Annotated in this window: 109 protein-coding genes and 1 pseudogene (2 of these 110 cut by a window edge); 54 read left to right on the top strand and 56 right to left on the bottom strand. The window is 61.3% G+C overall.

Annotation, left to right across the window (positions count from 1 at the left end; all coding sequences use genetic code 11):
- The 5 genes from pcaF to pcaR form a co-directional block, all read right to left on the bottom strand.
- A protein-coding gene (gene pcaF / locus J3P81_RS06445; protein ID WP_434564085.1) for a 3-oxoadipyl-CoA thiolase crosses the window boundary here: on the bottom strand, positions 1-1,106 show its 5' portion. It extends 100 nt beyond the left edge of the window; only the first 1,106 of its 1,206 coding nucleotides appear in the window; it begins with the start codon at positions 1,104-1,106; the stop codon falls past the left edge of the window.
- Entirely contained in the window at positions 1,103-1,882 is a 780-nt protein-coding gene (locus J3P81_RS06440; RefSeq protein ID WP_420764441.1) for a CoA-transferase subunit beta, read from the bottom strand. Before J3P81_RS06440 ends, pcaF begins: the two co-directional genes overlap by 4 nt.
- Entirely contained in the window at positions 1,879-2,739 is an 861-nt protein-coding gene (locus J3P81_RS06435; RefSeq protein WP_420764440.1) for a CoA transferase subunit A, read from the bottom strand. Before J3P81_RS06435 ends, J3P81_RS06440 begins: the two co-directional genes overlap by 4 nt.
- A 290-nt stretch (positions 2,740-3,029) precedes the next feature.
- Positions 3,030-4,376 carry an MFS transporter gene (locus J3P81_RS06430; protein ID WP_434562714.1) on the bottom strand — a complete coding sequence of 449 codons (1,347 nt, stop codon included), beginning with the start codon at positions 4,374-4,376 and terminating at the stop codon, positions 3,030-3,032.
- Positions 4,377-4,485: 109 nt separating this feature from the next.
- Positions 4,486-5,328 carry a pca regulon transcriptional regulator PcaR gene (pcaR, locus tag J3P81_RS06425; RefSeq protein WP_420764438.1) on the bottom strand — a complete coding sequence of 281 codons (843 nt, stop codon included), beginning with the start codon at positions 5,326-5,328 and terminating at the stop codon, positions 4,486-4,488.
- A gap of 16 nt (positions 5,329-5,344) precedes the next feature.
- Here pcaR and J3P81_RS06420 point away from each other — a divergent pair, with 16 nt between their 5' ends.
- The 3 genes from J3P81_RS06420 to J3P81_RS06410 all read left to right on the top strand — a co-directional run bounded on the left by J3P81_RS06420 (position 5,345) and on the right by J3P81_RS06410 (position 7,920).
- Entirely contained in the window at positions 5,345-5,758 is a 414-nt protein-coding gene (locus tag J3P81_RS06420; protein WP_434562712.1) for a hypothetical protein, read from the top strand.
- Between the two features lie 132 nt (positions 5,759-5,890).
- A complete protein-coding gene (locus J3P81_RS06415) occupies positions 5,891-6,091 on the top strand; it encodes a hypothetical protein (RefSeq protein ID WP_420764436.1) in 201 nt (66 codons plus the stop codon).
- A 353-nt stretch (positions 6,092-6,444) separates the two neighbouring features.
- A complete protein-coding gene (locus J3P81_RS06410; RefSeq protein WP_434562710.1) occupies positions 6,445-7,920 on the top strand; it encodes an inorganic phosphate transporter in 1,476 nt (491 codons plus the stop codon).
- A 185-nt stretch (positions 7,921-8,105) separates the two neighbouring features.
- On the opposite strand, the gene ccoM is transcribed toward J3P81_RS06410, so the two are convergent.
- The 3 genes from ccoM to J3P81_RS06395 all read right to left on the bottom strand — a co-directional run bounded on the left by ccoM (position 8,106) and on the right by J3P81_RS06395 (position 8,962).
- Positions 8,106-8,222: a cytochrome c oxidase subunit CcoM gene (gene ccoM / locus J3P81_RS06405; RefSeq protein ID WP_030139315.1), complete on the bottom strand. Its 117-nt coding sequence runs from the start codon at positions 8,220-8,222 to the stop codon at positions 8,106-8,108.
- A gap of 145 nt (positions 8,223-8,367) precedes the next feature.
- Positions 8,368-8,529, bottom strand: a complete 162-nt coding sequence (locus J3P81_RS06400) for a hypothetical protein (RefSeq protein ID WP_305496283.1) — start codon at positions 8,527-8,529, stop codon at positions 8,368-8,370.
- 91 nt (positions 8,530-8,620) lie between these two features.
- The gene (locus J3P81_RS06395; RefSeq protein ID WP_420764433.1) at positions 8,621-8,962 is read right to left on the bottom strand and encodes an aspartate-semialdehyde dehydrogenase; all 342 of its coding nucleotides are present in this window, start codon (positions 8,960-8,962) and stop codon (positions 8,621-8,623) included.
- Positions 8,963-9,212: 250 nt separating this feature from the next.
- On the opposite strand from J3P81_RS06395, the gene rapA reads away from it, so the two are divergent.
- Positions 9,213-12,059 carry an RNA polymerase-associated protein RapA gene (gene rapA, locus J3P81_RS06390; protein ID WP_420764432.1) on the top strand — a complete coding sequence of 949 codons (2,847 nt, stop codon included), beginning with the start codon at positions 9,213-9,215 and terminating at the stop codon, positions 12,057-12,059.
- Between the two features lie 58 nt (positions 12,060-12,117).
- Here rapA and J3P81_RS06385 read toward each other — a convergent pair whose 3' ends face one another.
- The 3 genes from J3P81_RS06385 to J3P81_RS06375 form a co-directional block, all read right to left on the bottom strand.
- Positions 12,118-12,996: an ATPase gene (locus J3P81_RS06385; RefSeq protein WP_420764431.1), complete on the bottom strand. Its 879-nt coding sequence runs from the start codon at positions 12,994-12,996 to the stop codon at positions 12,118-12,120.
- A 107-nt stretch (positions 12,997-13,103) separates the two neighbouring features.
- The gene (locus J3P81_RS06380; RefSeq protein ID WP_434562708.1) at positions 13,104-14,096 is read right to left on the bottom strand and encodes an NAD-dependent epimerase/dehydratase family protein; all 993 of its coding nucleotides are present in this window, start codon (positions 14,094-14,096) and stop codon (positions 13,104-13,106) included.
- Between the two features lie 41 nt (positions 14,097-14,137).
- Complete coding sequence (locus J3P81_RS06375; RefSeq protein ID WP_434562706.1) at positions 14,138-15,031, bottom strand: LysR family transcriptional regulator ArgP; 894 nt, start codon at positions 15,029-15,031, stop codon at positions 14,138-14,140.
- A gap of 97 nt (positions 15,032-15,128) precedes the next feature.
- Here J3P81_RS06375 and J3P81_RS06370 point away from each other — a divergent pair, with 97 nt between their 5' ends.
- The 4 genes from J3P81_RS06370 to J3P81_RS06355 all read left to right on the top strand — a co-directional run bounded on the left by J3P81_RS06370 (position 15,129) and on the right by J3P81_RS06355 (position 20,434).
- On the top strand, positions 15,129-15,731 hold the full coding sequence (locus J3P81_RS06370; protein ID WP_434562704.1) for a LysE/ArgO family amino acid transporter: 603 nt from the start codon (positions 15,129-15,131) through the stop codon (positions 15,729-15,731).
- Positions 15,732-15,905: 174 nt separating this feature from the next.
- Entirely contained in the window at positions 15,906-16,502 is a 597-nt protein-coding gene (locus J3P81_RS06365; protein ID WP_420764427.1) for a superoxide dismutase, read from the top strand.
- A 353-nt stretch (positions 16,503-16,855) separates the two neighbouring features.
- Complete coding sequence (locus J3P81_RS06360) at positions 16,856-18,907, top strand: putative bifunctional diguanylate cyclase/phosphodiesterase (RefSeq protein WP_420764426.1); 2,052 nt, start codon at positions 16,856-16,858, stop codon at positions 18,905-18,907.
- 183 nt (positions 18,908-19,090) lie between these two features.
- Complete coding sequence (locus J3P81_RS06355; RefSeq protein WP_420764425.1) at positions 19,091-20,434, top strand: imelysin family protein; 1,344 nt, start codon at positions 19,091-19,093, stop codon at positions 20,432-20,434.
- 315 nt (positions 20,435-20,749) lie between these two features.
- Here J3P81_RS06355 and J3P81_RS06350 read toward each other — a convergent pair whose 3' ends face one another.
- The 3 genes from J3P81_RS06350 to J3P81_RS06340 all read right to left on the bottom strand — a co-directional run bounded on the left by J3P81_RS06350 (position 20,750) and on the right by J3P81_RS06340 (position 22,911).
- Complete coding sequence (locus J3P81_RS06350; RefSeq protein WP_434562702.1) at positions 20,750-21,985, bottom strand: RNA polymerase sigma factor; 1,236 nt, start codon at positions 21,983-21,985, stop codon at positions 20,750-20,752.
- 91 nt (positions 21,986-22,076) lie between these two features.
- Entirely contained in the window at positions 22,077-22,421 is a 345-nt protein-coding gene (locus J3P81_RS06345) for a YciI family protein (RefSeq protein WP_434562700.1), read from the bottom strand.
- A 55-nt stretch (positions 22,422-22,476) separates the two neighbouring features.
- Positions 22,477-22,911: a YybH family protein gene (locus tag J3P81_RS06340; RefSeq protein ID WP_420764422.1), complete on the bottom strand. Its 435-nt coding sequence runs from the start codon at positions 22,909-22,911 to the stop codon at positions 22,477-22,479.
- A 141-nt stretch (positions 22,912-23,052) separates the two neighbouring features.
- Here J3P81_RS06340 and J3P81_RS06335 point away from each other — a divergent pair, with 141 nt between their 5' ends.
- Positions 23,053-23,538, top strand: coding sequence for a GNAT family N-acetyltransferase (locus J3P81_RS06335; protein ID WP_434562698.1), 486 nt, complete (start codon positions 23,053-23,055; stop codon positions 23,536-23,538).
- 135 nt (positions 23,539-23,673) lie between these two features.
- On the opposite strand, the gene J3P81_RS06330 is transcribed toward J3P81_RS06335, so the two are convergent.
- Both J3P81_RS06330 and J3P81_RS06325 read right to left on the bottom strand, forming a co-directional pair.
- Complete coding sequence (locus J3P81_RS06330; RefSeq protein ID WP_434562696.1) at positions 23,674-24,162, bottom strand: GyrI-like domain-containing protein; 489 nt, start codon at positions 24,160-24,162, stop codon at positions 23,674-23,676.
- A 77-nt stretch (positions 24,163-24,239) separates the two neighbouring features.
- A complete protein-coding gene (locus J3P81_RS06325; RefSeq protein ID WP_434562694.1) occupies positions 24,240-24,902 on the bottom strand; it encodes a LysE family translocator in 663 nt (220 codons plus the stop codon).
- A 207-nt stretch (positions 24,903-25,109) separates the two neighbouring features.
- Between J3P81_RS06325 and alaC the strand changes: the two genes are divergently transcribed.
- Complete coding sequence (alaC, locus tag J3P81_RS06320; protein WP_305496304.1) at positions 25,110-26,324, top strand: alanine transaminase; 1,215 nt, start codon at positions 25,110-25,112, stop codon at positions 26,322-26,324.
- A 162-nt stretch (positions 26,325-26,486) separates the two neighbouring features.
- Here alaC and J3P81_RS06315 read toward each other — a convergent pair whose 3' ends face one another.
- Together J3P81_RS06315 and J3P81_RS06310 are read right to left on the bottom strand one after the other, a co-directional pair.
- On the bottom strand, positions 26,487-27,839 hold the full coding sequence (locus J3P81_RS06315; RefSeq protein WP_305496305.1) for a GntP family permease: 1,353 nt from the start codon (positions 27,837-27,839) through the stop codon (positions 26,487-26,489).
- Positions 27,840-27,931: 92 nt separating this feature from the next.
- Positions 27,932-28,465: a gluconokinase gene (locus J3P81_RS06310; protein ID WP_434562692.1), complete on the bottom strand. Its 534-nt coding sequence runs from the start codon at positions 28,463-28,465 to the stop codon at positions 27,932-27,934.
- Positions 28,466-28,680: 215 nt separating this feature from the next.
- Here J3P81_RS06310 and J3P81_RS06305 point away from each other — a divergent pair, with 215 nt between their 5' ends.
- The 3 genes from J3P81_RS06305 to J3P81_RS06295 all read left to right on the top strand — a co-directional run bounded on the left by J3P81_RS06305 (position 28,681) and on the right by J3P81_RS06295 (position 30,934).
- Positions 28,681-29,712 (top strand): LacI family DNA-binding transcriptional regulator, encoded by a 1,032-nt coding sequence (locus J3P81_RS06305; protein WP_434562690.1) that lies wholly within the window; start codon positions 28,681-28,683, stop codon positions 29,710-29,712.
- 158 nt (positions 29,713-29,870) lie between these two features.
- A complete protein-coding gene (locus J3P81_RS06300) occupies positions 29,871-30,425 on the top strand; it encodes a hypothetical protein (RefSeq protein WP_434562688.1) in 555 nt (184 codons plus the stop codon).
- An 86-nt stretch (positions 30,426-30,511) separates the two neighbouring features.
- A complete protein-coding gene (locus J3P81_RS06295; RefSeq protein WP_434562686.1) occupies positions 30,512-30,934 on the top strand; it encodes a GNAT family N-acetyltransferase in 423 nt (140 codons plus the stop codon).
- Between the two features lie 66 nt (positions 30,935-31,000).
- Here J3P81_RS06295 and def read toward each other — a convergent pair whose 3' ends face one another.
- From def to J3P81_RS06280, 3 genes are all read right to left on the bottom strand, one after another.
- On the bottom strand, positions 31,001-31,540 hold the full coding sequence (def, locus tag J3P81_RS06290) for a peptide deformylase (protein ID WP_434562684.1): 540 nt from the start codon (positions 31,538-31,540) through the stop codon (positions 31,001-31,003).
- A complete protein-coding gene (locus tag J3P81_RS06285; protein WP_420764413.1) occupies positions 31,537-32,487 on the bottom strand; it encodes a YihY/virulence factor BrkB family protein in 951 nt (316 codons plus the stop codon). The genes def and J3P81_RS06285 overlap by 4 nt, the downstream gene beginning before the upstream one ends.
- 173 nt (positions 32,488-32,660) lie before the next feature.
- Entirely contained in the window at positions 32,661-32,852 is a 192-nt protein-coding gene (locus tag J3P81_RS06280; RefSeq protein WP_420764412.1) for a CsbD family protein, read from the bottom strand.
- A gap of 195 nt (positions 32,853-33,047) precedes the next feature.
- Between J3P81_RS06280 and J3P81_RS06275 the strand changes: the two genes are divergently transcribed.
- Positions 33,048-33,425: a hypothetical protein gene (locus tag J3P81_RS06275; protein WP_030139341.1), complete on the top strand. Its 378-nt coding sequence runs from the start codon at positions 33,048-33,050 to the stop codon at positions 33,423-33,425.
- A gap of 58 nt (positions 33,426-33,483) precedes the next feature.
- Here the strand turns inward: J3P81_RS06275 and fadD1 are convergent, their stop codons facing one another.
- Both fadD1 and fadD2 read right to left on the bottom strand, forming a co-directional pair.
- Positions 33,484-35,175: a long-chain-fatty-acid--CoA ligase FadD1 gene (gene fadD1, locus J3P81_RS06270; protein ID WP_420764411.1), complete on the bottom strand. Its 1,692-nt coding sequence runs from the start codon at positions 35,173-35,175 to the stop codon at positions 33,484-33,486.
- A gap of 363 nt (positions 35,176-35,538) precedes the next feature.
- Positions 35,539-37,227, bottom strand: coding sequence for a long-chain-fatty-acid--CoA ligase FadD2 (gene fadD2, locus J3P81_RS06265; RefSeq protein WP_420764410.1), 1,689 nt, complete (start codon positions 37,225-37,227; stop codon positions 35,539-35,541).
- 209 nt (positions 37,228-37,436) lie between these two features.
- Between fadD2 and J3P81_RS06260 the strand changes: the two genes are divergently transcribed.
- Together J3P81_RS06260 and J3P81_RS06255 are read left to right on the top strand one after the other, a co-directional pair.
- Positions 37,437-38,381 (top strand): lysophospholipase, encoded by a 945-nt coding sequence (locus J3P81_RS06260; RefSeq protein WP_434562682.1) that lies wholly within the window; start codon positions 37,437-37,439, stop codon positions 38,379-38,381.
- Positions 38,382-38,421: 40 nt separating this feature from the next.
- A complete protein-coding gene (locus J3P81_RS06255) occupies positions 38,422-38,892 on the top strand; it encodes a MaoC family dehydratase (protein ID WP_420764408.1) in 471 nt (156 codons plus the stop codon).
- Between the two features lie 166 nt (positions 38,893-39,058).
- Here J3P81_RS06255 and J3P81_RS06250 read toward each other — a convergent pair whose 3' ends face one another.
- The 4 genes from J3P81_RS06250 to J3P81_RS06235 all read right to left on the bottom strand — a co-directional run bounded on the left by J3P81_RS06250 (position 39,059) and on the right by J3P81_RS06235 (position 42,797).
- Positions 39,059-39,922, bottom strand: coding sequence for an efflux RND transporter periplasmic adaptor subunit (locus J3P81_RS06250; protein WP_420764407.1), 864 nt, complete (start codon positions 39,920-39,922; stop codon positions 39,059-39,061).
- Between the two features lie 10 nt (positions 39,923-39,932).
- The gene (locus tag J3P81_RS06245) at positions 39,933-40,139 is read right to left on the bottom strand and encodes a DUF1656 domain-containing protein (protein ID WP_420764406.1); all 207 of its coding nucleotides are present in this window, start codon (positions 40,137-40,139) and stop codon (positions 39,933-39,935) included.
- Positions 40,126-42,126, bottom strand: coding sequence for an FUSC family protein (locus J3P81_RS06240; RefSeq protein WP_434562680.1), 2,001 nt, complete (start codon positions 42,124-42,126; stop codon positions 40,126-40,128). The genes J3P81_RS06245 and J3P81_RS06240 overlap by 14 nt, the downstream gene beginning before the upstream one ends.
- Positions 42,127-42,332: 206 nt before the next feature.
- Positions 42,333-42,797 (bottom strand): PA2169 family four-helix-bundle protein, encoded by a 465-nt coding sequence (locus tag J3P81_RS06235; protein ID WP_186709209.1) that lies wholly within the window; start codon positions 42,795-42,797, stop codon positions 42,333-42,335.
- A gap of 207 nt (positions 42,798-43,004) precedes the next feature.
- Here J3P81_RS06235 and J3P81_RS06230 point away from each other — a divergent pair, with 207 nt between their 5' ends.
- Together J3P81_RS06230 and J3P81_RS06225 are read left to right on the top strand one after the other, a co-directional pair.
- On the top strand, positions 43,005-43,241 hold the full coding sequence (locus tag J3P81_RS06230) for a DUF3820 family protein (protein ID WP_060738861.1): 237 nt from the start codon (positions 43,005-43,007) through the stop codon (positions 43,239-43,241).
- A 29-nt stretch (positions 43,242-43,270) separates the two neighbouring features.
- On the top strand, positions 43,271-44,458 hold the full coding sequence (locus tag J3P81_RS06225) for an aminotransferase class V-fold PLP-dependent enzyme (RefSeq protein ID WP_434562678.1): 1,188 nt from the start codon (positions 43,271-43,273) through the stop codon (positions 44,456-44,458).
- 126 nt (positions 44,459-44,584) lie between these two features.
- On the opposite strand, the gene J3P81_RS06220 is transcribed toward J3P81_RS06225, so the two are convergent.
- From J3P81_RS06220 to zwf, 3 genes are read right to left on the bottom strand one after another with little or no spacing between them, the layout of a single operon-like run.
- Positions 44,585-45,250, bottom strand: coding sequence for a bifunctional 4-hydroxy-2-oxoglutarate aldolase/2-dehydro-3-deoxy-phosphogluconate aldolase (locus J3P81_RS06220; protein WP_434562676.1), 666 nt, complete (start codon positions 45,248-45,250; stop codon positions 44,585-44,587).
- Positions 45,251-45,267: 17 nt separating this feature from the next.
- Complete coding sequence (gene pgl, locus J3P81_RS06215; RefSeq protein WP_434562674.1) at positions 45,268-45,981, bottom strand: 6-phosphogluconolactonase; 714 nt, start codon at positions 45,979-45,981, stop codon at positions 45,268-45,270.
- Positions 45,968-47,440, bottom strand: coding sequence for a glucose-6-phosphate dehydrogenase (gene zwf / locus J3P81_RS06210; protein ID WP_434562672.1), 1,473 nt, complete (start codon positions 47,438-47,440; stop codon positions 45,968-45,970). The genes pgl and zwf overlap by 14 nt, the downstream gene beginning before the upstream one ends.
- A gap of 196 nt (positions 47,441-47,636) precedes the next feature.
- On the opposite strand from zwf, the gene J3P81_RS06205 reads away from it, so the two are divergent.
- Positions 47,637-48,497, top strand: coding sequence for a MurR/RpiR family transcriptional regulator (locus tag J3P81_RS06205; protein ID WP_181289374.1), 861 nt, complete (start codon positions 47,637-47,639; stop codon positions 48,495-48,497).
- Positions 48,498-48,637: 140 nt separating this feature from the next.
- Here J3P81_RS06205 and J3P81_RS06200 read toward each other — a convergent pair whose 3' ends face one another.
- The 11 genes from J3P81_RS06200 to edd all read right to left on the bottom strand — a co-directional run bounded on the left by J3P81_RS06200 (position 48,638) and on the right by edd (position 62,382).
- Positions 48,638-49,486, bottom strand: a complete 849-nt coding sequence (locus J3P81_RS06200) for a D-hexose-6-phosphate mutarotase (protein WP_434562670.1) — start codon at positions 49,484-49,486, stop codon at positions 48,638-48,640.
- Between the two features lie 285 nt (positions 49,487-49,771).
- Positions 49,772-51,118 carry a carbohydrate porin gene (locus tag J3P81_RS06195; RefSeq protein WP_420764400.1) on the bottom strand — a complete coding sequence of 449 codons (1,347 nt, stop codon included), beginning with the start codon at positions 51,116-51,118 and terminating at the stop codon, positions 49,772-49,774.
- Positions 51,119-51,248: 130 nt separating this feature from the next.
- Positions 51,249-52,409, bottom strand: a complete 1,161-nt coding sequence (locus J3P81_RS06190; RefSeq protein ID WP_434562668.1) for an ABC transporter ATP-binding protein — start codon at positions 52,407-52,409, stop codon at positions 51,249-51,251.
- Between the two features lie 2 nt (positions 52,410-52,411).
- Positions 52,412-53,251: a carbohydrate ABC transporter permease gene (locus J3P81_RS06185; RefSeq protein ID WP_420764398.1), complete on the bottom strand. Its 840-nt coding sequence runs from the start codon at positions 53,249-53,251 to the stop codon at positions 52,412-52,414.
- Positions 53,244-54,152 (bottom strand): carbohydrate ABC transporter permease, encoded by a 909-nt coding sequence (locus J3P81_RS06180; protein WP_030139360.1) that lies wholly within the window; start codon positions 54,150-54,152, stop codon positions 53,244-53,246. The genes J3P81_RS06185 and J3P81_RS06180 overlap by 8 nt, the downstream gene beginning before the upstream one ends.
- A 140-nt stretch (positions 54,153-54,292) precedes the next feature.
- Complete coding sequence (locus tag J3P81_RS06175; RefSeq protein WP_420764397.1) at positions 54,293-55,594, bottom strand: ABC transporter substrate-binding protein; 1,302 nt, start codon at positions 55,592-55,594, stop codon at positions 54,293-54,295.
- A gap of 116 nt (positions 55,595-55,710) precedes the next feature.
- A complete protein-coding gene (locus J3P81_RS06170; protein ID WP_434562666.1) occupies positions 55,711-56,970 on the bottom strand; it encodes an AGE family epimerase/isomerase in 1,260 nt (419 codons plus the stop codon).
- 255 nt (positions 56,971-57,225) lie between these two features.
- Positions 57,226-58,695, bottom strand: a complete 1,470-nt coding sequence (locus J3P81_RS06165) for an ATP-binding protein (RefSeq protein ID WP_420764395.1) — start codon at positions 58,693-58,695, stop codon at positions 57,226-57,228.
- Positions 58,685-59,416: a response regulator gene (locus tag J3P81_RS06160; protein ID WP_420764394.1), complete on the bottom strand. Its 732-nt coding sequence runs from the start codon at positions 59,414-59,416 to the stop codon at positions 58,685-58,687. The genes J3P81_RS06165 and J3P81_RS06160 overlap by 11 nt, the downstream gene beginning before the upstream one ends.
- Before the next feature lie 183 nt (positions 59,417-59,599).
- Positions 59,600-60,559 (bottom strand): glucokinase, encoded by a 960-nt coding sequence (locus J3P81_RS06155; RefSeq protein WP_420764393.1) that lies wholly within the window; start codon positions 60,557-60,559, stop codon positions 59,600-59,602.
- On the bottom strand, positions 60,556-62,382 hold the full coding sequence (gene edd, locus J3P81_RS06150; RefSeq protein ID WP_420764392.1) for a phosphogluconate dehydratase: 1,827 nt from the start codon (positions 62,380-62,382) through the stop codon (positions 60,556-60,558). The genes J3P81_RS06155 and edd overlap by 4 nt, the downstream gene beginning before the upstream one ends.
- Positions 62,383-62,612: 230 nt before the next feature.
- On the opposite strand from edd, the gene gap reads away from it, so the two are divergent.
- The 9 genes from gap (at position 62,613) to J3P81_RS06105 (ending at position 71,634) form a co-directional block, all read left to right on the top strand.
- Complete coding sequence (gene gap, locus J3P81_RS06145) at positions 62,613-63,614, top strand: type I glyceraldehyde-3-phosphate dehydrogenase (RefSeq protein WP_039593774.1); 1,002 nt, start codon at positions 62,613-62,615, stop codon at positions 63,612-63,614.
- 201 nt (positions 63,615-63,815) lie between these two features.
- Positions 63,816-64,328: an RNA polymerase sigma factor gene (locus J3P81_RS06140; protein ID WP_434562664.1), complete on the top strand. Its 513-nt coding sequence runs from the start codon at positions 63,816-63,818 to the stop codon at positions 64,326-64,328.
- 106 nt (positions 64,329-64,434) lie between these two features.
- Positions 64,435-65,397: a FecR family protein gene (locus J3P81_RS06135; protein ID WP_434562662.1), complete on the top strand. Its 963-nt coding sequence runs from the start codon at positions 64,435-64,437 to the stop codon at positions 65,395-65,397.
- A 120-nt stretch (positions 65,398-65,517) separates the two neighbouring features.
- A complete protein-coding gene (locus J3P81_RS06130; protein WP_434562660.1) occupies positions 65,518-68,109 on the top strand; it encodes a TonB-dependent receptor in 2,592 nt (863 codons plus the stop codon).
- A 160-nt stretch (positions 68,110-68,269) separates the two neighbouring features.
- Entirely contained in the window at positions 68,270-68,860 is a 591-nt protein-coding gene (locus tag J3P81_RS06125; RefSeq protein ID WP_434562658.1) for a biliverdin-producing heme oxygenase, read from the top strand.
- Positions 68,861-68,995: 135 nt separating this feature from the next.
- Positions 68,996-69,418, top strand: coding sequence for a YbaN family protein (locus J3P81_RS06120; RefSeq protein ID WP_434562656.1), 423 nt, complete (start codon positions 68,996-68,998; stop codon positions 69,416-69,418).
- A 56-nt stretch (positions 69,419-69,474) separates the two neighbouring features.
- The gene (locus J3P81_RS06115) at positions 69,475-70,821 is read left to right on the top strand and encodes a CoA transferase (protein ID WP_434562654.1); all 1,347 of its coding nucleotides are present in this window, start codon (positions 69,475-69,477) and stop codon (positions 70,819-70,821) included.
- Between the two features lie 108 nt (positions 70,822-70,929).
- The gene (locus tag J3P81_RS06110) at positions 70,930-71,289 is read left to right on the top strand and encodes a DUF5064 family protein (RefSeq protein WP_434562652.1); all 360 of its coding nucleotides are present in this window, start codon (positions 70,930-70,932) and stop codon (positions 71,287-71,289) included.
- A gap of 168 nt (positions 71,290-71,457) precedes the next feature.
- Positions 71,458-71,634, top strand: coding sequence for a hypothetical protein (locus J3P81_RS06105; protein WP_420764340.1), 177 nt, complete (start codon positions 71,458-71,460; stop codon positions 71,632-71,634).
- 7 nt (positions 71,635-71,641) lie between these two features.
- Here the strand turns inward: J3P81_RS06105 and J3P81_RS06100 are convergent, their stop codons facing one another.
- Positions 71,642-72,535, bottom strand: a complete 894-nt coding sequence (locus tag J3P81_RS06100) for a helix-turn-helix domain-containing protein (protein WP_420764339.1) — start codon at positions 72,533-72,535, stop codon at positions 71,642-71,644.
- Positions 72,536-72,707: 172 nt separating this feature from the next.
- Between J3P81_RS06100 and pobA the strand changes: the two genes are divergently transcribed.
- Entirely contained in the window at positions 72,708-73,898 is a 1,191-nt protein-coding gene (pobA, locus tag J3P81_RS06095; RefSeq protein WP_434562650.1) for a 4-hydroxybenzoate 3-monooxygenase, read from the top strand.
- Positions 73,899-73,992: 94 nt separating this feature from the next.
- A complete protein-coding gene (locus J3P81_RS06090) occupies positions 73,993-75,483 on the top strand; it encodes an MDR family MFS transporter (protein ID WP_420764337.1) in 1,491 nt (496 codons plus the stop codon).
- A 174-nt stretch (positions 75,484-75,657) separates the two neighbouring features.
- On the opposite strand, the gene J3P81_RS06085 is transcribed toward J3P81_RS06090, so the two are convergent.
- Positions 75,658-77,007 (bottom strand): spinster family MFS transporter, encoded by a 1,350-nt coding sequence (locus J3P81_RS06085; protein WP_434562648.1) that lies wholly within the window; start codon positions 77,005-77,007, stop codon positions 75,658-75,660.
- 361 nt (positions 77,008-77,368) lie between these two features.
- Here J3P81_RS06085 and J3P81_RS06080 point away from each other — a divergent pair, with 361 nt between their 5' ends.
- Positions 77,369-79,543, top strand: a complete 2,175-nt coding sequence (locus tag J3P81_RS06080) for a hypothetical protein (protein WP_434562646.1) — start codon at positions 77,369-77,371, stop codon at positions 79,541-79,543.
- A 284-nt stretch (positions 79,544-79,827) separates the two neighbouring features.
- On the opposite strand, the gene J3P81_RS06075 is transcribed toward J3P81_RS06080, so the two are convergent.
- Positions 79,828-80,133, bottom strand: a complete 306-nt coding sequence (locus J3P81_RS06075) for a DUF2288 domain-containing protein (protein ID WP_264428324.1) — start codon at positions 80,131-80,133, stop codon at positions 79,828-79,830.
- Positions 80,134-80,175: 42 nt separating this feature from the next.
- Between J3P81_RS06075 and J3P81_RS06070 the strand changes: the two genes are divergently transcribed.
- The 6 genes from J3P81_RS06070 (at position 80,176) to J3P81_RS06045 (ending at position 85,473) form a co-directional block, all read left to right on the top strand.
- Positions 80,176-80,412, top strand: a complete 237-nt coding sequence (locus J3P81_RS06070) for a hypothetical protein (protein WP_434562644.1) — start codon at positions 80,176-80,178, stop codon at positions 80,410-80,412.
- A gap of 60 nt (positions 80,413-80,472) precedes the next feature.
- Positions 80,473-81,600, top strand: coding sequence for a branched-chain amino acid ABC transporter substrate-binding protein (locus tag J3P81_RS06065; RefSeq protein ID WP_420764333.1), 1,128 nt, complete (start codon positions 80,473-80,475; stop codon positions 81,598-81,600).
- Between the two features lie 230 nt (positions 81,601-81,830).
- The gene (livH, locus tag J3P81_RS06060; protein WP_434562642.1) at positions 81,831-82,754 is read left to right on the top strand and encodes a high-affinity branched-chain amino acid ABC transporter permease LivH; all 924 of its coding nucleotides are present in this window, start codon (positions 81,831-81,833) and stop codon (positions 82,752-82,754) included.
- Positions 82,751-84,007 carry a high-affinity branched-chain amino acid ABC transporter permease LivM gene (locus tag J3P81_RS06055; protein WP_420764331.1) on the top strand — a complete coding sequence of 419 codons (1,257 nt, stop codon included), beginning with the start codon at positions 82,751-82,753 and terminating at the stop codon, positions 84,005-84,007. Before livH ends, J3P81_RS06055 begins: the two co-directional genes overlap by 4 nt.
- Positions 84,004-84,771 (top strand): high-affinity branched-chain amino acid ABC transporter ATP-binding protein LivG, encoded by a 768-nt coding sequence (gene livG / locus J3P81_RS06050; protein ID WP_420764330.1) that lies wholly within the window; start codon positions 84,004-84,006, stop codon positions 84,769-84,771. The genes J3P81_RS06055 and livG overlap by 4 nt, the downstream gene beginning before the upstream one ends.
- Entirely contained in the window at positions 84,772-85,473 is a 702-nt protein-coding gene (locus J3P81_RS06045) for an ABC transporter ATP-binding protein (RefSeq protein ID WP_072409624.1), read from the top strand.
- A gap of 187 nt (positions 85,474-85,660) precedes the next feature.
- Here the strand turns inward: J3P81_RS06045 and J3P81_RS06040 are convergent, their stop codons facing one another.
- Positions 85,661-86,569: a LysR family transcriptional regulator gene (locus tag J3P81_RS06040; protein WP_434562640.1), complete on the bottom strand. Its 909-nt coding sequence runs from the start codon at positions 86,567-86,569 to the stop codon at positions 85,661-85,663.
- A gap of 104 nt (positions 86,570-86,673) precedes the next feature.
- Between J3P81_RS06040 and J3P81_RS06035 the strand changes: the two genes are divergently transcribed.
- From J3P81_RS06035 to J3P81_RS06025, 3 genes are all read left to right on the top strand, one after another.
- The gene (locus tag J3P81_RS06035; protein ID WP_434562638.1) at positions 86,674-87,273 is read left to right on the top strand and encodes a short chain dehydrogenase; all 600 of its coding nucleotides are present in this window, start codon (positions 86,674-86,676) and stop codon (positions 87,271-87,273) included.
- 59 nt (positions 87,274-87,332) lie between these two features.
- Positions 87,333-88,007 (top strand): COG3650 family protein, encoded by a 675-nt coding sequence (locus tag J3P81_RS06030; RefSeq protein ID WP_434564084.1) that lies wholly within the window; start codon positions 87,333-87,335, stop codon positions 88,005-88,007.
- A 109-nt stretch (positions 88,008-88,116) separates the two neighbouring features.
- Positions 88,117-89,730, top strand: coding sequence for an NAD(P)/FAD-dependent oxidoreductase (locus J3P81_RS06025; protein ID WP_434562636.1), 1,614 nt, complete (start codon positions 88,117-88,119; stop codon positions 89,728-89,730).
- A 126-nt stretch (positions 89,731-89,856) separates the two neighbouring features.
- Here J3P81_RS06025 and J3P81_RS06020 read toward each other — a convergent pair.
- Positions 89,857-90,949 (bottom strand): annotated as a pseudogene (locus tag J3P81_RS06020) (PLP-dependent cysteine synthase family protein).
- A 263-nt stretch (positions 90,950-91,212) separates the two neighbouring features.
- Between J3P81_RS06020 and nhaA the strand changes: the two are divergent.
- Entirely contained in the window at positions 91,213-92,400 is a 1,188-nt protein-coding gene (gene nhaA / locus J3P81_RS06015) for a Na+/H+ antiporter NhaA (RefSeq protein WP_434562634.1), read from the top strand.
- A 201-nt stretch (positions 92,401-92,601) separates the two neighbouring features.
- On the opposite strand, the gene J3P81_RS06010 is transcribed toward nhaA, so the two are convergent.
- Complete coding sequence (locus J3P81_RS06010) at positions 92,602-93,066, bottom strand: glycine zipper 2TM domain-containing protein (RefSeq protein ID WP_024776354.1); 465 nt, start codon at positions 93,064-93,066, stop codon at positions 92,602-92,604.
- A gap of 172 nt (positions 93,067-93,238) precedes the next feature.
- Between J3P81_RS06010 and J3P81_RS06005 the strand changes: the two genes are divergently transcribed.
- Positions 93,239-93,520, top strand: coding sequence for a hypothetical protein (locus J3P81_RS06005; protein ID WP_420764324.1), 282 nt, complete (start codon positions 93,239-93,241; stop codon positions 93,518-93,520).
- Here J3P81_RS06005 and pdxH read toward each other — a convergent pair.
- The 4 genes from pdxH to dinG all read right to left on the bottom strand — a co-directional run bounded on the left by pdxH (position 93,468) and on the right by dinG (position 98,810).
- Complete coding sequence (pdxH, locus tag J3P81_RS06000; protein WP_420764323.1) at positions 93,468-94,115, bottom strand: pyridoxamine 5'-phosphate oxidase; 648 nt, start codon at positions 94,113-94,115, stop codon at positions 93,468-93,470. The genes J3P81_RS06005 and pdxH overlap by 53 nt on opposite strands.
- 24 nt (positions 94,116-94,139) lie before the next feature.
- Entirely contained in the window at positions 94,140-95,258 is a 1,119-nt protein-coding gene (locus J3P81_RS05995; protein WP_434562632.1) for an OmpA family protein, read from the bottom strand.
- A 118-nt stretch (positions 95,259-95,376) separates the two neighbouring features.
- Positions 95,377-96,522 (bottom strand): serine hydrolase domain-containing protein, encoded by a 1,146-nt coding sequence (locus J3P81_RS05990; protein WP_434562630.1) that lies wholly within the window; start codon positions 96,520-96,522, stop codon positions 95,377-95,379.
- 143 nt (positions 96,523-96,665) lie between these two features.
- Positions 96,666-98,810, bottom strand: coding sequence for an ATP-dependent DNA helicase DinG (gene dinG, locus J3P81_RS05985; RefSeq protein WP_420764320.1), 2,145 nt, complete (start codon positions 98,808-98,810; stop codon positions 96,666-96,668).
- 98 nt (positions 98,811-98,908) lie between these two features.
- Between dinG and J3P81_RS05980 the strand changes: the two genes are divergently transcribed.
- Positions 98,909-99,373, top strand: coding sequence for a CopD family protein (locus J3P81_RS05980; protein ID WP_420764319.1), 465 nt, complete (start codon positions 98,909-98,911; stop codon positions 99,371-99,373).
- 51 nt (positions 99,374-99,424) lie between these two features.
- On the opposite strand, the gene J3P81_RS05975 is transcribed toward J3P81_RS05980, so the two are convergent.
- The 4 genes from J3P81_RS05975 to J3P81_RS05960 form a co-directional block, all read right to left on the bottom strand.
- On the bottom strand, positions 99,425-100,183 hold the full coding sequence (locus J3P81_RS05975; protein ID WP_420764318.1) for a collagen-like protein: 759 nt from the start codon (positions 100,181-100,183) through the stop codon (positions 99,425-99,427).
- Positions 100,176-100,448 (bottom strand): DUF1145 domain-containing protein, encoded by a 273-nt coding sequence (locus J3P81_RS05970; protein ID WP_420764317.1) that lies wholly within the window; start codon positions 100,446-100,448, stop codon positions 100,176-100,178. Before J3P81_RS05970 ends, J3P81_RS05975 begins: the two co-directional genes overlap by 8 nt.
- Before the next feature lie 122 nt (positions 100,449-100,570).
- Positions 100,571-101,296: an OmpA family protein gene (locus tag J3P81_RS05965; RefSeq protein WP_420764316.1), complete on the bottom strand. Its 726-nt coding sequence runs from the start codon at positions 101,294-101,296 to the stop codon at positions 100,571-100,573.
- A 90-nt stretch (positions 101,297-101,386) separates the two neighbouring features.
- Positions 101,387-102,082, bottom strand: a complete 696-nt coding sequence (locus J3P81_RS05960) for an OmpA family protein (protein ID WP_420764315.1) — start codon at positions 102,080-102,082, stop codon at positions 101,387-101,389.
- Between the two features lie 193 nt (positions 102,083-102,275).
- On the opposite strand from J3P81_RS05960, the gene J3P81_RS05955 reads away from it, so the two are divergent.
- The 4 genes from J3P81_RS05955 (at position 102,276) to J3P81_RS05940 (ending at position 104,023) form a co-directional block, all read left to right on the top strand.
- Positions 102,276-102,773: a DUF6231 family protein gene (locus J3P81_RS05955; RefSeq protein WP_420764314.1), complete on the top strand. Its 498-nt coding sequence runs from the start codon at positions 102,276-102,278 to the stop codon at positions 102,771-102,773.
- Positions 102,774-102,787: 14 nt separating this feature from the next.
- Positions 102,788-103,264, top strand: a complete 477-nt coding sequence (locus J3P81_RS05950) for a YchJ family protein (protein ID WP_420764454.1) — start codon at positions 102,788-102,790, stop codon at positions 103,262-103,264.
- A 67-nt stretch (positions 103,265-103,331) separates the two neighbouring features.
- Complete coding sequence (locus J3P81_RS05945; protein ID WP_420764313.1) at positions 103,332-103,817, top strand: LEA type 2 family protein; 486 nt, start codon at positions 103,332-103,334, stop codon at positions 103,815-103,817.
- Positions 103,818-103,822: 5 nt separating this feature from the next.
- Positions 103,823-104,023 (top strand): SEC-C metal-binding domain-containing protein, encoded by a 201-nt coding sequence (locus J3P81_RS05940; protein WP_034146774.1) that lies wholly within the window; start codon positions 103,823-103,825, stop codon positions 104,021-104,023.
- 128 nt (positions 104,024-104,151) lie between these two features.
- Here the strand turns inward: J3P81_RS05940 and J3P81_RS05935 are convergent, their stop codons facing one another.
- On the bottom strand, positions 104,152-104,709 hold the full coding sequence (locus J3P81_RS05935) for a cysteine hydrolase family protein (RefSeq protein WP_434562628.1): 558 nt from the start codon (positions 104,707-104,709) through the stop codon (positions 104,152-104,154).
- Between the two features lie 271 nt (positions 104,710-104,980).
- Between J3P81_RS05935 and J3P81_RS05930 the strand changes: the two genes are divergently transcribed.
- The 7 genes from J3P81_RS05930 to J3P81_RS05900 form a co-directional block, all read left to right on the top strand.
- A complete protein-coding gene (locus tag J3P81_RS05930) occupies positions 104,981-107,431 on the top strand; it encodes a penicillin acylase family protein (protein ID WP_434562626.1) in 2,451 nt (816 codons plus the stop codon).
- A gap of 220 nt (positions 107,432-107,651) precedes the next feature.
- Positions 107,652-108,683 carry a ligase-associated DNA damage response exonuclease gene (locus tag J3P81_RS05925; protein WP_434562624.1) on the top strand — a complete coding sequence of 344 codons (1,032 nt, stop codon included), beginning with the start codon at positions 107,652-107,654 and terminating at the stop codon, positions 108,681-108,683.
- Entirely contained in the window at positions 108,680-110,368 is a 1,689-nt protein-coding gene (locus J3P81_RS05920; RefSeq protein WP_434562622.1) for an ATP-dependent DNA ligase, read from the top strand. The genes J3P81_RS05925 and J3P81_RS05920 overlap by 4 nt, the downstream gene beginning before the upstream one ends.
- A 259-nt stretch (positions 110,369-110,627) precedes the next feature.
- The gene (locus J3P81_RS05915) at positions 110,628-111,410 is read left to right on the top strand and encodes a transporter substrate-binding domain-containing protein (protein WP_434562620.1); all 783 of its coding nucleotides are present in this window, start codon (positions 110,628-110,630) and stop codon (positions 111,408-111,410) included.
- 58 nt (positions 111,411-111,468) lie between these two features.
- Positions 111,469-112,197, top strand: a complete 729-nt coding sequence (locus J3P81_RS05910; protein ID WP_420764307.1) for an ABC transporter permease — start codon at positions 111,469-111,471, stop codon at positions 112,195-112,197.
- Positions 112,194-112,904 (top strand): ABC transporter permease, encoded by a 711-nt coding sequence (locus J3P81_RS05905; RefSeq protein WP_434562618.1) that lies wholly within the window; start codon positions 112,194-112,196, stop codon positions 112,902-112,904. The genes J3P81_RS05910 and J3P81_RS05905 overlap by 4 nt, the downstream gene beginning before the upstream one ends.
- 27 nt (positions 112,905-112,931) lie before the next feature.
- Positions 112,932-113,531, top strand: the 5' portion of a protein-coding gene (locus J3P81_RS05900; RefSeq protein ID WP_434562616.1) for a succinylglutamate desuccinylase/aspartoacylase family protein. Its footprint extends 519 nt past the window's final position; the window shows 600 of its 1,119 coding nt (coding positions 1-600); the start codon lies at positions 112,932-112,934; the stop codon falls past the right edge of the window.

The following is a 113,531-nucleotide window of genomic DNA, read 5'->3' as shown; positions in this document are numbered from 1 at the left end:
GTCAGCACCAACCGTGCCCCGCTCATGCCCAGCGGGTGGCCCAGGGCGATGGCGCCACCGTTCGGGTTGACTTGCGGCGCATCGTCCGCCAGCCCCAAGTCCCGCAGTACCGCCAAGCCTTGGCTGGCAAAGGCTTCGTTAAGCTCGATCACGTCAAAATCGGCGACGGCCATTCCCAGGCGCTCGGTGAGCTTGCGCACCGCTGGCACCGGGCCGATGCCCATTACCCGGGGCGCCACCCCGGCACTGGCCATGCCAAGCACTTTGCCCCGAGGCGTCAGGCCATGTTTTTTAACCGCCTCTGCAGACGCCAGGATCATCGCGGCCGCGCCGTCATTCACACCCGAGGCGTTGCCGGCGGTGACGGTTTTGTCCGCGCCGTTGACCGGCTTGAGCTTGCTCAGGGTCTCCAGCGTGGTGTCAGCCCGCGGATGCTCGTCCTGCTCGACCACGGTTTCACCTTTTTTGTGGGCGATGCGCACCGGCACGATTTCCTCGGCAAAAAAACCGGCCGCCTGGGCCGCTGCCGCCCGCTGCTGGCTGCGCACGGCGAAGGCGTCCTGGTCGGCGCGGGAGACAACATGGTCGTCGGCCACGTTATCCGCCGTCTGCGGCATCGCGTCCACGCCGTACTGGGCTTTCATCAAAGGGTTGATGAAGCGCCAGCCGATGGTGGTGTCTTCCAGTTTCATGTTGCGGGAAAACGCCGCGTCGGCCTTGCCCATCACGAACGGCGCACGGGACATCGACTCCACGCCGCCAGCAATCGCCAGTTCCATCTCGCCGCTGGCGATGGCGCGGAACGCGGTCCCGATAGCATCCATGCCCGAAGCGCAGAGGCGGTTGAGGGTCACGCCAGGAACACTTTCAGGGAGGCCCGCCAACAGCAGCGCCATGCGCGCGACGTTGCGGTTGTCCTCGCCGGCCTGGTTGGCGCAGCCGAGGAATACCTCGTCCAATGCATTCCAGTCCACGGATGGGTTGCGCTCCATCAATGCCTTGATCGGCACGGCGGCCAGATCATCGGCACGCACGGCGGCCAGGCTGCCGCCGAACCGGCCGATGGGGGTTCGAATCGCATCACAGATAAAAACGTCGCGCATCAGGCTTCTCCCGGTGTCTGCCCGTGGGCCGCCGCGGTGCGGGCCTCAAGGTCACGCAGTGCGCGCAGCTCCACCTCGGTCGGCTCGGCGGTGGTCTGCACCTGGTCGGCGAAGCGGATCGCCCACCCGGTGGCCGCGATCACTTGCTCACGAGTCACGCCAGGGTGCAGCGAGGTGACCACGAATTCATGACTGCCGGCTTCCGGCTCCATGATGCACAGGTCAGTGATAATCCCCACCGGCCCGGCACCCGGCAAGCCAAGGCGCTTGCGTGAATCGCCACCTTCGCCGTGACCGACCGAGGTGATGAAATCCAGCTTGTCGACAAACGAACGGGCCGACTGCTTGAGGATGATCAGCACACTCTTGGCGGAACCGGCAATTTCCGGCGCGCCACCCGCGCCGGGCAGGCGGACTTTCGGCTGATGGTAGTCGCCCACCACCGTGGTATTGATGTTGCCGAAACGGTCGACCTGGGCCGCACCGAGAAAACCGACGTCGATACGCCCCCCTTGCAGCCAGTAGCGGAAAATCTCACCGGTCGGTACGACAGTGTCCGCGGTTTCCGCCAGCTCACCGTCGCCGATGGACAGCGGCAATACGCTGGGCTTGGCACCGATCGGACCGGACTCGTAGATCAGCACTACATCGGGTGACGAAGTCAGCCGTGCCAGATTGGCCGCTTTCGACGGCAAACCGATGCCCACGAAGCACACGGCATTGTTCTTCAACCGCCGCGCCGCCGCGACCGTCATCATCTCATTGGTGGAATAGGTCATGGTTTCACCTGCGAAGCGGCTGCGAGCCGGGCCTGGAACTCACTGAAATCCTGGGTGCCGCGAATGTATTCGTCGATCCAAGCGCTAAACGTATCGCGATCCCGGGCGATGGGGTCCCACGCTTGGTAGAAACGATTATCTCGCTCGGTATAACCGTGGGCGTAGGACGGATGGGCGCCGCCGGGCACATGGCACACGGCGCTCAACGCCCAGGTCGGCAGCACGCAGGCGTTCATCGGCGCATTCAGGTCATCGACGATTTCTTCCACGGTGACGATGCAGCGCTTGGCGGCCAGGGCGGCTTCTTTCTGCACGCCGAGGATGCCCCACAGCAGCACGTTTCCTTTGCGGTCGGCTTTCTGAGCGTGGATCACCGTGACGTCCGGGCGCACCGAAGGCACGGCGGCCAACACCTCACCGGTAAACGGACAGGTCACGCTCTTGATCAGCGGGTTGACCTTCGGCAGGTCGGAACCCGCATAGGCCCGCAGCACCGCGAACGGTAGGCCGGAGGCACCGGCAACGTAGGCATTGGCCAGGTCTGCGTGGCTGTGCTCCTCGATTTCCAGCGGATGCGGCCATTGCTTTTCCACTGCGTCACGCAACCGGTGCAACGAGCCCACGCCTGGGTTGCCGCCCCAGGAGAAAATCAGCTTGCGGGCACAACCGGCTCCGATCAACTGGTCATAGATCAAGTCAGGCGTCATGCGCACCAGCGTCAGGTCTTTCTTGCCCTGACGGATGATTTCATGACCCGCCGCTGTCGGGATCAAGTGGGTGAAGCCTTCGAGCGCGACGGTATCGCCGTCGTTGACGAACTGCTTCACCGCATCGTGCAGCGAAAGGATTTCAGCCATGGGGCAGGCTCCCGTTTTCCAGTAGACCGACATGAATAAGGCGCGAGATTAGGCGCCGGAATGACTGAAGATTAAGCTTCGGGATGAGGGCAAAACAATCCGATAATCGACAGAGCGTTCGTTTATCGAACAGATTGTTGCTTGGCTATCTATTTATCAGGACACAGTGAATTCCCTGTGGGAGCGAGCTCGCGATAGCGCCGTATCAACTTGCATCAATGTTGACTGACCCACCGCCATCGCGAGCAAGCGCGCTCCCACAGGTCTTTTACAGGCTCAAACTCTATGGCTCAGGTTGCGTCCGCATGGCTGACCATGCCCTTGATCACCACCGCCACGGTCGCCAGGGCCGCCGGGATCACCAACGCGGTCAGGACCTGTTCGAAGTTCCAGCCCAGCCCCAGCAGGGTCGCGCCCATCCAGGCCCCGAGAATCGCCCCGAAGCGACCTATGCCCAGCATCCAGGAAACACCGGTGGCCCGGCCCTGGGTCGGGTAGAAGCGCGCCGCCAGGGACGGCATCGCCGATTGGGCGCCGTTGACGCACATGCCCGCCACCAGCACCAAGGTGGCAAGCAGGGTGATGTTGCCCAGACTCTGCCCTACCGCATAGGCAAACAGCCCTGCCAACAGATAGAAAATGCCGATGACCTTGTGCGGATTGAACCGATCCATCGCCCAGCCCACGCCAACGGCGCTCAATACCCCACCGAACTGGAACAGCGCGCCGATGAACGCCGCCTGCTCCATGCTCGCGCCGCTGTCACGCATCAGGGTCGGCAACCAACTGGTCAGGAGATAAACGATCACCAGGCCCATGAAATACGTGAGCCACAGCAACAAAGTGCCGGCGCTGTAAGTGCCCGAGAAAATCACCGCCAGCACGTTGCGCGCCTTCACGGTTGTCTGCTCCGGCACGCTGAAGCTGGACGCCTGGGCGATAGTCGTTGGGTCAATCGGCGCCAGGGTCTTGCGCACTTTGTCGGTGCCACGGTTACGCACAACCAGGTAACGCGCGGACTCCGGCAACCAGAACACCAGCACGACCGCGAGTATCAGCGGCAGAACGCCGCCAATCAGCAGGAGGCTGTGCCAGCCAAATGCCGGGATCAACTTGGCCGAGATGAACCCGCCGCCGGCCATGCCGAGGTTGAAGCCACAGAACATGCTGGTCACCAGCAGGGATTTCTTGCGCTCCGGGGTGTATTCCGACAGCAGAGTGGTGGCGTTCGGCATGCCGGCGCCCAATCCCAGGCCGGTCAGGAAACGCAGCACCAGCAATTGATCGACATTGGTACAGAACGCCGAGGCCAGGCTGAACGCGCCAAACAACACGACCGCGCCGACCAATACGAGTTTTCGTCCAAAGCGATCGGCCAACGGGCCGGAGCCCAGGGCGCCGAAGACCATGCCGATCAGCGCGGCACTCATGACCGGGCCAAGGCTGGCCCGGTCGATGCCCCAATCCTGGGACAACGCCGGCGCGATGAAACCCATGGCCGCGGTATCGAGGCCATCGAGGAAGACAATCAGGAAACAGAGAATGACCACGCGCCACTGATAGCGTGAGATCGGTTGAGCGTTGATGAAGGACTGCACATCGAGGCAGGTGCCTACGGAAGTCTGGGGCTGATTCATTTTATTTTTATTCCACGCAAGAGACGCCAGATGACGCTGCGCGACATTAATGAGGCCGGGCAAATACCGTCAATTCGTCGCAGCCGAGTGTGTGCGTTTATCGAACAGCTTAAGAAAACAACTGTGCGCTCAAGTCGCGGCTGGCCCCCAGCAGACCTGGCAGGAAACGTTGCTCCAACTCATTGCGGCTGACCCGCCCGGCATGGGTGCTGACATTCAGGGCCGCGACTACTTGGCCCGACGCGTCATAGACCGGCACGGCAATCGAGCGCAGCCCCTGCTCCAGCTCCTGGTCGACGATGCACCACCCTTGCTGCCGGACCTGATGCAAGCATTCAAGCAGCGCCTCGGGCGTATGCAGGGTCCTGCTGGTCTTGGCCTGAAGGTCGGCATGGTCGAGGTAATCTCGCAGCGAAGCGTCGTCCAGGGCCGCCAGCAGGATCCTGCCCATGGACGTGCAATACGCCGGCAGGCGGCCGCCGACGGACAGGTCCACGGAAATCAGCCGCTGGGTGGTCGCCGACCGGGCGATGTAGAGGATGTCGTCGCCTTCGAGCGTGGCCATGTTGCAGGCCTCGTGCAGCTGTTCGCTCATGCGGTCCAGATAAGGCTGGGCGGACACGGCCAGCGGCGTCGATGACAAATAGGCGTGGCCCAGCGTCAGTACTTTGGGCAGCAATGAATAGGTACGCCCATCGGTGGTCGCATAGCCGAGCTTGATCAAGGTATACAGGCAACGGCGGACGGCGGCGCGGGGGATTTCCGTGCGATGGCTGATCTGCGCGATGGTCAGGTGCCGCTTGCGCTCCTGGAAAGCCTGGACCACGGCAAGGCCCCGGGCCAGCGAGGTCATGAAATCCGGGTCACCCGTCATGGCCTGGATCCGCTTGGCCGGCGAGGCGACGATCGGTGGCGCGACTGACGTAAAGGCATTGCGCAATTGGTCGTTCATGTCAGGTCCTCGGAAATTGACGACTATTACAAGCGGCTGCCCGGCCGACAGACAAGCACCTGGCGATCAAGACCGTTCGATTATCGAACTGGCGACCGATAATCGCAATCCATGCATCAGCTCTTCATCTGGCCATGCTCCTGATATCGCCCACTCGGGTATGGAAATAACAAAGATGGGCCGTGAGGGGTTGCAACAAACGAGGCTCAATATTGAACTTGTGGTACGTCTTGAAACTCTGTTGACACAACTTGCACATACAAACATTGGTTCACACAAGGCAACCGAACGTTTTAACTTTAGCGATAGTGTTATTCAGATGGACCGCTATAATGCGCTCAGTGACGGCGCGGCCAATCGGCCAGTCCCCGTCCGCGGGCACGACAGTTCTAACTGTCATGCCGGCAACCGGTGCGTGAAGCATCGATGACCGCTTCCTCTGTATCGGCAATAACCCGAAGCCCTGATGCTACGTCAGCTGTCAGCTCTGGTGCCGTGGCCGTCTGCATGACTGCATGCAGTGCGTATCACCAGATTAATTTTCAATTCATTAGGTAATACTGTGACGAAAGAAGAACTGCGCGCGGAACTTGAGCGCCAGGAACAACGTTACAAGGAAGTCTACGGCGGGGAAATCACCACCTACGCCGCGCAACCCGAACCGGAACGCAAACCTTGGCGCAAACGCGCCACCGTCCAGGACCAGGCTTTCAGCCAGGAACTTCAAAAGATGGAAAAAGAGCTCAAGTCCGAAGAAGGATGACGTCGCGCACTTGATGTTGTTACGGGCCGTGTCCGGTCGCCACCCAGGCCGGACACGGCAGCGGACGCCCGCCAAAAGCGGGCCGCTTCAACTCACCAGCCATCGGTCGGGTAACCGTAACGACTGCTCGTCCTTCAGTTTTTTTCTTCCGACGATCCCGGCGCGAGGCGAACACGCCAACAGAGCTTTCATCCTTGTAAACAAAGGCTTGCAGCCTCCTGGCGCCCCTCGAAAAAGACAGCCTGCACCCCGGTCGCTTAGCAGAAGATTGTTACCGATGAGCAGGCAATGCATCGATTTGCGAGGTTTTCTGGCATAATCGCGCCCCCTTATGACCGGGTCAGAAAACCTTCATGATCGATTTATTCAGCGGACTGGATGCTTGGGTGCTCGTGAGCCTCTTGCTCGCCCTGGCTTTTGTCCTCGCCTTCGAGTTCATCAACGGCTTTCATGACACCGCTAACGCGGTTGCCACTGTTATCTACACCAAAGCCATGCCGCCTCACCTGGCGGTGTTCTTTTCCGGTGTGTTCAATTTCCTCGGCGTGTTGCTGGGCGGTGTGGGGGTGGCGTATGCCATCGTGCACTTGCTGCCCGTGGAACTGTTGATCAACGTGAACACCGGCCATGGGTTGGCCATGGTGTTCTCACTGCTCGCGGCGGCCATCACCTGGAACCTGGGCACGTGGTACTTCGGTATCCCGGCTTCCAGCTCCCACACCCTGATCGGCTCGATCCTTGGCGTCGGCCTGGCCAACGCATTGATCAATGACATTGCGCTGCGCGATGGCGTGAATTGGCAGAAGGCAATCGACATCGGTGCTTCCCTGGTGTTCTCGCCCATGGCCGGCTTCCTGGTCGCCGCCCTGGTGTTGATCGGCCTGAAATGGTGGCGTCCGTTGTCGAAGATGCACAAGACGCCGGAGCAACGCCGCAAGATCGACGACAAGAAACACCCGCCATTCTGGAACCGCCTGGTGCTGGTGATTTCCGCCATGGCCGTCAGCTTCGTCCACGGTTCCAACGACGGCCAGAAAGGCATCGGCCTGATCATGCTGGTGCTGATCGGGATCGTCCCCGCGCAGTTCGTACTCGACCTGAACAGCACGACCTACCAGATCGAGCGTACCCGCGACGCGACCCTGCACTTGAGCCAGTTCTACAAGCGCAACAGTGAATCCCTCGGCGAGTTCCTGGCCTTGGGCAAGAGTGTCGAAGGCGATCTGCCGGAGAAATTCCGTTGCAACCCGCAACAGACCGAACCGACCATCAACGCGCTGCTCGATACGCTCAAAGGCGTGGCGGACTACCACTCGCTGCCTTCGGAAAGCCGTATCGAAGTGCGTCGCTACCTGCTCTGCCTGGACGACACGGCGAAAAAGGTCGGCAAGCTGCCGGGCCTGGCGGCTCGTGAGAAAGACGACCTGAACAAGCTGCGCAAAGACCTGACCGCGACCACCGAATACGCGCCGTTCTGGGTGATCCTGGCGGTTGCCCTGGCGCTGGGCCTGGGCACCATGGTCGGCTGGAAGCGCGTGGTACTGACCATCGGCGAGAAGATCGGCAAGCAAGGCATGACCTACGCCCAAGGCATGTCGGCCCAGATCACCACCGCTTGCATGATTGGCGCGGCGAACGTCTTCAGCCTGCCGGTTTCCACCACCCATGTACTGTCTTCCGGCGTGGCGGGCACCATGGTCGCCAACAAGAGCGGCCTGCAAGGCGGCACGGTGAAGACCATCCTGCTGGCCTGGGTGCTGACCTTGCCGGCAACGGTAGCCCTGTCGGCGGCGCTGTTCTGGCTGGCGTCCAAGGCCATCAGCGGCTGAGTCTCTGGCAGTTATGAAAAAAGGTGCGTTCCTTGCGGTTCGCACCTTTTTTCATGCCCAGCCACCTGTGGGAGCGAGCAAGCTCGCCCCCACAATGGTTTTATGTGAAACCGGAACATTTGCCAAAAAAAAGGGCGACCGAAGTCGCCCAAAATGCCTTGCGTGCTCGTTGTCGCTGAAAAGGCCTACGGCTTCTTGCGCTTGTGCGCATCTTTCCAGATGAATAATCCAAAACCTGCGAAAAACACGAACATGAGGCCGACCGTCAACACACCGGCAAACACCACATTATCGATAAACATGACTGGCCTCCTGGTCTTGCCCCTGTTTCGTTGGAGCCAAGTTAACCAATCGGGCCTGGATGAAAATTGACCGGAATCAATACCGCTCGCGACGGAGCGAAATGAAGAGGGAATAATTGATTTGGATCAATGAATCGAGGGGAGCTCAGCGCTTTTTCGGTTTGTTTTTCGGTTTTTTCTTTGGCTTGCCCAGCGGCATGGCCTGCTCGAAAGCCTGGCGAACTTCATTGAGGCGTTTTTCGTTGAGGTCGTGAACGCGCTTGGCGCGCTCAGCGCCCAGGTCAATCAGCTTGTCTTCTTGGCTCATGGTGTTTCGGCATCATACGGTGAGTTCGGATGCGCCCATGATGCGGGCTGCTTCCTGCGTTGACCAGCCCGGCCGTCTCGGCGGGCTTGGATCAGATCTGGATATCGACCCACAGGCCTTGGCGCGACTCCCCTTCCACCAGCGGTACGACCGGTACGGTGTTGTCGGCGTTCAGCTCGGTGCCCGGCACCGCCAAATGTTCGTCGGGGTCTTCATCGGCTTCACGGCGACGCCTTTCCCGCTCCTGCTGGCGGCGCTGTTCCTCGCGCAGCAACAACGCGGTTTCTTCAGGATCGCGCTTTTGCAGGTCGATGGTGCTTTCGCTGGAGCTTTCCTGAACAGGGACCACGGGCGGAATATCCGGTCGCGGCCGGATAGGATCCTGCTGCGCGGTAACGGGTACGGCGCTCAAGGGAAGCATGGGTGGCAACATAAAGGTCTCCTGTCTTCAGGTTGTCGGCTGTGGCGGGGACAGCTTGAACCGCTGGTCCGAAACTTGTGACCTGGTTGGCATTGCGCCCTGCCAGCCCACAAGCTTGTTTGATCGCGCAACCCGTTTAAGTTCCCTTGGCCAGGTTGACGGGGAACGCCCACGCGAGGCCTGGCAGATGTGCGTAAATCCTTTGGTCTGGCGGCTCATTCCGTTAAGATAGCCGGCTTTTTCACGGCGGGAGTCAGGCAGCATGGCGCAGCAGTATCAACCGGGGCAACGCTGGATCAGTGACAGCGAAGCCGAGCTGGGTTTAGGCACCGTTCTGGCACAGGACGGCCGCTTGTTGACCGTGCTCTATCCGGCCACTGGCGACACTCGCCAGTACGCGCTACGGAATGCGCCCTTGACCCGCGTACGGTTTTCGCCGGGCGACGTGATCACTCACTTCGAAGGCTGGAAAATGACCGTGCGCGAAGTCGACGACGTCGATGGACTGTTGGTCTACCACGGCCTTGACGGCCAGAACGAAGTCGTCACGCTGCCCGAAACCCAGCTGTCGAACTTCATCCAGTTCCGCTTGGCCAGCGACCGCCTGTTCGCCGGCCAGATCGACCCACTGGCCTGGTTTTCCCTGCGCTACCACACGCTGGAACATACCAGCCGCCAATTGCAGTCCCCGCTTTGGGGCCTGGGTGGCGTCCGCGCCCAACCGATCGCCCACCAACTGCACATCGCCCGGGAAGTGGCTGACCGCATTGCGCCACGGGTACTGCTGGCAGACGAAGTGGGCCTGGGCAAGACCATCGAAGCCGGCCTGATCATCCACCGCCAACTGCTTTCCGGGCGCGCCAGCCGCATCCTGATCCTGGTCCCGGAAAACCTCCAGCACCAGTGGCTGGTGGAAATGCGCCGGCGCTTCAACCTGCAGGTGGCGCTGTTCGACGAAGAACGCTTCATTGAAAGCGATGCCAGCAACCCCTTCGAAGACACCCAACTGGCGCTGGTGGCGCTGGAATGGCTGGTAGACGACGAGAAGGCCCAGGACGCGCTGTTTGCCGCCGGATGGGACCTGATGGTTGTCGACGAAGCCCATCACCTGGTGTGGCACGAAGACCATGTCAGCCCTCAATACGCGCTGGTGGAGCAACTTGCCGAAACCATTCCCGGCGTACTGCTGCTGACCGCGACACCTGAGCAACTGGGACAGGACAGCCACTTCGCCCGTCTGCGCCTGCTGGACCCGAACCGTTTCCATGATCTGCAGGCCTTCCGTGCCGAAAGCGAGAACTATCGCCCGGTCGCCGAAGCCGTCCAGGAGTTGTTGGACAAAGGGCGCCTGTCACCCGAAGCCCACCAGACCATTCACGGTTTCCTGGGTAACGAGGGCGAAGCGCTGCTGACGGCTGTCAACGATGGCGACATCGAAGCCAGCGCCCGCCTGGTTCGTGAATTGCTCGACCGGCATGGCACTGGCCGCGTGCTGTTCCGCAATACCCGCGCCGCAGTGCAAGGCTTCCCGGAGCGCAAGCTGCACGCTTATCCTTTGCCATGCCCGGACGAATACCTGGAACTGCCGCTGGGCGATCATGCCGAGCTGTACCCGGAAGTCAGCTTCCAGGCCCAGCCGGACGCCAGCGAAGAAGAGCGCTGGTGGAAATTCGACCCGCGCGTCGAATGGCTGATCGACCAGTTGAAAATGCTCAAGCGCACCAAGGTCCTGGTGATCTGCGCCCACGCGGAAACCGCCATGGACCTGGAAGACGCCCTGCGCGTGCGCTCCGGCATCCCTGCCACGGTGTTCCACGAAGGCATGAACATTCTGGAGCGCGACCGCGCGGCCGCTTACTTCGCCGATGAAGAGTTTGGCGCCCAGGTGCTGATCTGCTCGGAAATCGGCAGCGAAGGTCGTAACTTCCAGTTTGCCCATCACCTGGTGCTGTTCGACCTGCCATCGCACCCGGACCTGCTGGAACAACGGATCGGCCGCCTGGACCGGATCGGCCAGAAACACACCATCGAGCTGCACGTGCCCTACCTGGAAACCAGCCCGCAGGCCCGGCTGTTCCAGTGGTATCACGAAGCCCTGAATGCGTTTCTCAACACCTGCCCGACCGGCAACGCCTTGCAGCATCAGTTCGGCCCGCGCCTGCTGCCATTGCTCGAAGAAGCCGACGATGGCGACTGGCAAGCGCTGATCGACGAGGCCCGCGTGGAGCGCGAGCGCCTGGAAGCCGAGCTGCATACCGGCCGCGATCGCCTGCTGGAGCTCAATTCCGGCGGCGCGGGTGAAGGTGATGCGCTGGTGGAAGCCATTCTCGAACAGGATGACCAGTTTGCCCTGCCGATCTACATGGAGACCTTGTTCGACGCCTTCGGTATCGACAGCGAGGACCATTCAGACAACGCGCTGATCCTCAAGCCGAGCGAGAAAATGCTCGACGCCAGTTTCCCCTTGGGCGACGACGAAGGCGTGACCATCACCTACGACCGCAACCAGGCGCTGTCTCGCGAAGACATGCAATTCATCACCTGGGAGCACCCGATGGTGCAAGGCGGCATGGACCTGGTGCTGTCGGGCTCCATGGGCAACACGGCCGTGGCGCTGATCAAGAACAAGGCACTCAAACCCGGCACCGTGCTGCTGGAACTGCTCTATGTCAGCGAAGTGGTCGCCCCGCGTTCGCTGCAGCTGGGCCGCTACCTGCCACCAGCGGCCCTGCGCTGCCTGCTGGACGCCAACGGCAATGACCTGGCGGCCCGGGTCTCTTTCGAAACCCTGAACGACCAGCTCGAAAGCGTGCCACGCGCCAGCGCCAACAAGTTCATCCAGGCCCAGCGCGACCAACTCGCGCCGAGGATCAATGCCGGCGAACAGAAAATCATCCCACGCCATGCCGAGCGCGTGGCCGAGGCCCAACGTCGCCTGGCGGCTGATACCGAAGAAGAGCTGGCACGCTTGACCGCGTTGCAAGCGGTCAACCCAACCGTGCGGGACAGCGAGCTGGAGGCTTTGCGCCAGCAGCGTGAGCAAGGGTTGGCGATGTTGGAGAAGGCTGCGTTGCGGTTGGAGGCAATTCGGGTGCTGGTGGCGGGGTAATTTCGGCTGGGCTTTCGTTTCCGTGTGGGGGCGAGCACGCTCGCTCCCACAGGGTTCGTTACTGAGATCGGTTGCTCAGTTGCTGTTGCAGGTACTGGATCTGCGATTGCAAGGTATTGATGTTGCGGGTGACCTGGCCGCGGAAGGCATCGAATTCGGCGGTGTTGCCGGAACGGTTTTCCTGTTGGCTCTTGAGCACGACCATGTCCTGCTCCAAACGCTCGATGGCCGAGTTGGAAGTGGCTCGTTTCAAAGCCGTGATGTCCGCACCGATGCTCTTGAGCTGCGCATCCAGGGCACCACCCTCGCCTTGGTTCTTCAAGGCCGACACTTCCGCCGCCAACGCCTTGACCTGAGCCTGGAGTTCCTTGTTGGCCGCTTGCAGCTGGGTGTTGGTGTTTTCCTGCTGCGAAGCCTGGGTGATCATCTTGGCCAGTTGCGTGTCCAGGTCGGCGGACGGGCCGAAGGCGCCTTGCAGCGCTTTATATTGTTCCTGCAGCTTGCCGTCGAATTGGCGGCCCTGCTCTTGCATCTTGTTTTCCAACTGTCTGATCTGCAGTTTCAAGGCTTCACTGTCGCTCATGACATTGGACTGTCCGGCGACCACCTTGCCGGAAATGTCCTGCAAGCGCCCGGCCGCATCCTCGCTGATGCGGGCGAAGCTTTCCTGGGTGGCCACCAATTGCTGTTCCATCAGGGAAATCTGCTGGAAACTCCACCACGCCAGGAAGGCCAGCGCGCACAGCAAGGCTCCGACCAAGGCCCACAGCGGCCCGGTGCTCGGTGCCTTGACCTTCGCCGCCGCAACGGACGCCGGACGCGCCTGCACGTGGGGCGGGCGATTGCTCAGGAAGTCATCGTCATCGGGGATGTCCGCCCGCATCCGCAGGCTCGGTACATCGTCGAAGTCGTCGTTGGCATCGTTACGCGTGGGCATGGGTTCAACCTTTGGGAAATCGGTGGTGACTCGATGCGGCGAGTATAACCCCCTCGCCCGCCGCACCCATTGACCCCGAACCGGGCACTCGGTTCATGACGGGGCGATCAGCGGCCATGCTGGACGCGCCACCAGGCGCAGAATTCATCGAGGGCGGCCCAGAGGCTGACCTTCGGATCATAATCCAGACAGTGCCGTGCCCGGTCGATATCCAGGGTGAAATTCCTGCTCATCACCTGCATGCCCAGGCGTGACAGCGTCGGTTCAGGCCGTCCGGGCCAGATTGCGCAAAGACCTTCGTTCATGGCCGCAACGCTGTAGGCCAGTCCATAGGAGCGGTAACGCCTGACCTGCGGGACTTCCATCTGCCGCATCACATAATTGACCACATCCCACAGTGGGACAGGCGCGCCATTGCTGATGTTATAAGCCTTGCCCAAGGCCGAATCGGTGGCCAGCAGGCTGCTGAGCAGCGCTTCGTTGAGGTTCTGTACGCTGGTGAAATCCACTTTGTTCAAGCCGTTGCCAACAATCGCCAGAAGTCCCTTGCGCTGCATTTTAAGCAGCCGCGGGAAAATGCTCATGTCGCCGGCACCGGTGACGAATCGCGGGCGCAGGGCCAGCACTTCCAAACCGAACTCCTGAGCACCGAAGACTTTCTGTTCGGCCAGGTACTTGGTGGCAGCGTAGGGATGCTTGAAACGTTTGGGCACCTGTTTTTCGGTCAATCCCAAGTGGTCACGACCATCGAAGTAGATCGAGGGCGAAGAAAGGTGAACCAGTCGCCGGACCTTCTGCTTCAGACAAGCCTCGACGATGTTCTCGGTGAGCTGGACATTGCCTTGGTGAAAGTCCTGGTAGCGTCCCCATAACCCCACCGAGCCGGCGCAATGCACCACGGCGTCGACATCGCGACACAGGTCCCGGGCCAACATCGGGTCGCCCAGATCGCCCTCGATGAACTCGGCGCCGCGCGTCACCAGGTGCTGGACGTTTTCAGGCCGGCGGCCATTGACCCGAACATCCAGGCCTTGCTCCAGGGCGAAACGCGCAAAGCGTCCGCCAATGAAGCCGCTTGCGCCGGTGACCAGAATTTTCATGAAATGCTCCTAAATCAGTTTCGTGCCACAAGCCAGCTGCATCAGTTCACCCCATGCAGCGTGCTGCCTGCCGCTGCGACCAGCTGCTCGGTCAACAAACCGAGCAGCTGCCCGCCATTGCGCCAATGATGCCAGTACAGCGGCACGTCAATCGGCTTATCTGCGAGTAATTCCACCAGTTCGCCTCTTCCCAGTGCGTCGCGAACTTGCAGCTCGGGCACTAGCCCCCAGCCAAGCCCCGCCTCGATAAGGCGAAGGAAACCTTCGGATGATGGGCATAAATGGTGTTCGAATCCGCCTTCGACGCCGAGGGAAGCCAGATACCGGTGTTGCAGGAAATCATCCGGCCCGAACACCAGGGCAGGTGTGCGAGCCAGTAGATCGGCGCGCACCCCGCCGGGGAAATGCCGGGCAATGAAGGCGGGGCTGGCGAGCGCCCGGTAGCGCATGGCCCCCAGCAACACGCTGCGGGCGCCGGCCACCGGGCGTTCACTGGCGCAAAGACAAGCGGCGACCTCTCCGGCGCGCATGCGCTTGAGGCCTACGGTCTGGTCCTCCACCACTAAATCGAGCAACACATGCTGCTCGGCACAGAATGTCCCCACCGCGCTGGCCCACCATGTGGCCAGGCTGTCGGCGTTCAGCGCAATGCGCAGGCGCTCCGGCAGGCCCTCTTCGTCCAGCGCCGGCACCAGGCTTTGCAGGTCGCGCTCCAGCAAACGCACCTGTTGTACATGGTTGAGCAGGCGACGGCCGATTTCCGTGGGCGTCGGAGGCGTGGCGCGCACCAGCACGGGCTGGCCGACCCGCGCTTCGAGTAGCTTTATCCGCTGGGAGATGGCCGATTGCGACAATCCCAGCACCTGCGCGGCTCGCTCGAAGCCAGCTTGCTCGACAACGCTCGCCAGGGCGGAAAGCAGTTTGTAATCGAACATCAGTTTTCCTTATGGCCGATCAGCATGATTTGTTTTTCTTATACCCCCGCACCCCGGAGAATGGCCAGCAATTGCGAACTCCTGGAGTGACAACGTTATGTGGCAAAGCTATGTAAACGGGCTGCTGGTGGCCCTTGGATTGATCATGGCGATCGGCGCGCAGAACGCGTTCGTGCTGGCCCAGAGCCTGCGCCGCGAGCATCACCTGCCGGTGGCTGCGCTGTGCATCGCCTGTGATGCGCTGTTGGTCGCCGCCGGGGTGTTCGGCCTGGCGACACTGCTGGCCCAGAGCCCATTGTTGCTTTCTATCGCTCGCTGGGGCGGCGCTGCGTTCTTGCTTTGGTACGGCAGCCAGGCGCTGCGTCGGGCCTGTTCGAGGCAAAGTCTGGAGCGGGATGAAAAGCAGGTCGCGCGGTCTCTGCGAACCGTGCTGCTGAGCGCGCTGGCGGTCACGCTGCTCAACCCTCACGTCTACCTCGACACCGTGTTGCTGATCGGCTCTCTCGGTGCCCAGCAGAGCGTGCCTGGCGCCTATGTCGTGGGCGCGGCCAGTGCTTCGCTGCTGTGGTTTTCCACATTGGCCCTGGGTGCCGCGTGGCTCGCTCCCTGGCTGGCCCGCCCTGCGACCTGGCGCGTCCTGGACCTGCTGGTGGCCGTGATGATGTTCACGGTAGCAGCGCAACTGATCGTGTCGGGCTGATATTCCAAACCGCTCTGGAACCTCTATTCCACACAGTTGTTGCGTGGTTATGCCGCACCCCCGGTGCTATGATCCGACTCCTGCGCCGCAAAGAGTACAAACTCCCCGGCGCTAGTCTGGCCGCCCGTGATCGGCCTTGCGCTCACCGCAACTGACCTGATTAGGAGAATCACCATGGCTTTCGAATTGCCGCCGCTGCCGTACCCACACGACGCACTGGCGCCACACATCTCCAAAGAAACGCTGGAATACCACCACGACAAGCACCACAACACCTATGTCGTGAACCTGAACAACCTGGTGCCTGGCACCGAGTTCGAAGGCAAGACCCTGGAAGAAATCGTCAAGACTTCCTCGGGCGGTATCTTCAACAACGCCGCTCAGGTCTGGAACCACACCTTCTACTGGAACTGCCTGACGCCTAACGGCGGCGGCCAACCTACCGGCGCGCTGGCTGAAGCCATCAATGCTGCCTTCGGTTCGTTCGACAAGTTCAAGGAAGAATTCAGCAAGACGTCCATCGGCACCTTCGGTTCCGGTTGGGGCTGGCTGGTGAAAAAGGCTGACGGTTCCCTGGCCCTGGCCAGCACCATCGGCGCCGGCAACCCGCTGACCAGCGGCGACACCCCGCTGCTGACCTGCGACGTCTGGGAGCACGCCTACTACATCGACTACCGTAACGTGCGTCCAAAATACGTCGAGGCGTTCTGGAACCTGGTGAACTGGGAGTTCGTGGCTCAGCAGTTCGAAGGCAAGACCTTTACTGCCTAAGCTGTGATGTCTTGAAAAACGGCGCTTTTCCGACGGGAAAGCGCCGTTTTTTTTAGACTTGGATTGCTCTGCGCGAGCGAGCTTGCCCCTCGGCAAGCTTCGCGGTGATCAAGCAATATCGCCCCAGGTAAATGACCTCGCGTCCGAAAAACCAATAAAAATCCCGCCAAGCCTCAAGTTGCAGGCCCTTCCAACCGAAACAATGGTCGTAGAGTCATCACTCTGCAAACACCGTATAACGGCCAGGTTTCAGGCGAAATCCCTTGTGTTTGATTGTCCCTTTGACTGACATCACAGGATTGCCAATACTCATGGCATCTTGACGCTACCCGCACGGAACAAGGAATCCCTCTTTGAAGCTGGAACTCAAAAACAGCTTGTCTGTGAAGTTGCTCCGGGTCGTGCTCCTCTCGGCGTTGATCGTTGGCATGGTTTTGAGCTGCGCCCAGATCGTATTCGACGCCTACAAAACCAACCGGGCCGTCGCCGACGACGCCCAGCGCATCCTCGATATGTTCCGCGACCCGTCCACCCAGGCGGTCTATAGCCTGGACCGCGAGATGGGCATGCAGGTGATCGAAGGCCTGTTCCAAGATGAAGCCGTGCGCATGGCGTCCATCGGGCATCCGCGCGAAACCATGCTGGCCGAAAAAACCCGGCCTCTGCAGAAGTCTGAAAGCCGCTGGCTGACCGACCTGATACTGGGCCAGGAGCGAACCTTCACCACCCAACTGGTGGGCCGCGGCCCCTACAGTGAATATTATGGCGACCTGAGCATCACGCTCGACACCGCCACCTATGGCCAGGGCTTTATCGTCAGTTCGGTCATCATCTTCATTTCCGGAATGCTGCGGGCCCTGGCCATGGGCCTGGTGCTGTATCTGGTCTACCACTGGCTGTTGACCAAGCCGCTGTCGCGAATCATCCAGCACCTGACCGAAATAAACCCGGACCGCCCCAGTGCCCACAAGATCCCGCAGCTAAGGGGTCACGAGCACAACGAACTGGGCCTGTGGATCAACACCGCCAATCAATTGCTGGCCTCCATCGAGCGCAACACCCACCTGCGCCACGAGGCTGAAAACAGCCTGCTGCGCATGGCCCAGTACGATTTCCTGACCGGCCTGCCCAATCGCCAGCAACTGCAACAGCAACTGGACAAGATCCTCGTGGATGCCGGACGTCTGCAACGTCGCGTCGCGGTGCTGTGCGTGGGGCTGGATGATTTCAAGAGCATCAACGAACAGTTCAGCTACCAGACCGGTGACCAGCTGCTGCTTGCCCTGGCCGATCGGCTGCGCGCCCACAGCGGACGCCTCGGCGCATTGGCGCGACTGGGCGGCGACCAGTTTGCGCTTGTCCAGGCCGATATCGAGCAACCCTATGAAGCCGCCGAACTGGCCCAGAGCATTCTTGACGACCTGGAAGCGCCGTTCGCGCTGGACGACCAGGAGATCCGCCTGAGGGCGACCATTGGCATCACCTTGTTTCCTGAAGACGGCGACAGCACCGAAAAACTGCTGCAAAAAGCCGAACAGACCATGACCCTGGCCAAGACCCGCTCGCGCAATCGTTATCAGTTCTACATTGCCAGCGTCGACAGCGAGATGCGCCGCCGTCGCGAATTGGAAAAGGACCTGCGCGAAGCCCTGTCGCGCGAGCAGTTCACCCTGGTGTACCAGCCGCAGATCAGCTATCGCGACCTGCGCGTGGTAGGCACCGAAGCGCTGATTCGCTGGAACCATCCCGAACACGGTTTCGTGCCGCCAGACCTGTTCATTCCTCTGGCCGAGCAGAACGGCACGATCATCGCGATCGGCGAATGGGTCCTGGACCAGGCTTGCAAGCAGCTGCGGGACTGGCATGACCAGGGCTTCGTCGACCTGCGCATGGCGGTCAACCTGTCCACCGTGCAGCTGCACCACGCCGAGCTGCCCAGGGTGGTGAACAACTTCCTGCAGATGTACCGTCTGCCGCCGCGCAGCCTGGAGCTGGAAGTCACCGAGACCGGCCTGATGGAGGACATCACCACCGCTGCCCAGCATTTGCTGAGCCTGCGCCGTTCCGGCGCGCTGATCGCCATTGACGATTTCGGCACTGGCTACTCATCGCTGAGTTATCTCAAGAGCCTGCCGCTGGACAAGATCAAGATCGACAAGAGCTTCGTCCAGGACCTGCTCGATGACGAAGACGATGCAACAATCGTTCGCGCCATCATCCAACTGGGCAAGAGCCTGGGCATGCAGGTCATTGCCGAAGGTGTCGAGACTATCGAGCAGGAGGCGTACATCATTTCCGAGGGCTGCCATGAAGGCCAGGGCTACTACTACAGCAAACCCCTGCCCGCGCGGGAGTTGGGCCTTTACCTGAAGCAGGCGGAGCGCATCAAGGCTTCCATCGTCTGATCCTCGACGGCCCCGTCATCGGAAATTTCTTACGGACGTCGTCGAAAGACAGCGATCCGCTCGAGTGAATAAGAAATATTTACAGGCACAACCCTTTACACATAATGCAAATCTTTCGCATTATGTCGCAGTTTTGCGCGCCCTCGCGCCTGTCCCATTCATCACCGAAGCAGGATGTTCGCCATGATTCGTATGCCTCTGGCTACCGCCAGTCTGTTGGCCATTGCTATTTCCCTCGCCGGTTGCGGCGAAGGCAAAGACAAGGCCGCCGCGCCGCAAGCGCCAACGCCGGCCGCCAGCACCGCTGCACCGGCTGCCCCCGCTGCCGCTGGCAAGATCGATGAAGCCGCCGCCAAGGCTGTTGTCGCGCACTACGCCGACATCGTCTACGCCGTCTACAGCGATGCCGAATCCACCGCGAAAAACCTGCAGACCGCCGTCGATGCCTTCCTGGCCAAGCCGAACGCCGACACCCTGAAAGCCGCCAAGGCTGCCTGGGTCGCCGCACGCGTGCCATACCTGCAGAGCGAAGTGTTCCGCTTCGGCAACACCATCATCGACGACTGGGAAGGTCAGTTGAACGCATGGCCCCTGGACGAGGGCTTGATCGACTACGTCGACAAATCCTACGAGCATGCCTTGGGTAACCCGGGCGCCACCGCCAATATCATTGGCAACACCGAGGTCCAGGTCGGCGAAGACAAGGTCGACGTCAAGGACATCACCCCGGAAAAACTCGCCAGCCTGAACGAGCTGGGCGGTTCCGAGGCCAACGTCGCCACCGGCTACCACGCCATCGAATTCCTGCTGTGGGGCCAGGACCTCAACGGCACCGGCCCTGGCGCTGGCAATCGCCCGGCCTCGGATTACCTGGAAGGCGCCGGCGCCACGGGCGGCCACAACGATCGTCGTCGCGCCTACCTGAAGTCCGTCACCCAGCTGCTGGTCAACGACCTGCAGGAAATGGTCGGCAACTGGAAGCCGAACGTAGCCGACAACTATCGCGCCACCCTGGAAGCCGAGCCTGCCGAAACCGGCCTGCGCAAGATGCTGTTCGGCATGGGCAGCCTGTCCCTGGGTGAACTGGCGGGCGAGCGCATGAAAGTCTCCCTGGAAGCCAACTCCCCGGAAGACGAACAGGATTGCTTCAGCGACAACACCCACAACTCGCATTTCTACGATGCCAAGGGCGTGCGTAACGTTTACTTGGGTGAATACACACGCGTAGACGGCACCAAGATGACCGGTGCCAGCCTGTCGTCCCTGGTGGCGAAGGCCGACCCGGCCGCCGACACCGCGCTCAAGGCCGACCTGGCCGATACCGAAGCGAAGATCCAGGTCATGGTGGATCACGCCAACAAGGGTGAGCACTACGACCAACTGATCGCCGCTGGCAACACCGCGGGCAACCAGGTCGTGCGCGACGCCATTGCCGCCCTGGTCAAGCAGACCGGTTCGATCGAACAGGCCGCAGGCAAGCTGGGCATCAGCGACCTGAACCCGGACAGCGCTGATCACGAGTTCTGATCAACGCCGGTTCGGTCACCGATAAACCCGTGGGAGCGAGCTTGCTCGCGATGGGGTCTACCAGCCAACCATGATGTTGGCTGGGCCACCCCCATCGCGAGCAAGCTCGCTCCCACGTTGGTTTCTGGATATATGAATTCCATGCGTGCGATAACCTCCCTTGTGGGAGCGAGCCTGCTCGCGAAAGCGGTGGGTCAAGCGCAGTGATGCAGGATTTGCCGACGCAGCAGCTCCTTCATATAACCGACACATCGCAGGGGGCCGCTTCGCGCCCCAGCGGGAGCAAGCTCCCTCGCCACGGGCCTGCTCGTGCCATCAGTGCAAGCCGGCAAGCCTGGCTTCGATAAACCGCCGCTCCGGCAACTGCTGCGTCAACGCCAGCGCACGACGGTACGCCGCCCTCGCCTCCTCCACCCGTCCCAACTGCCGACAAAACTCCGCCCGCGCCGAATGGGCCAGGTGATAGTCGGTCAATTCACCCCTACCCAGTATTTCATCGATCAGGCTCAGCCCAGCCTGCGGCCCGTCGCGCTTGGCCAAGGCGGCCGCGCGGTTGAGTTCGATGACCGGCGATGGCACGGCACGCAGCAGCACATCGTAGAGGCCGACGATCTGCGGCCAGTCGGTTTGCTGCGCTGTCGGCGCTTCGGCGTGCACCGCAGCGATCGCCGCTTGCAGGCAATACGGTCCGAACCGCCGGGTATTGAGCGCCGCCTCGACCATGGCGCAGCCTTCGGCAATCATTGCCTGGTCCCACAGCGACCGGTCCTGTTCATCCAGCAAGACCAGCTCACCGGTCATGGAAGTCCGCGCCGGCCGCCGCGATTCGTGCAACAGCATCAATGCCAGCAACCCCATGACTTCGGCTTCGGGCAACAGCTCCATCAACAGGCGTGCCAGGCGTATGGCTTCGCGGGTCAGGTCTTCCCGGGTCAACTCGGCGCCCATCGACGCCGAGTACCCTTCGTTGAACACCAGGTAGATCACGCGCAGGACGCTGTCGAGGCGTTCAGGCAATTCGGTGCGGGACGGCACCTGGTAAGGAATTCGTGCATCACGGATCTTCGCCTTGGCCCGCACGATGCGCTGGGCGATGGTCGCCGGCGCCGCGAGAAATGCGTGGGCGATCTCCTCGGTCGTCAGGTCGCACACTTCTCGCAGGGTCAACGGCACTTGGGCGTCAGCCGCCAGCGCGGGGTGGCAGCAGGTGAAAATCAGCCGCAGGCGATCGTCTTCCACGTCCTCGTCACTCCAATCGGCCTGCTCCAGCTCCTCGAGCTGCGCAATCAGCATCGGTTGGGATGCCGCGAAGCGCGCCCGCCGGCGCAGGCCGTCAATCGCCTTGAACCGCCCCGCCGATACAAGCCAGGCTCGCGGATTGTCCGGCACTCCGTCGCGCTGCCAGCGCTCCACCGCGATGAAAAAGGCCTCGTGCATAGCCTCTTCAGCGAGGTCGAAGTCTCCCAGCAGGCGAATCAGGGTCGCCAGGATCCGACGCGAGTCCTGCCGGTAGACCTGCTCGACCCGCGCCTTGACCACTTCGGCCGACATCAGCCGGACAGCCCCCTGGTCACTGGGCTGATGGATCGCATGGAAGAAACAAGCTCAAGGTTCATGGAAGCAATCCTGTTGATCAACGTTTTCAAGGATTCAATTGACGTACCGGTCGAACCTCGACACAGCCGACCCGGGCCGCCGGTATGTGGCCGGCGACCTGGATGGCTTCGTTCAGGTCCTTGGCGTCGATCAGGTAGAAGCCCGCCAATTGCTCCTTGGTTTCAGCGAACGGGCCGTCGGTGATGGACAGTTTGCCGCCGCGCATGCGCACCGTGGTGGCTGTCTGCACCGACTCCAGGGCTTCGGCCGCGACCATCCGGCCACTGCCCTGGACCGATTCGGCGTAGGCCATGCATTCGGCGTCCTCGGGACTGTCCGGCGAGTTGTGCAGGACCTCTTCGTTGCTGTACACCAGGCATAAATACTTCATGGAAAGCTCCGTGATCGGCTGATCGACAAGGATGGCAGAAGCGAACCGCAGCCGCTCAGGGCTGCAAATCGAAAATCGCCGTCCCGGCCATGGGATCGAACGGCGCGGACCAATGCTCGTGGACGATTTTCCACTGTCCGGCCGAACGTTTGTAGCAGGCCGTCACGCGCATCCAGCAGGCCTGCTCCTCGCCCTTGTCGTTGGTGCCACCGCAATAAGCCAGCCAGTGGGCAAACGCAATGTCATCGGCTGCGTTGATCTGCACCTGGTGAAAATCGAACTTGTGCGGGCCGGGGCACATTTCCATGCAAGCCTCCCAGTGCGCCCGGTAGGCGACCTTGCCCTTGAATTGCAAGGCCTGGATGGCGTCGAACGAAACGATGCCATCGTCATAAAGCGCCATGACCTTTTCTACATCCTTGGCCATGACCGCTTGGCGATAAGTATCGATCAGGGTCTGGATCTCGGTATCGGCAGCTTGGGTATTCATGGTGATTCTCCGCAGGTTTTTGTTAGAGACACCCTTTGTCGTTTGGAGAAACGGCAAATCGACAGCTAAACAAAAATAATCCAAAGAAAAAATTTCGCTAGAATCCAAGGTCCATTCTGTCGACAAACAACGGACGTTTTCGTGACTGCTCAGCTCGTACCCTATGAAGACCTGACCCCACTGCAACGGCAACAGGTCGAATCCATCGAGATTTACCCCGACCAAATCAAGTTCTCTGGCGACATCCACGGCGCGCTGCACACACTGCTGTCCAAGCCCGGCCCAGGGGTCAAGGGCTTCGCCTTGTTGGACGACGAGGTGCCCGTGGCATTCCTGCTGCTCAAGCGCCCGCCCGTGCTGCCGGCCTGGGCCAACGAACACAGCGCGACCCTGCACGCGTTGCAAGTTGACCACCGCGCCCAGGGCAAAGGCTATGGCAAGGCGTGCCTGCAAGCGCTACCCGCCGCGGCCCGCGCGGCCTGGCCGGAAATCAGGGGATTGGAGCTCTCCGTCGATGCTGACAACCACTCGGCCATCGGCCTCTACACCCGACTGGGCTGGGTCGACAGTGGCGAAGCCTACAAAGGCCGCATCGGTTATGAGCGGCGGATGGGGTTGGTGTTTTGACAAACAGGGCCAACGATCAATAGCTGCAAAGTCTGGCGGCGAGCTTGCTCGCGATGAGGGCATATCGGTCGACGTCGACGTTGGCTGATCCGCTGCTATCGCGAGCAAGCTCGTTTCCACGGGGACCCGAGGTGATCAACTCGGCTTGAGCGGTATCCAGATTTCCAGGTGGCCTTCGCCGGTCCGGGGATTGAAATCTTCACTGTAGCGCTCAAACTCCGGTTCATCCGCCGCCTGATGGCCGGATTGGGGCAGCCATTCTTTCCAGATGTACTGGAACGTATCCGGCAGATCCTTGAGCGGCCCTTTGTGCTCGAAGACCGCGTACGACCCGGGCTGGATCTCGATCCAGCGGTATTGTTCGGGTAGGTCGTCGAGCCGGCTGATTTCCACGCCAGCGATGTACTCGAAGCCGCCCTGGCCGTCCGGGTTGCAGCACACCCCGTACGTCACCTCGTCTTTCTGTCCGGGCACCTTGCCGAGCCAAGGCAGGAATTTTTCCCAGAGCTGCGGGATGTCCTGGGCGGTTTCCTGGGTAAAACGCGCGCCGAAACCGGCGATGAGCTGAAAGCGTCCCTGCTCGAAGCGCGGCTCGGTTGCGTTAGCGCGTTTTTGCGTTTCCATTGCTCAACACTCCGAAAACTTGAAGTCGGGTTTGGCAGTATAGAAGCCAAACCGTAATTGCCAGGCCGTTTCGCTTGTTAAAGTCCCGGCAAGCTGGGGGCGTTTACCGTTCCTACAAACTCGTTATAACCAGAAACGATCACGTAGACCGCGAAATAACAGAAGATCGCCGCTGATGCCCAATAGGAGTACCGCAGCAACTTGTCGCCTAGCATTTTCCCGCCCTGGGTCGCTGCCAGGCACAGGCCAGCGCTCCAGAGCAGCCCGGCGCTGAGGAATCCGCCCAGGAACAAGGCCGAGCTGAGCACGGTGCCGCCACCCGAGCGGGCGATGAGCGTTCCGCCCACTGCGGCGAACCAGAGAATGGCGCTGGGCGATGACATGGCGAGGAAAATCCCGCGAAAAAATTCCTGGCGCGGCGAGTTGGCCCGATTCTCGCCCGCCTCAGCCAGCACCGCGTTGTGATAGATCGCCGAATGAACCATTTTCGCCGCGAAATACAAGAGCAGCACCGAGCCGCCAATCCACAGCGCCCAACGCACCGGTTCGTATTGCAGCAAAACGGTCATCCCGGCCAGCGCCAGGACTGCATAGACCAGGTCGCCCACGCACGTGCCCAGGCCCAAGGCGAAGCCTTGGAAATAGCCGCGTTGCATCGCCAGCGTGATCATCGCGATGTTGGCCACGCCAATGTCCAGGCACAGCGAAAGACTCAGCAGGAAGCCGTTGGAAAATTCCATGATTCGTTCCATCAGGATTGGATAAGCGTGTTCAGCCGCCTGCGGGGCCTTTCGGGGGCGCCGCAGCCAGGGCGACAGTGTCGTCGAAAATAGTTCGGCGCGGCTACTGGACAATTCGACATCCGCCCGATTATCTTGCGCCGCAGGCCACCGCAGTGGCCAACGTCGCTCGGACGGTTCCGGGCGCTCACGTATCTCGAGGCAACAATGGCCGAACAAGGTTCGCCGCGCCGCTTTGCGCGCATCGATCGACTCCCCCCGTACGTATTCAATATCACTGCCGAGCTGAAGATGGCTGCGCGTCGGCGCGGCGAAGACATCATCGACTTGAGCATGGGTAACCCCGATGGCGCCACGCCCCCACATATCGTGGAGAAGCTGGTCACCGTCGCCCAGCGTGAAGACACTCATGGCTACTCCACGTCCAAAGGCATCCCGCGCCTGCGCCGCGCCATTTCGCGTTGGTACAAGGACCGCTACGAGGTGGACATCGACCCGGAAAGCGAAGCCATCGTCACCATCGGTTCCAAGGAAGGCCTCGCGCACCTGATGCTGGCGACCCTGGACCAGGGCGACACGGTGCTGGTGCCCAACCCCAGCTATCCGATCCACATCTACGGCGCGGTGATCGCCGGCGCCCAGGTGCGTTCGGTGCCGCTGGTGCCCGGCGTGGATTTCTTCGATGAGCTGGAGCGGGCCATTCGCGGTTCGATCCCCAAGCCGAAGATGATGATCCTCGGCTTCCCGTCCAACCCGACCGCGCAATGCGTGGAGCTCGATTTTTTCGAACGGGTCATCGCCCTCGCCAAGCAATACGACGTGCTGGTGATCCACGACCTGGCGTACGCCGACATCGTGTATGACGGCTGGAAAGCGCCGTCGATCATGCAAGTGCCAGGGGCCAAAGACATCGCGGTGGAGTTCTTCACCCTGTCCAAGAGCTACAACATGGCCGGCTGGCGCATCGGTTTCATGGTCGGCAACCCGGAACTGGTCAGCGCCCTGGCGCGGATCAAGAGCTACCACGACTACGGCACCTTCACCCCGCTGCAAGTGGCCGCCATCGCCGCCCTCGAAGGCGACCAGCAATGCGTGCGCGACATTGCCGAGCAGTACCGCCAGCGCCGCAATGTGCTGGTCAAGGGCCTGCACGAGCTGGGGTGGATGGTGGAAAACCCGAAGGCGTCGATGTACGTCTGGGCCAAGATCCCCGAAGCCTATGCGCACCTGGGCTCACTGGAGTTTGCCAAGAAGCTGCTGGCCGAAGCCAAGGTCTGCGTCTCGCCGGGGGTGGGGTTCGGGGAATATGGGGATGATCACGTGCGCTTTGCGCTGATCGAGAACCAGGACCGGATTCGCCAGGCGGTGCGGGGGATCCGTGGGATGTTCCGGGCGGATGGGTTGGCTGGCAAACAAGCCTGACGGCCAACCACAACCTCTATGTGGCGAGGGAGCTTGCTCCCGCTCGACTGCGAAGCAGTCGCAAACCGGTCGCCTCACTCCATGAGAGGAATTGACTGGATTGGGGCCGCTTCGCGGCCCAGCGGGAGCAAGCTCCCTCGCCACAGTTAGGCCAAGGTGTTCTTAGATCACCAGCGACAGCAGCAGGATGAAGATCAAGCCCACCACGGACAGAATGGTTTCCATCGCGGTCCAGGTCTTGAAAGTCTCGGCCACGGTCATGTTGAAGTACTGCTTGACCAGCCAGAAACCCGCATCGTTGACGTGGGACAGGATCAACGAACCGGCGCCGGTCGCCAGCACCAGCAGCTCACGGTTCACGCCCGGCATCATCCCCACGACAGGCACCACGATCCCCGCACCGGTAATGGTCGCCACGGTCGCTGAGCCTGTGGCGATACGGATCACCGCCGCCACCAGCCACGCCAGCAGGATCGGCGAAATCTGTGCACTCACCGCCATGTGACCGATCACATCGCCCACACCGCTGGTCACCAGCATCTGCTTGAAGCCACCGCCAGCACCGATGATCAGGATGATCGCGGCGGTCGGGGCCAGGCTCGCGTCGAGCCATTTCAACATCTGGCTGGAACCGATCCCCTGTTTGTAGCCGAAGGTGTAAAGCGATAGCAGCAACGCCAACAACAGCGCCGAGATCGGATGGCCGATCATGTCCATCCAGACGCGGAAGAGGTTGCCATCCGGCAGCGCCACATCAGCGAACGTCTTGAGCAGCATCAGGAACACCGGCGAGAGCACGGTGATCAGGGTGATGCTGAAGCTTGGCAGCTCGGCGGCGTTCGTCTCACGGGCCAGTTGGTCCACCAGTTCCTGATTTGGATGCCCGGGGATGTGCTTGGCGATGAAGGTACCGAAGATCGGGCCGGCAATGATAGCGGTCGGCAGCGCGACGATCAGGCCATAAAGAATGGTCTTGCCGATGTCGGCGCCGAAGATGCCGATCGCCAGCAGTGGCCCCGGGTGCGGCGGCACCAGGCCGTGGACCGCGGAGAGGCCGGCCAGCAGCGGGATACCAATCTTGATAATCGACACGCCGGTGCGGCGCGCCACGATGAACACCAACGGAATCAGCAACACGAAGCCGATTTCGAAGAACAGCGGGATGCCCACCAGGAACGCGGCGAACATCATCGCCCACTGCACCTTTTCCTTGCCGAAGGCACGGATCAGCGTCTGGGCGATCTGATCGGCCCCGCCCGATTCAGCCATCATTTTGCCGAGCATCGTGCCCAGCGCCAGGATGATGCCGACAAAACCGAGCACGCCACCGAAGCCGTCCTGGAACGCCTTGATGATGGTGCCGGTCGGCATGCCCGACGTCAGGCCGAGGAACGCGGCGGCGATAGTCAGCGCAATGAACGGGTGGAATTTGAACTTGGTGATGAGGACGATGAGTCCGATCACCGTGACCACTGCATCAAGCAGTAGAAACGTCTCGTGGGACATGCCGAACATGGGAGGTGTCTCCTGATTTGTTGTTGTTATTGAAGCAGTTATTTATGGGCCGTCGGGACAGCGCTATCTTTCTGACGCATATTTTTCGAAACTCAGCCGGCGAGTTTCAAACCGTGGGCCAGCCACCAGACGTATGCCTGGCGGGCCAATTCATCGATGCTGTGGCTGGACGCATCCAGAGCCAGGGTCAGGGCTTCGCCAACAGGGGATTCGAGGGTGGCAAACTGGCTGTCGATCAGGGTCGACGGCATGAAATGGCCCGGACGGTGGGAGACACGATCGGCAGCCACTTCGGGGGTCAATTCAAGGAATACGAAGCCCAGGCCCGGCAGGGCGCTGCGTAGGCGCTCGCGGTAGCTGTGCTTGAGGGCCGAGCAGGTCAGCACCGGGCGCTCGCCCGTGCCGTCGACACGACGCAACTCGTCGCACAGGCTGTCGAGCCAGCCGGCACGGTCGTCGTCAGTCAAGGGAATACCGGCGCTCATCTTCTGGATGTTGGCCGCGGGGTGGAACGTGTCGCCTTCGATGGCGGTGGCGCCGCTCAGTTGGCACAGGGCCTGGCTGACGCAAGTTTTGCCGCAACCGGCAACGCCCATGATGACCAGGGCGGTGATTGGATTATTCATGTAACACCTCAGCGCGCAGACAGCGCTACCTTTGCCAGTTATGACACCGCAGCAAAAGCAGAAGTTGCCGACGCCTTCTTGTCATTTTTGTGGTTGCAGCATGTTCGTCCACGACACCCACGGGACAGGGATCAGGCAAACCCTGTCAACGCATTGCAGCCGCGCCGAGACAGCGCTACCTTAGTGCCTTGATTTTTGTTTGGCAAGCCGCCCTGATGACCGCCCCTAAAAACGATAAGAATACTCGCACCACCGGTCGCCCCACGCTCAATGAAGTCGCCCGCCTGGCCGGGGTCAGCCCGATCACCGCCTCCCGTGCCCTGCGCGGCGTCAGCACCGTGGCCGTCGAACTGGTGGACAAGGTCCGCCAGGCCGCCCTGGAACTCAATTACGTCGTCAATCCCGCGGCCCGGGCCTTGGCTTCGGCCCAGAGCCATTCAGTGGTGGTACTGGTGCCGTCACTGTCCAACCTGTTATTCATCGACACCCTGGAAGCCATCCATCGCGTCTTGCGGCCCAAGGGATTCGAAGTGGTGATCGGCAACTACCATTATTCCCGGGACGAAGAAGAAGACCTGCTGCGTAATTACATGGCCTATCAGCCGCGCGGTCTGTTGCTGACCGGATTCGACCGGACCGAAAGCGCCCGGCGCATGATCGAGGCCAGCAATATCCCCTGCGTGTACATGATGGAACTGGATCCGGGCGCCGGCCTCAACTGCGTGGGATTCTCCCAGCTCCAGGCCGGCGAGACCGCCGCCGAGCATTTGATCTCCCGAGGCCGCAAGCGCCTGGCCTACATCGGCGCGCAACTGGACCAACGCACGTTGCTGCGCGGCGAAGGCTTTCGTCGCGCCCTCCAGAAGGCCGGGCTCTATGACGCTGACCTGGAAGTGCTGACCCCTCGCCCGTCGTCGGTGGGCCTGGGCGGCGAATTGTTCCTGCAATTGCTGGCCAGCCATCCAGACGTCGACGCGATTTTCTTCGGCAACGACGACCTGGCCCACGGCGCCCTGCTCGAAGCGTTGCGCTGCGGCATCAGGATTCCCGAACAGGTTTCGATACTGGGCTTCAACGACCTGCCCGCTTCGGCCCACATGGTCCCGCGCTTGAGCAGCATCAGCACCCCGCGAGAAGAAATCGGCCGGCGCGCCGCCGAACAGATGCTCACGTTGATGGCCGGCAACCGCATCGTCCAGCCGGTCGTCGACCTGGGTTTCGAACTCAAGATTCGCGAAAGCACCTGAGCGCCCCGCCACCCTGCGGTCGATCCATGCCGACGAACGGCAAGGATTGGCCGCACCGCGCTATGCGTTTCGCCCGTAGCCCTTGAAAAACGGGGCCTTGCGCGACGGCATGGTAATTGCTCCCACCATCGCTCAGCCATTACCTACGGGTACACATCATGTTGGTCAGCGTAAAACAACAAGCGATAAACCTGCCCCTCAAACGCCCCGGCGAAGACCCGACCGCCGAAGCCGCCAGCGGCTTGCAAAGCGCCGCCCTGCAATCGCTGCGTGACAACGTCCAGGCCCAGGCCAACCAGGGCAGCACCCAGGTCCAGGAATCCATCACCCGGCAAGCCACGCAGCAGGTTAACGCCGCCACCGCCATCAGCGACAACGTCGACGAGGCCTTCGCCAAGACCCGCGTGCAACTGCAGACCGTCGCTTCGTCAGCCGCCGACGAGGCGAAGAAAGCACGCAGCTCTGCCATGACGGAGTTCAAGGAATACATGAGCAAGACGCCTGAAGAACGCTTGCGTGACAGCATTCTTGAGGAAATGGGCATCACTGAAGAAGAGTACGCGCAGATGCCGCCCGAGAAACAACGGGCGGTCGGCGAGGAAATTGCCCAGCGCATGCAGGACAAGGCCGCGATGGCGCAGGTGGAAAAAGCCCAGGAAAGCCGGACGGATGAGAAGAATCCGGCCACGGACATGTTCCTCGCCTCGCTGTAGACCTTGCAGACAGGCGCCGGAGATGTCCCGGCGCATTGTTTGTTCCCTTATAATCGCCCATCTCCCCTGCCCTCTCCGCCCTCGCCATGCCCGACTTCCACTACACACGTCTCGACGAGCCTCTGTGGCCGTTGATGAACAAGTTCTACCGCGCCCACCGATCCTCGATGAAAGCCGTGCGCGACGCCCAGCTGTGGGTGGCACGGCGCGAAGACATCGTCGCGGCGCTGTGCCTTCGACCGGTTTCGGGTGGGCATTGGTTGACGGGATTGTTCGTCGACCCGGCGCACCGCGTACAAGGCGTCGCCGCGCGACTGATCGCAGAAGCGGTGAAGGGGCTGGACGAGCCGGTGTGGCTGTTCTGTCACCCGGACTTGCGCGGGTTTTATGAACGACGGGGCTTCAGCTTCGACCCCGAACTGCCCTATGCGATGGCTGAAAGGCTGAGCCGGTATGCGCGCAGCAAGCCGATGATTGCGATGGGGTTGGAGCCCAACATACTCTCCTGACGCCGAACACAGTTCATTGTGGGAGCGAGCAGGCTCGCTCCCACAATTTTTTTGTGTCGGTTTCAGCTAGTCGTCAGCCATAGGGTCCAGATCCGGAAACATCACCTCGGTAAACCCGAACTTGCTGAAATCAGTGATGCGCGACGGATACAAGCGGCCGATCAAGTGATCGCACTCATGCTGGACCACCCGGGCATGAAAGCCCGAGGCGGTGCGCATGATCGGCTCGCCCTTGGGGTCGAAACCTTCGTAGCGGATATGCTGGTAACGATCCACCGCGCCGCGCAAGCCTGGCACCGACAGGCAACCTTCGAAGCCTTCTTCCATCAACGGACTCAGCGGCGTGATCAAAGGATTGATCAGGATCGTCTGCGGCACCGCTTCGGCATCGGGATAGCGCTCGCTGTGCTCGAAGCCAAAGATCACCAGTTGCAGGTCCACGCCGATCTGCGGCGCCGCCAGGCCGACGCCGCCGACGCTTTCCATGGTCTGGAACATGTCGTCGATCAGTTGCCACAACTCGGCGCTGTCGAACATTTCCGGCGGCAACGGCGGGGCGATGCGCAGCAGGCGTTCGTCGCCCATTTTCAGGATTTCGCGGATCATGGTCGGGCTTCGTCTGTAGGGGTATGAGCAACGGAATGGTCGCGCCCCAGGCCCGACACATGCTGTTTCTCGTGCTCGCCCGGGGTCTTTTCACCGGTGTCCTTGCCTTCGGCGGACATGTGTTCGATGACCGCATTCATCTCGGCGCCGAGTAGCAACACCGCCGCAGAGATATAGAAATACAGCAACAACACGATGATCGCGCCGATACTGCCATACATGGCGTTGTAGTCGGCGAAGGTCTTCACATAGAACGCAAAACCCAGGGACGCGATGATCCACACCACCACCGCCAATACCGAGCCCGGCGTGATGAAGCGGAACTCCTGTTTGACGTCGGGCATCACGTAATAGATCAGCGCCACTGCCACCATCAGCAAAAACACGATGACCGGCCAGCGCGCCAGGGTCCAGACGGTGACGATGAACTCCTCCAGCCCGATCTGCGAGGCAATCCAACCCATCACTTGCGGGCCCAGTACCATCAAGGCCGCGGCGACCAACAGCATGCCGGCGATACCGACCGTATAAAGAATCGACAGCGGAAAGCGCTTCCAGGCCGGGCGCCCCTCGACCACGTCGTACGCCGCGTTCATGGCGCTCATCATCAGCCGCACGCCGGCCGACGCGGTCCACAGCGCAATGACGATACCCACCGAGAGCAAGCCGCCCTTGGATTGCTGGAGCTGGTCGATCACCGGGTTGACCTGCTCCAGCGCCTGGGGCGGCAGCACCAGTTCCGATTGCAGGCGCAGCCAGGAAAAGAAATCCGGCAGGTGCAGGAAGCCGATCAGCGCGATCAGGAAAAGAATGAAGGGAAACAGCGAAAACAGCATCTGGTAAGCCAGTGCGGAGGCGTAGGTCGACATCTCGTCGTCGAGGAACTCGGTCACCGTGCGCATCATCACGCGATGCAGGGGCAAGCCTTTCAAGGCCGGGAACATCATGTGCGTCTCCTTTCGCCGCAAAAGAGGAAGGTCGCCTGGCGACTCACGGGGCTGCTATCCGTGACAAAAGTAACCTGTTTGGCGACTTTGGAACAATTTCCCCGGTGCAAGTTCGAGCCGACATGATAACGGCCACCCGCGGATGGCCGTTCCAATCGCTTTTTACAGGCCGGTTATGCCTCGTCAACGCCTTTCTTGACTGCATCCTTGGCCTTGCCCGCGGTTTGCTGGGCCTCACCTTTTTTCTCCTGGACCACGCCCTCGGCGCGCATGCGGTCATTGTCGGTGGCCTTGCCGACACCTTGCTTGATATTGCCGACAGCTTCGTTGGCAACGCCCTTCACTTTATCGTTCGTGCTTCCCATGATGTTTCTCCTGTGAACAACTGTAAGAAAAGTCATTACATAGGGGTTGACCGACGCCGTTTGCAGGGAGTTTCATTTTTTCAGCGGCGCATTTCATCGTCAGATGCAGGTTGCGCTTTATGTTTACCGACCCACACCTGAGAATGCTCCACGTATTCAGGCTGCGCCTGAAGCTCCAATTCCCGTAGGAACGTTATGAAACTCGATAAAAAGCAGGCCATCGCCCGCAGGAACCAGGAACTGGGCGGTGCCGTCCTGGGCGTCAACAACTGCCATTTCAGCGAACTGAACCGCAACCGCAACATCTTCTGGTTCGACATCCCGGTGGCCCGCCTGGCCATTGGGCAGTACGAATGGATTCACCTGCTGCTGCACACGCCTGCCACCGACGAACTCTTGCACCTGAAAGTGCCCACCGTGTTCCTGCGGGAAAAAATGGAAGGCTTGGAAGTGCGCAACCAGGGCAAACGCAAGGCAGCCCTGAGCCTGGAGCTCAGTGCAGACAAGGATTCGTACCTGCAAGACATGCGGCCCGGCGGCACCAATCTGGATTTTGCGCAGTTTCGGTTGTAACGCTCCACTCGATCAACAAAAAGCCCCGCATCAGCGGGGCTTTTCATTGGTGGGGTTGTTACTTTTTCAGCCCCAGCTTCCTGAGCTCTTCATCACGCAACTCACGCCGCAGGATCTTGCCGACGTTGGTGGTCGGCAGTGCATCGCGGAACTCCACGGACTTGGGCACCTTGTAGCCGGTGACGTTGGCGCGCATGTGCTCCATCACCTGTTCCTTTGTGAGCGTGACACCCGGACGCGCGACGATGAATATCTTGATCGCCTCGCCGGATTTCTCGTCAGGTACACCGATGGCCGCGCATTGCAGCACGCCCGGCAAGGCCGCCAGCACGTCTTCCAGCTCGTTGGGGTAAACGTTGAAACCGGAGATCAGGATCATGTCTTTCTTGCGATCGACGATGCGCATGTAGCCATCCGGCTGGATCACGGCGATGTCACCGGTCTTGAGCCAGCCTTCGCTGTCGAGGATCTCGTCGGTGGCGTCCTGGCGCTGCCAGTAGCCCTTCATGACCTGCGGGCCTTTGACGCACAATTCGCCGATTTCCCCCAAAGGCAACTCTTCGCCCGCGTCATTGATGACCTTGCACAAGGTCGACGGAACCGGAATGCCGATGGTGCCGACCTGGATGTTCTGGATCGGGTTGACCGTGGCAACCGGGCTCGTCTCGGTCATGCCGTAGCCTTCGCAAATCGGGCAACCGGTGACCGCTTTCCAACGCTCCGCCGCCGCCAACTGCAAAGCCATGCCGCCAGACAGGGTGACCTTCAGCGCCGAGAAATCCAGCTTGCGGAAGGCTTCGTTGTTGCACAGCGCCACGAACAACGTGTTGAGCCCGACGAAGCCGCTGAACTTCCATTTCGACAGCTCCTTGACCATCGCCGACAAATCGCGCGGGTTACTGATCAGGATGTTGTGGTTGCCGATCAGCATCATCGCCATGCAATGGAAGGTAAACGCGTAGATGTGGTACAGCGGCAGCGGCGTGATCAGTACTTCACAGCCCTCATTGAGGTTGGAACCCATCAGCGCCTTGCATTGCAGCATGTTAGCCACCAGGTTGCGGTGGGTCAGCATGGCGCCCTTGGCCACGCCCGTGGTGCCGCCGGTGTATTGCAACACCGCCACATCATCACTGGTGGGGCTCGCTTCGTTCACAGGCTGGCCGTGGCCCTTGCTCAGGACGTCGTTGAACTTGATGGCCTTGGGCAAATGATAGGCCGGGACCATCTTCTTTACGTACTTGATCACGCTGTTGATCAACAGGCGCTTGAGCGGCGGCAGCAAGTCGGCCACTTCGGTGACGATGACGTGCTTGACGCCCGTCTTGGGCACCACGCTTTCGGCAAGGTGTGCCATGTTAGCCAGGCAGACCAGTGCCTTGGCACCGGAATCGTTGAATTGATGCTCCATTTCCCGCGCGGTGTAGAGCGGGTTGGTATTGACCACGATCAGGCCGGCGCGGATGGCGCCAAACACAGCCACTGGGTACTGGAGGACGTTGGGCAGTTGCACGGCGATTCGATCGCCCGGCTGCAAATCGGTATGCTGTTGCAGGTACGCGGCAAAGGCACCGGACAATTCGTAGAGCTCACCGTAGGTGATGGTCTTGCCGAGGTTGCTGAATGCCGGCTTGTCGGCGAAGCGTTGGCAGGAATGCTTCAACACCGCCTGAATATTCGGATACTCATCTGGATTGATGTCGGCAGCAATCCCAGCTGGGTACTTATCCTTCCAAAAGTTTTCAATCATGGAAGCCCCACTCCTCAGCAACGCGAATTCTCACCGCATTTGATGCGATTATTATTGGTGTATGTCTATTGGTGAATCTGGCTTGGATAACGGCCGAGAAGTCACAAAAGCGCGCCGAGAGTAGCAGCTTTGCCAAGGGTCGCCTAGAGCCAAAAGCGGCCCCTACAGTCACAAATATGACTCAAGAACATTCAATGGTCATTTTTAGAGTAAAAATTCTAAGCCTTATCTAATTGTCCCGAATCCATAAAACTTGTGGGAGCGAGCTTGCTCGCGATAACGATGTATCAGCCAATCTTTCTGGCACCGATACACCGCCATCGCGAGCAAGCTCGCTCCCACTAAGGGTCTGTCGCGCCGGCCTCAGGCGATATCGCGCAACTCCCGGCGCAGGATCTTGCCCACCGGTGTCATCGGCAGCGATTCCCGCAACACGATGTGCTTGGGCACCTTGTAGCCGGTGAAATTCTCCTTGCAGTACGCCTTGAGCTCTTCGAGGCTGACGCCCGCCTCACGGGCCACGACGAACAGTTTCACCGCCTCCCCCGAACGTTCGTCCGGCACGCCGATGACCGCGCAGCTGGCGACTTTCGGGTGGGCCATCACCACATCCTCGATTTCGTTCGGGTACACGTTGAAGCCCGAGACAATGATCATGTCTTTCTTGCGATCGACGATGCGCACGAACCCGTCGGGGTCGATCACGGCGATATCTCCGGACTTGAACCAGCCCTCGCTGTCGAGCACTTCGGCGGTCGCTTCGGGCTTGTTCCAGTAGCCCTTCATGATCTGCGGCCCCTTGATGCACAGCTCGCCGCGTTCGCCCAAGGGCAGCTCGACACCGTCGTCACTGATGACTTTCATCAGCGTACCCGGCACCGGCAGCCCCACCGTGCCCAGGCGCGACTTGCCACCGTAAGGGTTGGCGCTGGCCACTGGCGAGGTTTCCGTCAGGCCGTAGCCCTCGGTGATGCCGCAACCGGTCAACTGCTTCCAACGTTCGGCGGTGGCCTTGACCAACGCGGTGCCGCCTGAGTTGGTGACCTTGAGGTTGGAGAAATCCAGCGTCTTGAAATCCGGATGGTCCATCAGCGCGACGAACAGCGTGTTGAGCCCCAGCAGCAACGAAAACCGCCAGTTCTTCAGCTCCTTGATGAAACCGCCGATGTCCCTTGGATTGGTGATCAGCACGTTGTGGTTGCCCGTGACCATCATGCACATGCAGTTCGCCGTGAAGGCGTAGATGTGATACAGCGGCAGCGGTGCGATCATCACCTCCTGGCCCTCGCGCAACAAAGGCTTGCCGTCGTCGCCGATCTGCCCCAGGCAGGCGCGGGCCTGCTGCATGTTGGCCACCAGGTTGCCGTGGGTCAGCATGGCGCCCTTGGCCAAGCCGGTGGTGCCGCCGGTGTATTGCAGCACGGCAATGTCCCCGAGGCTGACATTGAGCGGCTTGATGGCCTGGCCCCGTCCCAAACGCAAGGCGCTCTTGAAGGAAATGGCCTGGGGCAGCGAATAGGCCGGGACCATTTTCTTGACCTTGCTCACGACTGTATTGACCAGCCAGCCCTTGGCGGTGGGCATCAGGTCGCCCATCTTCGCCTCGATCAGGTATTGCAGGTCGGTGTCGGGCAGCACTTCCTGTACTTTCTGCCCGAACAGGTTCATGTACACCAGCGCCCGGGCGCCGGAGTCCTTGAATTGGTGACGCATTTCCCGGGGGGTGTAGAGCGGATTGGTGTTGACCACCACCAGCCCGGCGCGCAGGGCACCAAAAACCGCGATCGGGTATTGCAGGACATTGGGCATCTGCACGGCGATACGATCGCCGGGCGCCAGGTCGGTATTGGCTTGCAGGTAACCGGCGAAGGCCGCGCTGTAACGCTCCAACTCGGCGTAGGTGATCGTCACCCCCATGTTGCTGTACGCCGGACGGTCGGCAAATTTCTTGCAGGAACGCTCGAACACCTCGACGACTGACTTGTAGGCACTCAGGTCGATGTCCGAGGGCACGCCGGCCGGGCGTTTGTCATTCCAGAAATCAGGCTGCATTGTTTTTATCCTCTTTACCTGAACATATCCGGTAACCGCTTGCGTATCGCTTGCACAGGCGGAGCTCATGGGACACTAGCAGCTATGGCCAATCAGGCAAATATGGCAACTTGCGTCATAGATTGTGTGAATCTTGCTGAATCGCCTGGCGCAACGGATGCGCTATACAATGCAGCGACGCTGCGTCTGACTTTGTGCAAGGAACCGCCATGATCCACCAAACGTTCTGGCTGACCGCGACCGATCACAGCCGCTTGCTCGTCAACCAATGGCTACCCGAAACCGCCCCGCTGGCGGTGATCATGCTGGCTCACGGCATGGCGGAACACAGTGGCCGCTATGGGCGCCTGGCCCAGGCGTTGTGCGATGAAGGCTACGGCGTCTACGCGCCGGACCAACGTGGCCACGGCAAGACCAGCGAAGAAGCGATCCTGGGTCATTTTGCCGACCAGGACGGCTGGGCCAAGGTTGTGGGCGACCTGGCAAGCCTGAACCATCACATCGGCCAGCAACATCCAGAAACACCAATCCTGCTGCTGGGGCACAGCATGGGCAGCTATATCGCCCAGGGCTATTTGTTGCACCACAGCGCCAGCCTGCACGGGGCCATCCTCAGCGGTTCGAACTTCCAACCCGTGGCGCTTTACCGCGCGGCGCGGCTAATCGCCCGTTTCGAACGCAGGCGGCAGGGGGCCACTGGGCGTAGCGCCCTGATCGAATGGCTCTCATTTGGCAGCTTCAATAAAAAGTTCAAACCGACCCGCACGCCCTTCGACTGGCTCAGCCGCGACCCCGGCGAAGTCGACAAATACATTCGCGACCCGCTGTGCGGCTTTCGTTGCACCAATCAACTGTGGATCGACCTGCTCGGCGGGTTGCAGCAGATCAGCAAAGCGTCCAATCTCGCGCAGATCGATCCAGGGCTGCCGCTGCTGGTAATTGGCGGTGAATGTGATCCGGTGAGCGAAGGCAAGCGTCTGAGAGATCTGGCCGATGCCCTGCGCGACGCCGGCAACCAACGTTTGCAACTGAAGATCTATCCGCAGGCTCGGCACGAACTGTTCAACGAAACCAACCGCGATGAGGTGACCGCCGATGTGCTGGCCTGGATTGCCCAGACGCTAAGCCACCAGCGACCACCACGCAGCGAGTAGGTTTGCAGCGTTTTTTCTCTACACGTCACAGGATCCAGACATGACCCAGGTTACCAACATCCCTTACGAAGCCCTCGAAGTCGGCCAGACCGCCAGCTACAGCAAGACCGTCGAAGAGCGCGACATCCAGCTGTTCGCCGCCATGTCCGGCGATCACAACCCGGTACACCTGGACGCCGAATTCGCCGCCGCCAGCATGTTCAAGGAACGCATCGCCCACGGCATGTTCAGCGGTGCGCTGATCAGCGCGGCAGTGGCCTGTGAGTTGCCTGGGCCGGGGACCATCTATATCGGCCAGCAGATGAGTTTCCAGAAGCCGGTGAAGATTGGCGATACCCTGACCGTGCGCCTGGAGATCCTGGAAAAGCTGCCGAAATTCCGCGTGCGTATCGCCACGCGCGTGTTCAACCAGCGCGATGAGTTGGTGGTGGACGGCGAAGCGGAGATCCTGGCGCCGCGCAAGCAGCAGACCGTGACCTTGCCCGAGTTGCCGGCAATCAGCATCGGCTGATGCGACTCGACACTCCCGTGGCGAGGGAGCTTGCTCCCGCTGGGGTGCGAAGCGCCCCTTGGAAAAGGCTTGCGCGTCCAACCTGAACAACGCAACGTTCGTTTTGCGACCGCTTCGCAGCCGAGCGGGAGCAAGCTCCCTCGCCACGGGGTGCGCGGCGCAGCGGCTATCGCTGTTCGTCCTGCACCTGCACACTCGCTGTCATCCCGGCACTCAGGCTCACCCCTTCCGGCACCTTGTCCAGCTTGATCCGCACCGGGATCCGCTGGGCCAGGCGCACCCAGTTGAAGGTCGGCTCGACCTCTGCCAGCAGTTGCGCATCGGGGTTGGTGTTGCGGTCGGTGATGCCTCGACTGATACTTTCCACATGGCCGTCCAGCGCATGGCCGGCGCTCATCAACCAGACCTTGACCGGATCGCCGACGCGAATGCGCGGCAACTTGGTTTCCTCGAAGTAAGCTTGCACGTAGAACGTCGAATCATCGACCAACGCCATGACCGGTTGCCCGGCGTTCACATAGTTGCCTTCGGCCAGGCGCAGGTTGGTGACGTGGCCGCTGCGTGGGGCCAGGACCTGGCTGCGAGCCAGGTTCAGCTCCGCGACCTTGGCCTCGGCCTGGGCCTCGCGTAGCTCGCCACGGGCGATGCCGGCATTGATCTGGGCGTTCTCGCGCAATTCGGCGCTGATGGCCTGGGGTCCCAGGGCCGCTCGACGGCTGGCTTCGTGTTCGCGCAGGCTCAACTGCTGCTGGCGGGTCTGCACTACCGCGCGGGCCTTCTCCACCGCGGCCTCGAAACGCTCGCGATCGATACTCAGCAACAAATCCCCCGCCTTGACGTGCTGGTTGTCCACGGCCCTGAGCTCGCGCACCCAACCCGAGACGTCTGGGGCGATCACCACCACGTCGGCACGGATCCGCGCGTCCCGGGTCCAGGGCGTGAGCATGTAGTACTGCCACAAATGAAAACCGGCGAAGATCGCCAGGGCCACCACGCTCAACGTGACGGCGACACGTACGGAAGTACGCATGTTCAACTCCTCATGACGGTCCGAGGACCAGGGTAATGACAGTCAAAACACAGACATACAGAGCGCAGTCGAACAGCGCTTCATGCCAGATCCAGCGCCCTGCCGGCACGAGACTGAGCAGCAGTCGCAAGGCTCCGGTGACCAACAAGGCCAGCACGACATAAATCAAAAACGGGCTGAGCAGCACCCCGCCGATCGACCATTCATGCAAGCCCATGGCTATGTTTCCCTTCTGAAGATTCGTGCTGGCGGCACCAGGCGCGCCAGCTGTTCTGCAATTGCACCACCGCGCCCTGGGCCAGCTTCAGCGCGTCGCTTGGCGGTTGCTTTGAAAGCGCTGCCAGATAATCGTCGCTCGCCTGGGCCAGTGCGTCGGCCTGCCCGCCCGCCGGGCCGTGCTCCAGCACCTGCTCCAACGTTTCGAAATATCGGCGTTGGGCTGGACTGTCCGGGACTTGGGCGACGGCCAGGCTCAAGCGCAGATGGAGCAATTCGTCCCCGACGTCCAGGCCCAGCAAACCATCGTCCCAACGACTGCGCGCCGGCACCGGCAGCTCCGGATAGTGCCGCGCCAGTTGCAGCAAACGATCGGCCATGCGCCCGCCGAACCAGCTCTCGGCGCCGCGCAGATTGCGATGGGTCAAGCGCACCAGGTCATCGAGCGTTGCCGCCAGCAACCGACGGCTGTGCCAGGCCGGGTTGCGCAGAATCAACAGGTTGAATGCCAGCACGGCCGCGCCGACACCGATCATCATGGCCTGGGCATTGTTGAAAAATGTCGCAACGTCGTACTTCATGGCGTTAAGCGGCGATACCAACACCACGAAGTGCAGGCAGAACGAGGTGGCGGTCGCGTAGAGCGGCGGCTTGGCCATGCCCAGCGCCCCCAGGAACAGAGGTACGCCCATGGCCATGCAGAGCATCGCAAAGCTGCTCCATTGGGGCAGCAGAATTTCACCGATCACAAACGCGGTCGGTACCGCCAGGAGAATGCCTCGCAAGAAACTCATGCCGATCTGCGCGCCATTTTCGCGGCTGGCGAACAGGCTGCACACCACACACGTCAGCAACAGCGCGCCCGACGCGGCAGGCCAGGCAGTGGCCAGCCAGAAACACGCCACTGCCAGGAACGCCAGGGCGCTGCGGGCTCCAAACACCATCGCCAGGGACAGGTCCCGATGGGGCGCCAGGGTGCGTGGCGGATCGGCCGCCGCCCTGCCCTCTTGCACCGCCGACAGCGCAGCGCAGGCCGCCAGGGCGGTGTCGAGCAACAAGGCGAAACGTGCCAGGCAATAACTTTGCGCCGAGCTGAACCGTGGTTCGTGAGACGCATCCCATACCCGCGGCCGCAGTGCCTGCAATGTCGTGCTGTCGGCGTCGAGGGCTTGCTGCACCTCGCTCATCCACGGCTGCAGCGCTTGGGCCTCTTGAGGGTCGAGCTGGTTCCATTGTCGGCGTACCGAGCGGGAAATGCGCAGCAGCATCAACAGTTTCTGGCTCAAGCCACTGATGGCCCGGGCACGCTGGCGGCCCAGGCGGCCTTCGAACCAGGCATGTTCGCGCTGGGCGTCTACCGCGACGATTTTGCCGAGGATTTCCAACAGACCTTTGCGCGCCTGGGCATCGCCGGCCAATGTGGCGCGCGCCGCCTGCATGCCACTTTGCCAGGCGGCACGTGCCTGATCCGCCAATTGCCGTTCAACCCGCAACGGCCAGAGCAAGGCGCTGGTCACGGTGGCGCAGGTGATGCCCAGGCTGATCTCGGTGCAACGCGCCACCGCCTGGTCGAACACTCCAAGCGGATGGGCGATGGCCGGCAAGGCAATGATCGCCACGGTGTAGCCAGCCAGCACGAACGAATACGACCACGCGCTGCGCAAGAGCGTCGAACAGGCCGTGCACACGCCCAGCCACAACGCCAGCGCCAGCAGGAACAACCAGGGCGCCTGGGCGAACAGGCCCATGAACACCACCGACATGATTGTCCCCACCAGAGTCCCGACCAAGCGTGCCAGGCCCTTCTGCACGACCATCCCAGACAACGGCTGGGCAACGATAAACGCGGTCATCAGCGCCCACGACGGCTGCTCCAATCCCCAGCGCAACGCCAGCCACAGCGCCAGGCCGCCACCGAGCACAGTCTTGATGGCGAACTGCACAGCGAGACGATCAGGGGCGAACAGAGCCTGAAAGGTGATGGGCACGCGCAAAACTCTTCTTGAGATGATGTAACGATAGATCGTGAGAGGGGCGGCGCAATTATTAGGGAGCTATCTATTCACGTCCAGAGTTGATTGTTGAGCGTTCTGACAAACACTCTTGCGAATTGGTGCCAAAAAAGTCTTACTGCCCAGATCGCTCCCATAAAAAAACGCCAGGCAAGCTGGCGTTTTTTCTTCACACGCGGATGTTAGCTGGCGCGCGCCTGGTTGCGCAGAGCCTTGACCTGGTCATGGTTGCGTTGCACGCCGTGGTACTGACGCTCCACGAGGTCACGAATGCCCACCAGGTTGTGTTTGTTGATCTTCTCGATGGCTTCCTTATAAGCCTTCAGCGCATGGTCTTCGCCGCGCTCGGCTTCGTTCAGCACAGCCTCTTCGTCCTTGCCGGTGAACATGGATTTTACGTCGACCCAACGGCGGTGCAGGTCACCGGCAACGCTGGTAGAAGTTTCCGGATCGCCACCCAGGGAACGCACGGCGGCTTGCAGCTCAGCCGCAGCGGTGGCGCAATCGGCGGCGCGCTTGACGAACAGCGCCTTGAGCTCAGGGTGCTTGATGTCTTCAGCGCAGGTCTTGAATCCTTCCTGGCCATCCTTGCTGGTCTCGATCAGGTCATTCAAGACAGAGATGGATTCTTTGTTGATGTCAGTCATTTTTCAGTTCCTTTGCTTGGTGAATAAAAACCTGCAAGGGATATTGCATCGGCCATGCCAGCCATCATCACAACTTAAAATCCATTTAAATCAATAAGTTATGAACACAGGAGAAATCTGTATCCGCGTTATTTGCATGATCTGTCATTTGGCCTGCATGCAGAATGCCTGTATTTTGCCTAGGACTTTCAACAAGACAGCCGCCCTATGAATCCAGAAAAGCTTGAGCTGCTGGTCACCCGCCAGATGCCCTTCGGCAAATACAAGGGCAGAATTCTTGCCGACCTGCCAGGCCAATACCTGAATTGGTTCGCGCGGGAGGGCTTCCCCCACGGCGAATTGGGCGGGTTGCTGGCATTGATGCAGGAAATCGACCACAACGGTCTGTCTGACCTGCTGGATCCGCTGCGGGCAAAACATGGCTTGCCCAAACCTCGCCATTGACCCCTGCCATTGACTGACTGAGCTCTGCGATGCCCGAAAATACGCTGCGTGCCCACGACGAAGCCTTCTGGGAAACCTTTGTCGGTCGTTACGATGTCGACGGCAATGGTCCGCTCAACCTGGAAAACGGCTACTTTGGCCGGATGTCCCGTACGGTGGTCGCGGAGTACCAACGCAATATCGACTGGGTGAACCGCGGCAATTCGGTCTATGTGCGCCAACAGTTCGACCTGGAGCATTGCGAAGTGATTCGCCGAGAGGTGGCGCAGCTCATCCACGCCCCAGCGTCCACCGTGGCGTTGGCCACCAACGCGGTTGACGCCTTGCAGACGCTGATCCGCAATTACAACCAGCTCAAGCCTGGCGACCAGGTTCTGATCAGCGACGTGGAGTACGAGTCGGTCAAAAGCGCGATGCGCTGGCTCGCCCGCCAGCGTGGCGCCGAGGTCATCGAGCTGGTCCATCCGCACCCCGCCAGTTTCGACAGCCTGGTGGGCACGTATCGAGAAGCCTTCATTCGTTATCCGCGCCTGAAGCTGATGGCGCTGACCTACGTTAACCACCTGACCGGCCTGGTGATGCCGGTCCAGGCGATAGCCGAGACGGCACGGGAGTTCGACGTCGATATCATTCTCGACGGCGCCCACGCCCTGGGGCAGATCGATTTCAATCTCAATAAGCTCGGCATTCAATTTGCCGGGTTCAACTTGCAGAAATGGCTTGGCGGCCCTCTGGCCCTGGGCTTTCTCTATATCGCTCCACACCGGCTGGCCGACATCGACCCGGACATGGACGAAGGCCACTACCCCACCACCGATATACGCTCGCGCACGCCCCACAGCACGCCCAACATCCCGGCCCTGCTGACGCTGCCCCTGGTATTCGAAGAGCACCGTGCCCTGGGCGGAGCACCGGCCAAGGGTGCTCGGCTCTGTTATCTACGGGACCTGTGGGTGAGCGCGGTGCGCGATGTGCCCGGCATCGAGGTCATGACCCCAGACGACCGGCGCCTCTATTGCGGTATCACGTCCATGCGATTCACCAACCAGCCTGATCAACAGGTGATGGCCGACCGACTGCTCAAGGAATATGGGATCTTTACCGTGGTGCGCAAGACCAGCGTCGGCCTCTGCATCCGCATTACGCCGGGGTTGATTACCTTGGCGCGGGATATGGAGCGGTTGACTGCGGCACTGATCAACCTGAACAGTACGTAACCCGTGGCGAGGGCGCTTGGTCCCTGGCCCACGGGATCTGCAGCCAAATAACAGGCAAAAAAAAACGGTGCGCCGACCAAGCGCACCGTAAAGCCGTAGAACACACAACGAAGTTCGGTAGGACGATCAGTCCAGCAGCGCCAATGCCTCGGCGGTGCATTCCTCAATGCGGGCCCAGTCGCCGTTCTTGATCCACTCCGGATCGAGCATCCAGCTCCCGCCTACGCACATCACGTTTTTCAACGCCATGTAGCTTTTGATATTGGCCGGGCTCACGCCGCCGGTCGGACAGAATTTCACTTCGCCGAACGGCCCGCCCAATGCCTTGATGGCAGCAACGCCACCGCTGACTTCCGCCGGGAACAACTTGAAGCGGCGATAGCCCAGGCCATAACCTTCCATGATGCCCGAGGCATTGCTGATCCCCGGCAGCAACGGAATCGGACTCTGGACGCTGGCTTCCAACAGATCCCGAGTGATACCCGGCGTCACGATGAATTGCGAACCGGCAGCCTCGGCGGCGGCCAGCATGTGGCGATCGAGCACCGTGCCGGCACCGGTCACCAGCTCTGGGCGCTGCTCGCGAAGGACCTGAATGGCCTTGAGCCCGTATTGCGAGCGCAAGGTCACTTCCAGTGCCGTCAGGCCACCGGCGGCCAGGGCATCAGCCAGCGGCAGGATGTCCTGTTCACGCGCGATGGTAATCACCGGCAGGATCCGCGCCTTGGCGCAGAGGCTGTCGATCAGCGTCACTTTGTCCGCCATGGAAACGGTCGGGGATGGGTTTGTCATAGCGGCTGATCCTTGGTTCATGGGCACCAGTAAATCTCTAACGTAGGTTGCAGAAATGCGCGGATCGGCATCTCGGCGACATCGTCACCAGACACCGCGGCATTCAGGGTGGTCAGTTTCGATTGACCGGAAATAGACAGCACTTTGTGCGTGGCCGACGCCAGCAAGGCGCGGCTCATGGTCAGGCGTTGGTGTGGGACCGTCGGCGCGAGCATCGGCCAGCAGCGGCGAGCACCATTCTTATCCAGGGCCTCGGCCAGATTCGGGCTGTCGGGAAACAGCGACGCGGTATGCCCGTCATCGCCCATGCCCAGTATCAGCACGTCGATCGGCGGCAGCTCGGCAAGCAGGCGATCCGCCTGCTCGGCGGCGGCTTCCAGATTGGCGCTGGCGCTGTAGAGGCTCAGGAACTGGGCCTTGGCCGCAGCCCCTTGAAGCAGATAACGCTTGAGCAGGCCGGCGTTGCTGTCGGCATGTTCAACCGGCACCCAGCGCTCATCGGCCAGGCTCACCACCACGTTCGACCAGTCCAGCGCCTGCTTGGCCAGATGCTGGAAAAACGCCACCGGGCTACGACCGCCGGACACCACCAAGGTCGCCGCGCCTTTGGCATCGATCGCGGCGCGCAATTGCTCCGCCACGTTCACCGCCAATTTTTCCGCCAGCACCACTGGGCTCTTGAATTCCAGGGCAGTGACACCCTGGGGCAGTTTCAATTCAGATATCGCCATACCATGACCTCCCATCCCGCGTGATCAGTGCAATGGAGCTCATCGGCCCCCATGACCCAGCGGCATAAGGCTTGGGCGCATCGCCAGACTTCTTCCAGCCGGCGATCAACTGGTCACACCACGTCCACGCGGCTTCGATTTCATCTTTACGAACAAACAGGTTCTGATTGCCGTTCATGACTTCCAGCAACAACCGCTCGTAGGCATCGGGAATCCGTGCGCTGCGGTAGGTGTCGGAAAAGTTGAGTTGCAGCGGACCGCTGCGCAACTGCATGCCCTTGTCCAGGCCCTGCTCCTTGGTCATTACCCGCAAGGAAATCCCTTCGTCCGGTTGCAGGCGGATGATCAGTTTGTTGCTGATCTGCAAGCGCTGCTCGGGGGCGAAGATGTAGTGGGACGGTTCCTTGAAGTGAATCACGATCTGCGACAGCTTCTGCGGCATGCGCTTGCCGGTGCGCAGGTAGAACGGCACCCCGGCCCAGCGCCAGTTGCGGATATCGGCGCGCAGGGCAACGAAGGTCTCGGTGTCGCTCTGGGTATTGGAATTCGGCTCTTCGAGGTAGCCGGGCACCGCCTTGCCTTCGCTGTGGCCGGCGATGTACTGGCCACGCACCACCTGGGTGGTCAGGCCTTCCGGACTGATCGGCGCCAAGGCCTTGAGCACCTTGACCTTCTCGTCACGGATGCTGTCGGCGGAAAGGTCCGCCGGAGGGTCCATGGCGATCAGGCACAACAGCTGCAGCAGGTGGTTCTGGATCATGTCCCGCAGTTGGCCGGCCTTGTCGAAATAGCCCCAGCGCCCTTCGATCCCGACCTTCTCGGCCACGGTAATTTCCACGTGGGAAATGTAATTCTGGTTCCACTGGGTTTCGAACAGGCTGTTGGCGAACCGCAGCGCGATCAGGTTCTGTACCGTTTCCTTGCCCAGATAATGGTCGATGCGGTAAGTGCGGTTCTCCGGAAAGAACTGCGCCACGGCGTCGTTCACCTTGCGCGACGATTCGAGGTCCGAACCGATGGGCTTTTCCAGCACCACACGGGTGTTTTCGCTGAGGCCGACTTTCGCCAGGTTCTCGCAAATCGCGCCGTAGACCGCCGCCGGCGTGGCGAAATAGGCAATGACTTGTTGCTGCGTCAGCCCGACCTGCTCGGCAAGCGCGACGTAATCGTCCGCCTTGAGAAAATCCACGTGCAGGTACGTCAGCCGCGCCAGGAAGCGTTCGATCACGGATTCGTCGAGGTCTTTATCACCGACGTAACGCCGCAGTTCGGTGGTGATGAACGCCAGATGCTGTTGTTCGCTGCCCGGTTCACGGGCCAGCGCCAGGATCCGCGTGTCTTCGTGCAACAAGCCGGCGCCATCGAGCTGGTAAAGGGCAGGAAACAGCTTGCGTAGCGCCAGGTCGCCCAACGCGCCGAACAAGGCAAAAGTACACGGTTCAACCGTAATCGAATGCATGATGTTTGTTCTTTTATCAAGTTAAGCTACAAATACCTTTTTTCAAGGCATCACTCAAGGAAAAATGTAGTAATAACTACAACATTTTCCGAAAATACCGATTCCGAGTGGTGGTCCGTCGGAGCCATCAGTAGGATAGGCCACCGCAAAGGGTCGTATCAAAGACCCGTCTCTCTAGGAATCCTGTATGGACCGCGTGCGAAATCTACTGGAGCAGATCCAGAGTCGCCTGGAAGACCTGAACAAGGCCGAACGCAAGGTGGCCGAGGTGATCCTGCTCAACCCACAGCAGGCTACCCGCTTCAGCATTGCCGCCCTCGCCCAGGCGGCCTCGGTCAGCGAACCGACCGTCAACCGCTTTTGCCGCTCGTTCGGCGTGAGCGGTTACCCGGAACTCAAGCTGCAACTGGCCCAAAGCCTGGCCAGCGGCGCGGCTTATGTCAGCCGCGCAGTGGAAGCCGACGACAACCCTGAAGCCTACACCCAGAAAATCTTTGGCAGCGCCATTGCCTCATTGGACAGTGCCTGCCAGGCCCTTGATCCAAATTTGATCAGCCGCGCGGTCGACCTGCTGATCCAGGCCCGGCAGATCCACTTCTTCGGCCTCGGCGCCTCGGCTCCGGTGGCGCTGGATGCCCAGCACAAGTTTTTCCGGTTCAACCTGGCAGTGACCGCCCACGCCGACGTGCTGATGCAACGCATGATCGCTTCGGTGGCCCATACCGGTGAGTTGTTCGTGATCATTTCCTACACCGGTCGTACCCGCGAACTGGTGGAAGTCGCGCGTATCGCCCGGGAAAACGGCGCATCGGTACTCGGCCTGACCGCCGAAGGCTCGCCACTGGCCAAGGCCAGCACCTTGAGCCTCAATATTCCGCTGCCCGAAGACACCGATATCTACATGCCGATGACTTCGCGGATCATCCAGCTCACCGTACTGGACGTGCTCGCCACCGGCATGACCCTGCGCCGCGGGGTGGACTTCCAGCCGCACCTGCGCAAGATCAAGGAAAGCCTCAATGCCAGCCGGTATCCGGTTGGGGATGAGTTCAACTGATTCGATCCGGAACTTTTGGTGCCTGACAGGTCGTCATCGCGAGCACGCCCGCTCCCACGGGGGTTTTGTGAACGCCAGAGAACCAGTGTGGGAGCGAGCTTGCTCGCGATGACGGCAGCCGCCACACCGTAGATCCAGAGCTAAGCCCCTACCCGCGCCTGCAAACTCAAATGCGCCCGCTCCCCGGGCGCCAGGCTCAGGCTGTCGGTGCCGCCACTGGCCGCTTCGACGCAAACGAACTCGTTGACCTCATCCCAGCTCACGCCCAGCAACGGCCGTGTACCGGGATGCCACACCACCGTGTCGGCGCTTTCACCGGTGTCGATGCACAATTCCCGCTGCCAGGCGTGATCCTTGAGCTGCAACTCGCCTTCATGCTGGAACACTCGCTGACAGCCGCCCTCGACCCGCAACTCGCCTTCCTGCCGGCAAACCGCACGGTTCAATTGGTCGTAACCTTGCGCGCCTTCGAGTCCAGACAGCGCTACCTCGCCAACGTCACCAATGCGCCAATAGGCATGCAAGGCCTGGCTCAATTGGCAAGGCAGGCTGTCTTGATGCTCGGTGCTCAAGCGCAATTCCATGCGGTCGCCCAAGTCGGCATGCAGGTCCACTTGCCAGTCGCACAGCTGCAATTGCCAATGCAGATGCACGCCATCGTCATCGCTGGCGCTGTCGAGCAACTTCCAATCGATCAGCCGCGCCCAACCATGAGACGGCCAGGCATTTTCACTCGGATGGCGGCCATACCAAGGCCAACACACCGGTACCCCGCCGCGTATCGCGCCGACCTGGGGCCACTTGGCCGCGCACCACAGCCAAGGTTTCTGGCCTCGCGGCTGGAAGTGCAACAACTGCGCACCCTGGCGACTGAAAACTGGCAACGGATGGTCAATAACCAAGACGTCGCGCTGCTGATAGCGCTCCCACGCAAACACCGGACGCTCGCGCAAGGATCTGAAAAAGCGTTGTAGCGGATGCTCATGCATGGGCTGTAGTCCTGGGAATCACTGAACTCTCAATTGATGCGACAGTTTTGGTGGCGAGGGGATTTATCCCCGCTGGGGTGCGGAGCAGCCCCAAAACAGGTTGCAGATAATCTGCCTGACGCACCGAGTTGGCCAGCTGAGGACTGCTCCGCAGCCCAGCGGGGATAAATCCCCTCGCCACAGGTTCGGCCCCTAACCAAACAATTGATCGCTCCGCAAAAAAAAGCGGACAGCCTTGGCCGTCCGCAAATATGCGCACATAGAGGAGAGCTTATCGCAACAGCGTCAGAACACCGACTGGATTTTCAGGCCGGCCACCAGCGCGTTGTCCACCTCGTCAACACCGCCCGGGTGAGTGACGTATTGCAGGTTCGGACGCACGGTCAGCCAGTTGGTGACGTGGAAGCCGTAGTTGATTTCGTAGTTGTACTCGGTGCTGCGCAACGGCGAAAACAGCGGATCGTCGTAATCGGTCACGCCATTGGCTACGTTGGTCAGATCGGCGTTCTTCTTCACGTCTTCGTTGACATGGATACGGGCGAAGCCGATACCCACGTCATCCTTTGGACGCGCATCGAATGGGCCCTTGTACACGAACATCAGCGACTGGTAGTTGTCGACGATGTTGGTGTCCTTGTCGTGGAAGGTGGCGTTGGCCGCGATGTTCAAGCCGCGCGAAGCGTCACCATTGTGGGTGGTGAGCTGCTGTTGCATGACGAACCAGTAGCCGTCCTTGCTGCTGTGGCTGCGATAGGCGCTGCCGGTGGTTGCGGCGTCGTTGCCGTTGTCGTCCTCGCGGACGTCATCGGCCTTGGCCGTGCTCTTGTAGTAACCGACACGGTATTCGCCAGGCAGGTTGTTGAGCTTGGGCGACCAGACCAACTCGACGGGAATCAGCGTACCCTCGGTCCCGCTGCCGCTGAGCTTGTAACGGTTGTTGTTTTCCAGTTGCGAAGGGTTCTGGTTGTACGCACCGATTTGCGCGTAGAGCTCAGGGGTGATGTTGTACTTGAACCGAATCGCTGCCTGCATGATTGGCCAGTTGTACCAGATGCCGGTGGCCCAGTTACCCGCTTGGGAACCGCAGAAGGCCAGGTTCTGGAAGTCGCAAGGGAAAGTGTTGAAATCCTCGCCCACGCCGTAGTAACCGGCCTTGACGTCCAGCTTGCTGTCAAAGTACTTCTGCTTGATCCACAACTGCGTCAGACGCGTGGTTTGGCCGCGACCCCAGACTTCCTGGGACGAACTGAGCGTGCCGGCACGCGGGTCACCGATACGGTCGTTGGAAATGTTGCGACCATCCCGGCGAGTGAACTGGATCTTGGCTTCGGTATCGTTCCAGCCCGCCAGTTTTTCCAGGTCGAGCGCGACACCCAGGCCAAACTGCTGGGACCAACGCGCAGTCTTGTCATCGTTGTAGCCGCCGTGGAGGTTGGCACCCATCTCACCGACGAAATCGGCCTTGATGTCGATACCCTGCTCGATCAGCTTGGTCCGTTCACCGCCCCAGTCGCCCGTCATCCACTGCGAATCGGCGCTGAACGCGTCGGCAGCGTGTGCGCTACCGGCCAGCATCATCGCCGCAACGGCTGACAACTGGCAGATAAGCTGGGCATTGTTCTTCTTCTTCATCCCTACATCCTCGTCTTTATTGTTATTAACTGTTTTTATCTAACGCGGTTTACAACGATTGCGACGGATGTCCCCACCCGTCGCATACTCCTTCCTGTGGGAGCGGGCTTGCTCCCCCCACACTTGTTCATCACCGGCCTTTGAACTGCGCCACGTTGGCAGGTCGGTCGTCGGCCTGCGGCTGCGCAGCCACGCCCAGGCGTTCGCCGGACTTGGCGTCGAACAGCAGCACTTTCGCTGGGTCGATCTGCAACGTCAGGGTCTCTCCCGGCTGCGGCGCCACGTCTGGCGCCAGGCGGCAGCAGACCTTGGTGTCGTTGAGATTGACGAACACCAGGGTGTCTGGCCCGGTGGGTTCGGTGACCTGCACTTCGGCGCGAATGGTTGGCATGCCGTTCGGCTCGTTGCCGGCCAGCACGATCTGCTCCGGGCGCAAGCCAAGGATCACTTCGCGATCTTCCAGGCCGGCGTCCTGCATGCCCAGCGGCAACTCGCAACGGGCCTGTCCGCTGTCGAGCAAGGCCAGCAGGCGGCCGTCCTTGCGTTGCAGGCGCAGCGGGATGAAGTTCATTGGCGGCGAACCGATGAAGCTCGCCACGAACAGGTTCGCCGGGTTGTTGTAGATGTCCTTCGGCGTGCCGAACTGTTGGATGATCCCGTCCTTCATCACCGCCACTTTGTCGCCCAGGGTCATGGCTTCGATCTGGTCGTGGGTGACGTAGACCGTGGTGGTCTTCAGTCGCTGGTGCATCAGTTTCATTTCGGTGCGCATCTCGACCCGCAGCTTGGCGTCGAGGTTGGACAACGGTTCGTCGAACAGGTAGATCTTCGGCCGCCGCGCCAGGGCCCGCCCCATCGCAACGCGCTGTTGCTGACCACCGGAGAGCTGGCCAGGCTTGCGGTTGAGCAGGTGTTCGATCTGCAACAGCTTGGCGACCCGCGCCACTTCCTCATTGATGTCGGCCTGTTTCATCTTGCGAATCTTCAGGCCGAACTCGATGTTCTCGCGCACGCTCATGGTCGGGTACAGCGCGTAGGACTGGAACACCATGGCGATGTCGCGATCCTTCGGGCTCATGCCGCTGACATCCTGATCGCCGATCATGATCGCGCCGCCGGTGATGGTCTCGAGGCCGGCGATGCAATTCATCAGGGTCGATTTGCCGCAGCCCGAAGGACCGACCAGGATCAGGAATTCGCCTTCTTTGATCGACAGCTGGATGTCTTTCAAGGTGTCGGGCAGGCCCGCGCCGTAGGTCTTGTTTACATTGCGAAGTTCAAGCGTAGCCATGATTACCCCTTGACCGCGCCAGCCGTGAGGCCGCGCACGAAATACTTGCCTGCGATCACATAGACCAGCAGGGTCGGCAGCCCGGCGATCATCGCCGCCGCCATGTCCACGTTATATTCCTTGGCCCCGGTGCTGGTGTTGACCAGGTTGTTCAGCGCCACCGTGATGGGCTGGGAGTCACCGCTGGAGAACACCACGCCGAACAGGAAGTCATTCCAGATCTGCGTGAACTGCCAGATGAGGCAGACCATGATGATCGGCGTCGACATCGGCAGGATGATCCGCCGGAAGATCGTGAAGAACCCGGCGCCATCGAGGCGCGCCGCCTTCACCAGCGCGTCGGGAATACTCACGTAGTAGTTACGGAAGAACAGCGTGGTGAACGCCAGGCCGTAGACGACGTGGACAAACACCAGGCCAGTGGTGGTGCTTGCCAGGCCCATCTTGCCGAGGGTGAACGAGGCCGGCAGCAGCACGGTCTGGAACGGCAGGAAGCAACCGAACAGCAGCAGGCCGAAGAACAACTGCGAGCCACGGAAGCGCCACATCGACAGCACATAACCGTTCAGTGCACCGATGGCCGTGGAAATCAGTACGGCCGGCACGGTGATCTTGATCGAGTTCCAGAAGTAACCGTTGACCGTCGCCCAGGCCTTGACCCAGCCGATGCCGCTGACCACGGTCGGCCAGCTCAACAGGTTGCCGGTGCTGATGTCTTCCGGCGTCTTGAAGCTGGTCAACAGCATGACCACCAACGGCACCAGGTAAAGCAGTACCGCAACAATCAGCACCGCATAGATCGCGATGCGGCTGATGGAAGGTTTCGCAGCGAGACTAGTCATGACGCTTGGCCCTCAGCTCGGAATACAAGTAAGGCACGATGATCGCGAGGATCGCACCGAGCATCAGGATTGCACTGGCCGAGCCCATGCCCATCTGACCGCGACTGAAGGTGAACGAATACATGAACATGGCAGGCAGGTCGGAGGAGTAGCCCGGACCACCGGCCGTCATGGCCGCCACCAGGTCGAAGCTCTTGATCGCAATGTGCGCCAGGATCATCACGGCGCTGAAGAACACTGGGCGCAGGCTCGGCAGTACGACTTTCCAGTAGATGCGCGGCATGCTCGCGCCATCGATCTGCGCGGCGCGGATGATCGACTGGTCCACGCCTCGCAGGCCGGCCAGGAACATCGCCATGATGAAGCCCGAGGCCTGCCAAACGGCAGCGATCACCAGGCAATACACCACGCGATCGGGGTCGATCAGCCAGTCCAGGCGGAAGCCTTCCCAACCCCAGTCACGCAACAATTTGTCCAGGCCCATGCCCGGGTTGAGCAGCCACTTCCAAGCGGTACCGGTGACGATCATCGAGAGCGCCATTGGGTACAGGTAAATGGTGCGGATGAAACCTTCGCGGCGAATACGTTGGTCGAGAAACACCGCCAGCAGCACGCCGATGACCAGGGTGATGCCGATGAACATCCCGCCGAACACCGCGAGGTTCTTGCTGGCCACCCACCAGCGGTCGTTGTCCCACAGCCGCGCATACTGAGCCAGGCCCGCCCATTTATAGGTAGGCAGGAAAGTCGAGGTCGTGAACGACAGGACGAACGTCCACAGGATGTAGCCATAAAAGCCCACCAGGACGATGAACATGCTCGGCGCCAGCACCAGTTTTGGTAGCCAGCGCTGCAATGCATCGAACGGCGAGGCCTTGCTGAACACAGCAACAGAACTCATGGGGAAATCCAGTACCAGGAAAAACTACAAGTTTGTTCCTTGTGGGAGCGAGCCTGCTCGCGATGGCGTCGTATCAGCTCATGCACTGCTGCCTGACACTATGCTTTCGCGAGCAGGCTCGCTTCCACAGGGGTTAGCGGTTACTTCGCAGACTGAACCGCTGCGCCAAGTTTCTTGGCGGCGTCGGCCGGGTCGGCTTTCGGGTCGTTGATGTAGTTGGTCACGACGTCAAAGAACGCGCCTTGCACGGCCAGCGTGGTCGCCATGTTGTGCGCCATGCTCGGTTGCAGGCCGCCGTTCTTGGCGTCCGCCAGGAAGTCCTTGGCGGCGGTCTGGGCGCAGGAGTCGAAACCGTACTTGCCCATGTCGGCCAGCATGTCGTTACGCACCGGGATCGAACCCTTGTTGATGCTGAAGACTTTCTGGAAGTTCTCACCCAGCACGACCTTGGCGATGTCCTGCTGGCCCGCCGCAGTGCCTGCATCCTTCTGCTTGAACACCGCCAGGGAGTCGATGTTGTAGGTGAAGGCCTTCTCGGTACCCGGGAACGCTACGCATTCGTAGTCCTTGCCGGCGACTTTCTTGGCGGCGGTCCACTCGCTCTTGGCCCAGTCACCCATGATCTGCATGCCGGCCTTGCCATTGATGACCTTGGCCGCTTCCAGGTTCCAGTCCTGGCCCTTCCCATCGGCGTCCATGTAGGTCGCGACTTTCTTCAGCTCGGTCAGCGCCTTGACCATTTCCGGGCCGGTCAACGCTTTGTTGTCCAGGTCGACCAGGGCTTTCTTGTAGCCATCAGCGCCCATGACCGAGAGCACCACCGCTTCGAACACGGTGCTGTCCTGCCAAGGCTGGCCACCGTGGGCCAGGGGGATGAAGCCCGCGGCCTTGAGTTTGTCGCCGGCGGCGTAGAATTCTTCGAGGGTGGTTGGATTCTTGGTGATACCGGCTTTCTTGAAGACTTCCGGGTTGATCCACAGCCAGTTGACGCGGTGGATGTTCACCGGCACGGCTACGTAGTCACCTTCGTACTTCACGGTATCGGAGACTTTCTTGTCGAGCAGGCTGTCCCACTTTTCTGCCTTGGAAACGTCCTTGAGGACGTCGGTGTCGAGCAGGCCGGTGGTCGCCCATTCCTGGATGTCCGGGCCCTTGATCTGGGCAACGCCCGGTGGGTTGCCGGCCACGGCGCGGCTCTTGAGCACGGTCATGGCGGTAGAACCGCCACCGCCAGCGACGGCGCCGTCCTTCCAGGTAAAACCGTCTTTTTCTACTTGAGCCTTGAGCACATCGACCGCGGCTTTTTCACCGCCCGACGTCCACCAGTGGACGACTTCCACGGAACCTTTCGATTCGGCGGCCAGGGCGCTGACAGGGAATGCTGCGACGGGAAGCAAGGAAGCAAGAGAAATGACAGTAGCGAGGCGAGAAATCGCATTCATCTAGAAGTACCTTTCTTGTTGTTATGCATGCAAGTCTGGTGCTTGCGCTGCATGGATTCTAATCAGGGGTTATCCCTTCGCAGGTAACGAAGGGACGTGGATATGTCACGACATGGTTACACAGGTGCAGGATCGGACAACCGCGCCAAGGCTGACGCCATGCTCGGGGCCAACGGCAGACGAGGGATCAATACCGCTTGCCAGGCATGATAAAGGTCCGGCTTGCCCGGCCAGATGTCGGCGCTGGGCCGGTTTTGCGGGTCGAGCTCGTGATGCCAGCTGCCGTTGCAGCGATCGATGAAATGTTTGTCACAAAATTCCCAGATGCGCCGGTACCACGCTTCGTATCGAGCCTCGTCGGTACGTTTGAGCAAGGCACTGGCCGCCGCTGCCGCTTCGGCATGCACCCAGTGCAGGCGATGGCGAACCACGGCGCGATTGTCCCAGTCCAGCGTGTAAACGATGCCCGGGGCACCGTCGACGTTCCAGCCATGGCGGCAGTTCTGGTCGAACAGTTTCTGAGCGTCCTGGGCCAGCCAGCCCGGCGTCAGCATGCCGATCTGCACGCGTGCGGCCTCGAGGTGCAACAACAGCCGCGCCCATTCGAAACCATGGCCAGGGGTGGTGCCGTAGGGACGAAACCCATCGGCCGGGTTGTCGTGGTTGTACTCGCGCAGCGGCTGCCAGTCGCGGTCGAAATGCTCGACGACCATGTAGTCGTTGGCGGCCGCGTGACCATGGATCACCCGCTCGACGATACGCAACGCGCGAGCCAGCCAGCGCGGATCGTCCGTGGCATCGGCGAGGGCGAGGAAGGCTTCGGTGCCGTGCATGTTGCTGTTGGCGCCGCGATAGGCCTCTTCTTCTGACCAGTCGCGGTTGAAGGATTCACGCAGGGCACCCTCCTCCTCGCACCAGAAATGTTCGTCGATGACCCGCACCGCCTCCTTGAGCAGGGCCTCGGCGTCAGGGCGCTGGGCCACGACCGCAGAGCTGGCTGCCAGGGCAACGAAAGCATGCAGGTAAGCGGCTTTTCCAGTCTCGTTTTCAGCCGGATCGGTCTTGGCGAACCAACCGCCATGCTCGGCATCGCGCAGCGGCCCCATGAGCGCCTGTACGCCATGGTCAACCAGCTCGGCGAACCCCGGCAGGCCTTGGATGTGGGCCATGGCGAAGCTGTGGGTCATGCGCGCGGTATTCATGGTTTCGGCCCGGGCATCGGCCGGCAGGCGGCCCAATTCGTCCAGGTTGCCAAAGCCGTCCGGCAGCTTGGAGGCCTTGGCGAACGTCAGCAGACGCAAGCCTTCTGCGGCAAGCCATTGCTGGTGGGCGGGCGCATTCAGCCAACTGCTGAACGCCGGTTGGAAGGTGTCCATCGAGATACCTTTTTTGTTGTTTTGACGCAGGGAGTCTAAACAAGGGAGGGTTGACGGCAGGTAACGAAAGGGGCGAGTTATGTCACCGAGTTGTGACATTGGCATGGATATGTGTTGAAGCGATTGGCGCCTTCGTCGGAACGCCGCCCGGAGCAGGCTCGCTCCCACATTGGACCTCATTGACGCGCATATCCTGTTTGACGCAGATCCCCTGTGGTAGCGAGCTTGCTCGCGACGAACGATAACGCGGTCCAATCAATCCACGCTGCGAGGCAACTGCAACGTCACCCGCAACCCACCCTCGCGCAGGTTCTGCAAACTCACCTCACCGCCATGGCTGTGGGCAATGTTGCGTGCGATACCCAGCCCCAGGCCGTACCCCTGCTGCTGCCCGGCCAGGCGAAAGTGCGGCTCGAAGACTTGTTCGAGGCGTTGTTCCGGTACGCCCGGGCCTTCGTCATCGACGTGCAGGATGAACGCCGACTCATCATCATCGATGTGCAAATGGGCTCTCTGGCCGTATTTCAAGGCGTTGTCGATCAGGTTGCCGATGCACCGCTTGAGGGCCAGCGGCTTGCCGGGATACGGCGCCAGCGCCCGGCCATCCTGGGTCACCCGGCCGTTGCCGTTGGGCGCCAGATAAGGCTCTACCAGGCAATCCAGCACATGGTTGAGGTCCACCGGCTCGATGTTTTCGTGGATGTCGGTGTCCTTCACACATTGCAGCGCCCCCTTGACCAACAGCTCCAGCTCATCCAGGTCTCGGCCGAACTTGGCTTGCAGGTTTTCATCCTCCAGCAGCTCGACCCGCAACCGCAGCCGGGTAATCGGCGTGCGCAGGTCGTGGGAGATGGCGCTGAACAACTGGCTGCGCTCGGTCAAATAGCGGCTGATGCGCTCGCGCATGGCATTGAAAGCCCGGCCCACCTCCACCACTTCGCTGCCGCCACCCTCGGCCACCGGTTCCACTTCGGCACCGAGGGACATGTCCCGCGCCGCTCGGGCCAGGCGTTTCAATGGTCGGCTCTGCCAATGCACCAACAAGCCGATGAACAACAGCAACAGGCTGCTGGTGAGCACGATGAAGCCCACCTGCTGCTTGGGCAGATCCTGCTCTTCGAGGCTGGTATAGGGTTCGGGCAGCAGCGAGGCGATGTAAAGCCATTCACCCGGCGCCATCTGGATTTGCGTGACCAGGACCGGCGGATTCACCGGCTCAAGCGTCAAGGCGTAATGGGCCCATGATCGCGGCAGCTCGTCGAGCTTGAGCCCGCCGTTGAAAATCCGCAGGTCTTCAGGGCTGACGAATTTGACCGAGATGTCAGCGCTGCTGCCCAGGGAGCGCCGCAGCACGTCATCCACGGCCTGGAGCACCGCCAGCTTTCGCGGCGTCACGGGCAGCACGTCCATGCCCAGCGGCTTGTCATTGAGGGTGACGACAAAGCGTGTGCCGCCCATGCTGCGCAACTGGTCCAGCACCAGGGGCCGGTACGCCACCGGCAGCGAGCGCAGATAACTGACAGTGGCGGTCATCGAATGGGCAAGGCTGCGCGCGCTGGTGACCAGGCCTTCAAGCTGGGTGGCGCGCAATTGGGAGACCCAGATCAGACTGGACAGCGTCTGGGCGAACAGCACCACCAGTAGCGTCAGCAGCAGCATCCGCCCCAGCAACGAGCGTGGCACGGGCACCCGGCGCACGACTTTCCTGATCGCTTCAGTGACCATTGCTGGCAACCACACTGGCCGCCAGTTGATAACCACTGCCGCGCACCGTGCGGATCAACCGCGGCGGCTTTTCCGTGTCGCGCAGGCGCTGGCGCAGGCGACTGACCGCCATGTCGACGATCCGGTCCAAGGGCATCAGTTCGCGCCCACGCGTGGCGTTGCCGATGGTGTCACGGTCGAGGATTTCCTGAGGGTGGTCGAGGAACAACTTGAGCAGGGCAAAATCAGCGCCGGAGAGAATCACCTCTTCACCGTCGGCGTGGAACAGCCGATGGCTGACCATGTCCAGCCGCCACTCGTCAAAGGCCAGCACGTCGCCGCCCGTCCGCTCCTGGCCGAACTGCGCCCGGCGCAGCAGCGCCTTGATGCGCGCCTGCAATTCACGCGGGCTGAACGGCTTGCCCAGGTAATCATCGGCACCCAATTCCAGGCCAATGACCCGGTCGGCTTCGTCGGAGCTGGCGGTGAGCATGATGATCGGCACATGGGCCTGGCGTGGATGTTCGCGAACCCAGCGGCACAGGCTGAAACCGTCCTCATCGGGCAGCATCACATCGAGGATCACCAGGTCGCTTGGCGCCTCGTTCAAGGCCTGGCGAAACCCGGCGCCATCAGGCGTGGTGCGCACCTGGAAACCCGCACGGCTGAGGTAAGTGTCCAGCAGTTCGCGAATCTCCTGGTCATCGTCGACCAACAAAATCGATTTGTTCACTGCACTCACGGGGCCTCGTCCTTGTTGTGTGGATTGGGGGCGATTATGCCTGATGGCCGGGTTTTACAAACACTACAGAGCCGCTTGTGGGAGCGAGCTTGCTCGCGATAGCGGTGTATCAGTCAATCTCAATGGCGACTGACACTCCATCATCGCGAGCAAGCTCGCTCCCACAGGGGCGAGTTTCCAATTTCAAATCGTGGAGGATTGCTCCAACGCCACGCCCGCGCCCATCAGGCCGGAGTATGGCGCCGTCACCAGCCAGACCGGAATACCCTTGAAATAATCGCTCATGCAGCCCTTGTCGGCGAAGGATTTGGCGAAACCGCTTTCGACGAAGAAATCGGCAAACCGCGGGACCACGCCGCCAACGATGTACACGCCGCCACGCCCGCCCACCGTGAGTACGTTGTTGCCGGCCACGCGGCCCAGCCATCGGCAGAACTGCTCGAGCACTTCCAGGGCGATAGGGTCGCCGGCCAGCCCGGCGGCAGTGATCGACTCGGGGGTATCGAGCACCGGGTCATGACCGTCCACCGCGCAAATCGCCCGGTAGACACGGGGCAGGCCGCTGCCGCTCAGGGCGGTTTCGGCGCTGACGTGGCCGATCTCGTTGTAGATGTGCTGCCAGAGCTGGGTCTCGCGCGGACTGCTCATCGGCAGGTCGACATGGCCGCCCTCCCCTGGCAACGCCGCAAAACGGCCCTCGCCCAAGTCCAGCAGCGTACCGACGCCCAGCCCGGTGCCCGGGCCGATCACCACCGCCGGGCGCATCGGCTCCGGCGTGCCCTGGCAGACAACCCGGTACTCATCCGGACGCAAGCAGGTCATGCCCAGGGCCATGGCGGAGAAGTCGTTGACCAGCAACAGTTTCTCCACCTGCAACCTCTGGCAGAACGCCAGGTTGCTCAGGCGCCAGTGATTGTTGGTAAAACGAAACTCATCGCCGCTCACGGGACCGGCCACCGACAGGCACACCGAACCGATGGCGCCCGGTTTCATTCCCATGCCATTCAAGTAAACCTCGATGGCATCTTCCGGGCAGGCGTAATCCGCTGTCGCCAGCACCTGGATATTCTCCAGGTTGTGGTTCTTCCACAGGGCGAAACGCGCGTTGGTCCCACCGATGTCACCGACCAAAGCCAGTTTCAATTAAGCGTCTCCAGGGCAGAAGTGAAGGCGCTGGCGCCCTGCTCTGCCGAGCTGAAGGCCATGCGCATGAAACCGAACAGCTCGCGACCAGTGCCGATGTTGTTGCCCAACAAGCCCTTGGCCGGTTCGCGCGCGGCGAATTCCTCGGCGTCGACCTTCAGCTCCAAGGTGCCTTTGACGCCATCGACGCGGATGATATCGCCCTCCTGCACCCGCGCCAACGCGCCGCCGACATAAGCTTCAGGGCTGACATGAATGGCCGCCGGGATTTTCCCGGATGCCCCGGACATGCGTCCATCAGTGACCAGCGCCACCTTGAAGCCACGGTCCTGCAGCACGCCGAGGAACGGCGTCATCTTGTGCAGCTCCGGCATGCCGTTGGAGCGCGGGCCCTGGAAGCGCATCACCGCGACAAAATCCTTCTCCAGCAGACCCGCCTTGAACGCATCCGCCAGGTCCTGCTGATCTTGGAAGACCATGGCCGGCGCTTCGACGATCTGGTTTTCCAAGGCCACGGCCGAAACCTTCATGACCCCACGCCCGAGATTGCCTTCCATCACCCGCAACCCGCCTTCTGGGGAGAAAGCACGGGCCACCGGACGCAGGATGGTTTCGTCGAGGCTTTCGGTCGGGCCGTCGCGCCAGACCAGCTCGCCATCCTCCAGGAACGGCTCCTGGGTGTAGCGACTCAGGCCATGGCCGAGCACGGTGTTGACGTTTTCGTGGAGCAGGCCTGCTTCCAGCAATTCGCGGATCAGGAAGGACATGCCGCCCGCCGCCTGGAAGTGGTTGATGTCGGCCTTGCCGTTCGGGTAGACGTGGCTGAGGGTCGGCACCACTTCGGAGAGGTCGGCCATGTCCTGCCAGGTCAGCTGGATGCCCGCCGCCATGGCGATGGCCGGCATGTGCAGGGTGTGGTTGGTGGAACCGCCGGTGGCGTGCAGTGCAACGATGGAGTTGACCAGTGAGCGTTCGTCGACGATTTCGCCGATGGGCATGAAGTTGCCGCTCTGCTTGGTCAGGCGCGTCACCTGGAACGCGGCCTCACGGGTCAACGCATCGCGTAGCGGCGTGTTCGGGTTGACGAACGAAGCGCCCGGCAAATGCAGGCCCATCACTTCCATCAGCAACTGATTGGTGTTGGCGGTGCCGTAGAACGTGCAGGTGCCCGGACTGTGGTAGGACTTCATTTCCGATTCCAGCAGCTCTTCACGGCTGGCCTTGCCCTCGGCGTAGCGCTGGCGTACGTCGGCTTTTTCCTTGTTGGAAATGCCCGAGACCATCGGCCCGCCGGGCACGAAGATCGTCGGCAGATGACCGAAGCGCAGCGCGCCCATCATCAGGCCAGGGACGATTTTGTCGCAGATGCCGAGCATCAGCGCGCCGTCGAACATGTTGTGGGACAACGCCACCGCCGTGGACAGTGCGATCACTTCACGGCTCGGCAAGCTCAGTTCCATCCCTGCTTCACCCTGGGTCACGCCGTCGCACATGGCGGGCGTGCCGCCGGCGAACTGGCCAACCGAGCCGATCTCGCGCAGGGCTTTCTTGATTTGTTCTGGAAATGTTTCGTAGGGCTGGTGGGCCGAGAGCATGTCGTTGTAGGACGACACGATGGCGATGTTGGCGGCGTTCATCATCCGCAGGTGGTGCTTGTCTTCAGTGCCGCAACCGGCCACACCATGGGCGAAGTTGGCGCACTGCAGCTTGCCGCGCATCGGCCCGTCGCTGGCTGCACCGCGGATCAGTGCAAGGTAAGCCTCGCGCGTAGCGCGACTGCGGGCGATAAGCCGTTCGGTGACCTCAAGTACGCGGGGATGCATGTGTAGAACTCCAGGCTAGCGGGTGTGGCGACCTGATTGTCTATGCTGGTTAAAAGCCCGTTGCACACCCGGTGAAAGACAAGGCGACAAACGGTTTTTGACCAATCGGACCAGTTGATTCAGGTCACTCGTTGTAGATAAAACAAAATATTGCCACTAAAAAGGCTTGTTTTCTATTTTTATGCGAATAATCTTGTAATTCCAACAACAAATCGATGGCGGCGCAGTTAATGACTCTTCGAATCGCAATCAATGGTTTTGGCCGCATCGGCCGCAACGTCCTCCGCGCACTGTATACCCAAGGCTATCGTCGCGACCTGCAGATCGTCGCCATCAACGACCTGGGCGACAGTGCGATCAACGCTCATCTGCTCAAGTTCGACACCGTGCATGGCACTTTCGATGCCGACGTGCAGCACGATCACGAAAGCCTGACGGTCAATGGCGACCGCATTTCGGTCAGTGCCATCCGCAACCCGGCCGAGCTGCCCTGGGCCGCCGAAAAGATCGATGTGGTGTTTGAATGCACCGGTCTGTTTACCGACCGCGCCAAGGCTGCCGCCCACATCAGTGCCGGCGCTCGCAAAGTGATTATCTCGGCCCCGGCCAAGGGCGCCGATGCCACTGTGGTGTACGGCGTCAACCATGACATCTTGCGCCAGTCCCACCAGATCATTTCCAACGCGTCGTGCACCACCAACTGTTTGGCCCCGGTGGCCCAGGTGCTGCACCGCGAGCTCGGCATCGAAAGCGGCCTGATGACCACCATCCATGCCTACACCAACGACCAGAACCTGACCGACGTCTATCACAGCGACCCGTACCGCGCCCGCTCGGCCACCCAGAACATGATCCCGAGCAAGACCGGCGCCGCCGAAGCCGTGGGCCTGGTGCTGCCGGAACTGGCGGGCAAGTTGACCGGCATGGCCGTGCGCGTGCCGGTGATCAACGTCTCCCTGGTGGACCTCACCGTGCAACTCAAGCGCGAAGCGTCGGCCGATGAAGTCAACGCACTGCTCAAGCAGGCCAGCCAGCACTCCAAGATCCTCGGCTACAACACCCTGCCGTTGGTCTCCAGCGATTTCAACCACAACCCGTTGTCGTCGATCTTCGATGCCAACCACACCAAAGCCAGCGGCAAGCTGCTCAAGGTGCTGGCCTGGTATGACAACGAATGGGGCTTCTCCAACCGCATGCTGGATAACTGCCTGGCGTTGTGTAACGCGGAGTAACTGCCCAGCAGCAGGAAGCTTTTCTGTGAGAGCGAGCTTGCTCGCGATAGCGTCCGGTCAGCCTGGATCATAGGGTGATTGGACCACCGCTATCGCTGGCGAACTCACTCCCACAGGGTTTCAACACTCATGAAATGAAGGCTTGACCATCGACGCAGATGATAAGCATTATCATCTACTCGAACCGGATCGGGCCCTATCGTGAGTCAATCGCGTTTTCACCACATTTTTCTCGCCCAGCGTACCCCGCTGCTGCGCACCCTCGAGCGGATGGTCAACAACCCGAGCACCGCCGAAGACTTGCTGCAGGAAACCTACCTGCGTGTCACCCGCGCCTTGAGCGAACGCACCGTCGATCATCTCGAACCCTTTGTTTTCCAGACCGCCCGCAATCTGGCGCTGGATCATCTGCGCGCGCGGCGGATCCAGTCGCGGGCCCTGGTCGACGACGTGCCGCTGGACATCGTGAACAACGTCGTCGCCCCTCAAAGCAGCGCCGAAGATGCCGCCCACGCCGCGCAAATGCTCGAACGCCTCAACATCAGCCTGCAATCCCTCAGCCCCCGTCAACAGCGGATCTTCATTCTCAGCCGGCTGCATGGCCACAGCTACCAGGACATCGCGCAACGATTAGGCGTGTCCCTGAGCACGGTGCAAAAAGAACTGAAACTGATCATGGCCATCTGCGTGGGCGTGGCCGAACGCAACCCGTGAATACAAGCGGCAAGCCACAAGCTTCGAGCCGCAAGCGGGATGTGGGCTTGCCAGCTACCGCTTGCGGCTTGTAGCGTGTGCTTGCCGCCAATAATGAGAATCCACCGTGACGGACAACCATCGCCCACCTGAAGCCGCCGAGGCGCAGGACACCGCCCACGCCATGGATCAGGCGCTGGACTGGTTGATCCTGCTCGACAGCCCCAGCGAGGAGCAGCGCCGACACTTCCAGGCCTGGCTGGCGGCCGATCCACGCCATGGCGAAGCGTTCGCCAGGGCCCAGGCGATCTGGAACGGCCCGCAGATAATCGAAAGCGCCCGGCAACTGAGGGACCGGCCAAAGATCACCACGCTGTCGCGCCTGCGCGCCCATTGGAAACCCCTGGCCACCGCCGCCGTGCTGTTGCTGGGACTGTTCAATTTCAGCGACCTGCCCCTGCGCTTCCAGGCCGACCACCTGACCGTGGTCGGTGAACGCCAGCGCCTGCAGTTGGAAGACGGCTCCAAGGTGCTGCTCAATACCGATTCGGCCTTCTCCAGTTCATTCGACAACCAACGGCAGGTGGCCCGGCTCTACAAGGGCGAAGCTTTCTTCGAGGTGCCAGCCAACCGTCATTTGCCGTTGGAGCTGGACGCAGGCCCGGTCACCGCCAGCGTCAGCGACACCTCGTTCGCCGTGCGCTACGTGGATGGCGTCGCGCAAGTCCAGGTGCAGCGCGGCGACGTCGACCTGCGGGCCACCCGCTACGACACCCACGTGCGGCTGTCGGCTGGCGAAAGCATCCGCATCGGCCCCAATGGCTTCGACCGCCCGGCACGGCTCGATGCCGGCATCGACCTTGCCTGGGTGCAGGGCCGACTGGTGTTCGAGAACCGTCCGCTGAGCCAGGTCTTGGCGGAGTTGCGACGCTACTACCCAGGCTGGATCATCAACACCAACGAACGGCTGGCCAACGTCGCGGTGACGGGCAACTACCGCCTCGACCAGCCTCTGGACGTGGTCCGCTCCCTGGCCCAGATCACCTCCGCGCGCCTGCAGGAATTCCCGGCGCTGGTGATTTTGAACTAAATGAGAATTATTTTTACTCGATAGCCTCCGCTGGTTCGTCTCGTTATAGCCAATGCAATTGATTCGCATCTCCACGATGCCGATCTGCACCTATAACAGATGCGACACGGAGCGCTATCGATGTCCTCTCGCCTTACTTGCCGGTTACTCGCCCCTTCCCGCGCACTTTCATTGCTGACCGCCGCCATCCTGATGGCCGGTGCCGCGCCGGCCGCCCTTGCCGCCGCTGGCCAACCGCCCGCGCACAACATGGGCGACTACAGCTTCAACATCGCCCGGCAGCCCTTGGTCCCCGCGCTCAACGCGTTCACTGCCGTCACAGGCTGGCAGGTGGGCCTGCCGGCTGAACTGGCCGAAGGCATCGCCTCGCCGGGCGTCAACGGCTCGCTGTCGCCGGAGAAAGCCCTGGAGCGCCTGTTGGTGGGGACCGACTTGCGCTACCGCAAACTGGGCAGCAACAACATCGTTCTGGAAAAACGCAGCGCGGGCAACGTGCTGGACTTGCAGCAGGTGACCATCAGCGCCACCCGTCAAGAACAGGACATCACCCGCGTACCGAGCACCGTTTCAGTTCATGATCGCCAGCAACTGGACCGTAACAACGTAAACACCATCAAGGACTTGGTGCGCTACGAGCCCGGCGTATCGGTGGGCGGCGCGGGCGAGCGCGGCGGCATCAGCGGCTACAACATCCGCGGCATCGACGGCAACCGCATCCTGACCCAGGTCGACGGCGTGGAAGTGCCCGGCGGTTTCTTCAACGGCCCCTACGCCAAGACCCAGCGCAACTATGTCGACCCGGAGATCATCAAGCGCGTGGAGATCCTGCGCGGACCGGCCTCGGTGCTGTACGGCAGCAACGCCATTGGTGGCGTCGTGAGTTATTTCACCCTCGATGCGGATGACATCATCAAGCCGGGCAAGGATGTTGGCGCGCGCCTGAAGACTGGCTACAGCTCCGTCGACGAGAGCTGGCTCAAGTCCGCCACCGTCGCCGGTCGCAGCGGGCCCTTCGACGGCCTGCTGCACTACAGCCAGCGCGACGGCCATGAAACCGAATCCTACGGCAGCAACAATGGCACCGGCCTGGACCGCACCGCGGCCAACCCGCAGGACGTGCGCGCCAACAACGTGCTGGCCAAGCTCGGCTGGAACTACAACGATGACGCACGCCTGAGCCTGGTCTACGAGAAGTACAAGGACGACCGTGACACCGATCTGAAAAGCGCCTACGGCGGTCCTTACGCCAACGGACAACCGGCCATTCCCGCCTCCATCCTGCCGGGCGGCATGTACCAGTGGCGCACCGGCAACGACACCATCACCCGCGAACGTTTCGGCCTGGAGCACAGCTTCGCGCTCGACAGCCTGCTGGCCGATAACATCAAGTGGAGCCTGAACCACCAGGTCGCCAAGACCGACCAGAGCACCGCCGAATTCTACTTCCCGATCACCCGTAGGGTCCTTCGCACGCGAGAGACCCTGTACGAAGAAAAACAGTGGGTGCTTGATGCGCAAGTCGACAAGTCATTCAGCATTGCCGACACCGATCACACGCTGACCTACGGCACCACGCTCAAACAGCAGAAAGTCACCGGTTCGCGCAGCGGCAATGGCGTGTGCCTGGCGGTCGGCGTGGGCTGCGCCGCCGTCGGCGCCATCAGCACGCGGGACGTACTGGCAAAAGCCAGTGACTTCCCGGACCCGACCATCAACACCTACAGCCTGTTCGCCCAGGACCAGATCAGCTGGGAAAAATGGACCTTCACACCGGCGCTGCGTTACGACTACACCCAGCTCAAGCCACACCTGACCGAAGAATTCCTCAGCACCGTTGACCCTACCGCCGGCGGTAAAGTCAGTGATGAGAACAAGACCTGGCACCGCGTCTCGCCCAAGTTCGGGCTGACTTACGCCCTGACCGACCAATACACCTGGTTTGGCCAATACGCCGAGGGTTTCCGCACCCCGACCGCCAAGGCTCTGTACGGGCGCTTCGATAACCCGGACGCGGGCTACAGCGTGGAACCCAATCCCGACCTGGAGCCGGAAAAAAGCAAGAGCTACGAAACCGGCCTGCGCGGTCGTTTCGACTCCGGTTCGTTCGACGTGGCGGTGTTCTACAACAAGTACCGCGATTTCATCAACGAGGACGCCATTACCCCTGGGGCGGACCAGTTGACCTTCCAGAGCAACAACATCAAGCACGCCACCATCAAGGGCATCGAGGCCAAGGGGCGCCTGGACCTGGACGTGTTCGGCGCGCCACGGGGCCTCTATACCCAAGGTTCGGTGGCTTACCTCCAAGGCCGCAACGACGACACCGGCGAACCGCTCAACAGCATCAACCCGATGACCGGCGTATTCGGCCTGGGCTATGACCAGGAGCAGTTCGGCACTTTGCTCAGCTGGACCCTGGTGAAGAAGAAAAACCGCGTCGACGACAGCAACTTCAACTCTCCTGACGGCGTCAGCAGCCAGTTCAAGACGCCGGGCTTCGGCATCCTCGACCTGAGCGGGTACTACAAGGTCACCGACGACGTCACCGTCAGCGGCGGCCTCTACAACCTCACCGACAAGAAATACTGGCTGTGGGACGACGTGCGCGGCTACGACAGCGTCGGCGAAGCGGCAGTGCTGAGCCCGGCCAACCTCGACCGCCTGACCGCCCCTGGGCGCAACTTCGCGGTCAACCTGATCTGGGATATCTGATCCGATTCTTCACGCAAGACAGTTACCTGTGGCGAGGGAGCTGGCTCCCGCTGGGACGGTCCGACGCTTCGGGCGAAGCGCCCCCGGATCTAACGCTCGCTGCGCAACCGAGCGGGAGCAAGCTCCCTCGCCACGATGTATTCCACTCGAAGGAATTGCTATGACCACACAACGCACCCTTTCCCGCTCCCAACGCCTGAACCAGATCACCCACGAGCCCCACGGCAAGCTCGACGCGCTGGTCAAGGCTCACGCCCCATTCGAAACCCAGGCCAGCTACGCCCGCTTCGTCGTCGCCCAGTACCAATTCCAGTCGGAACTGGTGGCGCTGTACAACGACGCGCAACTGACCGCGCTGATTGCCGACCTGCCCGCGCGCTGCCGCGCCGAAGCGGCCAAGGCCGACCTGGCGGACCTGGACACCGAAGTGCCGCCGCCAGTGGCCGGCGCAGTGAAAAACCCAACCCAGGCCGAAGCCCTCGGCTGGCTGTTCGTGTCCGAGGGTTCCAAGCTTGGCGCCGCGTTCCTGATCAAGCGCGCCGTGGGGCTGGGGCTGAGCGAAACCTTTGGTGCCCGACACTTGGCAGAACCGGCGGGCGGGCGTGCCGAAGGCTGGAAAACCTTCACCCGGATCCTCGACGCGGTGCCCCTCACCGAACAGCAGGAAGCCGAGGCGGACAAAGGAGCGCTGGCGGCCTTCAACCGCTTTACCGTGTTGCTGGAGCAAGCCTACGCGACCGAGTTGGCCTGAAGCCTTCACAGTTTCCCTTGCGCGAGCGAGCCTGCTCGCGATGACACTGGCTCAGTCGCCACAGAAGTCGCCTGACCCACCGCCATCGCGAGCCGGCTCGTTCCCACAGGGAATGTGCATGAAAGAAGAACACTGATGAAACGCCCTTCCAGATTCACTCGCCTGCTCTTCGCCCTCCTTGCCTACACCAGCCTGGCCATCGGCCTGGTGGCCATCGTCGTGCCGGGCTTGCCCACCACCGAATTCATCCTGCTTGCCGCCTGGGCCGCGACCCGCAGTTCGCCGCGCCTGAGCGCTTGGCTGGAAGGCCATCGGTTGTTCGGGCCGATGCTGCGCAACTGGCGCAACGGCAAGGTTATCCCGCGCCGGGCCAAGATCGCTGCAACGGTCAGCATGCTGTGCTGTGCAGGGTTTATGCTGCTGATGCTCGATCACCGCTGGCCGGTATGCCTGGCACTCGCAGGCATGGGCCTGGGCAATCTCTGGATCTGGTCCAGACCGGAGAATCGTGGCGAGGGAGCTGGCTCCCGCTGGGCCGGTCCGACGCCTCGGGCGTAGCGGCCCCCGACGTTTGTTTGATCTATGCTCGCTCTCTGATTCAGGAGGGTTTCCAAATGTCAGACCTACTCACACCCATGCAAACCGCCATCGGCTTGCCCACGACACCCATCCCCTTCACCAGCGAAGGCGCCCTGCCCTCCGCCTTCGCCGTCACCGAGCTGGCCTGCGCGAGCATCGCCACGGCCGGTCAAGCGGTCGCCGAACTGATCCGCCAGCAAACCGGTCGCCTGCCGTCGATGGAAGTCGACCGGCGCCTGGCCTCATTCTGGTTTTCCACCTCCCTGCGGCCCATCGGCTGGGGCGTGCCGCCCCTGTGGGATCCGGTGGCGGGCGACTACGCCACCGCCGACGGCTGGTTCCGCCTGCACACCAACGCGCCGCATCATCGCCAGGCGGCGCAAAAGGTGCTCGGCGCCTGCACCGACCGCGCCGACATGGCCAACAGAGTGGTCCGGTGGAACAAGGCCGAACTGGAACAGGCCGTGATCGATGCCGGCGGTTGCGCCGCGCAGATGCGTTCATGGCTGGCATGGCAGGCGCATCCCCAGGGCATCGCTGTCAATGCCGAGCCCCTCGTTCATTTGGATAGCGGAGCGCAAGGCGCGCCTGGCCCCTGGCTCGGCTCCGTCGCCCAGCCCTTGGCGGGCCTCAAGGTGCTGGACCTGACCCGCGTGCTGGCCGGCCCGGTTGCCAGTCGCTTTCTCGCCGGGCTGGGGGCCGACGTGCTGCGCATCGACCCGCCGACCTGGAACGAACCCGGCGTGGTGCCTGAAGTCACCCTCGGCAAACGTTGCGCCCGCCTCGACTTGCGCCAGCCCACCGATCGAGCAGCGTTCGAGGCGCTGCTCCAGGAGGCGGACATCCTGTTGCACGGCTACCGCGCCGACGCGCTCGAACGCCTGGGCTACGGCGCTACACAACGTCGGCAGTTGGCGCCCGGCCTGATCGACGTCTGCCTCAACGCCTACGGCTGGAGCGGCCCCTGGCAACACCGCCGCGGCTTCGACAGCCTGGTGCAGATGAGCTGCGGTATCGCCGAGGCCGGCATGGCCTGGAAACACACGGACAAACCGACGCCTCTGCCGGTCCAGGCGCTGGACCACGGCACCGGTTACCTGATGGCCGCCAGCGCAATCGTGTTGCTGAATCGACGCTTGGCCAACGGCCGTGGGGGCTCGGCACGCTTGTCACTGGCGCGCACGGCGAAGCTGTTGATCGAGGGCGGCGCCGGCAGTGAGGTTGCATTGCGCCCCGAAGACGAGGCTGACCAGGGGTTGCTGGTGGAACAGACGCCCTGGGGTCCGGCGCATCGCTTGCAGGTGCCGCTGAAAATGCCCGGCACACCGCTGCAATGGAAGTTGCCGGCCGCTGACCTGGGCGCCCACCGCGCGCAATGGTGACGGTTCAATCGACCGCACCCGTCGCCCGGCATGTTTATCGATAACGGGAAAACTTATGGGGCAGGCCCGGTGTCTGCCGTTCTCCACGCCTTCGAAGGAGAGACGCTGATGGCCACGTTCCAACCCGGACACCTGCACATGGAGCGCCATGCGCTGAACAAGGATGATTTCAGCTACAACCTGTGCATCGATTACGAAATTGCCGAGGATCCCGACGAGGGAAAGGGCATGTCATTTCGCCTGCACGGCACGGTAGAAGACAAGAACGTAGACGAGACGTTTTTCCTGGCCAAGGACCAAGCCTTCGACTTCGCCCGCCACGCCACCCGCATTGCCCAACACTACGGCCTGCCCAAGAGCACGAACATCGGCTCGATGCACAAGTACTACGACGAAATGTTCGAAGACGTGCGCCACCAGTTGGATGTCAAGCCGGGGGATCCGATGAAACCTGAGCATTTGGAATAGAACGCTCGAAAGAACAACCCTAATCCCTATGGGAGCAAGCTTGCTCCCATAGGGAACATCAGCGAGCTGAATATCTGCTTACATACACAAACCGCCTGGCTGGCAACCCGCCATAGCTGACCTATGCTGAAAACAGTACCCCCGGGTATTCGTTCAGAGGTCATCGCCATGAACATCAAAACAAGAAGACGCCTCGCCATCTTCGTCACCTGCACCGCCACGCTGGCGCTGTATGGCACCGCGGCTTATCGGGTCGAGCAGGCCAGGCAGCTGCCCCGTGAATACGCCAGCTGCAACTTCGAACGCTGCATACCGCACAACGCAACCTTGAACGCGCTGCGCTGAGACGGTTTCAGTCGTCCTGCTGATCGGTCTTGAGCCGGTCTCGGAAGGCTTTGGGCGAGATACCGACGCGCCGACGGAACAGTCGGGTGAAGTTGGTCGGGTCGGAGAAGCCGAGCATCTCGGAGATCTCATAGATCGTCATGCCTGTATAGGTCAGCAGCCGCTTGGCTTCCAGCAACTGGCGCTCGTGCATGATCTGCAGTGCCGGCTGTCCCGCGAGTTCGCGACAGGTGCCATTGAGGTGCGACACCGAGATGCCCAGGCGATGGGCCAGGTCCTCGACCTTGACGTGCTGGCGATAGGTCTCTTCCACCAGTTGGATGAACCCGTTGAGGTATTCCCGGGCCCGTTGCGGGCGCTGGGTGGAGATACGCCGGTTCATCACCTGGCGGCTCACCCAGACCATGATCACGCTGACCAAGGCATGCATCAGCATTTCCCGGGCCGGTTGATGACCCACGTACTCCGCCTGCATGGCACTGAACAAACTGTTGAGGTAATCAGCGTTCTCTCCGGCCGGATAGGCTTCCGCCTGGGCCAGGACATTGACCGAATGGCCTAGCTGGGCTTGCAGGTGCGTGACCAGCGGCGCCGCCAGGGTCACGACGTAACCCTGCACATCCTCCGAAAAACGGAAACCATGGACCGACAGCGGCGGCAGGATCTGCACGGCCGGCTCGTCGAGCCGCGTACGCTGGCCTTCGATTTCCAGTTCCGCTTGACCCTTGAACACAAAAAGCAGCTGGCACAAATCGGCATGCCTATGGGGTTTTATTTCCCATTGGTGCTCGCTACTGCGGCTGGAAATGGTTTCGCAGTGCAGCAGGTCCGGCGTGGGCCAATCCTGGCTCTCGCCGTAGAGCTTGAACACGGGAATCGAAGGCAGCTCAGTTTTCTTCATAACGAGGATCGGCCTTGGGTTACGGGCGGTAATCGCACCGATTGGCAGAATGTGCAGGTTTCAGCTCAGTTTTCCCCTTCAATTGACAGGTCCGCAAGCGAAAAATGCACGCCAGGATTACTAAAAATAAACGCCGACCCTGGTCGCGTGCCTCTTGCGAGCCATAACAACAATGAAAACCCTCAAGACCCAAGTCGCCATTATCGGCGCCGGCCCCTCTGGGCTGCTGCTCGGCCAGTTATTGCACAACGCAGGGATCGACACCGTGATCCTCGAGCGCCAGACTCCCGATTACGTCCTCGGCCGGATCCGCGCCGGTGTACTCGAGCAGGGCATGGTCCAGCTGCTGCGCCAGGCCGGAGTTGGCCAACGCATGGACGCCGAGGGCTTGCCCCATGATGGCTTCGAGCTGGTCCTCAACGGTCGGCGTGTCCACATCGACCTCAAAGGGCTGACCGGTGGCCAGAACGTCATGATTTACGGTCAGACCGAAGTCACTCGCGACTTGATGGCCGCCCGGCAGGCATCCGGCGCCCAGACGCTGTATCAGGTCGACAACGCCCAGCCCCACGACCTGAAGACCGAGCATCCCTTCGTGACCTTTGAACACGCCGGCGAAACCTGGCGCCTGGACTGCGATTACGTGGCCGGCTGCGATGGTTTCCATGGCGCGGCAAGGCAATCGATCCCGGCGGCAAAGCTCAAGGTCTTCGAACGCGTCTACCCGTTCGGCTGGCTCGGCATCCTCGCCGACACCCCGCCCGTCCACGAAGAACTCGTCTACGCTCGCCACGAGCGCGGCTTTGCCCTGTGCAGCATGCGCTCGCGGACCCGCACCCGTTATTACCTGCAAGTGCCCGCCGAGGAACAAGTGGCCGACTGGCCGGACGAGCGTTTCTGGGATGAACTGAAAATACGCCTGCCCACCGACCTGGCCGAAACCCTGGTGACCGGTCCCTCCATAGAAAAAAGCATCGCACCGCTGCGCAGCTTCGTCGTGGAACCGATGCAGTACGGGCGGATGTTTTTGGTGGGCGACGCCGCCCACATCGTCCCGCCGACCGGGGCCAAGGGGCTGAACCTGGCTGCCAGCGATGTCAGCACGCTATTCAATATTTTGCTTAAGGTCTATCGCGACGGTCGCGCGGATCTGCTGGAACGCTATTCCGACATCTGCCTGCGACGGGTCTGGAAAGCCGAGCGCTTCTCCTGGTGGATGACGTCGATGCTGCACCGCTTCGATGACGACGCGTTCAACCAGCGCATCAGCGAGGCGGAGCTGGAGTATTTCGTCGACTCCGAGGCGGGGCGCAAAACCATCGCGGAAAATTACGTCGGCCTTCCTTACGAGGCTATCGAATAGGCGGCTACCGAATTAAACTGCGGGCTTCGTCCCCTCGCCGCCAGGCGCGATGCCCGCAGGTCCTGCCTTGACTCAGCTCGATACGCCTCAAGCTATGCAACCCGCTATCCGCAGCGTGCTGGTGGCGCTGATGCTGGCGATTTTCCTCGGTGCGCTGGACCAGACCATCGTCGCGGTCTCGATGCCGGCCATTTCCGCGCAATTCAAGGATGTCAGCCTGCTGGCCTGGGTGATCTCCGGCTACATGGTCGCCATGACCGTAGCGGTGCCGATCTACGGCAAGCTGGGCGACTTGTATGGCCGGCGCCCGCTGATGCTGTTCGGCATGGGCCTGTTCACCCTCGCTTCGCTGTTTTGCGGGTTGGCACAGAACATGGAGCAACTGGTGCTGGCGCGGATTTTCCAGGGCATCGGCGCCGGCGGCATGATTTCTGTGAGCCAGGCGATCATCGGCGACATCATCCCGCCCCGCGAGCGTGGGCGCTACCAGGGTTATTTCAGCAGCATGTACGCGGTGGCCAGCGTGGCCGGACCGGTGCTGGGCGGCTACATGACCGAGTACCTGTCGTGGCGCTGGGTCTTCTGGATCAACCTGCCATTGGGCCTGGGCGCCTGGCTGGTGGCCCGGCGCGCCCTGGTGGGGCTGCCGGTGCCACAACGCACACCAATCATCGATTACCTGGGCACCGTGTTGCTGATCATCGGTCTGACCTCGCTGCTGCTGGGCATTACCCAGATCGGCCAAGGCCATGCCTGGCACAGCCGCGAAGTGCTCGGGCTGCTGGGTGGCGCAGTACTCGTGCTGGGTCTCTTCGCCTGGCATGAACGCCGCGCACGGGAGCCGTTGCTGCCTATGCACCTGTTCGTCAACCGCAGCGCGGTGCTGTGCTGGTGCACGGTTTTCTTCACCAGCTTCCAGGCGATTTCCCTGACAGTGCTGGTGCCGTTGCGCTTCCAGAGCGTGACCGGCGCCGGCGCCGACAGCGCCGCGCTGCACTTGCTGCCGCTGGCGATGGGTTTGCCGATGGGCGCCTATTTTGCCGGGCGGCGCACCTCGATCACCGGGCGCTACAAACCGATGATCCTCAGTGGCGCCCTGCTCTTCCCGTTCGCCATTCTTGGCATGGCTTTCACGCCGCCCGCCGTGTTCTGGCTGAGCAGCCTGTTCATGTTGCTCAGCGGCATCGCTTCGGGCATGCAATTTCCCACTTCGCTGGTGGGCTCGCAGAATTCGGTGCAGCAACGGGACATCGGTGTCGCTACCAGCACCACTAACCTGTTTCGCTCATTGGGCGGCGCGGTGGGTGTGGCGCTGATGTCGGCGTTGCTGCTGGCCTTGCTGCAGGATTCCGGTTTTGCCCAGCTCGCCGGTTCGTCGATGATCGGCGAGGGGCATTCCGGCAACGTCCTGCTCGATGGTTTGAACGCCGCTCCCGGAGAGGCACGGGACGCCTTGCGTGAGGAGTTGCAAGCGACGTTCCGGCACTTGCTGATGATCAGCGCGGCGGTGTCATTGCTGGGGCTGGCGGCTGCGGTGGCCATGCCCGATCGGCTGTTGCGCGGGCGAGAAGAAAAGGCTCGTTAGTGCAGATGGCGCTGAACCCTGTGGCGAGGGGATTTATCCCCGCTGGGCTGCGCAGCAGCCCTAAAACCGACGCCGCACTGTGTCAGGTTAGCTGAGTGTTTTTCGAGGGCTGCTCTGCAGCCCAGCGGGGATAAATCCCCTCGCCACAAAAGCTGTTTCGCCAGCAGTTTGATCTCAAGCCGTCGCCGCCACGCCCGCCGGCTCCACCACGACGCTCATCCCGTCCTTCATCCGCTTGGCATCGCGCACGAAGCAGCGAGACGCCAGGAACAGGAACACCATGGTCAGCAACAGCGCCACCGGGATCAGGTACATCGCGTCATGCAGGCCGATGGCCTTGAAGGCTTCGGTCATTTGCGGGGCACCTGCGACGGCCATCGCCGTGTGGGCGAAGTAGTCGGACAAGCCGCCCACCACCACCGGCCCGAGGCCGCCGCCGAGCAGATACAGCCCGGCAAAATACAAGGCCATCGCCGTAGCACGCAGTCGCGGCTCCACCACGTCCTGGATCGCGGTATAGACGCAGGTGTAGAAGTTATAGGCAAACAACCAACCAACGCTGAACACGGCCACGAAAACACCGATCTCGATGCGCCCGGCATGGAGGGCCCACGCCGTGGTCACGGTCGAAATGGCCAGGCTGAACGCTGCAAACAACAGACGGCCGTTGGGCACGCGCTGGTGGATCTTGTCTGCGACCCAGCCGCCAAGGGTCAGCCCGAACAATCCGGTCACGCCCACCATGATGCCGGTCGCCACGGCCGCCTCGTGCAGCGGCATCCCGAAATACCGTTGCAGCATTGGCACCAGGAATGAGTTGCAGGCGTAGGTGGCGAAGTTGAAGCACAGCCCCGCCAGCACCAACCAGAGAAAGGTCGGAATCGCCAGCACCCGGCGAACCGGTTTATCAACCTTCTCTTGGGACACCTGCACGGTTTCCGCCGCGCCGCGCTTGGGTTCCTTGATGAAGAACATGAACACCGCCAGCACCAGCCCCGGCACCGCCGCGATGAAGAAAGGCGCACGCCAGCTGTCGAAGGCCTTGACCATCGCGCCGATGGTGAAGAACGCCAACAACAGGCCCAGCGGCAGCCCCAGCATGAAGATGCCCATTGCCCGAGCCCGGCGGTGAGCCGGGAACAGATCGCCAATCAGCGAATTGGCGGCCGGCGCATAGCTGGCCTCACCGATGCCCACGCCCATGCGCACCACCAGGAACGCCCAGAAACTGCCCACCAGGCCATTCACCGCGGTCAATCCGCTCCAGGCGGCCAGGCCCCAGCCCATCAACTTGCTGCGCGAACCGGTATCGGCCATGCGCCCCAGCGGCAAGCCCGCAATGGCGTAGACGATTGTGAACGCGGTGCCGATGATGCCGATCTGGAAGTCGCTGAGGCTCCACTCCATGCGGATCGGCTCGATGATGATCGCCGGGATGGTGCGATCGAAGAAGTTGAACAGGTTGGCCAGGAACAACAGGAACAGAATGCGCCAGGCATTCGCCGCTTGGGTCGAGTTCTGCATGGGTCCGTCTCTTTTTATTGTTGGGCGAGGCATCCGAGCCCGGAGTCTGCAATCTAGACAGCGGGACGCGAGCTGTCTCCAATCATTCGCATGGCTGATACCAAACCATGGCGCAGGGCGTGTTTCATTGCTTTGGTCAATTTGCTGCAACAACTGCCATCATTTTGCCTGCTCTTGATTAAAGAACCTCGCGCGATGGCCGATCCAACATGATCAGGAATAGATTCTCCCGAGCGCTGCTCAGGCTGCAGCCCTGAACGCTTGGGCCGACATTCGCGTTGCCATCAAAGGACGCGAGTTCCCATTCGCGATGGTTCGATGACATGTCGTCGATCCGACCAGTCCAGGCATACGGCGCACAATGACTTCCAAAAAAACAGCCACTGCGGTTTCCGATCTGACCTTGAGCCCAGCCGCCAACGGCCCTGAAACCTCGACGCTGTCGAGCAGCTCGCGATCCCTGGCTACCCAGCAATACCTATATTTCACCGAGACCAACACCGACCGCATCCTCGACAACCTCGACGGCCTGCGCGATGCCGTGTTCCCCCGTCCGCCGCACCTGGTGGACGACGAGAGCGAACGTGGCCAGCAGGAGTTCCCATCGGTTTGCCTGATCGGCCTGGGTCGCTGCGGTTCCAACATCGCCCTGGACGTCGCGGAGTTGGTCTACAACGCCCGCAAGTTCTACCTCAACGAATTCAATGCCGAGGATAAAAACTACGGCGACAAAAGTTATCGCCCGGCGCAGTGGATGCGCAACCTGCGCCTGGGCAACAGCAAGGCAAGCAAACCGGTGTTCCTGGTGGAACCGCTGGTCATGCTGGGAGACTTGGACAAGGACATCGCCGGGCGCATCCGTTTCTCGCGCAAAGGCGAGAAAAGCGGCTTCTTGCGCGACTACAGCAAGATGAAAATCATGGACCTGTCGGAAGTCCATGCCGGTGGCGCCGGCAACGCGCCGATCCTCGGCCAGTATCTGGCGAAGATCATCCTGAACAAGGACACCCAGCGTTTCTCCACCCCCGACTGGAAGATGATTCACTCGTACCTGATCGACAGCTGCGGCATCAAGGCCAACCAGTCGCGCCTGTATTTTTCGATCTTCAGCGCCGGCGGCGGTACCGGTTCGGGCATGGCCTCGGAGTTTGGCCTGGCCCAGCAGTACTCCTACATGAACAAGACGTTCGACACCAAGCCGATGGACGAACACGACAGCAAGAGCGGTCACTCCTTCGTCTTCGAGCCGATTTTCACCAGCGGCATTTGCGTGCTGCCGAATATCTCCGACCACCGCAGCGAAATGTCTGAGGCTCTGCACATCAACGCCGGTCGGCTGTTGTGCAAATACCTCTCGGAAGAATGGGATTTCTCGTACAACTTCGCCAACGAAGACAGCAGCGAAGCCAGCGTCATGGGCCGCATCCGTCCGTGGAACGCGATGATGTTGATCTCCAACGACATCATGCGCTACGCCGAAGAGAGTGATGACGGCAACATCCAGAACATTGATGTCAATGCCATGGAAAAGCACGCCAACCAGTATATTTCCCAGCAGATATTCAACATCCTGACGGCCCAGGCCGTGACCACCGACTACGACCAGAACTACTTCCGTCGCGCCGGCATCGACATTGGTGAAACCATTCGCCTGGACGCCAACGACCTGTTCATGAGCCTGGCCGGCCCGGTGGCGATTGCCTACGCCGAGTCCGTGGTCCCGGAAACCCCGGCGCCGAGCGGCGACAAGTTCAAGGTGTTCGAGAAAGAGCCACCGCGCTTGAACATCGATGACCTGTTCTTCCGTTCCATCGACCTGCCGCACTTCAACAAAGTCACCCAGGCCATCGAAGGCATCAGCCTGTTGCCCATCGAGTCCAAGCGCTACCGCGCCTCGCTGGAGCAGTACAAGAACTCCGGCTACGACGCCGCTGCGCTGCATGACCTGCACTTCTTCAAGAACTGCTCGTCGGTGGTATCGATCGTCTCGTTGCCCAAGGATTACAAGCTGTCCTACATGGACTTGAACCGGCTCAAGACCCACCTCAACAGCCTGTTCCCCAACACCACGCTCAAGCGCTACGCGTTGGTGATCGGCGCCTCGGCGAACCTGTCGCTGACCACGCTGATCGCCAAGAGCCCATGCCTGTCGGACGACTTCCTGACCCTGATCGTGGCGTTTATCAAACGCTGCTTCGCCCGTACGCCGTACCGCTTCGATGAGACCTTGGACAACTCGATCCTGGACTTCATCATCAACGAAGAATTCGACGAGGCACGCATCGACGACCTGCTCAATGAATTCGAGAACCCGGCGAAAATCCTCGACACCAACTGGTACGCGATCAAGCCGATGTATGAAAAGAAATACCGCGAGCTGATCAGCGACAAGGAAAAATTCGTCTCGATCAACGACATCCGCCTGTCCCGCGACTGCGTGAAGAAGTCCATCAAGTACCTGCGCGAGATCTACCGTCATCGGATCGGCAAGACCAAGGTTATTTCGCTTAATAACCATACTGGCCGTACTTACTGAGGCTGGCTTGAACCGAGTCGCCCAAATCGCGAGCAAGCTCGCTCCCACAGGTTTTGTGAACACAGACCCATTGTGGGAGCGAGCTTGCTCGCGATAGCGGCCTTGAATCTCTCCCCAGAACAACATCCAGAAACAATTAAGCAGCCAAAAGGCTGCCCAATAAACTGTTCCCGTTACGTATACGTCACCCTGCCCTGTGGCGTTTCGCCACGGCAGGCTGTCATCTCGCTACTCACCTACACACTTTCAACCGAGCCAGGGAGCGAACCAAGTTGGTGCATCGATCAATTCGATGCCCTTTCCTGGATCATGATCCAAGGCGAAACCACCACCGCCCAGAGCTGCGGATCGCGCTCCAGAAAATCCAGCGCCCGCGTTTCAGACAGCTTGGCGACCTGCCCGGCGCCCAGCCAGGCGGCGACTTTGGTACCTTCGTCCTGGGCCACGGCCTCGGCGGCAGCGATCAGATCCAGTGCCGGATCGACCCACAATAGGGCACCCTTGGCAAAGAACGGCTCCAGCTCTTTCCAGGTGATGGATGCGGTTTCACCGAGCAATTTGGCATAGAGGGTGCTAGGTTCTTGATTCATGGGAGCTGTCCGGAAAAGAAATCGGCGCGAATGATAACGTCGGTGGTCTGGCAGAAAAACCCAGTTGCAATTGCAGCACCGATTGAAAAGCGCAGCAAAGCCAAGGATTGCCGATTTGACCGGACAACCCCCGCCGCGAATCTGTCTTTTTCTTTCAATAAAGCGACACCCTCAGGTTTTGCCCCCAAGCGCCAGCTTCCCTTGCCAACAATCGGCGCTCTACACTGTACCGGTACAGTTGCCGGGGGCATTTTCCGCGAGGATATCCAAGATATCTGACCCGGTTCTGCTGCTACGGCGCCAGGACTATAAAAACTACAACAGCATGAGTGGAGCACTATGACTAAGGCTACTAAGCAGATTTCCAAACTGTTTGCCGCTATGGTTCTGGCCGGGGTTGCCAGCCATTCGTTTGCCGCCGATACCATCAAGATCGGCATCGCCGGCCCGAAAACCGGCCCTGTAGCCCAATACGGCGACATGCAGTTCAGCGGCTCCAAGATGGCGATCGAGCAAATCAACGCCAAGGGCGGCGTCGACGGCAAGAAACTCGAAGCCGTTGAATACGATGACGCCTGCGATCCAAAACAAGCGGTAGCCGTCGCGAACAAGGTCGTCAACGACGGCGTCAAGTTCGTGATCGGCCACCTGTGCTCCAGCTCCACCCAGCCGGCTTCGGACATCTACGAAGACGAAGGCGTGATCATGATCACCCCAGCGGCCACCAGCCCGGATATCACCGCCCGTGGCTACAAGATGATCTTCCGCACCATCGGTCTGGACAGTGCCCAAGGCCCAGCCGCCGGCAACTACATCGCCGACCACGTCAAGCCGAAAATCGTTGCGGTCCTGCACGACAAGCAGCAGTACGGTGAAGGCATCGCCAGCGCGGTGAAAGCCACCCTCGAGAAGAAAGGCACCAAGGTTGCCGTGTTCGAAGGCGTCAACGCCGGCGACAAGGACTTCTCCGCGATCATCGCCAAGCTCAAGCAAGCCGGTGTCGACTTCGTTTACTACGGCGGTTACCACCCGGAGCTGGGCCTGATCCTGCGTCAAGCCCAGGAAAAGGGCCTGAAAGCCCGCTTCATGGGTCCGGAAGGCGTGGGTAACGATTCGATCACCCAGATCGCCAAGGATGCTTCCGAAGGCCTGCTGGTGACCCTGCCGAAGTCCTTCGACCAGGATCCGGCCAACGTTGCATTGGCTGACGCGTTCAAAGCGAAGAAGGAAGACCCGAGCGGCCCGTTCGTGTTCCCGTCCTACTCCGCAGTGACCGTGATTGCCGAAGGCATCAAGGCGGCCAAGTCCGAAGACGCGACCAAAGTGGCTGAAGCCATCCACGCCGGCACTTTCAAGACGCCGACCGGTGACCTGAGCTTCGATGAAAAAGGCGACCTGAAAGACTTCAAATTCGTGGTTTACGAGTGGCACAACGGCAAACCTAAAACTGAAGTTTCGCCTCAGTAAGGCGCTGCCTCACTGACTGCCAATAAAGCCCACGGCGTGCCGTGGGCTTTGTTTTACGAATGTATGGGCCGCGCTGGCGTGATCCGCCAGTCTCCCCACCTGAAAATCTCAAAACCGTCATCAGCGGTTCGCTGGCAAAACCCGGATTCGAAGTGGATAGAGATCCACGGGGCCGGGCGGGAAAATGACTCCACCAGTGAAATGCGTATCAGGTTTTTAGGAGCGCTGTAATGCCTGACATCTATCACTTCTTCCAACAGCTGGTTAACGGCCTTAACGTTGGCAGCATGTATGCCCTGATCGCCATCGGCTACACGATGGTTTACGGCATCATTGGAATGATCAACTTCGCCCACGGCGAGGTGTACATGATCGGCTCCTACGTGGCGTTCATCGCCATTGCCGGGCTGACCATGATGGGACTCGACAGTGTCCCGCTGTTGATGACCGCGGCTTTTATCGCGAGCATCGTGGTCACCAGTTCCTATGGCTACAGCATCGAACGGATCGCCTATCGCCCCTTGCGCGGCAGTAACCGTCTTATCCCGCTGATTTCCGCCATTGGTATGTCGATTTTCCTGCAGAACACCGTTCTGCTGGCGCAAGACTCCAAGGACAAAGCAATCCCCAACCTGATCCCTGGCAACGTCGCCTTCGGTCCGGGTGGCGCACAAGAAGTGCTGATTTCCTACATGCAGATCGTGGTGTTCATCGTCACTGTGATCGCCATGCTCGGCCTGACCCTGTTCATCTCCCGTTCTCGCCTGGGCCGCGCCTGCCGCGCCTGTGCCGAGGACATCAAGATGGCCAACCTGCTCGGCATCAACACCAACAACATCATCGCCCTGACTTTTGTCATTGGTGCTGCGCTGGCAGCTGTTGCGGCTGTTCTGCTGAGCATGCAATACGGCGTGATCAACCCGAACGCCGGTTTCCTCGTCGGCCTCAAGGCCTTCACCGCTGCGGTATTGGGCGGCATCGGCAGCATTCCCGGAGCCATGCTCGGTGGATTGGTGCTGGGGGTGGCGGAAGCCTTTGGCGCCGATATCTTCGGCGACCAGTACAAGGACGTCGTTGCATTCGGCTTGTTGGTTCTGGTGCTGTTGTTCCGTCCGACCGGCATTCTGGGCCGTCCGGAGGTTGAGAAAGTATGACTAGGAATCTTAAACAGGCACTGTTCAGTGCCTTGCTGGTCTGGGCCGTGGCCTACCCGGTACTCGGTCTGAAACTGACCATCGTCGGTATCAACCTGGAAGTGCACAACACCAGCCCTGCGGTGCTTGCGACCATCGCGATCTGCTCGGTGCTGATGTTCCTGCGCGTGCTGTTCAACCAGCAAATCAGCAAGGCCTGGCGCTCCTCCCCGGGCCTGCCGCTGATCCCGGCCAAGGCCAGCAACTTCCTGACCCTGCCAACGACTCAGCGCTATTTCATCATCGCCCTCATCATCGTCGCGCTGGTATGGCCGTTCTTCGGCTCGCGCGGCGCGGTGGACATCGCTACGCTGATCCTGATCTACGTGATGCTCGGCCTGGGCCTGAACATCGTGGTAGGCCTGGCCGGCCTGCTGGACCTGGGTTACGTCGGCTTCTACGCCGTCGGCGCCTACAGCTACGCGCTGCTGTCCCACTACTTCGGCCTGAGCTTCTGGATCTGCCTGCCGATCGCCGGGCTGATGGCTGCGACCTTCGGTTTCCTGCTGGGTTTCCCGGTCCTGCGCTTGCGTGGTGACTATCTGGCGATCGTGACCCTGGGTTTCGGTGAGATCATCCGGCTGTTCCTGCGTAACATGACCGACATCACCGGTGGTCCGAACGGCATCAGCAATATCGAGAAGCCGACGTTCTTCGGCCTGACCTTCGAGCGCAAGGCCGCCGAAGGCTTGCAGACCTTCCACGAGTACTTCGGCCTGCAATACAACTCGATCAACAAGGTGATCTTCCTGTACCTGGTTGCCCTGTTGCTGGCACTGGCGGCACTGTTTGTCATCAATCGCCTGCTGCGCATGCCGATCGGCCGTGCGTGGGAAGCGCTGCGTGAAGACGAGATCGCCTGCCGCGCGCTGGGTCTCAACCCAACCGTGATCAAGCTGTCGGCCTTTACCCTCGGTGCTGCGTTCGCCGGTTTCGCTGGTAGCTTCTTCGCGGCTCGCCAGGGCCTGGTGACGCCCGAATCGTTCACCTTCATCGAGTCGGCGATCATCCTCGCCATCGTCGTGCTGGGCGGGATGGGCTCGCAGCTGGGCGTGATCCTGGCGGCGATCGTGATGATCCTGCTGCCTGAAATGATGCGTGAATTCAGTGAATACCGCATGTTGATGTTCGGCGCCTTGATGGTGCTGATGATGATCTGGCGTCCTCAAGGTCTGCTGCCTATGCAACGCCCACACATGGAGCTGCGCAAATGAGCCGCGAGATCCTCAAAGTTGAAAACTTGAGCATGCGCTTCGGCGGCTTGCTTGCGGTCAACGGCGTGGCCCTGACCGTGAAAGAGAAACAAGTGGTTGCCCTGATCGGGCCGAACGGCGCGGGCAAGACCACAGTGTTCAACTGCCTGACCGGCTTCTACCAGCCCACCGGCGGCACCATCCTGCTGGACGGCGAGCCGATCCAGGGCCTGGCCGGCCATCACATCGCTCGCAAGGGCGTGGTGCGGACCTTCCAGAACGTGCGGCTGTTCAAGGACATGACGGCGGTCGAGAACCTGTTGATCGCCCAGCACCGTCACCTGAACACCAACTTCTTCGCGGGCCTGTTCAAGACCCCGGCGTTCCGCAAGAGCGAACGCGAGGCGATGGAGTACGCCGCGTACTGGCTGGACAAGGTCAACCTCACCGAGTTCGCCAACCGTACCGCCGGCACCCTGGCCTACGGTCAGCAACGGCGCCTGGAAATCGCCCGCTGCATGATGACCCGCCCGCGGATCCTCATGCTCGACGAACCGGCCGCCGGCCTGAACCCGAAGGAAACCGAAGACCTGAAGGCGCTCATCAGCGTGTTGCGCGAGGAGCACAACGTCACCGTCCTGCTGATCGAGCACGATATGAAGCTGGTCATGAGCATTTCCGACCACATCGTCGTGATCAACCAGGGCACGCCGCTGGCCGACGGTACGCCGGAACAGATCCGCGATAATCCCGAAGTGATCAAAGCCTACCTGGGGGAAGCGTAAATGCTGCAATTCGAAAACGTTTCCACCTTCTACGGCAAGATCCAGGCGCTGCACAGCGTCAACGTCGAGGTCCGCCAGGGCGAAATCGTCACGCTGATCGGCGCCAACGGTGCTGGCAAATCGACGCTGCTGATGACCCTCTGCGGTTCGCCCCAGGCCCACAGCGGCAGCATCCGCTACATGGGCGAGGAACTGGTGGGCCAGGAGTCGGCGCAGATCATGCGCAAGAGCATCGCTGTGGTGCCTGAAGGCCGTCGGGTATTTGCCCGGCTGACCGTGGAAGAAAACCTCGCCATGGGCGGGTTCTTCACCGACAAGGGCGACTATCAGGAACAGATGGACAAGGTGCTGCACCTTTTCCCACGCCTGAAAGAGCGTTTTACCCAGCGCGGCGGCACCATGTCCGGTGGCGAACAGCAAATGCTCGCCATCGGCCGTGCGCTGATGAGCAAGCCCAAGCTGCTGCTGCTCGACGAGCCTTCCCTGGGCCTGGCACCGATCATCATCCAGCAGATCTTCGACATCATCGAACAGCTGCGCAAGGATGGCGTGACGGTGTTCCTGGTGGAGCAGAACGCCAACCAAGCGCTGAAAATCGCCGACCGGGCGTACGTGCTGGAGAACGGTCGCGTGGTGATGCAAGGCACCGGTGAAGCGCTGCTGACCGACCCGAAAGTGCGCGAGGCGTACCTGGGCGGCTGAGGCTGTCACCAAGAAAAAAACGGCCTTCGGGCCGTTTTTTTTATCTGGATGCGCACGCCCCCGTGGCGAGGGAGCTTGCTCCCGCTGGGCCGGTCCGACGCCTCGGGCGTAGCGGCCCCCAGTTTTTGCGGTCGCTACGCAACCGAGCGGGAGCAAGCTCCCTCGCCACGGGTTTAGCGTCTTCACTCTACAACCGATCCAACGCCTCCCCACTGCGCTTGAACCATTCAATCAAATAATCAGCCAGCACCTGGGTACGCTTGGGCAACCCACCCTGATAAGGATGCACCAGGTACATCGGCATGCGCCGGGTCTGGAAATCGCGCAGCAGCCAACGCAGGCGTCCGTCGGCCAGCTCTTCATGGAGCAAATACGATGGCAAACGGGCGATACCCGCGTCGGCCAAGGCGGCTTTTTTCAACAGGCTGTAATGGTTGCTGGCGAACGGCCCGGACACTCGCACCCGCAACAATTCGTGCTGCTGGTGATACAGCCACTCTTCCCGACCACTGTAGTGGCTGTTGAGCAGGCACTTGTGCTCCACCAAGGCGTGGGGGGACTCGGGTTCGCCGTAGCGTTCCAGGTAGGCCGGGCTGGCGCAGGTCATTTCATGCCAGGCCAGCAACGGTCGAGCCACCAACCGCTCATCGACCGCCGCATCCGAACGAATCGCCAAATCGAAGCCATCGCGGGTTAAATCGCGGTAACCATTGTTGAGCTCCAGCTCAATCTGCACGTCGGGATAGGCACAGGCAAATTCCGTAAGCAATCCCTCGAAGAACGTTTCGCCCAGCGAAACCGGAACCGTCATGCGCACCGGCCCGGAAATTTCGCCCTTCAAGCGCGCCAACGCCTGACGCGCCCTTTCCACCTGGACCAACAATGCCTGGGCCTGGGGCAACAGCGCAGCGCCCGCCGCCGTCAGGCTAAGGCGTCGTGTCGTGCGCTGGAGCAGCAGCACCGAAAACCGCTCTTCCAACAGACTGATGCGCTTGGACAGTTGCCCCTTGCTGCACCCCAACTGCTGCGCCGCCAAGGTGAAACTCCCAGCCTCCACCAGCACGGCGAACGCTGCGAGGTCATCTATCTCGCTCACTGGATTGTTTCCAATTGAAAACCAAAGGTTTCCTATTAGCACGATTATCCCGAAGAAAATCCAGCCTAGACTGCAACCTCGTTCAAACCAATGAGGAACAGCCCATGAAAATCCTGTTGATCGGCGCCAACGGCACCATCGGTTCGGCCATCGATAATGAATTATCGCCCCGCCACGAAATCGTACGCATCGGCCGCCATAGCGGTGACGTACAAGTCGATATCAGCGACAGCGCCTCGATCCGCGCCTTGTTTGAAAAGACCGGCCGCTTCGACGCGCTGGTCTGTGCCGCGGGCAATGTCACCTTCGCACCTCTGGGCGACATGACCGAAGACAGCTTTGCCCTAGGCCTGAAGGACAAACTGATGGGCCAGGTCAATCTGCTGCTGATCGGCCGCGAGTTCGCCAACGACGGTGCATCCTTTACCTTCACCACTGGCGTACTCAGCCACGACCCCATCAAGAGCGGCGCTTCGGCGGCACTGGTGAACGGCGCCCTCGACAGTTTCGTGCGCGCGGCGGCAATCGAATTGCCGCGCGGGCTACGGGTCAATTCGGTAAGCCCGAACGTGCTTCTGGAAGCCATGGACAACTATGCGCCGTACTTCCGTGGCTATAAGCCCGTTCCTGCGGCGGAAGTGGCGTTGGCCTACGCGAAGAGTGTCGAAGGCCTGCAAACCGGCCAGACCTTTCACGTGGGCTGACCCCTTGTGATAGAGGGACAGTCTGAGTAACGTGGCGGCACTTGTCTGGAGACCCAATGATGCGTGCCGCTCGTTCCCTGCTGTTTGTCGCCCTCCTCCCGCTTTTCGCCGGCTGCCAGCTGCTCGAAGCCCCGCGCCAGAGCGCGCCCCATGCGGGGCAAACACGTATGCAAGGCGAACTGACAGCCGCGGACGGCAAGTTGATGTTCCAGCCGTGCCAGGAACAGCGCCGCTACATGGTCAATGACGCCGGCGGCACCAGCGTCCTGCAACAAGCCGCCACCCTGGCGGATGATAGCGGCAAGTTGTTCGCCGACCTGCGCGGCCGCATCGTTTCCAGCGCATCGGCCGGCGCCGACAGCCAGCTGGACGTTGGCCAGCTCTATCGCCTGGAACCTTCGGGGACCGCGTGCGGCGACGCAGACTTCAAGCGCGTGATTCTGCGTGCAACGGGCCACAGCCCTGAATGGACCCTCACGGCCAGCGGCAAGGGCCTGGTGCTGGATCGGGTAGGTCAGCCGCCACTGGCGGTGCCCTATGTCGAGGAGCAATTGGGCGATGGCAGGTTCAACCTCGGTACCGAAGCCAATGGCCAGAAAGTCGAGCTATGGGTCACCCCGGCTCGCTGTGTCGACAGCGCCAGCGGCAGCGTGCAACACATGAGCGCCGAATTGCGGGTCAACGGCCAGGTCCAGCGCGGATGTGCCTATTTCGGTGGCGCACGGGACGACTGACTTGTCGCCAGTCTGTTTTAACCTCACGGGTAGCAGGGAATGCAGCTTATAATCGCCGGTTTGAAGCACGCCCTGGCGCAGTTGTGCGCCCCGCGAACCGGATCCTGTCATGTTACGAATCACCGAACTCAAGCTGCCGATCGACCATCCCGAAGAAGACCTGCGTCCCGCCATCGTGCAACGCCTGGGCATCGCCAGCGATGACCTGCTCGACTTCACCTTGTTCAAACGCAGCTATGACGCACGCAAGAAATCTTCCGAGCTGTGCTTCATTTACACCATCGACCTGACGGTGCGCGATGAAGCCAGCGTGCTGCGCAAGTTCGCTGATGACCGTAACGTCAACGAAGCGCCGGACGTCAGCTACAAAGTGGTTGGCCAGGCGCCGGCCGACCTGGGCGAACGGCCGATCGTGGTCGGCTTCGGCCCGTGCGGCATTTTCGCCGCCATGTTGCTCGCGCAGATGGGCTTCAAGCCGATCATCCTCGAGCGCGGCCCGGAGGTGCGCCAGCGCACCAAGGACACTTGGGGCCTGTGGCGCAAAAGCGTGCTCAACCCTGAATCCAACGTGCAATTCGGCGAGGGCGGTGCGGGGACATTCTCCGACGGCAAGCTCTACAGCCAGATCAAGGACCCTAAATTCCTTGGGCGCAAGGTCCTGCACGAGTTCGTCAAGGCCGGGGCGCCCGAAGAAATCCTCTACGTCAGCAAGCCACACATCGGTACGTTCCGCCTGACAGGCGTCGTGGAAAACATGCGTGAGCAGATTCGCGCGCTGGGCGGCGAAGTGCGCTTCGGGCAGCGAGTCACCGATGTGCTGATCGAAGACGGCCAATTGGTCGGTGTCGAGTTGGCCAGCGGTGAACAGATCCATTCCAAACACGTGATCCTTGCCCTGGGCCACAGCGCCCGGGACACGTTCCGCATGCTCCACAGCCGTGGCGTGTACATGGAAGCGAAGCCGTTCTCGGTGGGTTTCCGCATCGAACACCCGCAATCACTGATCGACAGTGCACGCCTGGGCAAGTACGCCGGCCATCCGAAGCTCGGCGCGGCCGACTACAAACTGGTGCACCACGCCAAGAACGGCCGTTCGGTGTACAGCTTCTGCATGTGCCCGGGCGGTACAGTGGTGGCGGCGACTTCCGAGCCGAACCGGGTCGTGACCAACGGCATGAGCCAGTATTCACGTAACGAGCGCAACGCCAACTCCGGCATCGTTGTCGGCATTACCCCGGAAGTGGATTACCCGGGGGGCCCGCTGGCGGGAATCGAGTTGCAGGAGCGTCTGGAGTCCCACGCCTTCGTACTTGGCGGCAGCAACTATGAGGCCCCCGCGCAACTGGTGGGCGATTTCATCGCCGGCAAGCCTTCGACGGCGCTGGGTAGCGTTGAACCGTCCTACAAACCGGGGGTTGCCTTGGGCGACCTGGCCCTGGCCCTGCCGGATTTCGCCATCGAAGCCATTCGTGAAGCGTTACCGGCGTTCGAGAAACAGATCCGTGGCTATTCGCTGCACGATGCAGTGCTCACCGGCATCGAGACGCGCACCTCGTCACCGCTGCGCATCACGCGAAACGAAACGCTGCAAAGCCTGAATGTGAAGGGCTTGTTCCCCGCAGGGGAAGGCGCCGGTTACGCAGGCGGCATCCTGTCGGCGGGCGTGGATGGAATCCGGATTGCCGAGGCGGTGGCGCGGGATATGCTCGGCCTCGAGGCCTGACATTCATCCCGGTGTGTGAGCGAACTTGCTCGCGATGGCGGTGGATCAGCCAGCATTTGTGTTGAATGCTGATCCGCTATCGCGAACAGGCTCGCTCCCACAAGGGATCTCAGCGTGTTCAAGAACTCAGATGTTAGCCCGCAACACACTCTCCGGCAGCGCTTCTCCGCGTTCCGCACACGCAGCCACCGCATCGATCAACCCACTCAACTCATACCCCTGCTGCTTGAGCCACGCCGGATCATAATAAGTCGTGGCATAACGCTCCCCGCCGTCGCAAAGAATGGCCACGATCGACCCTGACTCACCAGCATCCACCATCCCCTTCGCGGCGATCAGCGCGCCGATCAGGTTGGTACCGCTGGACCCACCTACCCGTCGCCCCAACCGCTGGGCCAGGTAATGCATGGCCGCGAGAGACAAGGCGTCCGGGACCTTGACCATCGCATCGATGACCGTGGGCAGGAACGACGCTTCGACCCGTGGTCGGCCGATGCCTTCGATCCGCGAGCCGCAATCCAGGCGCAGGCTGGCGTCGCCGCTGCGGTAGTAATCGAAGAATACCGAGCGCTCGGCGTCGGCACACAGCACACGGGTACAGTGCTGGCGGTAACGCACATAACGTCCCAGGGTGGCGGTCGTGCCACCGGTTCCGGGGCTGGAAATCAGCCAGGTCGGTTCCGGATGCTGCTCAAAACGCATCTGCTGGAAGATCGACTCGGCGATGTTGTTGTTGGCGCGCCAGTCCGTAGCGCGCTCGGCGTAGGTGAATTGGTCGATGAAATGGCCGTCATGCTCCCGCGCCAGGCGTTCGGACTCGGCGTAGATCTGCGTAGGATCATCCACCAAATGGCTCTGGCCGCCATAAAAGGCGATCTGTGCGATTTTTTCCCGAGAGGTCGTCGCCGGCATCACCGCAATGAATGGCAGGCCCAGCAACCGGGCGAAGTAGGCCTCGGAAATTGCCGTCGATCCGCTGGAGGCTTCGATCACCGGCCCCCGGCTTGAGCCAGCCGTTGCACAACGCATAGAGGAAAAGCGAACGAGCCAATCGATGCTTGAGGCTTCCAGTGGGATGGCTGGACTCATCCTTGAAGTACAGCTCAATGCCCGGCAACCCCGGCAACGGCAGTGGGATCAAGTGCGTATCGGCGCTGCGCTGGAAGTCCGCCTCGATGATACGGATGGCTTCACGCGCCCACTGGCGGTGGTCGTTCATGGTGTTTTCTCGCTGGATCGGTACGACGCAGGCAGACCGATAGCCACGGGGCACGATCTGGTTCGGAAATACGAGACGCAAGCTTAGGAAAAAACCGACATCGCGCACAGGTACAGCTAAGGTCCAATATGCCCGTCAACTGCCCGGCGGCAATACAGGCGCTGTAACAGCATATAACAAAAAAGAATATAACTTTTGTTTTAACAACTAAGGGTACGGGTTAGGGTGTCCCTATCTTTGGATCCGATGAATGGAGAGCAGTCTTGGCTCTACGTAGCTCTATGACACGTTTTTTCCAACTGGAAGCGGCAAGCGGTCTTCTGTTGATCGCGGCCGCTGTGCTGGCCCTGGTGATCAACAATTCGCCGCTGGACTGGCTTTATAACGGCTTGCTGGAGACTCCGGTGGTGGCTCAGGTCGGCGCCTTGCAGATCGCCAAGCCCTTGCTGCTGTGGATCAACGACGGCCTGATGGCTATGTTCTTCCTGCTCATCGGCCTTGAGGTCAAGCGGGAGGTCCTCGACGGGCAATTGTCCAAACCATCGCAGATTGTCCTGCCGGGCGCTGCGGCCGTCGGCGGCATGCTGGTGCCGGCGCTCATCTACTGGTTCCTCAACCGCGACAACCCAGCCGCACTGGCCGGCTGGGCGATCCCGACGGCCACCGATATTGCCTTCGCCCTGGGCGTGCTGGCCTTGCTGGGCAAGCGAGTGCCGGTGTCGCTCAAGCTGTTCCTGATGACGCTGGCGATCATTGATGACCTGGGCGCCATTATCATCATTGCGATCTTCTACTCTGGCGACCTGTCGACCCTGTCATTGGGGCTGGCTGCGGCGTGCATCGCGGCATTGGTGGCAATGAACCGCATGGGCGTGGTCAAACTCGGCCCCTACATGGTGGTCGGGCTGATTCTGTGGGTTTGCGTGCTCAAGAGCGGTGTCCATGCCACCCTGGCGGGTGTCACCCTGGCCTTCTGCATTCCACTGCGCACGAAAAACGCTGAAACGTCGCCATTACTGACCCTCGAACATGCGCTGCATCCCTGGGTGGCGTATGGCATCCTGCCGCTGTTCGCCTTCGCCAACGCGGGCCTGTCGTTGAGCGGCGTCACCGTCGAAAGTTTTACTCACCACGTGCCGATGGGCATCGCGGTCGGGCTGTTGCTGGGCAAGGCAGTCGGTGTGTTCGGCCTGACCTGGCTCGCGGTGAAGATCGGCATTGCCAGCCTTCCCGCCGGGGCGAACTGGGGGCAGATACTGGGGGTAGCGATTCTCTGCGGGATCGGTTTCACGATGAGCCTGTTCGTGGGTTCCCTGGCGTTCGCACCGGGTGCAAGTGAGTATGCAGGAATGGACCGGATGGGGATTCTTACCGGGTCGATCCTGGCGGCGGTAATTGGGTATGGGGTTACGGCGATGGCTAGTCGCAAGCCCGTTTCGCAGCATTCATGACGTGTTGAGCGGGCCGTACAGCGGGGCACTCATCCAGCGTTTTCATAGCTGAACCAGCGCCTATCGCGAGCAAGCTCGCCCCCACGGTTTTTTCGGCGGACACACCATTCGGTGTATACCCCGATCCGCTGTGGGAGCGAGCTTGCTCGCGAAGAGGCCAGTTCATTCAACTTTATCAGCGGCGTTCGCGATCAAAGCCACTTAGTGGGAAACGCGACTGGTTCCACCGACAGTAGAAATCCGCACCCGCTCGCCCACGCGGAACACTTCATTCTCCTGAACCTGTTGAACATAGGCACGCATGCTGCCGTCGTCTTCACGAACCGTGATTTCAACACCCTGGGTACGGGTCAGGCCTTCTTCAGTGGCCGAACCGATCAAGCCGCCAGCCACCGCGCCGATTACGGCGGCAACGATGCTGCCACGGCCACCACCGATCGCGCTGCCACCCACGCCGCCTACTACAGCACCCGCCGCACCGCCGATAGGCGTCTTGGTGCCTTCGATCTTGACCGGACGCAGGGATTCAATAGTGCCCATGCGAATCGTCTGAACGCGACGCGCTTCGTCACGGGAGTAGGAGTCACCGGTCAGGCTCGACTGACAGCCAGTGAGCAACATCGCCATCGTGGAAAAGGAAGCAACCAGCAAAACAGACTTACGCATAGCATCAAACTCCAAAAGACAGGGATCCATTAAACTCCCCGGCTTGACACCTGTCACGGCCTCGCCGGGATAAAATTGTTTTCATTCAGGTGGGATACAGGCGCACCCGAGAAAATTCATCAAACATCAGCGCCACATCCAGTCAGCAGCGTTACCGCTCCAAGGACTCTCCATGGATTACTTCATCATAGTCGCTACCACCCTAGCCGGCCTGTACTTCCACTGGTGGCTGTACGTACGCATCAAACGCTGGATGGACCGAGACCTGGCGCTGTCATTGGCGGGGCAGGATGAACCGAAAAAACACTACATGCTGCAACAACTGGCTCGCGCCCGCGAACAAGGCGTCAAGCGACGGGACCTGCCGCAATGGCTCCAGGCGGCAGCGGCAGGTTACCCCATCAAGGCGCCAGGCGCTCGCGAGTCCAATCCGCCCCTTGCAGGCGGTAGTTGAGACGATCATGCAGGCGACTGGGGCGCCCCTGCCAGAACTCGATGCGCTCGGGCAGCAAGCGGTAGCCGCCCCAGTGCTCGGGACAATGGGGTTGGCTGTCGCTGAAACGCTGCTCAGTGGCCTTGAGCAAGTCTTCCAGCTCGCCGCGCCCGGCAATCACCCGGCTCTGGGGAGAGGCCCAGGCACCAAGGCGGCTGCCCAGCGGTCGGACCTGGTAATAAGCGTCCGACTCCTGCGCAGTGACTTTCACTACCTTGCCTTCGATACGCACCTGACGCTCCAGTGTCGGCCAGAAAAACGTCATGGCCGCGTACGGATTCGCAGCCAGTTGCTGGCCTTTGGCGCTGTCGTAGTTGGTGAAGAAAGTAAAGCCCTGGGCATCCAGGCCCTTCAGTAGCAGGATCCGGCAATGCGGCCGGCCGTCAGCGTCCACTGTTGCCAGGGTCATGGCATTGGCTTCCACCGGAGCCTGTTCGGTTTTCACCGCGTCGGCGAACCACTGGTGGAACAACGCGAACGGCTCGGCCGGGGCTTGCGCCTCGGTCAGGCCATCGCGGGTGTAGTCACGGCGCATATCAGCCAGCGCTTGGGTCATGGCGCGTTCCTTGTGATCAGCCAATCACTGTTTTTTGGAGGAGTCGGCGGCAGCAACTTTTTTCCCGTCAGCCGCGGCCTTGGCCGGTTCAGGTTTTTTCGCCGGAGTCGCCTTCTTGGCCGGGGCTTTTTTGGCCGGGGCCTTTGCAGGAGCCTTCTTGGCTGCGGCTTTCTTGGTTGCCGGCGCGGAGGATTTTTTCGCCGCCGGGGCCGGGGCAGGTGCCGCGGGCTTGACGTCCTGGGCAGCCACCATGGTCACCGGCGCAGGGGTCGGCATGTTGTACTTGCTCAACAACGCGACCATGGTATTGGCGGGCGTGACCAGCAATTCGACACGACGGTTCAAAGCCCGACCCTCGACGCTATCGTTGGCCGCACGTGGCGCCACCGAGCCCATCCCGCGCAGCATCAGGCGATCACGCTGCAAGCCACTGAGCCGGAAGATCGCCGCGACGGATTGGGCGCGCTCCTGGCTAAGCTTCAGATTCGCCGGCGCCGCGCCCGACGTATCGGCGTGACCGAGGATCAGCACCGCGGTTTTCGGATCGGCCTCTAGAATCTTGGCGACGCGAGTGAACGGGCCGAGTGTCACCGGCAGTAGCATGGCCGGACGGTCCGGGTTGAACGAGCCGTCCACGGGAGCGGTGACCACCAGCACATTATCGCGGCGCTCCAGCTCAAGCTTGCTGTCCTTGATGGCGGTACGCAGCTTTGGCTCATAGTCGTCGAGCCAGGCCTGGGTGACTTTCGGGTCGGGCATCGGCACTGCCTTCGCGGTCTCCTGCTCTTTGCCACCGAACGGCCACCACCACTTGCCACTGCTCTCGGCTTGGGCCTTGGCGACGGTAGCCGGCGCCTTGGTTTCAGGCTTGGCGACAGGTTTCGCTTCTTCTTTCTTGGCGACATCGGCGCCATCGTCGGAGGAGAACGGCCACCACCAATGCGTGGCCCCCTCTGCCTTGGCTTGCGGCGCCACGGCGGCGGGCTTCAAGGGAGCCGGCGGGACCGGCTCCTTGGCCGCGACCTTGTCGGAGGACCCGAACGGCCACCAGCCACCGCCGCCCTCAGCATCATTTTGTGGGTTTTGTGCGCAACCGGTGATAGCGAAGCACAGCGCCAGAGCGAGGGTTTTGTTCGATGACATTGGATATCCACAAAATGATCTGAAGTAAAAAACGAAGGCCATGTTCCGGCCGCATAAACAGTCGCTTGGAAAGCGAAAACAACACCTTGTTCCTTTACCCACTACCGCCAATGGCGTTTTATAGACAAGTGGCAAGCACCCGTGCAAGGTTCTGGGCGCGTGGGTCCATCAAGACATAGGGCCCGAGGGTATTGGTCACGAACCCGAACGCAACGTCATACTCAGGATCGGCGAAACCGATGGAGCCCCCTGCTCCGGGATGACCAAACGCCCGCGGCCCCAGGCCGTAGGTCGCATTGGGCACATCCGGTTGATCCAGCATGCAACCCAGGCCGAAACGGGTCTGGGTCAACAATGTCTTGTCCTCGCCGAAACTGTGCTGGCGAGTCAGTTCGTCGAGCATTTCACCTTCCAGCAAGCTTCCGTCCAGCAGGCCGGCGTAGAACCCGGCGAGACTGCGGGCGTTGCCGTGACCGTTGGCAGCCGGTTGCTGCATCCGCCGCCATTCCGGCTTGTTGGTGCTGGTCATGATCGATGGAGGGTTGGTGAAGGCCCGGGTGGTCATGGCCGTCGGTTCGCGCATCGTGACCTGCAACAGACGCTGGGCCGCTGCGTCGCCAACGTTGCCTTTGCCGCGGGCAATATGCGCCACGCGATGAAACTCTTCGTCGGCCAGGCCAACGTGGAAATCCAGTCCCAGGGGTTTGGCAACCCGGGCCACGATGGACTCGCCTGGCCCACGGCCATCGACCCTGCGCAACAATTCGCCCACCAACCAGCCGTACGTGATCGCGGCATAGCCGTGGCCCTCGCCGGGGGTCCACCAAGGCGTCTCGGCAGCCAGTGCATCGACCATGGTCTGCCAATCGTAAAGTGCCGCGGGGGCCATCAACTCCCTCAATGCGGGAAGTCCGGCCTGATGGCAGAGCAACTGGCGCAGGGTGACGGATTGCTTGCCCGCCGCCGCAAACTCAGGCCAATAGCGAGCGACCGGCGCGTCCAGTTGCAACTTGCCTTCGGCGACCAATTGCAAGGCGGTAACGGCGGTGAACGTCTTGGTGCAAGAAAACAGATTGGCGATGGTGTCGCAGTGCCAAGCCTCATGGCCATCCTTGTCGGCTGTGCCGGCCCAGAGGTCGATGACCGTGCTGCCCCCGACCTGGATGCACAACGCCGCGCCGCGCTCCTGCGGATCGTCGAACAGTGCCGCGAACGCTTCACGCACTGCTTCGAACTGAAGTTCGTAATGGCCTTGAATTTGCACCCGCAACTCCTTTGAAACACACGCTTTTTTTCAGCTGGCTGGCATTGTTTCAGTCATTGATGTTTTTGTGAACCTTCGCGAGACGGCTGGTTAGGCGCAGTCTTGTGTGGCGAGGGAGCAAGCCCCCTCGCCACACAAGACCGTCAGGAAATCTCCCGCCGAAACGGTGGCAGCGCGTTGAGGATGGCCTTGCCATAACGTTGGGTCACCAGCCTGCGGTCGAGCAAAGTGATGGTGCCGCGGTCTTCCTCGGTGCGCAGCAAGCGGCCGCAGGCCTGGACCAGTTTCAGCGAGGCGTCCGGCACGGAGATTTCCATGAACGGATTGCCACCCCGGGCTTCGATCCATTCGGCCAGCGCGGCTTCAACCGGGTCGTCCGGGACCGAGAACGGTATCTTTGCGATCACCACGTGCTCGCAATAGGCGCCGGGCAAGTCGACGCCTTCGGCAAAACTTGCCAGGCCGAACAGTACGCTGGAGTCGCCGCCATCGACCCGCGCCTTGTGTTTGTTCAGGGTCTCCTGCTTCGACAGATTGCCCTGGATGAACACTTGCTTGCGCCAGTCACGGTCGAGACCGTCGAACACGTCCTGCATCTGCTTGCGCGAGGAAAAAAGCACGAGGGTGCCACGGGAACCTTCCACCAGGTCCGGCAAGTCACGGATGATCGCCGCGGTGTGGGCCGCGGCGTCCCGTGGGTCGGCCTTGAGGTCGGGGACTCGCAACACGCCGGCGTCGGCATGGTGGAATGGGCTCGGGACCACGGCCGTCACGGCGATTTTCGGCAAGCCGGCGCGCATACGGAAACGGTCGAACGTACCCAGGGCGGTCAGCGTGGCGGACGTCACCAGCGCGCCGTAGGCAACGTTCCACAGGTTGCGCCGCAGCATGTCCGCCGCCAGGATCGGGCTGGCATTGACCTCGATGTCGAACAGCGAACCGCTCTCGGCCAGGGTCAACCAGCGCGCCATCGGAGGGTTGTCTTCCGGGTCTTCGGTGGTGAAAGCCGTCCACAGCTCCCAATTGCCTTGCGAGCGGGACAGCAGGCTGCCGAACAGCGGATACCATTCCTCGGCCTGGTTGCTGGCGATCCCGATGTTCACCTCGCCATCCATGCCTTCCTTGAGCAAGTCGGTCAGGCGCGTGAACAAATCCGTCAGGCGCGCGAAGCCCTTCTTGAGCTCGATGCCCATCTCGCGCATATGCTCGGGGATGATCCCGCCGACAAACCGATGGCGAGGCCGCTCGCGGCCCTCTACATCTTCGCCTGGCTTGAAATCAGCCACCTGTTCGCATGCGGTGAACATGAACTGCTGGTTCGTCTTGATCTCACGCGCGAGCTCGGGCACCTGTTCGATGAATTTGCCCAGGTCACCCGGCAGTGGGTGCTGAGCCAACAGCTTGGTCAGGTTCTTCGCCGTGGTTTCCAGCCAGTCGGCGGTGGAGCGCAGCCGCGTGTAATGGGCGAAATGGCCGATGGCCTTGTCCGGCAGATGATGGCCTTCGTCGAACACGTAGATGGTGTCGCGCGGGTCCGGCAACACCGCACCACCGCCCAGGGCCAGGTCGGCCAGGACCATGTCGTGGTTGGTGACGATCACGTCGACCTTGCCCATGCCTTCGCGCGCCTTGTAGAAAGCACACTGGCCGAAGTTGGGGCAGTGACGATTGGTGCACTGGCTGTGATCCGTGGTCAGGCGCGACCAGTCGGCGTCTTCCAGGGCCGTTGACCAGCTGTCGCGGTCACCGTCCCACTTATTGCCGGCCAGTTTTTCAATCATGCTGGTAAACAGCTTCTGGCTCGCCTCGTCGACTTCGATCTTGAAGCCTTCCTCTTCGAACAACTGCGCGGTGGCGGTCTGGGCGTGGCCTTCCTGCAGCAACATGTCGAGCTTGGACAGGCACATATAGCGCCCGCGGCCCTTGGCCAGAGCGAAGGTAAAATTCAGCCCGCTGTTGCGCATCAGGTCGGGCAGGTCCTTGTAGACGATCTGCTCCTGCAGGGCGACGGTGGCTGTGGCGATCACCAGCCGCTTGCCGGCAGCCTTGGCGCTCGGAATCGCCGCCAGGCTGTAGGCCACGGTCTTGCCGGTACCGGTGCCGGCCTCGACCGCCACGACGGCCGGCTCGCCACTGCGCCGACCTTCGTCATCGGTGTCGATGTCGCCCAGGACTTTTGCCACTTCGGCAATCATCAGGCGCTGGCCATATCGCGGCTTGAGGCTCTTGGCTTCGAGAAAACGCGAGTAGGCGCCCTGGATCGTGGTTTTGAGTTCGGTGCTGATCATGAATGTCGGGCGCAAAAAACGCTGGATAAATTTTCAGTGGTTCGGATCGGCGGCTATCATACCCCGCTAATGAATCTCGCGCAGAACGGAGTGACCCAATGACACCCTTTGCCCTCGTCTACACCCTGCATTTACTGGCGGCCCTGATCTGGGTCGGCGGCATGTTTTTCGCCTGGATGATCCTGCGTCCCGCCGCAATGACGGCGCTTGAAGGCCCCGCCCGGCTAAAACTATGGGTAGAAGTGTTTCAGCGTTTTTTTGTCTGGGTCTGGGTGGCGGTGGTGCTTTTGCCGATCAGCGGCGTGGGCCTGATCCACCTGCGCTTCACCGGCTTCGAAACCGCGCCACGTTATGTGCAGGTGATGATGGGGCTGTATATCGTGATGACGGCACTGTTCATCCGCATTCAGGGCCTGCAACTGCCTGCATTGCGCACCGCCGTGACGGCCCAGGACTGGCCGACTGGCGCAGCGATGCTGGGCAAGATACGCCGCTTGGTGGGCATCAATCTGTTGATCGGGTTGCTGGTGGTGGCGATAGGCGCGGCGCGGCCGATGTTTTGATATCGCATCAAACCCAGTGGGAACTCGCTCCCTCTGGGTCATGAATGTTATTCAGAACCGCTGCACCGTCACCGCGCCCGCCGTTCCGGCAGGCCCTGGCTGGCCATCGGCGCCTGGCCGGCCGCTCTTGCCACCGTCGGCGGTATAGACCAGGCATCCCTTGGCCTTGCCGCCTGCTCCGGGTTTGCCACCGTGCCCAGGTTTGCCGCCGGCGCCGCCGTCCACCGTGACCTTTATCTGTTCATCGGGGTAAGCGCGAGGCAACTCGAGCCGCACCAGCGCACCGGCCGCGCCCGGCTGGCCGTCGCCGCCATTGCTGCCGTCGGCGCCGCGACCGGCCGAACCCCAGGTACACCCCGGAGCTTGTCCGTTGGCGCCGTCGAGCCCCACATAACCTGGCGCACCGCTGCCGCCACGGGCATCCACTGACAGTAGCGGTGCGTTCAACGCATTGAAGCGCAGGTTGAGATTGCGCCCCGGCCGCGCCGCCTTCGTGTAGGTTCCCGGCGCGCCGCGAGCCGTGATCTGGCTGCCCTCGTCCAGTTCGGCCTGGGCCACCTTCATCTCCAATGCCTGTTGCGCCGGCACGATCGCAATGCGTGCCTCGCGCCCCAGGTGCAGCTCTGCGATGGACAGCTGCGTGACGTTCGAAGGCACCAACAGCGTGCCGTAATCGGCCACATCCAAGCGCTCCAGGGCCAGCACGCTGGTGGTGTTCGGCAGGCGCATCAAGGAATTGCTTTCGACCTGGACCACTTGGGCACAGGCCAACGGGCACACGAATGCCGCGAGTAGACACAATTTACGCATGGGAAGCCTCTGGCGCGGTCGGAAGGGTTTGCAAGTGGAAGATGCCGAACAGCAGCACTCGGAGGCGATCACGGCCCGGAGCGGGACGCCCGCGAAACTGTGCCCTGAACAACAACAGCTCAAGCAAATGGACCGCCAGCAACAGCGCCCCGGCGAGATTGACCAAGACATGCAGCGGGTGGACAAACGGCAAGAGCAGGTTGACCAGCACCACCAGCCAGAACAGCAGGGTCAACAAGCGCCCCAGCCCCCAAAACACCTTCATACGCCCCCCGTTCGAAATTATTCTTTGCGTGAACAGTAACGGCTCGCGCAAAGGATAAGCCAGAGGGCCGGGCAAATTTAATTTTGCGATCCGACGGCTCTGGCCCTTTGTCGCAACGGTTATCAACGCTGGATGCGCAACTCAACCCGACGGTTCTGGGCGCGGCCTTCGTCGGTCTCGTTGTCGGCCACCGGTTCGCTTTCGCCCTTGCCTTCGCTGGTGACTTTTGCCGGCGCCACGCCCTGGGTCAGCAAATACTCCACGACGCTGCCGGCCCGGCGCTCGGAAAGGCCTTCGTTATAAGCGTCGGTACCGACACTGTCGGTATGGCCGACCACGCGAATGCTCGCGACGTTGGCGTGGCTCAGCTTGCCCATCAGCTCGTCGAGCTGGCTTCGAGCCGCCGGGGTGAGATCGGATTTATCGAATTCGAACAGCACCTTGCCGGTGTCATTGAGGGTGATGACTTCACTGGTCGGCGTTTGCGGCTCGTCCGGTGGTGCGCTGGCCGGATACTGCGGCAGCGGGCAACCGTGGTGTTCAACGGCCGTACCGGCCGGCGTGTCGGGGCAACGGTCGCGACGATCGAACACGCCATCGTCATCTTCGTCGCCATCCTGGGCATAACAGATCAAGCCACCGCCGAGCAGCCCCAACGCGGCGCCACCGGCCGCCCAGCCAGTGCTTTCGATGGCACCCAGACCGCCGCCGACGAGCCCGCCGATCAGGCTGCAGATTGGCCAGGTGCGTTGATTGAGTGATGCGCTGCCGTCGCTGTGAGTGGCGCAACCGGATAACAGACTGCTCGCGAGCAGCACCGGCATGGCAACCCTGATGAGAACCTTCATGATGAATGCTCCTGTGTCACCGGCCCATACCGGTCACACAGGAGTAAAGACCCGCATCCGCGACTGTACAAGCCGCGGATGACAAGGGTTTCAACGGTTTATCTTGATTTCGGTACGACGGTTCATCGCCCGGCCATCAGCAGTTTTGTTGTCCGCCACCGGCTGGCCTTCCCCGGCGCCTTCCACCGAGACGAAACTGGCGCGAGGCACGCCGCTTTCCACCAGGTACTGCACCACGGAATTGGCGCGTTTTTCCGACAGTCTCTGGTTGTAGGCATCACTGCCGACACTGTCGGTGTGGCCCGTCACCCGCAGTTGCGCGGTGGAGGTTTCCTGTTTCAACCGGGTCGCGATGGTGCTCAGTACTTCCTTGTCGGTTGGTGTCAGCGTGGCCTTGTTGAATTCGAAATGCACATCGCGCACCACGATCGTTTCTTCCTTGACCACTACCGGCTCTTCGGCCATTGGCGCCGGGGCGGGAGGTGGGCAGCCGTCGGCGTCGACCTGCACGCCTTTCGGTGTGCCCGGGCACTTATCGCGGCTGTCCGGGACGCCATCGCCGTCTTCGTCGCCATCGCCATGGGCCCAGCACCAACCTGCCGCCACGGTGCCGGCCACCAACGCGCCCGGCCCAATCCAGGAACTGCTCTCGATGGCGCCCAATCCCGCGCCCACGACACCACCGGTGGCCGCACAGATCGGCCAGTCGGTTTTCTGCAAACCTGCGCAACCAGTCAACACACTCGTTAGCAGAACCAGGGGTAACGCTGTCCGAACTATGCTCATCGGGTTTTCTCCTTGAAGGATCGGCTTCGCCGCCGATTCAGGGGAGTAAAGACCGGACTTCGGATCTGCGCCAGCCCCAACGATTACAGGTTTTCGCCACGTGTTCGCGCAGGTTCCGTACGTTCGTGGACAAACCGCTCTAGGCCATGATGTCCGGGCAGGCTATCTTGGCGGTTCTGATTGAGGAACTTCGATGACCGTTGCCATTTCTTCGCGTACGCCCCAGCAAGCCCTGGCCGCCGTGCTTGACCGTTACGCCCCGCAAAGGCTGCTGCTGATCGGCGCCAGCAGCTTTCCTGCGCTGGAGGCGTTCCAGCAGGCCCATCCCGCCACCGAAGTGGTCCACGCGGGCCCCGGCGCGCTGCCGGCGGACGTGGCGGCGCGGCGTTTCGACCTGGCCCTTGCGCTCGATTGCCTGGAGCATTTGCCCAAGCGCGACGGTCTGAACCTGTTGGGCGGCATCCGCAATCTCAACGCCAGCCGGATTGCGGTGCTGGCCGACCTCAACGCCTGCGGCTGGCAGGAAACGGACTTCTTTTCCCTGGCCTTGCAAGCCAGCGAGCGGTTCCAGCGCGAGGACCAGGTGCTGACCCTGTTTACCTACGATCTGCTTGAATACAAGCAGGTCCCCGACTGGCTCAACTCACGGTTTTGGGCTAACCCCGAAAACTTTGGAAAATATTGGTGGTAGCTGTGGACACAAGCCTGCACACGACCATTTGCCCTTGTGGCAGTGGCAACCCATTGGATGCCTGCTGCGGCCGTTACCATGACGGCCATCCCGCGCCCTGTGCCGAAGCCTTGATGCGCTCGCGCTACAGCGCTTATGTACTGGGCCTTGTGGACTACCTCGTCAGCACCACTCTGCCGGCCCAGCAGGATGGCCTCGATCGCCAGTCCATCAGCGAATGGAGCGCCAGGAGCACCTGGCTGGGGCTGGAAGTGGAAAGCAGCGAAGTGTTCGGCGGCCAACCGGAACACGCTTTCGTTACGTTCACCGCGCGCTGGCACGACGGCCAAGGTGAGCACAGCCATCGCGAACAGTCATCGTTCGTGCAGAACGGCGGGCGTTGGTACTTCATCGACCCCACCGTGCCGGTGAAGATCGGCCGCAACGACAGTTGCCCTTGTGGCAGCGGGCATAAATTCAAAAAATGCTGCGCCGGGTATTTCAATCGCTGATTTTGCAAACGTCTGACGCTCGTCCACCACCCGAGGGCTAAACTGGGGACAAACCAGAGGCACGGACATGACCTTCAAACTCCAATGGCTATGCGTCACCTGCCTGCTACTGATCGTAGGGCTCGGCGGTTGCGCGTCCTGGCAAGCTGAAGAGGCACCCGAGCCGCGAGTCCACCTGGTCAAGGTCGAGGTGGTGCGGGCGCGCCTGGTGGAACAAAGGTTCATGCTGCACTTTCGCGTCGACAACCCCGGTGATAGCGACCTCACCGTGCGCGGCCTGACCTACCGGGTTCATTTGGGCGACCTCTTGCTGACCGAAGGCGAGCATGAGCACTGGTTCACGGTTCGCCCCGGACGCAGCGGGTATTTCAAGCTGCCGGTTCGCACCAACCTGTGGCCCCAGGTGCGGGAGCTGGTAAAGCTGTTGGAGAAACCTCGTGAGCAGATCCCCTATCGCCTGGAAGGTGAGCTGGAAACCGGTTTATTCATCGCCCACTACGTGCACCTGGAGCGCAATGGCGTGATAATCGCCGCCGATTTAATTGCGGAGTAACCCCGATGACACAGCAACCCCATGTCCATGGCCCTGATTGCAACCACGATCATGACCACCACGACCATGATCACGGCCACGTCCATGGCCCGAACTGCGGCCACGCCCACCAAGAGCCCGTGCGCAATGCCTTGAAGGATGTGGGCCGCAACGATCCATGCCCTTGCGGCAATGGCAAGAAATTCAAGAAGTGCCACGGGGCTTGATGGCTAAAAGGTTTTTTGCCTGTTAGACCGTCATCGCGAGCAAGCTAGCTCCCACAGGATTCAAAGTCCGCCTAAGAATGTTGTGGGAGCGAGCCTGCTCGCGATGCGGCCGCCCTGTACCCCATCCATCACCCCGCCTGCAGAATCTGCATCACACTGACCACCGTCGCATATTCCCCGTGCAGGTTAGCCAGGGACATCCCATGCACCTCGGCAGCCGAACGGGCATTGCCGAAGTAATCGGCCTTGTCGAAGGTGAAACAGGCGTCTTCGGCCACCCATGTATCGAATCCCAGGTTGCCGGCCGTCCGCGCGGTGGACTCCACCGAATTGTTCGTCGCGACGCCGACGATCACCAGTTGCCCGATTCCCGCGCCGCGCAGATCCGCCTCCAGGGAGGTGCCGCAGAACGCATCCGGCACCTGCTTTTGAACCAACCGCTCCCCGGCCATCGGCTCGAACCGTTCCTGGACTTGCACGCCTGATTGCCCGGGCCAGAACACCGAGTCTTCAGAGCGGGACAGATGGTGGACATGGATGACAGGCCGCGCCGAATTCCGCCAGCGGGCAAGCAGCTCAAGCATGCGCAGCTCCGCCTCGGGGTTGTTGCGGGGGCCGAGCTTGGGATGGAGGATGCCTTTTTGTTGATCAATAAGAATCAGCGCCGCGTTTTTCTGTAGATCCATGTCGGATTTCCCATGATCGATCGTTGGATTTTGCACCACTTGAACATCACCGTTCCCTACGAGCAAGTCGTCGATCGGCCCGTGGCGAGGGGCCGCTTCATCGCCACGTGTTCAGCGGATTGCGGGCTTTGCCGCAGGCTTCGCCGCGGGCTTCGCCGCAGGCTTTCATCGCCAAATCAACAAATAACCCCACCGCCCGCTTGCGCGGCCCCTTCCTGCTCACTAACGTAGCGCCTTTATTGGTGCCACCCCCTCCCGCAGGAGCTTTGCCATGGCCTCGCCAGCCTTTATTTCCCTCATTCCCAAGCTCGGCGTAGCCGCAGCAGTGGCCAGTGTGCTCGGTTTGAGCGGTTGCCAGGCCTGGAATACCCAGGACACTGTCCCGCCTACCACCGGCGTGCAACCGCTCAAGGGGCTGGCGCAGAATGTCTCGGTCCGGCGCAACGCCATGGGCATGCCGTTGATCGAAAGCAACAGTTTCCACGACGCCCTGTTCGCCCTCGGCTATGTCCACGCCAGTGATCGGATCACGCAGATGGCGACCCTGCGCCTGCTTGCCCAAGGTCGGCTGGCGGAAATGTCCGGGGCCGAACGGCTCGATATCGACCGCTACATGCGGGCGGTGAACCTGAAGAAAAACGCCGACGAGCTTTATAAAGCGTCATCGCCGCGCCTCAAGCGATTCTTTGAAGTCTATGCCCGGGGCGTCAATGCCTACCTGTTCCGCTATCGCGACAAGTTGCCGGCGGACTTGGCTGCCACCGGCTACAAGCCCGAATACTGGAAGCCGGAAGACTCGGCGCTGCTGTTCTGCCTGCTGAATTTCAGCCAGTCGGCCAACTTGCCGGAAGAGCTGGCCACCCTGGTGCTGGCCCAGACCGTCACAAACGACAAACTGGCCTGGCTGAGCCCGTCCTACCCCGATGAACCGCTGCCCCTGGCGGAAGCCGATAAACTTCAGGGCGTCCGCCTCAATGGCCAGGTGCCCGGCCTGGACCAAATCAGCAAGGCTGGCGCCCAGTTGTCCGACCTGAATCTGTTGGGCGCAGCGTTTTCGAGCAACTGGGCCATCGCCCCGCAACGCAGCCGCAACGGTAAAAGCCTGTTGGCCAGCGACAGCCATGGCCCGCTGGGCGTGCCGTCGCTCTGGAGCCCGGTGCAGATCCGCGCGCCCAAGTACCAGGCGGCCGGGCTTTCCGTGGCGGGTATTCCGATGATCCTGGCCGGCTTCAACGGCCACGTGGCGTGGAGCATGACCAGCGTCCTTGGTGACAACCAAGACCTGTTCCTGGAAAAGATCCGACGCCAGGGCAACGGGCTGTCCTACGAAGTGAACGGCAAATGGCAGCCGGCGACCGTGCGCAACGAAACCTATTTCATCAAGGGTCAACGGTCTATTCGTGAAGCCGTGTACGAGACCCGCCACGGCCCCCTGCTCAACAGCGCTCAAGGCCCGGCCATGGCCAACGGTCTGGGGCTGGCCTTGCAATTGCCGAGTTTCACCGACGACAAGACCCTGGATGCGTTCTTCGATCTGTCACGCTCGCGAAATATCGAGAAAGCCTCGGATGCCAGCCGGGAGATTCGCGCCCTGGCGGTGAACATGGTGTTTGCCGACGCGCGCAACATCGGCTGGCAAGTGACCGGCCGCTACCCCAACCGCCGTGAAGGCGAAGGATTGCTGCCATCGCCCGGCTGGGAGGGTCGCTATGACTGGGACGGTTATGCCGACCCGATGCTGCACCCCTACGACCAGGACCCGGTCCAGGGTTGGCTCGGCACTACCAACCAGCGAGTCATTCCCCATGGCTACGGCATGCAATTGTCCAACTCCTGGGCGGCGCCGGAGCGTGGCGAGCGCCTGGCCGAACTGGCCGGCGCCGGCAAGCACGACGCCCGCAGCCTGAGCGCCATGCAATATGACCAGACCACGACGTTCGCGGCCAAACTCAAGAAAGTCTTCGAAGCCCCAGGCATGGCCCAGCCGCTGAAACAGGCGATCGAAGCCCTGCCGGTGGCGGACCGGGCCAAGGCTCGCGAGGCCTACACCCGCCTGATGGCGTTCGACGGCAGGCTCAGCCCGGTGTCCACCGACGCGGCGATCTACGAGCTGTTCCTGCAGGAAAGCATGAAGCAGACGTTCCTCGATGAACTGGGCCCAGAAAGCAGCCCGGCTTGGAAAGCACTGGTCGCGAACGGCCAACGGTCCTACTCGGCCCAGGCCGATCACCTGCTCGGCCGCGAGGACAGCCCGTTCTGGGACGACGTGCGCACCCCGCAGAAAGAAGACAAGGCCGTGATCCTGGCTCGCAGCCTGGCAGCGGCCATCACTGTCGGCGAGATCCAACTGGGCAGCGATCACACCACTTGGCAGTGGGGCAAACTGCACCGCTACGAGTGGAAAAACACCAGCGGCCAGGTCGTACGTGGGCCGTTGGCGGCTGGCGGTGATGGCACCACGCTCAATGCCGCCGCATTCGCCTGGGGCCAGGATTTCAACACCGCCCTGGCGCCGGCCCTGCGCTTGATCGTCGATTTCAGCCAGCCCGAGCCGTTGACGATCCAGGGCGGCGCCGGTCAATCGGGCAACCCGGCCAGCCCGAACTATGTGAACGGCATCGATCCGTGGATCAAGGCGCAGTATCAAAGCCTGCCGATGCAACCACAGAACTTTGATCGCGGGTATGGCAAGGCGCGGTTGACGTTGGTGCCTGGAAAATAACCTGGAACGGCCTTTGAGATTTGCGGTGAGTTGAAAATTGCCATCGCGAGCAAGCTCGCTCCCACAATGAGGCGGTGTTGAGTTCCGTATTTCCGCATCACACCAAGCCACTGTGGGAGCGAGCTTGCTCGCGATGGCGTCAGTCCGTCCTCTGAAAACCGATCGAACTTCTCCCCCCGCCCCCGCCTCTACCTGACAAGCCCATCGCCCCGGTGACCGCATGGATCTTGTCATTGCCCGCCCCGAAGGCCTGTACTGTCCGCCCGGAGATTTCTACATCGACCCCTGGCGCCCGGTAGAACGCTCAGTGATTACCCACGCCCACGGCGATCATGCCCGCGGCGGCAACCAGCACTACCTCGCAGCGGCCCCCGGCGAAGGCATTCTCCGTTCCCGGCTGGGCCAGGACATCAATCTGCAAACCCTGCCCTATGGCGAACGCCTGCGGCATCACGGCGTGACGCTGAGCTTTCATCCCGCCGGGCATGTGCTGGGCTCGGCCCAGGTCAGGTTGGAATACGAAGGCGAAGTGTGGGTCGCCTCCGGCGATTACAAAGTCGAGCCCGACGGCACCTGCGCACCGTTCGAGCCGGTGAAATGTCACACGTTCATCACCGAATCCACCTTCGGCCTGCCGATCTATCGCTGGCAACCCCAGGCGCAAGTCTTTGATGAGATCAACCAGTGGTGGCGCGGGAACATTGCCGCCGGCCGGGCCAGCGTGTTGTTCTGCTATTCCTTCGGCAAGGCCCAGCGGATTCTCCACGGCATCGATGACAGCCTCGGGCCGATCCTCGCCCACGGCGCGGTGGAACCGTTGAACCGGGTGTACCGAGAAGCAGGTATTCACCTGCCGCCGACACTTTATGCGGGCGATTTCAAAAAGAACGACCCGATCATGAGCCAGGCGCTGATCATTGCTCCACCTTCCGCCGGCGGTAGCAGCTGGATGCGTCGTTTCGGCGACTACAGCGACGCCTTCGCCAGTGGCTGGATGCGCCTGCGCGGCACCCGTCGGCGCCGCGGCGTGGACCGCGGATTCGTATTGTCCGACCACGCCGACTGGCCTGGCCTGCTCTGGGCCGTCGAGCAGACCGGCGCCGAGCGGGTCATGGTCACCCATGGTTCGGTCGCCGTGCTGGTGCGCCACCTTTGCGAACAAGGTCTCGACGCCCAGGGTTTCACCACCGAGTACGGCGACGATGAAGAAGACCTCGCCCAGGCACCCGTCAGCGGCGAGGAGGCACCATGAAAGCCTTCGCCGAGCTGTATGCCGAACTGGACGCCACCACCTCCAGCAACGCCAAGCTGGCCGCCATGCAGGATTATTTCGGCAAGGCACCGCCGGAAGATGCCGCCTGGGCTGTGTACTTCCTCTCCGGTGGCCGTCCACGGCAACTGGTGCCGGTGAAAATCCTGCGGGAGCTGGCGGTCCGGGTGTCCGGGTTGTCGCTCTGGCTGTTCGAGGAAAGTTATCAGGCCGTGGGCGACCTGGCCGAAACCATTTCTCTGGTCCTTCCCGAATCGACCCACAACAGCGACGAGGGCCTGGCGCTTTGGATCGAAGAGAAACTGTTGCCGCTGCGCGGTGAGTCGCCCGAGGTCCTGGCTCAACGGCTTCCGGCGCTGTGGGCGCAGCTCGACCGGTCGAGCCTGATGCTCTGCATCAAGCTGATCACCGGCAGTTTCCGCGTCGGTGTGTCCAAGCTATTGGTGACCCGTGCCCTGGCGACAATGGCCGGGCTGGACAGCAAACGGGTGGCCCAACGACTGGTGGGCTACACCGATCTGTCCCATCGTCCCACGGCGGCCAGCTACCTCAAGCTGATCGCCGCCGAGTCCGACGATGAACATGCCCAGCGCGGCGGCCAGCCATATCCGTTCTTCCTGGCACACGCCCTGTCGCAACCGGCGGAGCAATTCGACACCCTGCTGGGGCCAGCCAGTGACTGGCAGGTTGAGTGGAAATGGGACGGGATCCGCGCCCAGGTGATCAAGCGCGACGGCCACTTGTGGATCTGGTCCCGAGGCGAGGACCTGGTCACGGAACGATTCCCGGAACTGCACCCACTGGCCCAGGCGTTGCCCGACGGCACGGTAATCGACGGCGAGATCGTCGTCTGGAAAGCGCCGCAGTCAGTCACCGACGACGCTTTCGACCCGCAGGCGCCACTGCAACCTGCGGTGCAACCCTTCGCCTTGTTGCAACAACGCATTGGTCGCAAGACCCTGGGCAAGAAAATCCTCGAAGACGCCCCCGTGGTGGTGATGGCCTATGACCTGCTGGAATGGCAAGGCGAGGACTGGCGCAGCCGGCCCCAGGCCGAGCGTCGCGAACAGTTGGAAACCCTCGTCGCCCGCTGCCACAGCCCCGTGCTGTTGCCGTCGCCCGTCGTGACCGGCCGGGACTGGCTCGACCTCGCCCGCCAGCGCGAAGCCTCACGCAGCCTCGGCGTCGAAGGCATGATGCTCAAGGCCCGCAATGCGCTGTACGGCGTCGGGCGGACCAAAGACATGGGCGTTTGGTGGAAATGGAAAATCGACCCGTTCAGCGTCGATGCCGTGTTGATCTACGCCCAACGCGGCCATGGCCGACGCGCCAGCCTGTACAGCGACTACACCTTCGCGGTGTGGGACAACCCGCCGGGCAGTCGCGAACGCACGCTGGTGCCGTTCGCCAAGGCTTATTCAGGCCTGACCGATGCACAAATGCGCCAGGTCGACAGCATCGTGCGCAAGACCACCGTGGAAAAGTTCGGCCCGGTGAGCAGCGTCACCCCCACCTTGGTGTTCGAGTTGGGCTTTGAAGGCATCGCCCTGTCCAAGCGCCACAAGAGTGGGATCGCGGTGCGCTTCCCGCGAATGTTGCGTTGGCGCCAGGATAAGAGCGTCGATGAGGCCGACACACTGGCAACCCTTCAGGACTTGCTGAAATAACACCCCTCGCCACAAAAAACCGTTCGTCTTTTGCCATAGCGTTTTTCCAAACAGCGCACGCTCCATCCCGGTGCGCTTTTTGATGTACGCTCATCCACGCGCACCACCGCGTTCCGTCATCTGCCGCGAGTGCTTTTAAAACACTTGTTCGGCACTATGGTTCGGAAATTGCTACCTTTATGCCGTCATACCGTTCAGACCTTCACCGGTAACAATCCAACGCGCCACAAGCGCTCAAATTGGTTTTAGGGACTCAATAATGAAAAAAGCACTGCTGACCCTTTCTGCACTGGCATTGTGCGTGGCTGCTGGCGCTGCCACGGCCAAGGAATACAAGGAACTGCGTTTTGGTGTCGACCCGTCCTACGCCCCGTTCGAATCCAAGGCCGCCGACGGCAACCTGGTGGGTTTTGACATCGACCTGGGCAATGCGATCTGCGCAGAACTGAAGGTCAAATGCAAATGGGTCGAAAGCGATTTCGACGGCATGATCCCAGGCCTCAAGGCCAATAAATTCGACGGCGTGATCTCATCCATGACCGTGACCCCGGCCCGCGAAAAAGTCATCGACTTTTCCAACGAGCTGTTCTCCGGCCCAACGGCTTATGTATTCAAGAAAGGTTCGGGCCTGAGCGAAGACGTTGCCTCGCTCAAAGGCAAGACCGTTGGCTACGAGCAAGGCACCATCCAGGAAACCTACGCCAAGACCGTGCTGGACAAGGCTGGCGTCAAGACCCAGGCCTACCAGAACCAGGATCAGGTCTATTCCGACCTGACCTCCGGCCGCCTCGATGCCGCGATCCAGGACATGCTCCAGGCTGAGCTGGGCTTCCTGAAGTCGCCAAAAGGCGCAGACTATGAAGTCAGCAAGCCAGTGGACAGCGAACTGCTGCCCTCCAAGACCGCTATCGGTATCAAGAAAGGTAACAAAGAGCTGAAGGCGCTTTTGGATAAAGGTATCAAAGCGTTACACGACGACGGCAAGTACGCCGAAATCCAGAAAAAACACTTTGGCGATCTGAATCTGTACAGCGGCAAATAATGCGCAGTGCCCACCCGGTTTCGGGTGGGCACTTTTTTTCTGCCCAAGGCAATCTTCCATGTTCGAACAACTCCTACAAAATCTGGGGCTCTCGGCCTTCAGCCTGCAGGGCTTTGGCCCGCTGCTGATGCAGGGCACCTGGATGACGATCAAGCTCTCTGCCCTGTCCCTGTTGTTAAGCGTTCTGCTCGGCCTGCTGGGCGCCAGCGCCAAGCTGTCCAGCGTCAAATTGCTGCGTGTTCCAGCCCAGCTCTACACCACGCTGATTCGCGGTGTACCCGACCTGGTGCTGATGCTGCTCATCTTCTACAGCCTGCAAACCTGGCTGACGTCTTTTACCGATTTCATGGAATGGGAATACATCGAGATCAACCCATTCGGCGCCGGGGTCATCACCCTGGGCTTCATTTATGGCGCGTACTTCACCGAAACCTTTCGCGGCGCGATCCTCGCGGTGCCGCGCGGGCAGGTCGAAGCGGCCACGGCCTATGGCCTCAAGCGTGGCCAGCGTTTCCGCTACGTGGTGTTCCCGCAAATGATGCGCTTTGCCCTGCCGGGCATTGGCAACAACTGGATGGTGATGCTAAAGGCCACCGCGCTGGTGTCGATCATCGGCCTGGCTGACCTGGTCAAGGCGGCCCAGGACGCGGGCAAGAGCACCTACCAGCTGTTCTACTTTCTGGTGCTCGCAGCGCTGATCTATCTGATGATCACCAGCGCGTCCAATATCATCCTGCGCTGGCTTGAACGGCGCTACGCCGCCGGAGCCCGGGAGGCGGTGCGATGATCGAACTCCTGCAGGAATACTGGCGACCGTTTCTCTACAGCGACGGCGTCAACATCACGGGCCTGGCGATGACTCTGTGGCTGCTCAGCGCTTCGTTGCTGATCGGCTTCGTGGTATCGATCCCGCTGTCCATTGCCCGGGTTTCACCCAGGTTCTACGTCCGCTGGCCGGTGCAGTTCTACACCTACCTGTTCCGTGGCACGCCGCTCTACATTCAGCTGCTGATCTGCTACACCGGCATCTACAGCCTCGAGGCGGTGCGCGCCCAACCCATGCTCGACAGTTTCTTTCGCGACGCGATGAACTGCACGATCCTGGCATTCGCCTTGAACACCTGCGCCTACACCACGGAGATTTTCGCCGGGGCCATTCGCAGCATGAACCACGGCGAGGTCGAGGCGGCCAAGGCTTACGGCCTGACCGGCTGGAAACTCTACGCCTACGTGATCATGCCGTCGGCCCTGCGTCGTTCGCTGCCGTATTACAGCAACGAAGTGATTCTGATGCTGCACTCGACGACCGTGGCGTTCACCGCTACCGTTCCAGACGTGCTGAAGGTCGCGCGGGATGCAAACTCGGCCACGTTCCTGACGTTCCAGTCGTTCGGGATCGCCGCCTTGATCTACCTGACCATAACGTTTGCACTGGTGGGCCTCTTCCGCCTCGCCGAACGCCGCTGGCTGGCCTTCCTCGGGCCAACCCACTAAGGCTTCCGTTCCAGGACATACACGCACATGCGCCACCAGATACATGACCTGCTGGCCCCGCTGCCGGGGACCGCACGCAAGATCCACAGCTTTCACTTCGGCCCGGAAAAGGCCGATGGCAAAATCTACATCCAGTCGTCCCTGCACGCCGATGAGCTGCCCGGCATGCTCGTGGCCTGGCACCTCAAGCAGCGCCTGGCCGAGTTGGAGGCCTCCGGCCATTTGCGACACGAGATCGTGCTGGTGCCGATCGCCAACCCCATCGGCCTTGAACAAGTGCTGATGGACGTGCCGCTGGGCCGCTATGAGTTGGAGAGCGGGCAGAATTTCAACCGCCGGTTCGTCGACCTGAGCGAAGAGATCGGCAACGAAATCGAAGGCCTGTTGACCGACGACCCGCAGCACAACCTGATGCTGATCCGTACCAGCCTGCGCGATGCCCTGAGCCGCCAGAGCGCCAGCACGCAATTGCAATCCCAGCGCCTGGTCCTTCAGCGGCTGGCCTGCGACGCCGACATGGTGCTCGACCTGCATTGCGATTTCGAAGCCGTGGCCCACCTCTACACTACCCCCGAAGCCTGGCCGCAGGTCGAGCCGCTGGCACGCTACATCGGCGCCGCGGCCAGC

Source organism: Pseudomonas sp. R1-6 (assembly GCF_051132115.1).
GTDB lineage: Bacteria > Pseudomonadota > Gammaproteobacteria > Pseudomonadales > Pseudomonadaceae > Aquipseudomonas.
This window is presented reverse-complemented; position numbering and strand designations above follow the sequence as displayed.

Bases quoted from the DNA above. Each gene is read 5' to 3' on its own strand.
- J3P81_RS06440 (WP_420764441.1), bottom strand. From the start codon at position 1,882: ATGACCTATTCCACCAATGAGATGATGACGGTCGCGGCGGCGCGGCGG.
- J3P81_RS06435 (WP_420764440.1), bottom strand. From the start codon at position 2,739: ATGGCTGAAATCCTTTCGCTGCACGATGCGGTGAAGCAGTTCGTCAAC.
- J3P81_RS06430 (WP_434562714.1), bottom strand. From the start codon at position 4,376: ATGAATCAGCCCCAGACTTCCGTAGGCACCTGCCTCGATGTGCAGTCC.
- pcaR (WP_420764438.1), bottom strand. From the start codon at position 5,328: ATGAACGACCAATTGCGCAATGCCTTTACGTCAGTCGCGCCACCGATC.
- J3P81_RS06410 (WP_434562710.1), top strand. From the start codon at position 6,445: ATGATCGATTTATTCAGCGGACTGGATGCTTGGGTGCTCGTGAGCCTC.
- ccoM (WP_030139315.1), bottom strand. From the start codon at position 8,222: ATGTTTATCGATAATGTGGTGTTTGCCGGTGTGTTGACGGTCGGCCTC.
- J3P81_RS06400 (WP_305496283.1), bottom strand. From the start codon at position 8,529: ATGAGCCAAGAAGACAAGCTGATTGACCTGGGCGCTGAGCGCGCCAAG.
- J3P81_RS06395 (WP_420764433.1), bottom strand. From the start codon at position 8,962: ATGTTGCCACCCATGCTTCCCTTGAGCGCCGTACCCGTTACCGCGCAG.
- rapA (WP_420764432.1), top strand. From the start codon at position 9,213: ATGGCGCAGCAGTATCAACCGGGGCAACGCTGGATCAGTGACAGCGAA.
- J3P81_RS06385 (WP_420764431.1), bottom strand. From the start codon at position 12,996: ATGCCCACGCGTAACGATGCCAACGACGACTTCGACGATGTACCGAGC.
- J3P81_RS06380 (WP_434562708.1), bottom strand. From the start codon at position 14,096: ATGAAAATTCTGGTCACCGGCGCAAGCGGCTTCATTGGCGGACGCTTT.
- J3P81_RS06375 (WP_434562706.1), bottom strand. From the start codon at position 15,031: ATGTTCGATTACAAACTGCTTTCCGCCCTGGCGAGCGTTGTCGAGCAA.
- J3P81_RS06370 (WP_434562704.1), top strand. From the start codon at position 15,129: ATGTGGCAAAGCTATGTAAACGGGCTGCTGGTGGCCCTTGGATTGATC.
- J3P81_RS06365 (WP_420764427.1), top strand. From the start codon at position 15,906: ATGGCTTTCGAATTGCCGCCGCTGCCGTACCCACACGACGCACTGGCG.
- J3P81_RS06355 (WP_420764425.1), top strand. From the start codon at position 19,091: ATGATTCGTATGCCTCTGGCTACCGCCAGTCTGTTGGCCATTGCTATT.
- J3P81_RS06350 (WP_434562702.1), bottom strand. From the start codon at position 21,985: ATGTCGGCCGAAGTGGTCAAGGCGCGGGTCGAGCAGGTCTACCGGCAG.
- J3P81_RS06345 (WP_434562700.1), bottom strand. From the start codon at position 22,421: ATGAAGTATTTATGCCTGGTGTACAGCAACGAAGAGGTCCTGCACAAC.
- J3P81_RS06340 (WP_420764422.1), bottom strand. From the start codon at position 22,911: ATGAATACCCAAGCTGCCGATACCGAGATCCAGACCCTGATCGATACT.
- J3P81_RS06330 (WP_434562696.1), bottom strand. From the start codon at position 24,162: ATGGAAACGCAAAAACGCGCTAACGCAACCGAGCCGCGCTTCGAGCAG.
- J3P81_RS06325 (WP_434562694.1), bottom strand. From the start codon at position 24,902: ATGGAATTTTCCAACGGCTTCCTGCTGAGTCTTTCGCTGTGCCTGGAC.
- alaC (WP_305496304.1), top strand. From the start codon at position 25,110: ATGGCCGAACAAGGTTCGCCGCGCCGCTTTGCGCGCATCGATCGACTC.
- J3P81_RS06315 (WP_305496305.1), bottom strand. From the start codon at position 27,839: ATGTTCGGCATGTCCCACGAGACGTTTCTACTGCTTGATGCAGTGGTC.
- J3P81_RS06310 (WP_434562692.1), bottom strand. From the start codon at position 28,465: ATGAATAATCCAATCACCGCCCTGGTCATCATGGGCGTTGCCGGTTGC.
- J3P81_RS06305 (WP_434562690.1), top strand. From the start codon at position 28,681: ATGACCGCCCCTAAAAACGATAAGAATACTCGCACCACCGGTCGCCCC.
- J3P81_RS06300 (WP_434562688.1), top strand. From the start codon at position 29,871: ATGTTGGTCAGCGTAAAACAACAAGCGATAAACCTGCCCCTCAAACGC.
- J3P81_RS06295 (WP_434562686.1), top strand. From the start codon at position 30,512: ATGCCCGACTTCCACTACACACGTCTCGACGAGCCTCTGTGGCCGTTG.
- def (WP_434562684.1), bottom strand. From the start codon at position 31,540: ATGATCCGCGAAATCCTGAAAATGGGCGACGAACGCCTGCTGCGCATC.
- J3P81_RS06285 (WP_420764413.1), bottom strand. From the start codon at position 32,487: ATGATGTTCCCGGCCTTGAAAGGCTTGCCCCTGCATCGCGTGATGATG.
- J3P81_RS06280 (WP_420764412.1), bottom strand. From the start codon at position 32,852: ATGGGAAGCACGAACGATAAAGTGAAGGGCGTTGCCAACGAAGCTGTC.
- J3P81_RS06275 (WP_030139341.1), top strand. From the start codon at position 33,048: ATGAAACTCGATAAAAAGCAGGCCATCGCCCGCAGGAACCAGGAACTG.
- fadD1 (WP_420764411.1), bottom strand. From the start codon at position 35,175: ATGATTGAAAACTTTTGGAAGGATAAGTACCCAGCTGGGATTGCTGCC.
- fadD2 (WP_420764410.1), bottom strand. From the start codon at position 37,227: ATGCAGCCTGATTTCTGGAATGACAAACGCCCGGCCGGCGTGCCCTCG.
- J3P81_RS06260 (WP_434562682.1), top strand. From the start codon at position 37,437: ATGATCCACCAAACGTTCTGGCTGACCGCGACCGATCACAGCCGCTTG.
- J3P81_RS06255 (WP_420764408.1), top strand. From the start codon at position 38,422: ATGACCCAGGTTACCAACATCCCTTACGAAGCCCTCGAAGTCGGCCAG.
- J3P81_RS06250 (WP_420764407.1), bottom strand. From the start codon at position 39,922: ATGCGTACTTCCGTACGTGTCGCCGTCACGTTGAGCGTGGTGGCCCTG.
- J3P81_RS06245 (WP_420764406.1), bottom strand. From the start codon at position 40,139: ATGGGCTTGCATGAATGGTCGATCGGCGGGGTGCTGCTCAGCCCGTTT.
- J3P81_RS06235 (WP_186709209.1), bottom strand. From the start codon at position 42,797: ATGACTGACATCAACAAAGAATCCATCTCTGTCTTGAATGACCTGATC.
- J3P81_RS06230 (WP_060738861.1), top strand. From the start codon at position 43,005: ATGAATCCAGAAAAGCTTGAGCTGCTGGTCACCCGCCAGATGCCCTTC.
- J3P81_RS06225 (WP_434562678.1), top strand. From the start codon at position 43,271: ATGCCCGAAAATACGCTGCGTGCCCACGACGAAGCCTTCTGGGAAACC.
- J3P81_RS06220 (WP_434562676.1), bottom strand. From the start codon at position 45,250: ATGACAAACCCATCCCCGACCGTTTCCATGGCGGACAAAGTGACGCTG.
- pgl (WP_434562674.1), bottom strand. From the start codon at position 45,981: ATGGCGATATCTGAATTGAAACTGCCCCAGGGTGTCACTGCCCTGGAA.
- zwf (WP_434562672.1), bottom strand. From the start codon at position 47,440: ATGCATTCGATTACGGTTGAACCGTGTACTTTTGCCTTGTTCGGCGCG.
- J3P81_RS06200 (WP_434562670.1), bottom strand. From the start codon at position 49,486: ATGCATGAGCATCCGCTACAACGCTTTTTCAGATCCTTGCGCGAGCGT.
- J3P81_RS06195 (WP_420764400.1), bottom strand. From the start codon at position 51,118: ATGAAGAAGAAGAACAATGCCCAGCTTATCTGCCAGTTGTCAGCCGTT.
- J3P81_RS06190 (WP_434562668.1), bottom strand. From the start codon at position 52,409: ATGGCTACGCTTGAACTTCGCAATGTAAACAAGACCTACGGCGCGGGC.
- J3P81_RS06185 (WP_420764398.1), bottom strand. From the start codon at position 53,251: ATGACTAGTCTCGCTGCGAAACCTTCCATCAGCCGCATCGCGATCTAT.
- J3P81_RS06180 (WP_030139360.1), bottom strand. From the start codon at position 54,152: ATGAGTTCTGTTGCTGTGTTCAGCAAGGCCTCGCCGTTCGATGCATTG.
- J3P81_RS06175 (WP_420764397.1), bottom strand. From the start codon at position 55,594: ATGAATGCGATTTCTCGCCTCGCTACTGTCATTTCTCTTGCTTCCTTG.
- J3P81_RS06170 (WP_434562666.1), bottom strand. From the start codon at position 56,970: ATGGACACCTTCCAACCGGCGTTCAGCAGTTGGCTGAATGCGCCCGCC.
- J3P81_RS06165 (WP_420764395.1), bottom strand. From the start codon at position 58,695: ATGGTCACTGAAGCGATCAGGAAAGTCGTGCGCCGGGTGCCCGTGCCA.
- edd (WP_420764392.1), bottom strand. From the start codon at position 62,382: ATGCATCCCCGCGTACTTGAGGTCACCGAACGGCTTATCGCCCGCAGT.
- gap (WP_039593774.1), top strand. From the start codon at position 62,613: ATGACTCTTCGAATCGCAATCAATGGTTTTGGCCGCATCGGCCGCAAC.
- J3P81_RS06130 (WP_434562660.1), top strand. From the start codon at position 65,518: ATGTCCTCTCGCCTTACTTGCCGGTTACTCGCCCCTTCCCGCGCACTT.
- J3P81_RS06125 (WP_434562658.1), top strand. From the start codon at position 68,270: ATGACCACACAACGCACCCTTTCCCGCTCCCAACGCCTGAACCAGATC.
- J3P81_RS06120 (WP_434562656.1), top strand. From the start codon at position 68,996: ATGAAACGCCCTTCCAGATTCACTCGCCTGCTCTTCGCCCTCCTTGCC.
- J3P81_RS06115 (WP_434562654.1), top strand. From the start codon at position 69,475: ATGTCAGACCTACTCACACCCATGCAAACCGCCATCGGCTTGCCCACG.
- J3P81_RS06110 (WP_434562652.1), top strand. From the start codon at position 70,930: ATGGCCACGTTCCAACCCGGACACCTGCACATGGAGCGCCATGCGCTG.
- J3P81_RS06105 (WP_420764340.1), top strand. From the start codon at position 71,458: ATGAACATCAAAACAAGAAGACGCCTCGCCATCTTCGTCACCTGCACC.
- J3P81_RS06100 (WP_420764339.1), bottom strand. From the start codon at position 72,535: ATGAAGAAAACTGAGCTGCCTTCGATTCCCGTGTTCAAGCTCTACGGC.
- pobA (WP_434562650.1), top strand. From the start codon at position 72,708: ATGAAAACCCTCAAGACCCAAGTCGCCATTATCGGCGCCGGCCCCTCT.
- J3P81_RS06090 (WP_420764337.1), top strand. From the start codon at position 73,993: ATGCAACCCGCTATCCGCAGCGTGCTGGTGGCGCTGATGCTGGCGATT.
- J3P81_RS06085 (WP_434562648.1), bottom strand. From the start codon at position 77,007: ATGCAGAACTCGACCCAAGCGGCGAATGCCTGGCGCATTCTGTTCCTG.
- J3P81_RS06080 (WP_434562646.1), top strand. From the start codon at position 77,369: ATGACTTCCAAAAAAACAGCCACTGCGGTTTCCGATCTGACCTTGAGC.
- J3P81_RS06075 (WP_264428324.1), bottom strand. From the start codon at position 80,133: ATGAATCAAGAACCTAGCACCCTCTATGCCAAATTGCTCGGTGAAACC.
- J3P81_RS06065 (WP_420764333.1), top strand. From the start codon at position 80,473: ATGACTAAGGCTACTAAGCAGATTTCCAAACTGTTTGCCGCTATGGTT.
- livH (WP_434562642.1), top strand. From the start codon at position 81,831: ATGCCTGACATCTATCACTTCTTCCAACAGCTGGTTAACGGCCTTAAC.
- J3P81_RS06055 (WP_420764331.1), top strand. From the start codon at position 82,751: ATGACTAGGAATCTTAAACAGGCACTGTTCAGTGCCTTGCTGGTCTGG.
- livG (WP_420764330.1), top strand. From the start codon at position 84,004: ATGAGCCGCGAGATCCTCAAAGTTGAAAACTTGAGCATGCGCTTCGGC.
- J3P81_RS06045 (WP_072409624.1), top strand. From the start codon at position 84,772: ATGCTGCAATTCGAAAACGTTTCCACCTTCTACGGCAAGATCCAGGCG.
- J3P81_RS06035 (WP_434562638.1), top strand. From the start codon at position 86,674: ATGAAAATCCTGTTGATCGGCGCCAACGGCACCATCGGTTCGGCCATC.
- J3P81_RS06030 (WP_434564084.1), top strand. From the start codon at position 87,333: ATGCGTGCCGCTCGTTCCCTGCTGTTTGTCGCCCTCCTCCCGCTTTTC.
- J3P81_RS06025 (WP_434562636.1), top strand. From the start codon at position 88,117: ATGTTACGAATCACCGAACTCAAGCTGCCGATCGACCATCCCGAAGAA.
- J3P81_RS06010 (WP_024776354.1), bottom strand. From the start codon at position 93,066: ATGCGTAAGTCTGTTTTGCTGGTTGCTTCCTTTTCCACGATGGCGATG.
- J3P81_RS06005 (WP_420764324.1), top strand. From the start codon at position 93,239: ATGGATTACTTCATCATAGTCGCTACCACCCTAGCCGGCCTGTACTTC.
- pdxH (WP_420764323.1), bottom strand. From the start codon at position 94,115: ATGACCCAAGCGCTGGCTGATATGCGCCGTGACTACACCCGCGATGGC.
- J3P81_RS05995 (WP_434562632.1), bottom strand. From the start codon at position 95,258: ATGTCATCGAACAAAACCCTCGCTCTGGCGCTGTGCTTCGCTATCACC.
- dinG (WP_420764320.1), bottom strand. From the start codon at position 98,810: ATGATCAGCACCGAACTCAAAACCACGATCCAGGGCGCCTACTCGCGT.
- J3P81_RS05980 (WP_420764319.1), top strand. From the start codon at position 98,909: ATGACACCCTTTGCCCTCGTCTACACCCTGCATTTACTGGCGGCCCTG.
- J3P81_RS05975 (WP_420764318.1), bottom strand. From the start codon at position 100,183: ATGCGTAAATTGTGTCTACTCGCGGCATTCGTGTGCCCGTTGGCCTGT.
- J3P81_RS05970 (WP_420764317.1), bottom strand. From the start codon at position 100,448: ATGAAGGTGTTTTGGGGGCTGGGGCGCTTGTTGACCCTGCTGTTCTGG.
- J3P81_RS05965 (WP_420764316.1), bottom strand. From the start codon at position 101,296: ATGAAGGTTCTCATCAGGGTTGCCATGCCGGTGCTGCTCGCGAGCAGT.
- J3P81_RS05960 (WP_420764315.1), bottom strand. From the start codon at position 102,082: ATGAGCATAGTTCGGACAGCGTTACCCCTGGTTCTGCTAACGAGTGTG.
- J3P81_RS05955 (WP_420764314.1), top strand. From the start codon at position 102,276: ATGACCGTTGCCATTTCTTCGCGTACGCCCCAGCAAGCCCTGGCCGCC.
- J3P81_RS05945 (WP_420764313.1), top strand. From the start codon at position 103,332: ATGACCTTCAAACTCCAATGGCTATGCGTCACCTGCCTGCTACTGATC.
- J3P81_RS05940 (WP_034146774.1), top strand. From the start codon at position 103,823: ATGACACAGCAACCCCATGTCCATGGCCCTGATTGCAACCACGATCAT.
- J3P81_RS05935 (WP_434562628.1), bottom strand. From the start codon at position 104,709: ATGGATCTACAGAAAAACGCGGCGCTGATTCTTATTGATCAACAAAAA.
- J3P81_RS05930 (WP_434562626.1), top strand. From the start codon at position 104,981: ATGGCCTCGCCAGCCTTTATTTCCCTCATTCCCAAGCTCGGCGTAGCC.
- J3P81_RS05925 (WP_434562624.1), top strand. From the start codon at position 107,652: ATGGATCTTGTCATTGCCCGCCCCGAAGGCCTGTACTGTCCGCCCGGA.
- J3P81_RS05920 (WP_434562622.1), top strand. From the start codon at position 108,680: ATGAAAGCCTTCGCCGAGCTGTATGCCGAACTGGACGCCACCACCTCC.
- J3P81_RS05915 (WP_434562620.1), top strand. From the start codon at position 110,628: ATGAAAAAAGCACTGCTGACCCTTTCTGCACTGGCATTGTGCGTGGCT.
- J3P81_RS05910 (WP_420764307.1), top strand. From the start codon at position 111,469: ATGTTCGAACAACTCCTACAAAATCTGGGGCTCTCGGCCTTCAGCCTG.
- J3P81_RS05905 (WP_434562618.1), top strand. From the start codon at position 112,194: ATGATCGAACTCCTGCAGGAATACTGGCGACCGTTTCTCTACAGCGAC.